Annotated in this window: 77 protein-coding genes, 1 tRNA gene and 3 riboswitches (1 of these 81 cut by a window edge); of the genes, 56 read left to right on the top strand and 22 right to left on the bottom strand. The window is 63.5% G+C overall.

Going from position 1 to position 84,257, the window contains the following annotated elements:
• The first annotated feature begins 152 nt into the window (after positions 1–152).
• From nrdR to tolA, 17 genes are all read left to right on the top strand, one after another.
• On the top strand, positions 153–602 hold the full coding sequence (nrdR, locus tag Q7V46_RS04150) for a transcriptional regulator NrdR (protein WP_304912250.1): 450 nt from the start codon (positions 153–155) through the stop codon (positions 600–602).
• A 146-nt stretch (positions 603–748) separates the two neighbouring features.
• Entirely contained in the window at positions 749–1,297 is a 549-nt protein-coding gene (locus tag Q7V46_RS04145) for a GspH/FimT family pseudopilin (RefSeq protein WP_304912249.1), read from the top strand.
• Positions 1,298–1,305: 8 nt separating this feature from the next.
• The gene (gene pilV, locus Q7V46_RS04140) at positions 1,306–1,905 is read left to right on the top strand and encodes a type IV pilus modification protein PilV (protein WP_304912248.1); all 600 of its coding nucleotides are present in this window, start codon (positions 1,306–1,308) and stop codon (positions 1,903–1,905) included.
• Positions 1,902–2,948 (top strand): PilW family protein, encoded by a 1,047-nt coding sequence (locus Q7V46_RS04135; RefSeq protein ID WP_304912247.1) that lies wholly within the window; start codon positions 1,902–1,904, stop codon positions 2,946–2,948. Before pilV ends, Q7V46_RS04135 begins: the two co-directional genes overlap by 4 nt.
• Before the next feature lie 7 nt (positions 2,949–2,955).
• Positions 2,956–3,684, top strand: a complete 729-nt coding sequence (locus Q7V46_RS04130; RefSeq protein WP_304912246.1) for a PilX N-terminal domain-containing pilus assembly protein — start codon at positions 2,956–2,958, stop codon at positions 3,682–3,684.
• Between the two features lie 21 nt (positions 3,685–3,705).
• Positions 3,706–7,458, top strand: a complete 3,753-nt coding sequence (locus Q7V46_RS04125; RefSeq protein ID WP_304912245.1) for a pilus assembly protein — start codon at positions 3,706–3,708, stop codon at positions 7,456–7,458.
• A 4-nt stretch (positions 7,459–7,462) separates the two neighbouring features.
• On the top strand, positions 7,463–7,933 hold the full coding sequence (locus Q7V46_RS04120; RefSeq protein WP_304912244.1) for a type IV pilin protein: 471 nt from the start codon (positions 7,463–7,465) through the stop codon (positions 7,931–7,933).
• A complete protein-coding gene (gene ribD, locus Q7V46_RS04115) occupies positions 7,933–9,078 on the top strand; it encodes a bifunctional diaminohydroxyphosphoribosylaminopyrimidine deaminase/5-amino-6-(5-phosphoribosylamino)uracil reductase RibD (RefSeq protein ID WP_304912243.1) in 1,146 nt (381 codons plus the stop codon). The genes Q7V46_RS04120 and ribD overlap by 1 nt, the downstream gene beginning before the upstream one ends.
• Before the next feature lie 92 nt (positions 9,079–9,170).
• Entirely contained in the window at positions 9,171–9,815 is a 645-nt protein-coding gene (locus Q7V46_RS04110) for a riboflavin synthase (RefSeq protein WP_304912242.1), read from the top strand.
• Positions 9,812–10,942, top strand: a complete 1,131-nt coding sequence (gene ribBA, locus Q7V46_RS04105) for a bifunctional 3,4-dihydroxy-2-butanone-4-phosphate synthase/GTP cyclohydrolase II (protein ID WP_304912241.1) — start codon at positions 9,812–9,814, stop codon at positions 10,940–10,942. Before Q7V46_RS04110 ends, ribBA begins: the two co-directional genes overlap by 4 nt.
• A 54-nt stretch (positions 10,943–10,996) precedes the next feature.
• Entirely contained in the window at positions 10,997–11,461 is a 465-nt protein-coding gene (ribH, locus tag Q7V46_RS04100) for a 6,7-dimethyl-8-ribityllumazine synthase (protein WP_304912240.1), read from the top strand.
• 4 nt (positions 11,462–11,465) lie between these two features.
• A complete protein-coding gene (nusB, locus tag Q7V46_RS04095) occupies positions 11,466–12,002 on the top strand; it encodes a transcription antitermination factor NusB (protein ID WP_304912239.1) in 537 nt (178 codons plus the stop codon).
• Positions 12,003–12,020: 18 nt separating this feature from the next.
• Positions 12,021–13,253, top strand: a complete 1,233-nt coding sequence (locus Q7V46_RS04090; protein WP_304912238.1) for a pyridoxal phosphate-dependent aminotransferase — start codon at positions 12,021–12,023, stop codon at positions 13,251–13,253.
• Between the two features lie 2 nt (positions 13,254–13,255).
• Complete coding sequence (locus Q7V46_RS04085; RefSeq protein ID WP_304912237.1) at positions 13,256–13,756, top strand: YbgC/FadM family acyl-CoA thioesterase; 501 nt, start codon at positions 13,256–13,258, stop codon at positions 13,754–13,756.
• A 51-nt stretch (positions 13,757–13,807) separates the two neighbouring features.
• Positions 13,808–14,518: a protein TolQ gene (gene tolQ / locus Q7V46_RS04080; protein WP_304912236.1), complete on the top strand. Its 711-nt coding sequence runs from the start codon at positions 13,808–13,810 to the stop codon at positions 14,516–14,518.
• A gap of 2 nt (positions 14,519–14,520) precedes the next feature.
• Entirely contained in the window at positions 14,521–14,961 is a 441-nt protein-coding gene (locus Q7V46_RS04075; protein WP_304912235.1) for a biopolymer transporter ExbD, read from the top strand.
• Between the two features lie 152 nt (positions 14,962–15,113).
• Positions 15,114–16,055 (top strand): cell envelope integrity protein TolA, encoded by a 942-nt coding sequence (tolA, locus tag Q7V46_RS04070; protein WP_304912234.1) that lies wholly within the window; start codon positions 15,114–15,116, stop codon positions 16,053–16,055.
• 34 nt (positions 16,056–16,089) lie between these two features.
• On the opposite strand, the gene Q7V46_RS04065 is transcribed toward tolA, so the two are convergent.
• The 7 genes from Q7V46_RS04065 to Q7V46_RS04035 form a co-directional block, all read right to left on the bottom strand.
• Positions 16,090–16,953: a universal stress protein gene (locus Q7V46_RS04065; RefSeq protein ID WP_304912233.1), complete on the bottom strand. Its 864-nt coding sequence runs from the start codon at positions 16,951–16,953 to the stop codon at positions 16,090–16,092.
• A 167-nt stretch (positions 16,954–17,120) separates the two neighbouring features.
• Positions 17,121–18,599, bottom strand: coding sequence for a SulP family inorganic anion transporter (locus Q7V46_RS04060; protein ID WP_304912232.1), 1,479 nt, complete (start codon positions 18,597–18,599; stop codon positions 17,121–17,123).
• A 429-nt stretch (positions 18,600–19,028) separates the two neighbouring features.
• Positions 19,029–21,254, bottom strand: coding sequence for an ATP-binding protein (locus Q7V46_RS04055; protein WP_304912231.1), 2,226 nt, complete (start codon positions 21,252–21,254; stop codon positions 19,029–19,031).
• Positions 21,255–21,383: 129 nt separating this feature from the next.
• Complete coding sequence (gene dnaE, locus Q7V46_RS04050) at positions 21,384–24,950, bottom strand: DNA polymerase III subunit alpha (RefSeq protein ID WP_304912230.1); 3,567 nt, start codon at positions 24,948–24,950, stop codon at positions 21,384–21,386.
• Between the two features lie 37 nt (positions 24,951–24,987).
• Positions 24,988–25,701, bottom strand: coding sequence for a DUF599 domain-containing protein (locus Q7V46_RS04045; protein ID WP_304912229.1), 714 nt, complete (start codon positions 25,699–25,701; stop codon positions 24,988–24,990).
• A gap of 244 nt (positions 25,702–25,945) precedes the next feature.
• On the bottom strand, positions 25,946–26,500 hold the full coding sequence (locus Q7V46_RS04040) for a flavodoxin family protein (RefSeq protein WP_304912228.1): 555 nt from the start codon (positions 26,498–26,500) through the stop codon (positions 25,946–25,948).
• Between the two features lie 136 nt (positions 26,501–26,636).
• Positions 26,637–27,338, bottom strand: a complete 702-nt coding sequence (locus Q7V46_RS04035; protein WP_304912227.1) for a pirin family protein — start codon at positions 27,336–27,338, stop codon at positions 26,637–26,639.
• Between the two features lie 146 nt (positions 27,339–27,484).
• Here Q7V46_RS04035 and Q7V46_RS04030 point away from each other — a divergent pair, with 146 nt between their 5' ends.
• The 3 genes from Q7V46_RS04030 (at position 27,485) to gluQRS (ending at position 30,792) form a co-directional block, all read left to right on the top strand.
• Positions 27,485–28,432, top strand: a complete 948-nt coding sequence (locus Q7V46_RS04030) for a LysR family transcriptional regulator (protein ID WP_304912226.1) — start codon at positions 27,485–27,487, stop codon at positions 28,430–28,432.
• 79 nt (positions 28,433–28,511) lie between these two features.
• A complete protein-coding gene (locus Q7V46_RS04025; protein WP_304912225.1) occupies positions 28,512–29,621 on the top strand; it encodes an NAD(P)/FAD-dependent oxidoreductase in 1,110 nt (369 codons plus the stop codon).
• A 265-nt stretch (positions 29,622–29,886) separates the two neighbouring features.
• Entirely contained in the window at positions 29,887–30,792 is a 906-nt protein-coding gene (gene gluQRS, locus Q7V46_RS04020; protein ID WP_304912224.1) for a tRNA glutamyl-Q(34) synthetase GluQRS, read from the top strand.
• 44 nt (positions 30,793–30,836) lie between these two features.
• Here gluQRS and Q7V46_RS04015 read toward each other — a convergent pair whose 3' ends face one another.
• On the bottom strand, positions 30,837–31,994 hold the full coding sequence (locus Q7V46_RS04015) for an ABC transporter substrate-binding protein (RefSeq protein ID WP_304912223.1): 1,158 nt from the start codon (positions 31,992–31,994) through the stop codon (positions 30,837–30,839).
• Positions 31,995–32,255: 261 nt separating this feature from the next.
• Between Q7V46_RS04015 and trmB the strand changes: the two genes are divergently transcribed.
• Positions 32,256–33,014 carry a tRNA (guanosine(46)-N7)-methyltransferase TrmB gene (gene trmB, locus Q7V46_RS04010; protein ID WP_304912222.1) on the top strand — a complete coding sequence of 253 codons (759 nt, stop codon included), beginning with the start codon at positions 32,256–32,258 and terminating at the stop codon, positions 33,012–33,014.
• A 34-nt stretch (positions 33,015–33,048) separates the two neighbouring features.
• Positions 33,049–33,966, top strand: coding sequence for a pseudouridine synthase (locus tag Q7V46_RS04005; protein WP_370690277.1), 918 nt, complete (start codon positions 33,049–33,051; stop codon positions 33,964–33,966).
• A gap of 37 nt (positions 33,967–34,003) precedes the next feature.
• On the opposite strand, the gene alaS is transcribed toward Q7V46_RS04005, so the two are convergent.
• Entirely contained in the window at positions 34,004–36,628 is a 2,625-nt protein-coding gene (gene alaS / locus Q7V46_RS04000; RefSeq protein WP_304912220.1) for an alanine--tRNA ligase, read from the bottom strand.
• Between the two features lie 119 nt (positions 36,629–36,747).
• Positions 36,748–37,665 (bottom strand): LysR family transcriptional regulator, encoded by a 918-nt coding sequence (locus Q7V46_RS03995; protein WP_304912219.1) that lies wholly within the window; start codon positions 37,663–37,665, stop codon positions 36,748–36,750.
• A gap of 171 nt (positions 37,666–37,836) precedes the next feature.
• Between Q7V46_RS03995 and Q7V46_RS03990 the strand changes: the two genes are divergently transcribed.
• The 6 genes from Q7V46_RS03990 to Q7V46_RS03965 all read left to right on the top strand — a co-directional run bounded on the left by Q7V46_RS03990 (position 37,837) and on the right by Q7V46_RS03965 (position 45,126).
• Entirely contained in the window at positions 37,837–38,997 is a 1,161-nt protein-coding gene (locus Q7V46_RS03990; protein ID WP_304912218.1) for an ABC transporter substrate-binding protein, read from the top strand.
• Positions 38,998–39,081: 84 nt separating this feature from the next.
• Positions 39,082–40,113, top strand: coding sequence for an ABC transporter ATP-binding protein (locus Q7V46_RS03985; protein ID WP_304912217.1), 1,032 nt, complete (start codon positions 39,082–39,084; stop codon positions 40,111–40,113).
• The gene (locus Q7V46_RS03980; protein WP_304912216.1) at positions 40,110–41,051 is read left to right on the top strand and encodes an ABC transporter permease; all 942 of its coding nucleotides are present in this window, start codon (positions 40,110–40,112) and stop codon (positions 41,049–41,051) included. The genes Q7V46_RS03985 and Q7V46_RS03980 overlap by 4 nt, the downstream gene beginning before the upstream one ends.
• Positions 41,041–41,862, top strand: a complete 822-nt coding sequence (locus Q7V46_RS03975; RefSeq protein ID WP_304912215.1) for an ABC transporter permease — start codon at positions 41,041–41,043, stop codon at positions 41,860–41,862. Before Q7V46_RS03980 ends, Q7V46_RS03975 begins: the two co-directional genes overlap by 11 nt.
• A 49-nt stretch (positions 41,863–41,911) precedes the next feature.
• On the top strand, positions 41,912–43,366 hold the full coding sequence (locus Q7V46_RS03970) for a gamma-aminobutyraldehyde dehydrogenase (RefSeq protein ID WP_304912214.1): 1,455 nt from the start codon (positions 41,912–41,914) through the stop codon (positions 43,364–43,366).
• A gap of 281 nt (positions 43,367–43,647) precedes the next feature.
• Positions 43,648–45,126, top strand: coding sequence for an NAD-dependent succinate-semialdehyde dehydrogenase (locus tag Q7V46_RS03965; RefSeq protein ID WP_304912213.1), 1,479 nt, complete (start codon positions 43,648–43,650; stop codon positions 45,124–45,126).
• Between the two features lie 209 nt (positions 45,127–45,335).
• Here Q7V46_RS03965 and Q7V46_RS03960 read toward each other — a convergent pair whose 3' ends face one another.
• Complete coding sequence (locus tag Q7V46_RS03960; protein ID WP_304912212.1) at positions 45,336–45,803, bottom strand: glycine zipper 2TM domain-containing protein; 468 nt, start codon at positions 45,801–45,803, stop codon at positions 45,336–45,338.
• Positions 45,804–45,936: 133 nt separating this feature from the next.
• On the opposite strand from Q7V46_RS03960, the gene Q7V46_RS03955 reads away from it, so the two are divergent.
• Positions 45,937–46,010 (top strand) — tRNA-Gly (locus Q7V46_RS03955).
• A 49-nt stretch (positions 46,011–46,059) separates the two neighbouring features.
• Here the strand turns inward: Q7V46_RS03955 and Q7V46_RS03950 are convergent.
• The 3 genes from Q7V46_RS03950 to Q7V46_RS03940 all read right to left on the bottom strand — a co-directional run bounded on the left by Q7V46_RS03950 (position 46,060) and on the right by Q7V46_RS03940 (position 48,075).
• On the bottom strand, positions 46,060–46,512 hold the full coding sequence (locus Q7V46_RS03950) for a hemerythrin domain-containing protein (RefSeq protein WP_304912211.1): 453 nt from the start codon (positions 46,510–46,512) through the stop codon (positions 46,060–46,062).
• Positions 46,513–46,729: 217 nt separating this feature from the next.
• The gene (locus Q7V46_RS03945) at positions 46,730–47,365 is read right to left on the bottom strand and encodes a 3-oxoacid CoA-transferase subunit B (RefSeq protein ID WP_304912210.1); all 636 of its coding nucleotides are present in this window, start codon (positions 47,363–47,365) and stop codon (positions 46,730–46,732) included.
• A gap of 2 nt (positions 47,366–47,367) precedes the next feature.
• Entirely contained in the window at positions 47,368–48,075 is a 708-nt protein-coding gene (locus Q7V46_RS03940; protein ID WP_304912209.1) for a CoA transferase subunit A, read from the bottom strand.
• 70 nt (positions 48,076–48,145) lie between these two features.
• Between Q7V46_RS03940 and Q7V46_RS03935 the strand changes: the two genes are divergently transcribed.
• Positions 48,146–48,727, top strand: a complete 582-nt coding sequence (locus Q7V46_RS03935; protein WP_304912208.1) for a LuxR C-terminal-related transcriptional regulator — start codon at positions 48,146–48,148, stop codon at positions 48,725–48,727.
• 148 nt (positions 48,728–48,875) lie between these two features.
• On the opposite strand, the gene Q7V46_RS03930 is transcribed toward Q7V46_RS03935, so the two are convergent.
• Complete coding sequence (locus tag Q7V46_RS03930; RefSeq protein ID WP_304912207.1) at positions 48,876–49,859, bottom strand: Bug family tripartite tricarboxylate transporter substrate binding protein; 984 nt, start codon at positions 49,857–49,859, stop codon at positions 48,876–48,878.
• A gap of 124 nt (positions 49,860–49,983) precedes the next feature.
• Positions 49,984–50,361 carry a 4-carboxymuconolactone decarboxylase gene (gene pcaC, locus Q7V46_RS03925; RefSeq protein ID WP_304912206.1) on the bottom strand — a complete coding sequence of 126 codons (378 nt, stop codon included), beginning with the start codon at positions 50,359–50,361 and terminating at the stop codon, positions 49,984–49,986.
• Positions 50,362–50,438: 77 nt separating this feature from the next.
• On the opposite strand from pcaC, the gene Q7V46_RS03920 reads away from it, so the two are divergent.
• Complete coding sequence (locus Q7V46_RS03920; protein ID WP_304912205.1) at positions 50,439–51,017, top strand: peroxidase-related enzyme; 579 nt, start codon at positions 50,439–50,441, stop codon at positions 51,015–51,017.
• 35 nt (positions 51,018–51,052) lie between these two features.
• Here Q7V46_RS03920 and Q7V46_RS03915 read toward each other — a convergent pair whose 3' ends face one another.
• The 3 genes from Q7V46_RS03915 to Q7V46_RS03905 form a co-directional block, all read right to left on the bottom strand.
• Positions 51,053–51,484 carry a thioesterase family protein gene (locus Q7V46_RS03915; protein ID WP_304912204.1) on the bottom strand — a complete coding sequence of 144 codons (432 nt, stop codon included), beginning with the start codon at positions 51,482–51,484 and terminating at the stop codon, positions 51,053–51,055.
• Positions 51,481–52,443, bottom strand: coding sequence for a DMT family transporter (locus tag Q7V46_RS03910; RefSeq protein ID WP_304912203.1), 963 nt, complete (start codon positions 52,441–52,443; stop codon positions 51,481–51,483). The genes Q7V46_RS03915 and Q7V46_RS03910 overlap by 4 nt, the downstream gene beginning before the upstream one ends.
• A gap of 146 nt (positions 52,444–52,589) precedes the next feature.
• The gene (locus Q7V46_RS03905; protein ID WP_304912202.1) at positions 52,590–53,372 is read right to left on the bottom strand and encodes an SDR family oxidoreductase; all 783 of its coding nucleotides are present in this window, start codon (positions 53,370–53,372) and stop codon (positions 52,590–52,592) included.
• A gap of 196 nt (positions 53,373–53,568) precedes the next feature.
• Here Q7V46_RS03905 and Q7V46_RS03900 point away from each other — a divergent pair, with 196 nt between their 5' ends.
• The 6 genes from Q7V46_RS03900 (at position 53,569) to gcvP (ending at position 63,119) form a co-directional block, all read left to right on the top strand.
• On the top strand, positions 53,569–55,254 hold the full coding sequence (locus Q7V46_RS03900) for an electron transfer flavoprotein-ubiquinone oxidoreductase (protein ID WP_304912201.1): 1,686 nt from the start codon (positions 53,569–53,571) through the stop codon (positions 55,252–55,254).
• A 139-nt stretch (positions 55,255–55,393) separates the two neighbouring features.
• Positions 55,394–56,713 (top strand): TAXI family TRAP transporter solute-binding subunit, encoded by a 1,320-nt coding sequence (locus Q7V46_RS03895; RefSeq protein ID WP_304912200.1) that lies wholly within the window; start codon positions 55,394–55,396, stop codon positions 56,711–56,713.
• A complete protein-coding gene (locus Q7V46_RS03890) occupies positions 56,710–58,011 on the top strand; it encodes an ABC transporter substrate-binding protein (RefSeq protein ID WP_304912199.1) in 1,302 nt (433 codons plus the stop codon). Before Q7V46_RS03895 ends, Q7V46_RS03890 begins: the two co-directional genes overlap by 4 nt.
• A 58-nt stretch (positions 58,012–58,069) precedes the next feature.
• A riboswitch (glycine riboswitch) is annotated at positions 58,070–58,189 on the top strand.
• A gap of 12 nt (positions 58,190–58,201) precedes the next feature.
• A riboswitch (glycine riboswitch) is annotated at positions 58,202–58,314 on the top strand.
• A 64-nt stretch (positions 58,315–58,378) separates the two neighbouring features.
• On the top strand, positions 58,379–59,509 hold the full coding sequence (gene gcvT / locus Q7V46_RS03885; RefSeq protein ID WP_304912198.1) for a glycine cleavage system aminomethyltransferase GcvT: 1,131 nt from the start codon (positions 58,379–58,381) through the stop codon (positions 59,507–59,509).
• Positions 59,510–59,636: 127 nt separating this feature from the next.
• A complete protein-coding gene (gene gcvH, locus Q7V46_RS03880) occupies positions 59,637–60,005 on the top strand; it encodes a glycine cleavage system protein GcvH (RefSeq protein ID WP_304912197.1) in 369 nt (122 codons plus the stop codon).
• A 216-nt stretch (positions 60,006–60,221) separates the two neighbouring features.
• Positions 60,222–63,119: an aminomethyl-transferring glycine dehydrogenase gene (gene gcvP / locus Q7V46_RS03875; protein ID WP_304912196.1), complete on the top strand. Its 2,898-nt coding sequence runs from the start codon at positions 60,222–60,224 to the stop codon at positions 63,117–63,119.
• A 50-nt stretch (positions 63,120–63,169) separates the two neighbouring features.
• On the opposite strand, the gene Q7V46_RS03870 is transcribed toward gcvP, so the two are convergent.
• A complete protein-coding gene (locus Q7V46_RS03870; RefSeq protein WP_304912195.1) occupies positions 63,170–64,078 on the bottom strand; it encodes a LysR family transcriptional regulator in 909 nt (302 codons plus the stop codon).
• Between the two features lie 104 nt (positions 64,079–64,182).
• Here Q7V46_RS03870 and Q7V46_RS03865 point away from each other — a divergent pair, with 104 nt between their 5' ends.
• The 7 genes from Q7V46_RS03865 to Q7V46_RS03835 all read left to right on the top strand — a co-directional run bounded on the left by Q7V46_RS03865 (position 64,183) and on the right by Q7V46_RS03835 (position 73,316).
• Positions 64,183–65,352: a M20 aminoacylase family protein gene (locus tag Q7V46_RS03865; RefSeq protein WP_304912194.1), complete on the top strand. Its 1,170-nt coding sequence runs from the start codon at positions 64,183–64,185 to the stop codon at positions 65,350–65,352.
• 32 nt (positions 65,353–65,384) lie between these two features.
• Positions 65,385–66,401, top strand: a complete 1,017-nt coding sequence (locus tag Q7V46_RS03860; protein WP_304912193.1) for a tripartite tricarboxylate transporter substrate binding protein — start codon at positions 65,385–65,387, stop codon at positions 66,399–66,401.
• Between the two features lie 57 nt (positions 66,402–66,458).
• Positions 66,459–66,554: riboswitch (glycine riboswitch) on the top strand.
• Between the two features lie 171 nt (positions 66,555–66,725).
• Entirely contained in the window at positions 66,726–67,982 is a 1,257-nt protein-coding gene (locus tag Q7V46_RS03855; protein WP_304912192.1) for a D-amino acid dehydrogenase, read from the top strand.
• A gap of 22 nt (positions 67,983–68,004) precedes the next feature.
• On the top strand, positions 68,005–69,468 hold the full coding sequence (locus Q7V46_RS03850) for an L-serine ammonia-lyase (RefSeq protein ID WP_304912191.1): 1,464 nt from the start codon (positions 68,005–68,007) through the stop codon (positions 69,466–69,468).
• A gap of 197 nt (positions 69,469–69,665) precedes the next feature.
• Positions 69,666–71,591, top strand: coding sequence for a radical SAM protein (locus Q7V46_RS03845; RefSeq protein WP_304912190.1), 1,926 nt, complete (start codon positions 69,666–69,668; stop codon positions 71,589–71,591).
• On the top strand, positions 71,588–71,755 hold the full coding sequence (locus Q7V46_RS03840) for a DUF2256 domain-containing protein (protein ID WP_304912189.1): 168 nt from the start codon (positions 71,588–71,590) through the stop codon (positions 71,753–71,755). Before Q7V46_RS03845 ends, Q7V46_RS03840 begins: the two co-directional genes overlap by 4 nt.
• Before the next feature lie 7 nt (positions 71,756–71,762).
• Positions 71,763–73,316, top strand: coding sequence for a cryptochrome/photolyase family protein (locus Q7V46_RS03835; RefSeq protein ID WP_304912188.1), 1,554 nt, complete (start codon positions 71,763–71,765; stop codon positions 73,314–73,316).
• Between the two features lie 55 nt (positions 73,317–73,371).
• Here Q7V46_RS03835 and Q7V46_RS03830 read toward each other — a convergent pair whose 3' ends face one another.
• Entirely contained in the window at positions 73,372–74,040 is a 669-nt protein-coding gene (locus tag Q7V46_RS03830) for a DsbA family oxidoreductase (protein WP_304912187.1), read from the bottom strand.
• A gap of 121 nt (positions 74,041–74,161) precedes the next feature.
• On the opposite strand from Q7V46_RS03830, the gene aroE reads away from it, so the two are divergent.
• The 11 genes from aroE (at position 74,162) to Q7V46_RS03775 (ending at position 83,068) form a co-directional block, all read left to right on the top strand.
• Positions 74,162–74,983 (top strand): shikimate dehydrogenase, encoded by an 822-nt coding sequence (gene aroE, locus Q7V46_RS03825; RefSeq protein WP_304912186.1) that lies wholly within the window; start codon positions 74,162–74,164, stop codon positions 74,981–74,983.
• A 36-nt stretch (positions 74,984–75,019) separates the two neighbouring features.
• Positions 75,020–75,484, top strand: coding sequence for a type II 3-dehydroquinate dehydratase (gene aroQ, locus Q7V46_RS03820; protein ID WP_304912185.1), 465 nt, complete (start codon positions 75,020–75,022; stop codon positions 75,482–75,484).
• A gap of 64 nt (positions 75,485–75,548) precedes the next feature.
• On the top strand, positions 75,549–76,439 hold the full coding sequence (locus Q7V46_RS03815) for a DMT family transporter (protein ID WP_304912184.1): 891 nt from the start codon (positions 75,549–75,551) through the stop codon (positions 76,437–76,439).
• 66 nt (positions 76,440–76,505) lie between these two features.
• A complete protein-coding gene (locus tag Q7V46_RS03810) occupies positions 76,506–77,189 on the top strand; it encodes a TetR/AcrR family transcriptional regulator (RefSeq protein ID WP_304912183.1) in 684 nt (227 codons plus the stop codon).
• 171 nt (positions 77,190–77,360) lie between these two features.
• The gene (dctP, locus tag Q7V46_RS03805; protein WP_304912182.1) at positions 77,361–78,353 is read left to right on the top strand and encodes a TRAP transporter substrate-binding protein DctP; all 993 of its coding nucleotides are present in this window, start codon (positions 77,361–77,363) and stop codon (positions 78,351–78,353) included.
• Between the two features lie 108 nt (positions 78,354–78,461).
• Complete coding sequence (locus Q7V46_RS03800) at positions 78,462–78,998, top strand: TRAP transporter small permease (protein WP_304912181.1); 537 nt, start codon at positions 78,462–78,464, stop codon at positions 78,996–78,998.
• On the top strand, positions 78,995–80,296 hold the full coding sequence (locus Q7V46_RS03795) for a TRAP transporter large permease (protein ID WP_304912180.1): 1,302 nt from the start codon (positions 78,995–78,997) through the stop codon (positions 80,294–80,296). Before Q7V46_RS03800 ends, Q7V46_RS03795 begins: the two co-directional genes overlap by 4 nt.
• Positions 80,297–80,322: 26 nt before the next feature.
• Positions 80,323–81,264: an alpha/beta hydrolase gene (locus Q7V46_RS03790; protein ID WP_304912179.1), complete on the top strand. Its 942-nt coding sequence runs from the start codon at positions 80,323–80,325 to the stop codon at positions 81,262–81,264.
• Positions 81,234–81,731, top strand: a complete 498-nt coding sequence (locus tag Q7V46_RS03785) for a DUF3237 domain-containing protein (RefSeq protein WP_304912178.1) — start codon at positions 81,234–81,236, stop codon at positions 81,729–81,731. The genes Q7V46_RS03790 and Q7V46_RS03785 overlap by 31 nt, the downstream gene beginning before the upstream one ends.
• 14 nt (positions 81,732–81,745) lie before the next feature.
• Positions 81,746–82,600 (top strand): shikimate dehydrogenase, encoded by an 855-nt coding sequence (locus Q7V46_RS03780; protein ID WP_304912177.1) that lies wholly within the window; start codon positions 81,746–81,748, stop codon positions 82,598–82,600.
• Positions 82,601–82,738: 138 nt separating this feature from the next.
• Entirely contained in the window at positions 82,739–83,068 is a 330-nt protein-coding gene (locus Q7V46_RS03775) for a flagellar basal body protein (RefSeq protein WP_304912176.1), read from the top strand.
• 11 nt (positions 83,069–83,079) lie between these two features.
• On the opposite strand, the gene Q7V46_RS03770 is transcribed toward Q7V46_RS03775, so the two are convergent.
• Positions 83,080–84,027: a LysR family transcriptional regulator gene (locus Q7V46_RS03770; RefSeq protein WP_304912175.1), complete on the bottom strand. Its 948-nt coding sequence runs from the start codon at positions 84,025–84,027 to the stop codon at positions 83,080–83,082.
• 115 nt (positions 84,028–84,142) lie between these two features.
• Between Q7V46_RS03770 and Q7V46_RS03765 the strand changes: the two genes are divergently transcribed.
• Positions 84,143–84,257 carry the 5' end (the start) of a tartrate dehydrogenase gene (locus Q7V46_RS03765; RefSeq protein ID WP_304912174.1) on the top strand. The gene runs 974 nt beyond the window's last position, so only the first 115 of its 1,089 coding nucleotides appear in the window; the start codon lies at positions 84,143–84,145; its stop codon lies off the right edge, out of view.

Genomic DNA, 84,257 nt, shown 5'->3' with positions numbered 1-84,257 from the left:
CGCTGCCCCCTACAGGGGTGCGTCTCGCCTTGGGGCGGCCCGGCGGCAAGTTCTATGATGCCCCCACGCTCCACCGCTTCGCAGGTCGCTGCCCCCTACAGGGGTGCGTCTCGCCTTGGGGCGGCCCGGCGGCAAGACATGGGCTTCCTGCGATGAAATGCCCCTTCTGCGGACATCTCGAAACCCAGGTGGTGGAAACGCGCGTGTCGGAAGACGCAGGCTTCATTCGCCGCCGGCGGCAATGCGGCCACTGCGAAAAACGGTTCACCACCTACGAGCGGCCAGACGTGAGTTTCCCCGCCGTGGTGAAGAAAGACGGGCGCCGGGTGGACTACATTCCGGCCAAACTGCGCGCCTCGTTCAGCTTGGCGTTGCGCAAGCGCCCCGTGAGCACCGAACAGGTCGATGCAGCGATCGACCGCATTGAAGAAAAGCTGCTCAACCTGGGTGCACGTGAGGTGCCTGCAGCGCGGCTGGGCGAAATGGTGATGCGCGAGCTCAAGAAGCTCGACAAGGTGGCCTATATCCGCTTCGCCAGCGTGTACCGGAGCTTCGAGGACATTGATGATTTTCGGGCGCTGGTGGATGAAGTGAAGCGTTGAACTGGCGCAGAAAGTTCGCACGGTTTCCGGTTCAGTTGGCGTGTAGAACCGCACACAAGTGAATGCTTTCTGCCGCTGGTCGCGATGGCATTTGCTTTCGTCGGCAGGGATGACGAGCGGCTGTTACAGGAGGAGACACTCACCTCATGACCGGTCAACCTACCCACGCAATTCGCAGGCAGATCTGCATTTCCAGGGGCTTCACGCTCATAGAAATGATGGTTGTCGTGGCCATGCTCGCGGTTCTGCTCGCTTTGGCCGGACCCAGTTGGACACAGCTTCGAACCAGCACTGCGGTACGAACCATGGTCAACGACTACACGAGCTCTCTGTACTTGGCGAGATCAGAAGCGGTTCAGTTCAATTCCCCGGTCACGGTTTGTCCCAGTGACAATGGCCAAAACTGCACCAACAGCGATCTCGAAAACGGTTGGATCGTGATCCTCGGCTTACCTGCCGATGCCAATCCCGTCATTCGGCAAGACACGCTTCCTCGGGATTTCATTCGTTCTGGTTTTTCAACAGCAAACCGAACGATCACTTTCTTGCCAAACGGTCAACCGCTAGGGCTGCCACTGTTTTCTGTTCGCATTTGCCCCACGACGCCAGGTTTGGAGACACTCTCGCGAAATATAGTGATAAATCAAACTGGGCGCGTTCGTTTGGAACAACCAGGCGTGTGTCAGATCCCATGAAACATTGCATGTACACATTACCGTCCTATCAGCGCGGCGCCACGCTGATAGAAGTGCTGATCACCCTGTTGCTAGTGGCCATCGGTCTGCTGGGTGCGGCCGGACTCCAACTCGCATCCACTCGGTACCAGCAGACATCTGCTATGCGCACCCAGGCACTGCACCAAGCAGACTTCATTATCGAGAAAATGCGTGTCAACAATACCACCCTGACACTTGCCAATTTGGCAACTGCGGCAGCTAACCCCGATGGAGCTTATCTGGCGGCCAATGCTTACGCTGCGGCCGCAGTGTTGCCCGCAGATCCGGCGTGTGGACTCAACGCACAGCCGGCCTGCACCCCCGCACAAGCTGCACAACGCGACCTCCGCGAATGGCGCGAATCGCTTGCCCGTGAGTTGCCGGGCGGACGTGGCTCCATTTTTCCAGTGGAGGCTGCCGGGGTGACGGAACCCAATGCCCGGCGCGTTGTGGTGATGTGGAGGGAAAAGCCAGAACTTGAAACCGACAACGATGCTGCCTTGGGCATTGCCAGTAGGGAAGATGATACATGCCCGGCTCCAAGAGTGGACGGTGTTCGTTGTTTGAATCTTTGGGTCACCCCATGAATGCTCATCGTCAAAGAGGGTTAACGCTGATTGAGTTGCTCGTCAGCATTGCTATTGGCTTGATCATCTTGTTAGCCATTGGAACTGTTTATGTAAACTCCAATAACTTGATGAGGCAAAGAGAGGATCAGACCCAACTCAACGAACCGGCCAGAATCGCCACTGGCATCCTGCATCAAAACCTCGTTCAGGCAGGCTTCGTTGACATTTTTGACCTGAATGCAGCCAATAGGGCGCAGGCTTCCGCCATTTTTATTCCAGGCAACGAAGCGCTCACCAACTTGTTCTTGAGAAACCCGGCCGTCGCTCCTGTCTCCTCTCCCATCAGCACCATTTTCGCTGGCCTGACCCCTGTGTTTGGATGCGATGGCGCGATGACAAGCACGCCAAATGCAATACTAACCGCGGGGGCTCCGGCTGTGCAGGCATGTGGTGCGGCAAATGCTACACGGCACAGTTTGCAGATTGCCTATCAAGCCATTCCCAATGACGCTGCCAACGCAGCCAACAGCTTGATTGCAGCCAACCCGGCGGTCGGTGTTGGCGTGGACTGCCTGCAACAAAACGTCCCGGCGGGAACCACGTTTGTCATCAATCGATTTTTTGTAGAGGTCCCAGCGGCCGAAGGCATTCCACAACTTCGTTGCGCTGGCTCTGGCAACAATCAGGCCCAGAGTATGGCCCCGGGTGTGGAAGAGTTCATTCTTCGATACCAGATGTCAGCACCGGGCGCGCCGGGGGCAGCTGTTGCGGCCGGTGGTGGGCAGGCTCAGTATGTCAGCGCCGCAGCCGTTGCCGCCAGCGTGCAAGGCTGGTCGGCTGTGACAGCGGTTGAGATTTGCATCGTGTCAGCCACAGATGCCACGCGTGGTGCGGCAGCCCAGGGTACCACCGTGCTTCAGCCCACGCGCCCAACTTGCCAGCGGAATGCGGCGGGTGGTTTCGCACCCAATATCGCACGTGCAGCAGGGGACAACCGCTTGTGGAAACGCTTCACCTCGGTTGTGTCTTTGCGCAATGCTGTCTACGCTACGCCGCTCTGAGAGAACCATGATGAAGCCTACGTCTTCCCAACATGGATTTGTACTGATCACAAGCCTCATTTTCTTGATCGTGCTTTCCATTCTCGGCGTGATGGCCATGCGCGGCTCCCTGTTCGAGGAACGCATGGCCGCCAACGATCGGGACCGTGCCTTGGCCCGGGAGTATGCGGAAATGGCTCTGAGAGATGCTGAGCGAGACATACTGGGGATCCGCTTCAACGGAACCTTCTGTGCTGCAGTCGGTTGCGGAACTCTGCGACCAGCGGGTACAAGGCCCGCCAATGCGGTAGATGCAGGGAATTTCTGGATCGCAGCCAATCCCATCGTCGACGACATTGCCCTCGAGGACGGCGGTCTCGGTCAGGCTATGCCGCTGCAGGGCGTCTATTCCGCTGAGGCATCTACAGCCTGCGGCATGCCGGTCTGGAGTGGTGCCAACTGGGAAGACAATTCCAATCCACCGCGTGCGTGTGCGGGAACAATTGCCGCAGCAGTACCGACGATACGTTACGGGCAGTTCACGGATGCTCCCTTCGTGGGTCCCGACGGCGTCGCAGCGCCGCAGGGCATTCCCCCACCGAGATACATGATCGAGGTGTTCAAGGCTGCGGACTTGGGCATCATCGGCTCTTCAAACAAGATGTTTTTTCGAATCACGGCAGTGGGTTTTGGACGCACGGCAGGCCCCGCTGGTCTCACGTCAGTCACGCTTCAGTCCGTTTTTTCGCCACTTTGAGCTCTGATCAGGGAATTCGCAATGAAAACTAATCTTTTCTTAAAGCTGGGCACAGGCCTCATTTCAGCGTTTTTCGCGGCTAATTGTTGGGGCTATTTCTTTCCTACCCAGCAGCCCCCTGAGAGCACTGCTGTGCCAGGAAACGTGCTATTGGCATTATCTGTTGAATTTCCAACCGGTCTTCAGGTGTCCTATACCGCCGCCGACTATACGATTACCCAACGGTATGACGGGTATTTTGATAATAGAAAGTGCTACACCTACTCAACCACCAATGAGGCTTTTTCGCCAGTCAGTGCAATGAATGCCGATGCTACGTGTCCGGCAAACACCCAATGGAGCGGGAACTTCCTTAATTGGTTGACGATGTCCAACCTTGATCAGTTTCGTTCCGTCATGACGGGAGGTACGCGCGATAATTTTTCGTCCATGTCTACTACCCATGCGGGTGACACAACCGGTCGCACGGTATTGATCCGTTCGTTTAGCGATCGAAATGCTTACAACCCCATCAAGCGCATAAGAACAAATACTCCTGGGGTCCCCGCTGCACAGCGCCTTGCAGAAAAGTGGGTGCGCTCGGGGGGATACGGCTCAAAATTCGTCACCTCCAATGCCAGTAATTTTGTAGATTGGACTGGCGTTCAGCAACGTGCCACCTGTGCCGCTTCACCATTGCCTGGTAATGCAGGAACGAGTTGGTGTTTCAATATTCGCGTTGAGGTCTGCGTCCCGTCGCCTGCGTTCGGGGTGACCGGCAATGTGAGGGAAGCCAACTGCCAAGCGCGATACACAGGCGTCGCCAAGCCTGAAGGCTTGGTTCAGCAATATGCCAACAATCTCAGATTCGGCGCTTTTGGCTATTTGAGCCAGGATGGCAATGACCGCAGCGGAGGAGTGCTGAGGACACCTTTGAAGAGCGTTGGCGCACTGGAGGTGACGAGTTCAGGTGTCGTAGACAACACTATTGGGGACGCTACCAAAACCAACATGGAATGGAACCAATCCACTGGCATCATGTTCACGAACCCCGATACCATCGACTCGGGGCCCAGCGGAGTCAACAATTCGGGGTTGATGAATTACCTCAACAAATTCGGCTACGCTTCTGGCTACAAGAGCAACGACCCTGTCAGTGAGCTGTTCTACGCAGCCCAACTCTATTTGCGAGGACGTGCACCCCCAGCAGCATGGGTCAACAACATTACGCCGGCGCAACTGGACGGCTTTCCCGTGGTCACGGGATCAACCCTGCTCGCCGGCGGTACGCGCGATCCCATGATCAACACTTGCCAGCGGAACTTCATGCTGACCTTGGGTGACATCTTCACTCACTGTGATGGCAATTTACCGGGCTCAACACGTGCCAACTGCACAGGAGGCACGCCCACAGATCCAGACGGACTGAACGTTCAAAACCTGTGGACCACCACGCGAACCATGGAAGGCCTTGCTGAAAATGGCTGGGCTGGCGGAGCAAGCAATGGCACACCTTACATGGCAGGTCTGGCTCACTGGGCGAATACAAACGACATTCGTCCTGATCTTGAAGGCACACAAACCATCAGCACTTACATAGTTGACGTGATTGAAAACGGTAACAACGTGGGTGGGCTGCCTGCAGCGGCGACGCTGCGCTCCCAGTACTGGCTGGCCGCCAAGTACGGTGGGTTCGACACGGAAATCGCCCAGGGTAACAACCCGAATATTCCGAGGCCAACCACGGCCCCCACACCACCCAACCCACTGCCTTGGGACAAAAATGGAGACGGTATTCCCGACACATGGTTTGCGGGGAGCACACCAGCGCTTCTGCGCGCAGGTCTATCCAGTGCGTTTGCCGACATTGCCGCGAGGGCGAGTGTCGGGTCGGCATCAAGTGCTGCAGTGACCTCTAGTCGCCAGACTTCGGACAGTCAAATCATTTACGCCGGCTACAACCCAAGGGACTGGAGCGGTACCGTTCGCGCTTGCACACCCACACAAACCGCAGCACAGTGCAACAACACACCGGTTTGGGAAGCATCCAACTGGTTCAATACCACCTTTACTCCGCCCACGGGCTTGACCAGACTCAATGCCGCCAACCGCAAAATTTTCACCGCGTGGAGTAACACTGCATATACACGCATGCCGTTTCGCTGGGACTCCCTCAATACTGACCAGCGCCTCGTCTTGAATGTCGGGGGTATAGGGAGCGAGCGGGTTTCCTACCTTCGAGGGGATCGTGCCAATGAAACTGCTCTTTTCCGCCCTCGGGCACCAGGTCTCCTTGGCGATATCGTGAATTCTGGTGTAACGTTCTTGGCTGGCTCCAGCCCTGCCTACACAGGAACTAACTTCCCGGGGCACGCAGCGTACCGCGCAGCCACGAGGAATCGCGTACCAGTCGTTTACGTGGGCGCCAATGACGGCATGCTTCATGCCTTTTCGGGAGCAAACGGTCGCGAATTGTTCGGCTTCATTCCTTCGGCGGTGTTCAACAATCTGCCAGGACTCACCGAGCCTAATTTCCAGCACCGCTACTTTGTCGACAGCACACCGATGGTTGGGGACATACAGAGAACTGCAACCACATGGGGCACGGTGCTGGTCGGTGGCCTGGGTGCAGGGGGAAGAGGCTATTACGCCCTTGACATCACTACGCAAAACAGCTTTGCAACGGCAACGGAAGACGCACTGTCCAGCCTTCCCATGTGGGAGTTCACTTCCGCTCAAGATGGTGATCTGGGGTACACCTTCAACGAACCCTCGATCAACCCGGTCACAGGCGCCTACCAGCAAATTGCGAAAACGGCCGACTCTTCCACAGCGAGCGGTGAGTGGCGTGTGATCGTTGGCAATGGATTCGGGTCGAATGACGGCAGGGCTTTTTTGTACATGCTCAATGCCAACACCGGCGCCGTGGACGTCAAGCTTGAAGCCACTGGAGCGCCGGCTGGCGCAAACGGACTCGCGACTCCCACACCGGTGGACACGGATCTGGATGGCCTCATGGATACCGTATATGCGGGAGACGCACTTGGCAACATGCACAAGTTCCAGTATTCCCGAATCCAAGGCGGTAATTTTGTGGTGGCACGCCCCACGGAATCAGGTGGTGCGTGGCGGTACATCGGGGTTGTTTTCGCTAGTGGCGAACCGATCACCACGGCACCTTCAGTCGCCCAATCCTGTGACGGCAATGGATGGAATGTGGCATTTGGGACTGGCAAACTCAACGAAGATCCTGACTACACGGATACCGCACAACGAGGCTTCTATGGCGTGACCGACAGAGGCATATCATCTTCTTTGACCATTCCAGCAAGCGATATTGTGAACATTCCCTACACAGAGACGACTCTGCCAAGTGGCAATGTGACGCGTAACTGGACCACTCCGGATTTGACCGATCGGCGGGGGTGGAGGATGGTGTTTACCGGCGGTGAACGGGTACTCGGCAATCCGACCTTGCCCCCGGATACTGGCGCCGTGTTATTTGCAACGACCAGGCCTTCTGGGGATGTATGCGTGCCAGGGAATTCTGGATTCATCATGGCAGTCAATTTCTGCACCGGAAGGGGCGGTAACTTGGTGGTGGATGGCACGTTGGTTGGTGGCGTTGCGGTCGACTCGACAGGCGTGATCAAGGTGAGCAATACCTATGTCGATCAGTTCAACCGGCCGACGGTGGTATGCAATCAAGATGACTGCAAGGAAAATCCTCCAACCTTGAACATGTCTACCCCTCCTCGCGGTCGCTATTTCTGGCGTGAGATTCTCACCAAATAACCACATGACTCATCTAAAGATGCGAACGCAAATGGGGTTTACGCTCATCGAATTGATGATTGTGGTGGCGGTGATCTCGATATTGGCAGCAATCGCCGTCCCCAGCTACTCAGCTTACATCCAACGCAGCCACCGTGCAGAAGCCAAAAACTTTCTTCTGGCCGTGGCTCAGCGATTGGAGCAAAACTACACACTGTCGGGTAGCTACAACGTGACGCAGGACGGTGTCGCAGTCAACCAAGCGTTCATCAACCAAGCTGGGTTGAATCAGGTGCCTGCCGGTCCTGGCGCACGTTACAACATAAGCTTCGCTGCGGGGCCCGCAGCTGCCACATTCACCTTGCAAGCGGTTCCAGTGAACGCGCAAGCAAACGACGAATGTGGAATTCTGTTGCTCAATCAGCAAAATCTGAAGGGGGCTGGAAACGTCCTCAACAACCGAGCGGATTTGACCATTCGTTGTTGGGGCCGTTGATGCTTCCAATGGGCGCTGATTCTTTTCAGCGAGCCCTAAGCCTTGCCTCCAAATCTGTTGCTTCGTCTAACCCCAACCCAAGAGTGGGGTGCGTGATTGTGCAACCGGGAAGGGGCCTGATTGGCGAGGGCCACACCCAACCTGCAGGTGGTTCGCACGCCGAAGTCATGGCGCTTCGGAATGCCCAAGAACGCGACGAGTTTGTTCAAGGCGCCACCGTCTATGTCACCCTGGAGCCCTGTTCCCACCATGGACGCACCCCCCCGTGCTGCGATGCACTGATCGCCGCCGGGGTGGCCCGCGTCGTGGTGGCCACCGGCGATCCCAACCCGAAAGTCGCCGGCCAGGGACTGGACCGCCTGCGCGCCGCAGGCATCGAGGTGGAACTCTTGCCTGCGAGCAGCCCGGCATCGCAAGCATCCCGTGAACTCAACATCGGGTTTTTCAGCCGCATGATCCGGGGCACGCCCTGGGTGCGGATGAAAATGGCGGCGTCGCTGGACGGCACAACGGCGCTGGCCAACGGCACCAGCCAATGGATCACGTCCGCGGAAGCGCGCAGTGATGGTCACAGGTGGCGGGCGCGGGCGTGCGCGGTGCTCACCGGCATTGGAACGGTTCTTGAAGACGATCCCATGCTCGACGTACGGCTGGTGCCGGCCACCCGGCAGCCCCATCTGGTGATCGTGGACAGCCGGCTGGAAACGCCGCCAGATGCCCGGCTTTTTCAACCTGCCGCACACGGGTTGGCCCGCCAGATCTGGATCTATTGCGCGCAGCCGGACGCGGCAAGGCAGGCCGCGCTGGAGGCCCGGGGCGCGCAGATCAGGTGCCTGCCGGATGCCCATGGCAAGGTGGATCTGGACGGCATGTTGAAAGATCTGGCCCAGCGTGAGGTGAACGAACTGCACCTGGAAGCGGGGTACAAGCTGAACGGGTCTTTTCTTCGCGCCGGGCTGGTGGACGAATGCTTGCTCTACCTGGCCCCCACGCTGCTGGGGCAAGGCGCCGGCTTGTCGAATTTTGGGCCCCTGGGCCAATTGAGTGAAGGTCTGGCTTTGCAGTTCCAGTCGTTTGAGCAAGTGGGAAAAGACCTGCGCATTCTGGCCCGTGGTGTGGAAAGGGACCACTTTCTGAAGGGTTGATTCCATCGTTTCGCCGGGATGTTTCGGCGTTTGCAACAGGCGAAGCCAACCGCTGCCCGGAGAAGGCCGGCAAACCCTGCGAAAATACGCGAATGTTTACCGGCATCATCACCGGCGTGGGGCGCATCGCCGCCCTCCACGCTTTGGGCAGTTCTTTGGATCATGGCAGGCGGCTTGCTATCGAGGCGCCGCCAGGCTACCTCGACGACGTCGGCCTGGGCGACAGCATTGCGCTCAACGGCGCCTGCATGACGGTCACCTCGCTCGATCCGGACCAGCGGCAGTTCACGATCGACATTTCCGCCGAGTCACTGGCCCGCACCACCGGCCTGGCCGAACCAGGGCATCGCATCAACCTGGAAAAAGCCCTCAGGGCCAATGACCGCCTGGGCGGGCACATTGTGTCCGGGCATGTGGACGGCGTGGGCGAGGTGACGCATTTTGCGCAAGTGGGTGAAAGCTGGGAACTGCGGGTGATGGCGCCACCCTCGCTGGGAAAGTACCTGGCCTACAAGGGCTCCATCACGGTGAATGGCGTGAGCCTCACCGTGAACCAGATCACAGACAGCGCCCAAGGCTGCGAGTTCAGCATCAACCTCATTCCTCACACGGTTGAAAACACCGCCCTGGGCCAGCTGGCCAGGGGGCACACGGTCAACCTCGAAATCGACACCGTCGCGCGCTATGTGGAGCGCATGCTCAGCGCAGGCGCCCTACCCTCCAAGGAAAACGCATGAGCGCCACCGACACCCTGGCACCGGTCCAGATTTCGCCCGTTGAAGACATCGTTGCAGACATGCGCGCCGGTCGCATCGTCATTCTGGTCGACGAGGAAGACCGCGAGAACGAGGGCGATCTGGTGCTGGCAGCAGACCATGTCTCGCCTGAAGCCATCAACTTCATGGCACGCTACGGTCGCGGCCTGATCTGCCTGACGCTGACCCGTGAGCGTTGCGAGCGCCTGAACCTGCCCCCCATGGTGCCCCGCAATGGCACCAAGATGAGCACGGCTTTCACGGTTTCCATCGAAGCGGCAGAAGGGGTGACGACCGGCATTTCTGCCGCTGACCGGGCACGCACCGTTCAGGTGGCCGTGGCGGCCGGGGCGCAGGCCAGCGATCTGGTGCAGCCCGGCCACATCTTCCCCTTGCAGGCGGTTGAAGGCGGCGTACTCATGCGCGCCGGCCACACCGAAGCTGGCTGCGACCTCGCGGCCATGGCGGGCTGCAGTCCTTCGGCGGTGATCTGCGAAATCATGAAGGACGACGGCACCATGGCGCGCCTGCCCGATCTGCAGTTGTTTGCTGCGGAACATGGGCTGAAGATCGGCACCATTGCCGACCTGATCGAACACCGCAGCCGCCACGAGACGCTGGTGCAGAAGTTGGGCACGCGCCCGCTGCAAACCGCTTTCGGCGAGTTCAGCGCCACCGCTTTTCGCGACCAGCCCAGCGGCGCGTTGCACCTGGCGCTGGTCAAGGGCCAGTGGAGCGCTGACGTCTCGGTTCCGGTGCGGGTGCATGAACCCCTTTCGGTGCTCGACGCGCTGGAAGTGGGCCGCTCCATGCACAGCTGGAGCCTGGAGGCCAGCCTCCGCCACCTGGAGAAGGCGGGCATGGGTGTGGCGGTATTGCTCAACTGTGGCGAAACGGCTGCCCAGTTGCTGGACCAGTTTGAAGGCACAGCCCGCCCCGCCCAGGCACCAGAACGCGGGCGCATGGACCTGCGGACCTACGGCGTGGGCGCGCAGATTCTGCGCGAATGCGGCGTACATCGCATGCAGCTCTTGGGCAAACCTCGCCGCATGCCCAGCATGACGGGCTATGGGCTCGAAATCACCGGCTATCTGGGTCACGACGACTGAGCGGCTACGGGTCTCTGACCCATCCTTCAAAACAAACAGAAACGGAAACCCCCCATGTTTGGCGCAGACAAAGGCTCCACCGACTTGCTCGACGGCAAAAAAATGGCGGTGGGCATCGTGCAGGCCCGCTTCAATGAACCCATCACCAACGCGCTTTTCGAAGCTTGCCATGCCGAGCTGCTGGCCTTGGGCGTGCAGGAAAAGAACATCACCCACATCAAGGTACCCGGTGCCCTCGAAGTGCCGGTGGCCCTGCAGGCACTGGCCGAGCGTGACGATTTCGATGCGCTGATTGCGCTGGGCTGCATCATCCGCGGCGAAACCTACCACTTCGAGCTGGTCGCGAACGAATCTGGAGCCGGTGTGACGCGCCTGTCGCTGGACTACCAGATTCCGATTGCCAACGCCATTCTCACCACCGAAAACCTGGCACAGGCGGTCGCGCGCCAGGTGGACAAGGGCCGTGACGCGGCTCGGGTCGCGGTTGAAATGGCGCACGTGCTTGAACAGATTGCCTGACACCATGACCGACGCTTCCACCACGCCAACCACGCCTCCCAAGGCACGCAAGGCGGCCGACAAGTCGGCCCGAACCCGCGCACGCGAATTTGCCCTGCAGGCGCTGTACCAGCATCTGGTGGGCCGCAACGATGCGGGCGACATCGACGCCTTCACCCGCGATCTCAGTGGCTTTCACAAGGCCGACAGCGTGCACTACGACGCGTTGCTGCACGGCTGCATAGCGGGTGCGGCGACTCAAGACACGCTGATCGCACCGCTGCTGGACCGGCCCATGGCCGAGGTATCCCCCATCGAACACGCCGTGCTGTGGATCGGTGTGTACGAGTTCCAGCACTGCCTGGACGTGCCCTGGCGCGTGGTGCTCAACGAGTGCATTGAACTGGCCAAATCGTTCGGTGGCACCGACGGCCACAAGTATGTCAATGGTGTGCTGCACCAGCTGGCCGCCCAGCTGCGACCCGTGGAGGTCGCCTCGGCGCCGGCGAAGATTGGCGCACGCAAGAGCGCATCGAACCACTCAGGCAACGATGCATCCTGATCGCCCTGGGACCACGCCATGAAGATTTCCCGGCGGGCTCAGCGCGTCGAGCCTTTTTATGTCATGGAACTGGCCAAAGCCGCTGCGGCACAGGCGGCCTGTGCGCAGCCCGGCGACCGCCCGATGCTGTACCTCAACATCGGCGAACCCGATTTCACAGCGCCACCTCTGGTACAGGCCGCTGCCCAGCGCGCCATTCAGGCCGGCCACAGCCAGTACACGCAGGCCACCGGTCTGCCGGCCCTGAGGGAAGCCATCAGCGGCTGGTACGCCACACGTTTTGGTCTGGACATCGACCCTGGACGCATCATCGTCACGGCGGGTGCTTCAGCCGCCCTGCAACTGGCCTGCCTCACCCTGATCGACTCGGGTGATGAAGTGCTGATGCCCGATCCGAGCTACCCCTGCAATCGCCAGTTTGTGCAGGCCGCCGAGGGCCGTGCGGTGCTGATCCCGTCGGGGCCGGAGAACCGCTTCCAGCTCAGCGCTGCCCAGGTTGAAGCAGCCTGGGGAGAAGCCACCCGGGGTGTCTTGCTGGCCTCGCCTTCGAACCCCACGGGCACGTCGATCGCCCGCGACGAACTGGCACGCATTGCCCAGTGGGTTCGCAGCAAGGGCGGCGTGACGATGGTCGACGAAATCTACCTCGGCCTCAGTTTCGACGATGCCTATGGGCAAAGTGCACTGGGGCTGCGCGGCACCGACGGCACCGATCTGGGTGAAGACATCATCAGCATCAACAGCTTCTCCAAGTACTTCAACATGACCGGGTGGCGCCTGGGCTGGCTGGTGGTGCCTCAGGCCCTGGTGCCCTCAGTGGAGCGGCTGGCCCAGAACCTGTTCATCTGCGCCAGCACCATTGCGCAACATGCCGCGCTGGCCTGCTTTGCACCGGAAAGCCTGGCCGAATATGAACGCCGTCGCGCCGAGTTCAAGGCGCGGCGGGACCATTTCATTCCCGAACTCGATCGCCTGGGGCTGACGGTGCCCGTGATGCCGGACGGCGCCTTCTATGCCTGGGCCGACGTGGGCCAGTGGTGCCAGCGATGGGGCATTTCGCTCAAGGGTGAGCAACCGGATCAAGGGGGCAGCTGGGCGCTGGCCTTTGAACTGATGAAACGTTGCCAGATCGCGGCCACGCCCGGTCGCGACTTTGGTAGCGCAGAGCCTTGGCGCTACCTGCGGTTTTCCACCGCCAGTTCAATGCCGCACTTGCTGGAAGCGATTGACCGCCTGGAGCAAGCGCTGTGAACGTGGCAGAGGATCTTGGTGGCTTTCAGTGGCCGATCCGCGTCTACTGGGAAGACACCGACGCCGGTGGCATCGTCTTTTATGCCAACTACCTCAAGTTCTTTGAGCGTGCGCGCACGGAATGGCTGAGACATCTGGGCGTGGAGCAACAGCGTTTGCGCGACGAGATCGGCGGCATGTTCGTGGTCACCGACACTCAGGTGCGGTACCAGCGGCCGGCGCGGCTCGATGATTTTCTTCTGGTTACAGCGCGTGTGCTGGATGCGGGGCGTGCGTCGCTCACAATCGGGCAGTCCGCATACTGGCAAGCGCCATCAACCCGGGCGCCTGCCGAGGCACCTTCGAGCGCTATCGCACCGAAGGTGGGACAGCGTGATCCGGCGTCTGCCGGTCTGGTGTTGCTGTGCACGGGCACCATCCGCATCGGATGGGTCGATGCAGCCACCCTGCGTCCTCAACGCATTCCCGCCTCTGTATTGAACGCCCTCGGTATCACTTCCTGAAACTCGTTTCAGCCAGACGAAACCTTTTTTCGACTTCTCACTCCGAAGCCCATGACCGAAGATCTCTCGATTGTTCAATTGATGCTCAACGCCAGTTGGGTGGTGCAGGCGGTGGTGCTGCTGCTGATCGTCATGTCGATCGTGAGCTGGGCCGCGATCTTTCGCAAGATCTTCGCGATCAAGCGGGTGCAGAACCACAACGAAGGCTTCGAGCGCGAATTCTGGTCCGGCACCAACCTCAACGACCTTTACGCTGCGGCTGCGCAAAGTGCCCGGCATGGCGGCCCCATGGAGCGCATCTTCGCCAGTGGCATGCGCGAATACCAGAAACTGCGCGAACGCAAGATAACCGATGGCGGCACCTTGCTCGATGGTGCGCGCCGCGCCATGCGAGCCAGCTTCCAGCGCGAACTGGACGCGTTGGAGACCAACCTGTCTTTCCTGGGCACGGTGGGGTCCGTGGCGCCCTACATTGGCCTGTTCGGCACCGTCTGGGGCATCATGCACGCGTTCACCGGGCTGGCCTCCATGGCACAGGTCACGCTGGCGAGCGTGGCGCCCGGTATCGCCGAAGCACTGGTGGCCACCGCCATTGGCCTGTTTGCAGCCATCCCTGCCGTGGTCGCGTACAACCGTTTTGCGCACGACATTGACCGGGTGGCCAATGCCATGGAAACCTTCATGGAAGAGTTCTCCAACATCCTGCAGCGCAACCTCGGCGTGCACACGCCTGCTCCAACCCAAACCGCATCGGGACACTGAACATGCCAGCCGTCTCTTCGCGTGGTCGGGGTCGCCGCACCATCAACGAAATCAACATGGTGCCCTTCATCGATGTGATGCTGGTGCTGTTGATCATCTTCATGGTGACCGCCCCCCTCATCACGCCCAGCCAGATCGAACTGCCCACCGTGGGCCAGGCCGCGCGCCAGCCCGACAGGTTCGTGCAGGTGGTGATCGACAAGGACGAGCAGTTGAAAGTGCGCGAGGGCAGCGCCAGCGGCGAGGGCCAGGACGTGCCCCTGAGCCAGCTGGTCGAGCGCGTGAGCCAGTTGCAAGGCACAGCCGCAGAAGGCACCGCACCGGCACCCGTGGTGATCAGCGCCGACAAGAACGTGAAGTACGAAGCGGTGGTCAATGTCATGGACGCCCTGCAGCGCGCCGGCATCGAGCGTGTGGGTTTGTCGGTTCAGAGTTCGCGCTGAAATGAAACACCCCCGCGCCGCTTCGCGTCACCCCCTCAAGGGGGCGGCACTGGCCGTCCGTCCTGAGCTTGACGAAGGGCGGACCGGCGGTGCCCCTGGACTGGACCGCTTCATGCGTCGTGGGTTGCGCGCTTCGCGGTGGAGCAACTGACATGCTATCGACCGCTGACCATCTCGACCTGGCCCCTCCCCGCGCTGGCCGCTGGCTGGGCCCCGTGGGCCTTGCTCTGGGGGTTCACGCCGTGCTGATCATTGCCCTGACGTGGGGTGTGAACTGGAAGCACGACGACCCGACCGCCACCTTCGAGGCCGAGATCTGGTCGCGCCTGCCGCAGCAGGCAGCACCGCGCGCCGTGGAACCGCCGCCTCCGCCACCGCCACCGCCTCAACCCGAGCCAAAACCGGTACCGCCACCTCCTCCCACTCCTGCCCCCGCTCCCGCGCCTCCGCCGCCTGCCCCGAACGAGGCTCAGATTGCGATGGAGCAGGCCAAGAAGAAAGCAGAAGCTGAAAAACGGGAGCGCGACGCCGCCGCCAGGAAAGCAGCGGAGGCGAAGAAGGCCGCCGAGGCCAAGAGAGCTGAAGAACTGAAAGCCGCCGAAGCCAAGGCGGCGGCCGAGAAGCGTGCTCAGGCTGCAAAGGAGCTGAAGGAAAGGCAGGCCAGGGAAGCGGCCGAAAAGCGGGAACGCGATCTCAAGCTGGCACAGGAACGAGAAGCAGCCACCCTGAAAGCCGCCCGCGACGAGCAAATGCGTCGCATCGCGGGTCTGGCTGGTGCCACCGGAGGCCCACAGTCGAGCGGCACAGCTCAGCAATCCAGCGGGCCATCTCCCGGTTACGCCGGCCGCGTGGCGGCTCGCATCCGTCCCAACGTGCTGTTCACCGAAATGGCGCCAGGCAACCCACGCGCCGAAATCGAGATTCGCACTCAGCCGGATGGCACCATCACATCGAGCCGGCTCGTGAAGAGCAGCGGCAACCCGGCCTGGGATGCCGCTGCCTTGCGTGCGATCGAGCGAACGGGCACCTTACCCAGTGACACCGATGGTCGCGTACCTTCTTCACTGATCATCGGCCTGCGACCGCAGGACTGATGGACCCCGCCCAGCCCGGGCGCCTGACGGGTCATCAACGCAGCAGCAACGTAGGGATGCGTGCAGAGCGCAGCAGGTCGGCGGTCTTGCTGCCCATCACCAGGCTGCGCAAGGGCGAGTGGGTGTACGCGCCCATCATCAGCAGGTCGATGCCTTTGCTGCGCACGGTTTCGCCGATCACGGTCTCCGGGTCGCCTGGCACGATCTCGGTCACCACACCAAAACCGGCGGCTTCCAGCTTGGCGCGGGCCCATTCCATCTGCTTCGGCCCGTCCTGGCTGGATTTGCCCGACATCACGATGTGAATGGGCAAGCCCTGGAACAGCGGGCTCGCAGCCACCATTTCCACCCCTTTGCGTGTGATGCTGCTGCCGTCGAAGGCAATCAGCACACGCTCGGGCGGTCTGAAGCCCTCGGTGACCGCGAGGATCGGGCGTTGCAAGGCGCGCACCACCCATTCGACGTTGCGGCCCAGATCGCGCTGGGTGTTGACGGCCGAAGCGCCTCTGCGACCCAGCACGAACAGGCGCACCTCGTGCTGCTGTTCGGTCAGCGTTTCTTCCAGATCGCCGTGGCGCTGGCGCGTGTCCACGGTGGGCACGCCTGCGGCCAGTGCCCGCTCGCGCAAGGCGTTGAGAAAGATGCGTCCGCTGTCGCGGGCGGCACGGCTCCTGGCTTCGTCTTCGTTGGTGAGTTGCGTGAGCAGGTTTTCCTGGGCATTGGCGCCAATGGAGCCGCTGTGATCCTGGCTGGCACCCACTGCGGGGTGGCGATCGATCACGTGCAGGAACTCCAGCGGGGCACTCATGCGCAGGGCGGCCCAGGCGGCGTAGTCGGCCACGTGGTTGGCATAGGCCGACTGGTCGACGCAGGCGAGCACTTTGTTGTCCAGGTTCATGTCTGATTCTTGCGTGTTCATTTTTTCGTGGCGCCGGAGCGCCAACCGTTTCGAGTGAAGCGGTTCAGTCCAGGGCACCGCCGGGCCGCCCTTCGTCAAGCTCAGGACGGACGGCCAGTGCCGCCCCCTTGAGGGGGTGACGCGAAGCGGCGCGGGGGTGTTTCATCTCAATGTCCCATCAGCATGTCGTCGGCGCCGTCCTTGTCGTGTACCGCGAAGCGGTCGACCATGGTGGCGCTGGCTTCGTTGAGGCCGATCACCTCCACTTCTGTACCCTCGCGGCGGAATTTGAGAATCACCTTGTCAAGCGCGCTGATGGCGGTGATGTCCCAGAAGTGCGCACGGCTCACGTCGATGCGTACCTTCTCGATCACTTCCTTGAAATCGAACGAGGCAATGAAGCGGTCGGCCGACGCAAAGAACACCTGGCCCAGGATGGTGTAGGTGCGGGTGCGGCCTTCGGCTTCAGACAGCGAGCGCACGCGCAGGATCTGCCCCACCTTGTGCGCAAAGAAAAAGCCGGAGAGCAACACGCCGGTGAGCACGCCTTTGGCCAGGTCGTGCATGGCCACGGTGACTGCCACGGTGGCGATCATCACAAAGCTGGAGCTCTTGGGGTGATCGCGCAGGTTGCGGATGGAGCCCCAGTTGAAGGTGCCGATGGACACCATGATCATGACCGCCACCAGGGCGGCCATGGGGATCTGGCCGACCCAGTCGCCCAGGAACACCACCATCAACAAAAGGAAGATGCCCGCCGACAAGGTGGAAAGCCGCCCGCGACCACCCGACTTGATGTTGATGATGGACTGGCCGATCATGGCGCAGCCGGCCATGCCGCCAATGAAGCCGCTGGTGATGTTGGCCACGCCCTGTCCCACACACTCGCGGTCCTTGTCGCTCTTGGTGTCGGTCAGGTCGTCCACGATCGTGGCGGTCATGAGCGATTCCAGCAATCCCACCACCATCAGCGTCAGCGAGTAAGGAAGGATGATCCGGAGCGTCTCGAAGGTGAGGGGGATGTCAGGGATCAGGAAGAACGGCAGGCTGTCGGGCAGCTCGCCCATGTCGCCCACGGTGCGGATGTCCATGTCCATGAAGATGGCCACACCGGTGAGCACGACGATGGTCACCAGTGGCGATGGCACCGCTTTGGTGATGTATGGCAGGCCGTAGATGATGGCCAGACCAGCAGCGGTCATGGCGTACACGTGCCAGGTGACGTTGGTGAGCTCGGGCAGTTGCGCCATGAAGATCAATATCGCCAGGGCATTGACGAAGCCAGTGACCACCGATCGGGATACGAAACGCATCAATGCGCCCAGATGCACCCAGCCGGCAATGATCTGCAGCACGCCGGTGAGCACGGTCGCTGCCAGCAGGTACTGCAAGCCGTGGTCTTTCACCAAGGTGACCATTACCAACGCCATGGCCCCGGTGGCGGCAGAAATCATGCCCGGACGACCTCCGGTGAAAGCGATCACCACCGCAATACAGAACGAGGCATACAGCCCCACTTTGGGGTCCACGCCCGCGATGATGGAGAAAGCAATGGCCTCGGGAATCAGTGCCAGCGCGACCACCAGGCCGGCCAGCAGATCATTGCGCACGTTGGACAACCAGTCCTGTCGGAAATTCTTGATCAATTCGGATACTCCGCCTCGCCGAACAAATCCGGTGGGCCGTCAAACACAAAACTGGGGGGAAACCAAACGCGAGCCGCTGGCGTTTCAAACGCAGCGCTCACGCCCAACCGACTGCAGCGCTGGCCTGGCGTGCGCAGGCCAGCAGAGTCACTCAACACCACGTCAGGCATGCCACGCTGCCTGCCTTCAGGGGCAATGCGCATGACAACGGACGAAAGGGTCGGGTGAACGGATTTACAAGGGCGGCTCCGGGGTGGCGCAAGAGGGGTTGTGCGTGCCTTGGCGGCACCCCCTGATGGCTCGGGAAAACCCGCATTGTAACGAACTGTCTGCACGGGACCCACCCCGCGTGACGCCAGACACTGGCTGCGCAACCGCTGCGGAAGGCAATGGAGTGCAGCACAGGCAATGCATTTCGTCATCCAGCGCTCATTCAGCCGCGACAGCTCTACCCCCGGTGACTTCGCGCAGCACGCGCTCCAGCTCGGCCGCCTCCACCGGCTTGTGCAACACAGCGGCAAAGCCGGACTTCAACAGTTCAAGTCTTTCGTCGGTGCCAATGTTGCCACTCATGAGCACGATGGGAGGCGGGTTGCTGGTGTTGCGAATGCGTCTGGCCAGTCCTCGTCCATCCAGATTGGGCATGGTCATGTCGGTCAACACCACGTCCCAGGGCGTCAGGCTCTGCGTGAAAAACTTCCAGCCCTCTTCGCCATCGCGGGCACGCGTGACCCGCCACCCCTGCCGCTCGAGCAGGCGGCTCCAGGCATGGCGAACGAGTTGATCGTCGTCCACGAAGAGCAGATGGTGCCCTGCTTGCAAGGGGTCGGCTGCAGATGCGGTGGTGACTTCCTGCTGCCCCTCGACAGCCGGCAGGTACAAGGTCAGACAGGCGCCTTCACCCGGTGGACTGACGATTCCGATGGCACCGCCGTGCCTGGCCATGATGCCGTGCGCCACAGACAGCCCGAGGCCAGTGCCTCGTCCCACGGTCTTGGTGGTGAAGAACGGATCGAACACACGGTGCAGGTGCTCGGCGGCAATGCCGCTGCCTTCATCGCGCACGCTCAGGCACACGTAGCGGCCCACCGGCAGACCAGCCGCCTCGGGAAGACTTGCGATGGGCGTGCCAGGCTGCAGATCAAAGGCATCAAGCGTCAGGTGAATGGTGCCTTCACCCTCCATGGCGTCGGACGCGTTCATCATCAGGTTGACCAGCACCTGCTGCATTTGCGTGGGGTCGGCTTGTACCCAGTCTTCATCGGTCAGCTGACAGACCTCCACCTGGCTGCGGCGGATCAGCCCGGAAGCCACGAGTGCGCGAGCATCGTCAATCAACTTGCCAAGCCGCAAATGCGCCATGCGCGGTGGCGACTGGCGGCTGTAGGCAAGCAGCTGGCGCATCAGCCCATCGGCATACCGTGTGGCCTTGAGCGTCTGTTGCAAGGCTTCGTGGCTCGGGTGCGTCGGATCGAGGTCTTCCACCGCCATCTTGGTCCAACCGGTGATCGCGGCCAGCGAGTTGTTGAAGTCGTGCGCAATGCCGCTGATGAACCGGCCCAGGGCCTCGATCTTCTGGCTTTGCAGCAATTGCATTTGCAGCGCTTCCTGCTCCACGTGGGCCTCGCGTTGTGCCACCGCGTCGCGCCGGACGCGGTCGAGCAACTGGTTGATGCCGCGCTCCAGGCGCCCCAGTTCGTCGCTGCCCTCTGAATGCGCGCCCACCGAACCTTTGAGGTCGCCATCCATGATTGCCTTCAGATCGTCATGCAGGCCCTGGACACGCCGCAACACCATGCGGTTCAACAGGAAGACCAGCAACAGGCTGGCAAGAAGACCGGCCAGGCCTGCCAGGGTCACACCAGTCCATACCAGCGTGCTCGCCACCTGTTGCAGGCGCCGGTCCAGCGCAAAGATCAGCTCGGCCACCGGCAGGCCCTGGTGGTCCACCAGCACGGCGTGCAGATCGTGCTGCTTGGCGTCTCTCGCTTGCACATGCACGAGATCTCCTGCATGACCGGGATCGACCAGCGAAAGCCGCGTCGGCATCATCAGCACCTGGGCCAGGCGCTCCAGCTCGGCCTCGCCCAGACGGCGCACCATGACCATGGCACCCTCCACGACCGGGTTCGCAACGTCCGGCCGGTGCACCGTCGCGCCCACCACGATCTCGAGTTGTCCATCTGAGACGCGCATGGTTTTCAGGAGGGCCTTCGCATCGCCGCCGGCCAAGGTGGGCGCGATGAGATCGCGCAAGGCATTGACACGGTCCGCATCCACCTCGCCGAGTTCGTCGCCTCCCACGAGCGCGACCGTCGCCACGGTGTTGCCCGCTGCATTGAGCACCACCACTTCGGCCACACCCAGGTACCCGAGGTTTTCTGTGTCGAAGTTGTCACGCAGGAAACCAGCTTCCTGACCCTGCACAAACGCGACCGCATCGACCCAGAAAGCGTAGTCGCGCACGGTGGCGCTCAGTGTCTGGACTTGCTGATCCACCACCCGACGGGCGCGCTCGCCTTCCGTGGCCGCGCGGTCGGCTTCCAGGCGATCAAACGAATCGCGAACGATGTATCGAGCGCCCAACATGGCACCACCAGCACAGAGCCCGACGATGACCAGTATCAGCACCCAGGCTTTGTGTTGCAGTTTCATGGATAGCGTCTGTATCGGCTGGCCGCTGTCCTAGTTGAGCTTGCAAAGCCCACCACCCGTGCGCAATCGCACGAAAAGCCACCGCGGTGTGGCTTTCAACCGACCTCAGCAGGGGTGCACAGTCGGGAATCAGTCGAACACGATCTCGACCTGCTGGCCGTGCGCCTGCGCCATCCAGCTTGCCAGGGCGGCGTCCGTGGGGAAGAACATGGCCCTGTCGTCCAGTTGCAGTTCGCACTGCACGCCGGGGCGCTGCAAGGCCAGGCGCACCGGCAACCCGCGCACCAGCTCGCCCTGCTCGGTGACTTCGCGCTTGGGAGGAAACTCACGCACCAGTTCAGCAATGGACGGTACGCTACCGTTCACAGCGACGCGCAGGTACTTGCCGAAACGGCAACGGGCGGCGGCCAGATCCCAGATGTGCTGGATCTTCAGCCGCAGACCGCCAGAAAAGCGGTCCGGCTGGGCCACAGCCTGCACCACGATCAGCTCGTCCTCCTTGAGCACATGGCGGTGGGCGTTGAGGAGGTTTTCGTCGGCACTGACTTCGAGCACGCCGGTCTTGTCGTCGAGCTTGAACAGCGCGAGTTTGCCGCGCTGGCCATTGATGACGCGAAAGTCGGTGACGATGCCGGCCAGGATCACCGGGTCGCGGCTTTCTTTCACGTCGGCCAGCTCGGTGCGGGCAAAGCGCCGAACCTCGCGCTGCACTTCATCAAACAGGTGCCCGGAGAAATAAAAACCGATGGCGGTCTTCTCCAGCGTGAGCCGTTCCTTGATGCCCCAGGGCAGGGCCGACACCAGATCGGGCTCCTGGGTGCTGGAGCCGTGGTCGTCACCACCCATCAGGTCGAACAAACCGCCCTGATTGGCGTTCGCCTGCTGGGCAGCCGCAAAGTCAAAGGCCCGCTCCACGGAGGCCAGCACCTCGGCGCGGTTCAGGTGCAGGGAATCGAACGCGCCGGCCTTGATGAGGGCCTCTACCGTGCGCTTGTTCAGACGGGTGCGATCGACCCGGCGGCAGAAATCGAACAGGCTCCTGAACGGGCCGCTCTCTTGCCCGTTGGGACCTTCACCCCGGCCTTCGCGAGCGGCCACGATGGCTTCGATGGCCTGCTGACCGGTGCCCTTGATGGCGCCCAGGCCGTAGCGAATCGACTTGTCGGTGATGGGCTCGAAGCGGTGAAAGCCGCGGTTCACATCGGGCGCCTCAAACGAGATGCCCATCTTCTGCGCGTCTTCGAACAGCACCTTGAGCTTGTCGGTGTCGTCCATCTCCACGGTCATGTTGGCGCAGAAGAACTCGGCGGTGTAGTGCACCTTGAGCCATGCCGTGTGGTATGCCAGCAGCGAGTAGGCGGCGGCGTGCGACTTGTTGAAGCCGTAGCCCGCGAACTTCTCCATCAGGTCGAAGACCTCGTCGGCCTTTTCCTGGGTGATGCCGTTCTTGGCTGCACCGGCGCGGAAGATGGCGCGGTGCTCCGCCATTTCTTCGGCCTTTTTCTTGCCCATGGCCCGGCGCAGCATGTCGGCACCGCCCAGTGAGTAGCCACCCAGGATCTGCGCGGTCTGCATGACCTGTTCCTGGTAGACCATGATGCCGTAGGTCTCGCTGAGCATGTCGGCCACCAGCGGGTGCGGGTACTCGATGGGCTCGCGCCCGTGCTTGCGCGCCACGAAGCTGGGGATCAGGTCCATGGGGCCTGGCCGGTACAGCGCGTTGAGCGCGATCAGGTCCTCCAGGCGGCTGGGCTTGGCGTCTTTGAGCATGCCCTGCATGCCGCGACTTTCAAACTGGAACACCGCTTCGGTCTGCCCGCGCGAGAACAGCGCATACACACGCTGGTCGTCCAGCGGGACGTCCTCAAAACGGAAGTTTTCCTTGCCCTGGTGGCGCCGCGCGATGAATTCGCGAGCGATTTCCAGAATGGTGAGCGTGGCCAGGCCTAGAAAGTCGAACTTCACCAGTCCCACGGCCTCGACGTCGTCCTTGTCGTACTGGCTCACTGCCGAATCGCTGCCCGGCTGCATGTAGAGCGGGCAGAAATCAGTGAGCTTGCCGGGCGCGATCAGCACACCACCCGCGTGCATGCCGATGTTGCGCGTCATGCCCTCGAGTTTCTGCGCGAGTTCGATCAGGGTCTTGACGTCGTCCTCTTTCTGGATCCGCTCGGCCAGCACCGGCTCCATCTCGATGGCGTAGTTGTTCTTGTCGCCTTCCTTTTTGGGCACCGGCGGGTACTGCAGGGTAACGGACATGCCCGGCTTGTTCGGGATCAGCTTGGAGATGCCGTCGCAGAAGCCATAAGAAAAGTCGAGCACCCGACCCACGTCGCGAATGGCGGCGCGCGCGGCCATGGTGCCGAAGGTGGCGATCTGGCTCACGGCGTCCTTGCCGTACTTGTCCTTCACATAGTCGATCACGCGGTCGCGGTTGGTCTGGCAGAAGTCAATGTCGAAGTCGGGCATGGACACCCGCTCCGGGTTCAGGAACCGCTCGAACAGCAGGTTGTATTGCAGCGGGTCGAGGTCGGTGATCTTGAGTGCGTAGGCCACCAGCGAACCGGCACCGGACCCCCGGCCCGGTCCCACCGGGCAGCCATTGTTCTTGGCCCAGTTGATGAAGTCGCCCACGATCAGGAAGTAGCCGGGAAAGCCCATGTTCAGGATCGTGTTGATCTCGAACTCCAGGCGTTCCACATAGCGCGGGCGTTCGGCGTTGCGCTTGGCCTCGTCGGGGTACAGATGGGCCAGCCGTTCTTCCAGTCCTTCAAACGACGACTGACGGAAGAAGTCGGCCATGGGCATGGGCACGCCGTCCACCAGCGGGGTGGGGAAGTTGGGCAACTGGGGCTTGCCCAGCACCAGCGTGAGGTTGCAGCGTTTGGCGATCTCCAGCGTGTTGGCCACGGCCGAGGGCACGTCGGTGAACAGCGCCTGCATCTGCTGTGCGCTCTTGAAATACTGCTCGCGGGTGAAGCGGCGCACGCGCCGGCTGTTGCCGAGGATCTCGCCGTCCGAAATACAGACGCGCGCCTCATGCGATTCATAGTCGTCAGGTTCCAGGAACTGCACCGGGTGGGTGGCCACCACGGGCAGATGAAGACGCGCTGCCAGTTGCACCGCAGCGGTCACGTGGCGCTCGTCGTCGGTTCGGCCGGCCCGTTGCAACTCCAGATAAAAACGGTGCGGGAACATCCCTGCGAGCTGCAGCGCCAGGTCCGTGGCGCGTTGAGCGTCGCCCTGGATGAGCGCCTGTCCCACGGGGCCTGCCTGGGCACCAGAGAGCAGCAGCAGCCCGGCGTTCAGCTCCTGCAGCCATTCGCGCTGCACCAGTGCCACGCCCCGCGCGCCACTGCGTGTCCAGGCCCTTGCAAGCAATTCGCTGAGGTTCAGATAGCCCTGACTGTCTTGCACCAGCAACACGACCCGCGGAGCGGCAGGCTGGTGGCTGCCCGGCATGGCGCCCGGCGTTTCGTCGCTGAAGCCCTGCAGCATCACCTCTGCGCCCAGCAGCGGCTTGACGCCCGCAGAACGTGCGGCCTTGTAGAACTTGACCGCGCCAAACAGGTTGCTCAGGTCGGTGATGGCCAGGGCGGGCTGGCCGTCGGCGGCGGCGGCAGCCACCGTGTCGTCGATGCGGTTGGTGCCGTCGACGACGGAGAATTCGGTGTGCAGGCGCAGGTGTATGAACATCCGGCCATTTTAGGATCGCGATCTGGTGCCAGGCACCTCAGGTCGGAGGTTTTACGTCGTCTTTCAGGATGGCCAGCACCTCGGAACGAAATTCGCGACTGTAGAGAATGACGACCACGGCCACCGTCGCAACAACCATGGCCATGGGTGAAATGAACCAGGCCAGCGCAGCGAAGGAGAAGTAGTAGGCACGCAGACCGTCATTGAAAGTCTCGGCCGCCGCGCCCACCATGGCAGAAGCGCGCTCGGCATAGGTGCGCCGGTCGAACTGGCCGGAATCGAATTGCTCGGGTGCCGGCATGGAGCCGATCACCAGCGCCACGAAGGTGTACTGGCGCATGCACCAGGAAAAGCGGAAAAACGCGTACACAAAGATCGAAACCAGCACCAGGATCTTGAACTCGAACACCACCAGTGTGGTGGTCTGGGCAAACGGGATTTCGCTCATCAGCTCGGTGGCCTTGTCGGTCGTGCCCAGCAAGGCAAACAGACCACCGATCACCAGAATCGAGGTGGACGAGAAGAAGGCTGGGGTGCTCGAGAGTGTTTGCGTGATCAGGCCATCGAGCATGCGCGGATCGCGCGAGGTGGCCTGCAGCATCCAGTAGCCGCGGTAGCGATTGGTGGTCTGGATCAACGAGCCCTTCTTGCGCCCCCAGACGCGGGCGAACCAGGCATACCCGATCCACAAGGCAAAGAAGGTGACCAGTGCCAGCCAGTCCGGCAAGGGAACAAGACTCAGGATCTTCATGGTCCGATGGTAAGGCCTGGGCCCCCACGCTCCGCCGCAGGGCTGGGTTGCCCCCACGCTCCGCCGCTGCGCGGGTCGCTGCCCCCCGAGGGGGCTGACCTTGCTTGGGGCGGCCCTGCGCTGCGGTCGGCCCTTTACCCCCACGCTCCGCCGCTGCGCGGGTCGCTGCCCCCCGAGGGGGCTGACCTTGCTTGGGGCGGCCCGGCGCTATGGTCGGTCCTTTGCCCCCACGTTCCGCCGTTGGTCAGCCTTTGAATTTCGCCGCGATGGCCGCCACGCGCTCGCCGAACAGTCTGGCGGTTTCCAGGTCGCCCGGAAGCATGTCACCAGCACCCGCATCGGACGGGCTCTGGGCGATGGCACCGCTGTAGCTCACCAGGTAGTTCACATCGTTGCGCTGGGCGCTCTGGGTGTTGCTGGGCATCAGGCCCTGGCTCACCCAGATCATCCCGTGTTGCATCGCCAGGGTGAACAGGGTAGTCAAGGTGTTGAGCTTGTCGCCGTTCATGCCGGCGCTGTTGGTGAAACCCGCAGCGATCTTGTCTTTCCACTTCTGGGCAAACCAGGCTTTGCTGGAAGCATCGGCGAATTTCTTGAACTGCCAGCTCACGGTGCCCATGTAGGTGGGCGAACCCATGATAATCGCGTCGGCAGCGTCCAGGGCTTCCCAGCCGCCGTCAGGCAGATTGCCATCAGCGTCGATGGCGATGAGCTCCGCATCGGCACCGTGCGCCACCGATTGCGCCATGCGCTGGGTATGGCCGTAGCCCGAGTGGTACACCACGACAACTCTTGCCATCAAGAACTCCTGGGTGAGCGTGCGGGCGATCGCCGGACACGAAAGGCTGAGTGAATAAAGAAGAGAGAAAAAGGATGAAGAGCGTCTGCCAGAGACATTGCTCGCACCAGACGGTACAAGCAAGGCCCTGGTGGAATCAGGCTGCCAAGTCGAACACCAGCACTTCGGCCTGATCGCCTCTGGCCAAGCTGATCCGGTCTTCAGCGTCAAGCACGGCGGCGTCTCCACCCAGCAGCTTTTCGCCGTTGACTTCGATGCTCCCGCGAACCACGTGCACATAGGCCTTGCGTGCGGGGTTCAGAGCCAGTTCGGCAGCTTCGTCGCCGTCAAACAATCCAGCATACAGTGCGGCATCGGCATTGATGTGCACCGACCCCTGGGCACCTCCGTTGGAAGCCACCAGGCGCAAATGGCCGCGCTTTTCGGTTTCTGCAAAGCTCTTCTGCTCGTAGCCTGGTTCAATACCAGTCACATTCGGCTCGATCCAGATCTGCAGGAAGTGCGTCGTCTGGTCGGGCGCGTGGTTGAACTCGCTGTGACGCACGCCAGAGCCTGCGCTCATGCGCTGCACGTCGCCCGGCGGAATGCCCTTGACGTTGCCCATGCTGTCCTTGTGGGCCAGATTGCCTTGCAGCACATAGCTGATGATCTCCATGTCGCGGTGTCCATGGGTGCCAAAACCGGTACCCGGCGCAATGCGGTCTTCATTGATCACGCGCAGATTGCCCCATCCCATCCAGGCGGGGTCGAAGTAGTCGGCGAACGAAAATGAATGAAAGCTCTTGAGCCAACCGTGGTCGGCATAACCACGGGCATCAGAGCGGCGAATTTTCATCATGGTGTGATCCTTTCCTTTTGGGTCGTTGGCCGTCGCTTTCATCCATACGGCACGCCATGTGGAGAATTCTGAACCTCGCGACCCGCGTCCGGACTGTACGTTTTTGATGGCATCATTCAAATGATTTGAACTCTCAGAGCACCACCATGGCTTCCGCATCGCCCCGTGCCGCCCTTTCCCCGGAAAACCTGGGCCTGATCGAATCCGTGGCTCGCCTGGGCAGCATGGCCGCTGCTTCACGCGAACTGGGGATGGTACCCAGTGCCCTCACCTACCGTGTGCGGCAGGTCGAAGATGCATTGGATGTGTTGCTGTTCGACCGCAGTGCCCGCCGCGCGGTGCTCACGCCCGCCGGGGCCGAGCTGCTGCGCTCGGGGCAGTACCTGCTCAACGAACTCGATGCTGTGGCACAACGCGTCAAACGGGTGGCCACCGGATGGGAGCCAGTGCTGACCCTGGCGGCCGATGCCGTCATCTCGCGCACCACTCTGTTTGAGCTCTGTGAGGCCTTTTACGCCGAGAACGCGCCGACCCGCATGAAGATCCGTGCGGAAACGCTTTCAGGCACCATCGAAGCGTTGCAAAGCGGACAGGCCGATCTGGCGCTCGGTGTCACCAATGAACTTTCGCTGCCCGATATCCAGTCCGCCCCACTGGGGCCGATGACGTTTGTCTTCGCGGTTGCGCCTCACCACCCCCTGGCGGAGGTCGCACACAGCCTGTGCGACGAAGAACGTGCCCAGCACCGCGCCGTTGCGGTGGCCGACAGCACACAGCGCGGCACGGGCCTCACACACAATCTGGTACCCGGCCAAGACGTGCTGACCGTGCCCACCATGCAGCACAAACTGGAAGCCCAGTTGCGTGGGCTGGGTGCGGGCTTCCTCCCGCTGGCCATGGCGCAGCCGTTCATCAACGCGGGCCGACTGGTTGTCAAGACACTTGAAAGGCCGGCACGCACCATCCGCATGGCCTACGCCTGGCGGCAGCCGCGTCATGCGGGCGATACCGGTCGGGCGCTGCGCTGGTGGCTCGAGCGGCTTCAACACCCCACCACGCGCGCTGCACTGCTCAACAACCACCACCAGATTTGACACCGTCGGGGGCCGCGCCCGCCGGCGGGCTGCTACAGTAGGTTTCAACATCCCCCTGTCCTTCACCGCGTACCGAGCCATGAAAAACACCAAAACGACGCGCAACTCCAAAACCCCTCCCCCGGCCCAGCCGCTGAACTTCGTTGTGGTCGGGGCGGGCATGGCCGGCGTCGCTTGCGCTCGGACACTGGTGCAAGCCGGGCACCGCGTGACATTGCTCGAGAAAAGCCGGGCTTTTGGCGGGCGCATGGCGACCCGGAGCACAGCGTTCGGTGGGTTCGATCACGGCGCCCAGTACTTCACTGTGCGCGACCCGCGCTTCGAGACGGCACTGCGCAGCAACGCCACCCAGGTGGTTCGCCCGTGGAGCGCGAGCACGGTGCGTGTGCTTGACGAATTCGGCCATGTGCTGGCAAGCGCCCCACCCCCCACAGAACCCCATTTCGTGGCGTCACCCGGCATGAACGCCCTGGTGACCTTGTGGGCCGAACCGCTGCTCAGACCCGACCTGCACGGGCACCTGAGCGCTACCACCTACCTTGAAACGCGGGTCACACAGATTGAGCGCGACGCCCTGCATCCCGACCAGTGGCAGGTGCGCACCGAAGACAACGCAGAGGGTCTGCGGGTGCTGGGTGGCTTTGACCGGGTGGTGCTCGCCATCCCCCATCCCCAGGCGCACGATCTTCTGCGCGCATCGGGCCTGGGGCCCGAACTGCGCAAGGCACTGGCACCGGTGCACGTGGGGCCTTGCTGGACGCTGATGGTCGCCTATCCACAGGCCATGCAGCCTGGACTGCCCCACCTGGGACCCCAGTGGAATGCGGCACGCAGCACACACCACCGCATCAGCTGGCTGGCCCGCGAATCGAGCAAGCCCGGGCGTGAGCCGGTGGAGCGCTGGACCATTCAGGCCAGCCCGGCCTGGTCCGCCAAACACCTCGAGGACGACGGTGAGCGGGTGAAAGCAAAGATGCTCAAGGGTTTCGCGGAGATCACAGGCATCCGTGCCACGCCGAGTCATGCGGTGGTCCACCGCTGGCGTTTCGCCCAGACGCAGACGCCCCTGGGTCAATCGCACCTGCTGGACGCGAAGCTGGGTATCGGCCTATGCGGAGACTGGTGCCTGGGTCACCGGGTGGAAGACGCGTTTGTGTCCGGTCTGGAGCTGGCACTGGCGATGGCGTGAAGTGACGCCACCTAGGAGCCTGCGCGGCAGAAGGCATCGAAGCGAAACGCGTGGGAAAAGAGTCCAATTCGGCGCCGATTTTGAGGACTGTGGCCGTAGCCACAGCCGGAAAAACGGGGGCGAAGTGGGACTTTTCTCCATGCGTTGCAGCCGATGTCGTTCTGCCGCGCAGGCTCCTAGGCCGCTCAGCGTCATCGACCGGATCAAAGCCGAGGGTGGCACGGTGGCCAAGGCCGGACAGGTCGCGCAAGCCTGGTAGCCGCTCTTGCCCTCGCTTCCCCTTTACCGGGGCAGATTTGCCCCCTCCCCCACCGGCCCGCTGCACGCGGGATCGCTGGTGGCGGCCCTCGCCAGCTGGCTGGACGCCCGTGCCCACGACGGTACTTGGCTGGTGCGCATCGAAGACGTGGACACGCCGCGCTGCGTGCCCGGTGCCGATCGGCTGATCCTGCAGCAGTTGGCCGCTTGTGGCATGCACAGCGACGAACCCGTGGTGTGGCAATCGAACCGGGGCGATGCATACCAGCGCGCACTGGATCGATTGATTGAAGCGGGGCACGCCTACCCCTGTGGCTGCTCGCGCAAGGACATCGAAACCGCACTGAAGGCACAAGGACACCAGCGGGAAAGGCATCAGACGGCGGTGTACCCCGGAACCTGCCGGCCCGAGCGTGGTGGACTGGGCGGCAAACCCGCACGCGCCTGGCGGTTTGCCTGTCCAGCGGGTCGGTCACACGTGGCATGGAACGATCGGCGTCTGGGTGCACAACACCAGGATGTGTCCAGTGCCGTGGGCGACTTTGTGCTCCTTCGGGGCGATGGTGTGTGGGCCTACCAACTGGCCGTGGTGGTGGACGATGCCGATCAGGGCATCACCTGCGTGGTGCGGGGCGAAGATCTGGCCGACAACACGGCGCGCCAGATCCTGCTGCAAAGGGCGCTGGCTCTGCCTGAGCCTGGGTACCTTCACACCCCGCTGGTGCGCGATGCGCACGGCGAGAAACTCAGCAAGCAGACTGGGGCGCAAGCACTGGACGTGTCCGACCCCTCGGCAGCACTGAATTCGGCAGCCCGCTGCCTGGGCCTGCCTGCGGTCGCGGGCTCGGTGGAACAGCAACTCTCGCATTGGACGCCGCTGTGGCGTGAGCAACAGCGCACGGATGAGGCCTGACGAAGACGCGGTCGGTCCTGGTCAAAGCGCCCAGGCCGACTTGCTCAGGTACGGACCTTGCCGTCGCCGGTGAGCATGGAGAGCTCCACAAAGCGCGATGCCACGTGGTTGTCAGGGCTCAGCGACACGGCAAAACCGCCAAACGACTGGTCGCCGATGGACTCCATACCCGCAATGAAGCTCTGCCGGGTCGGCCGTGCACCGGCACGACGGAAGCCTTCGGTGAACAGGCGGGCTGCCAGGAAACCTTCCATGCTGGAGAAGTTGGGCTGCACGCGGTTACCGCCCTTGCTCACGGCCTCAAGAAACTCGCGTGTGATCGGCTGTGTGGTGCGGTAAGGCGTTGGCATGACCTGCGATACGACCACGCCCGCACCGTCCTTGCCGAGTTCGTCGGCCAGGGCCTGTGTGCCCACAAAAGACACGTTGTAGAAGGTGCCTCCAAAACCTGCGGCACGAGCGGCACGAACATAAGCTGCGCACGATTTGTAGGCACTGATCTGCACCACCGCCTGCGGCTTGGCGGCATTGAGCGTGGCCACCGCCTGCGCCACGTCTTCGGAATTGCGCTCCACCGTGGCCACCGCCACCGGCTCCAGCTTCCGCTCCGTCAGCGCCAGCGTCACACCATCCAGACCCGCCCGGCCGTAAGCGTCGTTCTGGTAGAACACGCCGACCCGGTTGATGCCGAGGTTGGTGAGGTTGCGCACGATCAGGGCGGTTTCGTCGTTGTACGACGCACGCAGGTGAAACGCCATGCGGTTGAAGGGCTGGCGCAGGCCCATGGCGCCGGTGAAGGGGGCAACAAAGGGCACCTGCGCGGTGGTGGCCAGCGGCAGGGCCACCACGCTGGTGGGCGTGCCGATGTAGCCGAACAAGGCAAACACATCGTCGCGGATGAGCTGGCGCGTGTTTTCAGCGCAGCGGTCGGGCTCGTAACCGTCGTCCAGCTGGGCGATTTCGATGCGCGACTGGTTCACCCCGCCCTGGGCATTGAGCTGGTCGAAGAAGAGTTTGGCGCCGGCATGGAACTGGATGCCCAACTGCGCTGCGGCACCGGTGAACGCCGCAGACTGACCAAGCACGATGCGGTTGCCAGACTGGGCATGCAGCACGGGGGCACCCAGCACGGCGGCGCTGGCGGCCAGGCGGGTGAAAGTGCGGCGGGTGATGGGGGGCAAGCGAGACGAGAACTGGGTCATGGTGCTGGGCATTTCACAAATGGCAAGCGGCGTGGATCTCACGCCGCGTGTCCGTCATTGAAAGAATTTGTTTCATCCTACCCGTACTTACCCTGCCACCGGGCTCATTGAAGCGACCGATTCGACCGCTCATCGCTCGCCAACGTGACAGGCACGACCCTCTGTCGGCAGCGCATCGAAACACACTCTGCCCATGCACAAGACCCGGAAAGTGGTGCATGCAAGGCCCCCTAAAATCGGCCACCGCATCCCGTGAACGCCATGACCGAAGACACCCCCCTCAACGCCGAGCGCTCGGCCACCGACCCTCCAGCCAAAAAACCCGGTCCCCCGCCGGGCACTTACATGCGGGTCGTCAAAAGCTATGTGTTGCGTGCCGGGCGCACCACCCTTGCCCAGGCGCGCGCCTACGAGCTTTACAGCCCGCGCTTTCTGCTGTCGTACGCACCCCAAACCCTGGACGTTGACGCTGCTTTCGGCCGGCATGCGCCGCTGATCATGGAAATCGGCTTCGGCATGGGCGGTGCCACCGCCCACATTGCCCGTGTCCGGCCGGAAGACAACTTCCTTTGTTGCGAGGTGCACGAGCCTGGCGTGGGCGCCCTGCTCAAGCTGGCCGGCGACGAAGGGCTGGAGAACATCCGCATCCTGCGCCACGATGCGGTGGAGGTGCTCGACCACATGCTGCCCGAAAACAGCCTGGACGGCGTGCACATCTTTTTCCCCGACCCCTGGCACAAGAGCCGGCACCACAAGCGCCGCCTCATCCAGGCCCCTTTCGTCAACCGCCTGGCGCGCCACCTCAAACCCGGTGGCTACCTGCACCTGGCCACCGACTGGCAGCCCTACGCGGAACAGATGCTGTCGGTGCTGAGCGCGGAGCCGCTGCTGGCCAACGCGGCCCAACCCGGCGGTGACGGCTACGTGCCCAAGCCAGACTACCGACCCCTCACCAAGTTCGAGAACCGCGGTCTGAAGCTGGGCCACGGGGTGTGGGACCTGGTGTTCCGGCGCCTCTGAGCGGGATGCCCGCCTTCCGAACGTGGCCCGACCAATCCGCAGTGCCCACATCCCGACGCGGTACGGGGTGTCACCAAGTTGTGTGGCATTGCCCACTGACAAGACGCCTGCTTGGACCTTGTTGCTGGATTTCCTGGCCGACCGCCTGACAACCGTGGGACGTGACGGCTGGCATCGGCGCATGGCCCGGGGTGAGGTGCTTGACGAGGCGGCCCATGCGCTGCTGCCCGAAACGGCGTTTCGTCCAGGCACGCGCGTCTACTACTACCGGCACCTCGAAGACGAGCCCGAGGTACCTTTTCAGGAAACCGTGGTTTTCCAGGACGACCACCTGCTGGTGGCCGACAAGCCCCACTTCCTGCCAGTCACACCCGCCGGACGCTACGTGCAGCAAAGCCTGCTGGTGCGGCTGAAAAACCGGCTGGGCATCGAATCGCTGAGCCCTCTCCACCGGATCGACCGCGAAACCGCCGGCCTGGTGGTATTCAGCCTGCGCCCGCAGGACCGGGCCGCGTACCAGGCGCTGTTCCGGGACCGCGCGGTCACCAAATCCTATGAAGCGATCGCCCGGTTCGATGAGCACTTGAACTGGCCGGTGGAGCGACGCAGCCGCATCGCCGAAGAAGACGGCGCCTTTTTCCGCATGGCCGAAGTGGAGGGTGAACCCAACAGCGAAACCCGCATCGACCTGCTGGAACGGCGGGGCCCATGGGCGCGCTATGGGCTGGCGCCTGTCACCGGCAAACGCCATCAGTTGCGCGTGCACATGAATGCGCTGGGGTTGCCGATGGTGGGCGACCAGTTCTATCCGGTGGTGCGCCGCGGGCCGGACGAACCGGAGGACTTTGCCGACCCGCTGCGCCTGCTGGCCCGAGCCATCCGATTCACAGATCCCATCACCGGCGCGCAGCGGCACTTCGAGAGCCAGCTCACGCTGGGCTGGCCCGACTGAACACTGCGCGCCGCGCGAAATCAGCGCAGAAGCCCGGTCAGAACTTTTCCGTCACCCAGCCCTGCACCGAAGCCAGCGCCTTCGGCAAACCCGACGCATCGGTGCCGCCCGCCATGGCCATGTCGGGCTTGCCGCCCCCCTTGCCACCCACCTGCAGCGCCACAAAATTGACCAGTTCGCCGGCCTTGACCTTGCCCACGTTGTCGGCGGTCACGCCGGCCGCCAGTTGCACCTTGGCGCCATCGACCACCGCCAGCACGATCACGGCGCTCTTGAGCTTGTCCTTGAGCTTGTCCATGGTGTCCCGCAAGGCCTTGGCATCGGCCCCCTGCAGCGTGGCGGCCAGCACCTTGATGCCCTTGACTTCGATCGCCTGCGACACCAGTTCGTCGCCCTGTGCAGACGCCAGGCGCCCTTTGAGCGCAGCCATTTCCTTCTCGGTTTCACGCAGCTGTTCCAGCAAGGCCCCCACGCGTGCCGGTACCTCGCTGGGCACCACGCGCAGCGTGCCGGCCACGCCACCCAGCGTGGCCTCCATGTCCTGCATGTAGGCCAGCGCGTTCAGCCCCGTCACCGCTTCCACGCGTCGCACGCCTGCAGCGACGCCGCCTTCGGCCACGATGGTGAACAGGCCGATGTCGCCGGTGCGCTGCACGTGGGTACCGCCGCACAGTTCGCGACTGCCACCGATGTCGAGCACGCGAACGGTCTCGCCGTACTTTTCGCCGAACAGCATCATGGCACCGGTCTTCTGTGCCGACTCGATGTCCATCAGGCGCGCCTGCGTGGGCACATTGGCCAGCACTTCGGCGTTCACTCGGGCTTCGATGTCACGGATCTGGGCATCGGTCAAAGGCGCGTTGTGCGCAAAGTCGAACCGGGTGCGCTCGGCGTTCACCAGCGAACCCTTTTGCTGCACGTGATCGCCCAGCACTTCGCGCAAGGCCTTGTGCATGAGGTGGGTGGCGCTGTGATTGCGCACGGTGGCCGAGCGAAGGTCCAGGTTGACGGTGGCGGTGACCGTGTCGCCCACGGCCATCGTGCCTTGTGCCATCGTGCCGTGGTGACCGAACACATCGGCCTTGATTTTCTGTGTGTCGCCCACCTCGAACTGGGCCGAGCCGCTGGTGATGACACCCTCGTCGCCCACCTGACCGCCGCTCTCGGCATAGAAGGGCGTGGTATCGAGCACCACGACGCCTTGCTGACCCGCCTTGAGCTCGGCCACCGCCGTGCCATCCAGGTACAGCGCCACCACCTTGGCCGGTGATTCCAGCGACTCGTAACCGATGAACGCATTGCCCGCACCGGTGTAGTCCAAGGCCTTGTCCATCTTGAACTTGCCGGCTGCGCGGCCTTTGGCCTTCTGGGCCTCCATGGCCGCGTGGAAACCGGCTTCGTCCACCGTCAGCCCGCGTTCCCGGCACACGTCAGCCGAAAGATCCAGCGGAAAGCCGTAGGTGTCGTGCAATTTGAAAGCCACGTCACCTGGAAGAACCTGGGCGCCATCGGCCAGCGCAGCATCCAGGATCTCCATGCCATTGGCCAGCGTCTCATAAAAACGCTCCTCCTCCACCCTCAGCACCTCGGTGATGCGTTGTGCCTGACTGGCCAGGCTGGGATAGGCCTCGCCCATCAAAGCGACCAGATCGGGCACCAGTTTGTGGAAGAACGGCGTCTTCTGTCCGAGCTTGTAGCCATGGCGTATGGCGCGGCGGACGATACGACGCTGGACGTAGCCGCGGCCTTCGTTGCTGGGGATCACACCGTCGCTGATCAGAAAGGACGTGGCGCGGATGTGATCGGCAATGACCTTCAGTGAGGGATTTCCCAGATCGTTGATCCCGGTCTCGCGGCCAGCCGCCTTGATCAACGCTTCAAAGATATCGATCTCGTAGTTGCTGTGTACGTGCTGCAGGATGGCGGCCAGGCGCTCCAGTCCCATGCCGGTGTCCACGCAGGGCGCGGGCAGTGGCGTGACCGAGCCGTCTTCGGCCATGTTGAACTGCATGAACACGTTGTTCCAGATCTCGATGAAGCGGTCGCCGTCTTCATCCGGACTGCCCGGTGGACCGCCGGGGATGTGATCGCCGTGGTCGTAGAAAATCTCGCTGCAGGGGCCACAAGGGCCGGTGTCGGCCATCATCCAGAAGTTGTCGCTCTTGTAGCGCCCCCCCTTGTTGTCGCCGATGCGGATCACGCGTTCGGGTGGCAGACCGATTTCCTTGGTCCAGATGTCGTAGGCTTCGTCGTCCTCTTCGTAGACCGTGGCCAGCAGGCGCTCGGCCGGTAGCTTGTAGACCTCGGTCAGCAGCTCCCAGGCCCATTTCAAACTCTCGCGCTTGAAGTAGTCACCAAAAGACCAGTTGCCCAGCATCTCGAAGAAGGTGTGGTGACGCGCCGTGTAGCCCACGTTTTCCAGGTCGTTGTGCTTGCCACCGGCACGCAGGCAGGCCTGAACCGAGGCCGCGCGCACATAGGGACGTTTGTCGGTGCCGAGGAACACGTCCTTGAACTGGACCATGCCCGAATTGGTGAACATGAGCGTGGGGTCGTTGCCAGGCACCAGCGGGCTGGACGCCACCACCGTGTGGCCCTTGGAGGCAAAGAAGTCCAGAAAGGTCTTGCGGATGTCGGCAACGGAGATGGCAACTTGGCTCATGATTTGCAGGCTGGCTGCACCGGTGCTCCCTTCTGGAGAATCCAGCGCGTGGCGGGATGATGGCAAACCTTGCATTATCAAGGAAAAGGCCCGCTGTCGAAAGGGCGCCGGGAAGGATCTCAGCGAACGCGATGGCTGCGCGACTGTTCGCGCGCCAGCTGGATGAACTCGGTCACCACCGGGCGGCTGCGCGAGCCACGCCGCCAGACCAGGCCCACGTCGATGTTGGGTGTGGCGTCCCGCAGGCTGCGAGCCTCTACGTGCTCGGCATCCAGCGTCCAGGGTCGGTAGAGGAAGTCCGGCAGCAGGGCGATGCCCGCCCCGATGCCCACCAGAGAGCGCACGGCCTCCAGCGAAGTGCTGCGCATGAGCACGGGCGGATGCAGGCCATGGCGCGACCACAGGGCGTTGAGCACGCTCTCCACCCGGTCCGCCTCCAGGACGACCTGTGGGTGGGCTGCACATTCCTGCAAGGTCAGCTCGGCTTTCTCGGCCAGTTCGTGGCCCGATGCCATCCAGACCCGGTTGGGCGAGCGTGTGAGCGCCTCCACCTCGAGCGCTTGCGGGTCACCCAAGGCATTGGAGACCATGATGGCCAGATCCACCTCGCCATTGATGAGCAAGTCCTCGAGAAACTGGGGCGTGTCCTCCACCACCGAGATCGTCACTGAGGGGTGCGAGCGCTGGAAACGCGCAAACAGGTCGGCCAGGTAATAGCCCGCCACCAGACTGGTCACGCCGATGGTCAGGCTTCCAGTCAGCTCCTCGGGCTTTCCGCGCCCCAGTTGCCCAGCCTCGGCCACTGCCGAGATCACCTTGCGGGCACTGGCCTGGAAGCGATGTCCATCCTGGGTCAGCACCATGCCCCTGGCCGTGCGCTCGAAAAGCTTCACGCCCAGTGCGTCTTCCAGTTCCTGCACGCTCTTGGTGACAGCCGATTGCGCAATATTGATCATGCGCGCCGCTGCCGCCACCGAGGCGGCTTCGGACACCGCAAGGAAATATCTGAACTGTTTCAGAGTGATGTGACGCTGCATTTTGGTGCGTAAAAAGAGGGGGTTAACCCTTGATATCTATTTTTTAGATAGATAGGGCTCCGAATATTGAACTTTGCACGCCAAAACGTCAAGGCTACATTGGCCCTGCTTTTTGCCCTAGGCGAAGCCCCCAGCCCGGCTGGAATCCGATCAACCTGAAGTGGAGAAGACATGAAGCTACTGAAGTACGCGGCAATCGCCGCCGGCCTGCTGGTCCTGGCAGGCAACAGCCAGGCACAGAAGATGATCCAGAAAATCGGCAAGGGTGAGGGCCAGGTCGACATCGTGGCCTGGGCCGGTTACATCGAACGCGGCGCGACCGCCAAGGAATTCGACTGGGTGACGGGCTTCGAGAAAGCCACCGGCTGCAAGGTCAACGTCAAGACCGCAGGCACCTCCGACGAGATGGTGGCCCTGATGAACGAAGGCGGTTTCGACCTGGTCACAGCCTCCGGCGACGCGAGCACGCGCCTGATCCGCGGCAAGAAACTGCAGCCGATCAATGTCGCCCTGATCCCCAGCTACAAGAACATCGACCCACGCCTGCAGAAGGCGCCCTGGCACTATGAAGGCAACACCCACTACGGCGTGCCCTACCAGTGGGGCTGGAACGTGCTGATGTACAACACCAAGGTCTTCGGCGACAAGAAACCCACCAGCTGGAATGTGGTGTTCGAGGAGCAGACCCTGCCCGACGGCAAAAGCAACAAGGGCCGCGTCCAGGCCTTCGACGGCCCGATCTACATCGCCGACGCCGCGCTCTATCTGATGAAGAAGAATCCGGCCCTGGACATCAAGGACCCGTACGAGCTGAACGAAACCCAGTACAAGGCCGCGCTGGACCTGCTGCGCGGGCAGCGCAAGCTGGTAGGCAAGTACTGGCACGACGCTTTCGTGCAGATCGACGATTTCACCAACGAGGGCGTGGTCGCTTCCGGTAGCTGGCAGTTCCAGGCCAACATCCTGGGCTCCAAGAAGGCGCCGATCGCCACCGTGGTGCCGGTCGAAGGCGCCACCGGCTGGGCCGACTCGACCATGATGCACGCCGAAGCAAAGCACCCCAATTGCGCCTACATGTGGCTGGAGCACTCGCTCAACCCCAAGCTGCAGGGTGACCTGTCCGCCTGGTTCGGTTCGGTGCCTGCCGTGCCTGCCGCCTGCAAGGGCAATGCGTTGTTGGGCGACGAAGGTTGTGCGAGGCAAGGCTACAACGATTTCGAGCGCATTTCCTTCTGGAAGACGCCCACGACCCAGTGCAAGACGCAGAACAATGCCTGCGTGCCCTACCACAAGTGGGCCTCGGACTACATCGCCGTCCTCGGTGGTCGTTGATCCCGGTCTGAGGGCTTGATGACTGGCTGGCGCGTTTGCGCCAGCCCCTTCCTAAGGTTTTCCACCCGCGAAAGAGTGTTTCCGATGACTTCGGCTGTGAGTTTGCGCGACGTGTCGTGCGTGTTTCGTTCGGCGGGCAAGACCGTCCATGCAGTGGCCGGGGTCGACCTGGAAGTCCGGTCCGGCGAATTCTTCACCCTGCTGGGCCCTTCAGGTTCTGGCAAGACCACCTGCCTGCGCATGATCGGTGGCTTCACCCTACCCACCAGCGGCCACATTGCCATCCATGGTCAGGACGTCAGCCAGCATCCGCCTTATGAGCGCCCGGTCAACACCGTGTTCCAGGACTACGCCCTGTTTCCGCACATGAGCGTCCTGGACAACGTGGCCTACAGCCTCATGGTGCGCGGTGTGGAGCGCGCAACCCGGGAGAAAAAAGCCCAACAGTTGCTGGAGACCGTGCAGTTGCCCGACGTGGGCCAGCGCAAGCCACTCCAGCTCTCCGGCGGGCAGCGCCAGCGTGTGGCCCTGGCGCGCGCCCTGATCAGCGAGCCTCAGGTGCTGTTGCTGGACGAACCGCTGGGCGCGCTGGACCTCAAACTGCGCGAACAGATGCAGAGTGAGCTCAAGAGCCTGCAACGCAAACTGGGCATTACCTTCATCTTCGTCACGCACGACCAGCACGAAGCCCTGTCCATGAGCGATCGCATCGGCGTGTTCAACCAGGGCCGTCTGGAGCAGGTGGCCACACCGTCTGAGCTCTACACGCGTCCGGCCACGCGCTTCGTGGCCGAATTCGTGGGCGCGGCCAATGTGCTGCAAGGCGACGATGCGCGCCTGTATGCTCCGGCCAACGCCCTGATGATCCGCCCCGAACTGATCGAGCTCCAAATGGGTGAAGCGACCACCCGCAGTGGCCCGGCACGCGCCCACGGCACAGTGCATGAGGTGCAATTCTTCGGCGCCTTCTGGCGCGTCCAGGTTCAGCCCGAGCAGGGCGCGGCCTTGCTGGTGGACCTGCCCGTGCACGGCAGTGCGCAGGTCCCAGATCCCGGTGCCAGCGCCCGGCTCTACTGGTCCGACGCTGCCATGCACGTCATCGAAGCACAGGCATGAGCAGCATCCCCGTTTCGACGTCCCGCAACAGCCTGGCCGACCGGCTGTCCACGCTGCTGTACACGCGCCGCGGCCTGCTGCTGACCCTGCTGCTGGCACCACCCCTGCTGTGGTTCGGCGTCATCTACCTGGGCTCGCTGTTCAGTCTGCTGGCCAACAGCTTCTTCCGTCTGGACGACTTCACCGGGCAGGTGGTGCGCGAAATTGGCTTCTCCAACTTCGTCGAGATCTTCACGCCCACCAACCTGGACGTGGCGCTGCGCAGCACCGTGATGGCCATCTCCGTGACCGTGGCCTGCACCGTGATTGGCCTCCCCATCGCCTACTACATGGCCCGCTATGCGCGCGGTCCGCAAAAGGCCCTGCTCTACGTTGCCGTGATGCTGCCCTTGTGGTCCAGCTATCTGGTGCGCCTCTATGCATGGAAGCTGCTGCTGGCCAAGGAAGGCGCCATCTCCTGGGTGATGCAAAGCCTGCACCTGCAGTGGCTGCTTGATGCCCTGCTCTCCATACCGGTGGTGGGCGGCAGTTCGCTGAGCTTCTCGCCCATGGGCACCTTCGTGGTCTTTGTCTACATGTGGCTGCCCTTCATGATCCTGCCCATCATGGCCGCCATCGAACGCATCCCCGGCTCCTACCTGGAAGCCTCGGCCGACCTCGGCGCCAGCCCGGCGCAGACCTTCCGACAGGTGACCTTCCCGCTGGCCATGCCAGGTATTGCGGCGGGGTCCATCTTCACCTTCTCGCTGACCTTGGGCGACTACATCATTCCGCAGGTCATCGGCAACTCCACCCTGTACATCGGCCAAGTGGTGTACCGCCAGCAGGGCGTGGCCGGCAACCTGCCCTTTGCCGCCGCGTTTTCGCTGGTGCCCATCGTGATCATCGGCGTCTACCTCTGGCTGGCCAAGCGCAAGGGAGCCTTCGATGCGCTCTGACAAGTTTTCCAAACCGCAGCGTGGCGCCTCCTGGGGCTTGAGGCTGGCCACCTGGGCCGGCGTGCTGTTCCTGCACATCCCGCTGGCGCTCATCATCCTCTACGCCTTCAGCAGCGAGGACAAGAGCTACGTCTTTCCGCCGCCGGGTCTGACCACGCAGTGGTTCGGCGTCGCCATGGAGCGTCAGGACGTGTGGGACGCGATGAAGCTGTCCTTCCAGGTCGCGCTGTGGGCCACGGGCATTGCCATGGTGCTGGGCACCCTGGCCGCCGGCGCACTGGCACGCACACAGTTCTTCGGCCGCGATGCCGTCAATCTGCTGCTCATCCTGCCCATCGCCCTGCCCGGCGTCATCACCGGCATCGCGCTGCGCTCGTCGTACCACACGATGGAGATCCCCTTCAGCTTCTGGACCATCGTGATCGGCCACGCGACCTTCTGCGTGGTGGTGGTCTACAACAACGCGGTGGCGCGGCTGCGCCGTATCAGCCCGGCGCTGATCGAGGCCTCCATGGACCTGGGTGCCAACGCGTTCCAGACCTTCCGCCACGTGCTGTTGCCGCAATTGGGTTCGGCCCTGCTGGCCGGCGGCCTGCTGGCCTTTGCGCTCAGCTTTGACGAGGTCATCGTCACCACTTTCACCGCCGGCCAGCAGACCACGCTGCCGATCTGGATGTTTCAGGAGCTGATCCGTCCGCGCCAGCGGCCCGTGACCAATGTGGTCGCCGTGATCATGATCGCGCTGACCTTCATCCCCATCGTGGCGGCCTACTGGCTGACCCGCGCCGACGAAGACAGCCAGAACCGCTGAGCGGTCCTCCCGTCCACCTCATTCACCAGCCCATCCAGGAGACCAGATCATGGGACACCCCACCGAACCCACCCTCCAGTTCCCCACCGAACTGCTGATCGACCAGCAGGTGGTCCGCGGCGAAGGCGCCGAAGAACCCATCCTCAATCCGGCCACCGGCGAGGTGCTGTGCACCGTGCGCGAAGCCTCGCCCGAGCAGGTGGCACGCGCAGTCTCGGCCGCCAGCCGCGCCTGGGAATCCTGGTCGCAGACCACACCGGCCGAGCGCAGCAATCTGCTGCTCAAGCTGGCCGACGTGATCGAAGCCAACGCCGCCCAGTTCGCACGCCTGGAGTCGCTCAACTGCGGCAAGCCCTATGCCCGCGCCCTGGATGACGAGATACCGGCCATCGCCGACTGCTTCCGGTATTTCGCGGGTGCGGCGCGCTGCATGACTGGCTCCATCGCAGGCGAATACCTGGCCGGCCACACCAGCATGATCCGGCGCGACCCCATCGGCGTGGTGGCATCCATCGCCCCCTGGAATTACCCGCTCATGATGGCCGCCTGGAAGGCCGCACCCGCGCTGGCCGCAGGCAACACCGTGGTGCTCAAACCCAGCGAGCAGACGCCGCTGACCGCCCTGCTGTTCGGCCGTCTGGCCGCCGAGATCCTGCCCAAGGGCGTTCTCAATGTGATCTGCGGCCGCGGCGCCAGCGTAGGTCAGCCCCTGGTGGAGCATCCCCAGGTGCGCATGGTTTCGGTCACCGGCGACGTCTCAACGGGCCGCAAGATCCTGCAGGCCGCCTCGGGCACACTCAAGCGCACCCATCTGGAGCTTGGCGGCAAGGCCCCGGTCATCGTGTTTGACGACGCCAACCTCGCGGAAGTGGTGTCCGGTGTGCGCACATTCGGCTACTACAACGCCGGTCAGGACTGCACCGCCGCCTGCCGCATCTACGCCGGCCCCAAGATCTATGAGAAGCTGGTCGCAGAGCTGACCAGTGCCGTGTCCACGCTCAAAATGGGCATGCAGGACGAGGACGGTGTGGAGCTCGGACCGCTGATCTCCGACCGCCAGCGCAACCGCGTAGCCAGCTTTGTCGAGCGAGCGCAGATGTCCGGCCACATGGAAGTCACCACCGGCGGCAAGCTGCGCCAGGGCAATGGCTACTTCTACGAACCCACTGTGATCGCCGGCGCCAGACAGGACGACGAGATCGTACGCCGTGAGGTCTTTGGCCCCGTGGTCTCGGTCACGCGCTTTTCCGATGCCGAGCAGGTGGTGGGCTGGGCCAACGACTCCGACTACGGCCTGGCCTCCAGCGTCTGGACCCAGGACGTTTCCAAAGCCATGCGCGTGGCCAAGCAGCTGCAGTACGGTTGCACCTGGATCAACACGCACTTCATGCTGGTCAACGAAATGCCGCACGGCGGGCTCAAGTCCTCCGGCTACGGCAAGGACATGTCCATGTACGCGCTGGAGGACTACACCGTCCCGCGCCACGTCATGGTCAAGCTCTGAGCCAGCGAATCCCCTCGGCGTAATCCTCCAATGGAGCGCTGACGGTCAGGTGGCCACGATCCACGTCGACGTGCATGCCTGTCGCGGCCTGAATCTGGTGGGCTGCGACCTCCTCAAGGTGCCCCTGGCCTGCATTACCAGCTGCCGTCCTGTCCCGCAGGGCGCTATCCTTCTGTTCGCAATATTGTGTGTGCTGCCGCCAGGTGTCAAACACTGGTGACGGCGCACGAGCGCCTTTGGCGCTAACCTAGTGTTTCTTCCAAACCGAGCGAGACATCCCCATGGACATGAAGACATCCCCGCTTTCCCTGCTGAAAGACCCCACCCTGCTCAAGACCGACGCCCTGATCGACGGTGAATGGGTCAAGGGCAACAGCCGCTTCGACGTACTGGATCCGGCCACAGGCCTGAAGCTGGCAGATGTGGCCAATCTTGGCCCCGCAGACGCAGAAGCCGCCATTGCCGCCGCCAATGCCGCCTGGCCCATCTGGAAGAACAAGACTGCCAAGGAGCGCAGCATCATCCTGCGCAAGTGGTACGACCTGCTCATGGCCAACCAGGACGACCTGGGCCGCATCATGACCGCCGAACAGGGCAAGCCCTTGCCAGAAGCCAAGGGCGAAGTGGCCTACGGCGCCAGCTTCGTGGAATGGTTTGCCGAAGAAGCCAAGCGTGTGAACGGCGAGACCCTGCCCCAATTCGACAACAACCGCCGCCTCATGGTGCTCAAGCAACCCATTGGTGTGTGCGCAGCCATCACCCCCTGGAACTTCCCGCTGGCCATGATCACACGCAAGGTGGCACCGGCGTTGGCAGCAGGTTGCCCCGTCATCATCAAACCGGCTGAACTCACACCGTTGACTGCCCTTGCCGCCGCCGAGCTGGCGATTCGCGCCGGCATTCCGGCGGGCGTGCTGAACATGATCACGGCAGACGACCAGAATTCGATTGCGGTAGGCAAGGTGTTGTGCGCCAGCGATGTGGTGCGCCACATCAGCTTCACCGGCTCCACCGAAGTGGGCCGCATCTTGATGGCGCAGAGTGCGCCGACAGTGAAAAAAATGTCTCTCGAACTGGGCGGTAATGCACCTTTCATCGTGTTCAACGACGCCGACATCGACTCCGCCGTGGAAGGCGCATTTGCCAGCAAGTACCGCAACGCCGGCCAGACCTGCGTGTGCTCCAACCGGCTGTACGTACAAGAAGGCGTTTACGACGAGTTCGTCACCAAATTTGCGGCCAAGGTGAAAACGGCCAAGGTCGGCAACGGCTTTGAAGACGGCGTGAACCAGGGCCCGCTGATCGAAGAGGCCGCGTTGGTGAAAGTGCAGCGCCACGTGGACGACGCCGTGGCCAAAGGTGCCCGAGTGGTGGCGGGTGGCAAGCGGCTGGAAGGCCAGTTCTTTGAACCCACCGTGGTGGCCGATGCGACCGCTGACATGCTCTGCGCCAAGGAAGAGACCTTCGGCCCGTTTGCGCCTGTGTTCAAGTTCACCACCGAGCAGGAAGCCATCGATGCCGCCAACAACACCGAGTTCGGCCTGGCCAGCTACTTCTACAGCCGTGACATTGGTCGGATCTACCGCGTGGCCGAGGCGCTGGAATACGGCATGGTCGGCATCAACGTGGGTATTCTGGCCACGGAGCATGTGCCGTTTGGCGGTGTGAAGCAATCCGGCCTGGGTCGGGAAGGCTCACACCACGGGATGGACGATTACGTCGAGATCAAATACCTCTGCCTGGGCGATATCCTGAAGTGAAGCACCGCCTGCGCAGGGCAGGCTTCCACCCCCTGCGCCGCTGATGCGGCCTCCCCCTCTGGCGCCTTCGGCTTGGAGGGGGACGGCGGCTCGGGCCGGCGGAGCCGGACCCTTGTCGCCACTGGATAGGGGGCACTTCCGTTCGCGGCGAATTGCGCTCCGGCGCCGATCAAGCACAACAGGAAGATCAGTGCTCGATCCGGCACTGATCAGTTCATCACCTGCCAGGAGCCATCAGGCTGACGGCAGGCGGTTCCATACGCGGTGTCCGGACGACCGCCGATCATCACCTGCATGGTGTATTCGCGGCATGGTGCCCCACCGCGATCGTAGGTGCGGGTGGGCGTCACACTGTACTGGTTGCGGGTGTCCGGGTTGACCCACTGGGTTGGTTGTCCGGTGGGTGCCGTCTCGAATACCTGTGCGGTGCGCATCCGGTCGGTGTTGTCCATGGAACGGCCGACATTGGCGCCGATGTTCGCGCCGATCAGGGCGCCGACCACCGTCGCGGCGGTACGACCGCGCCCTCCGCCCACCTGCGACCCCAGTGCGCCGCCGAGCACGCCACCAATCACGGTGCCGCCGGTCTCGCTCGGGCCAGCGGTGGTGCCACAGCCGGCCAAGGCCAGCGCAAGCGCACCGGCCATCAGAACAGGAATTGGTCTGATCAATTTCATTGGATTTCCTTTGCAGGTTGGTCGTGAAAAATCTTGCATGGTTTTAGGGGTGGACGAGCATGGTTGCAACGGTCAGAGTTCGTGCACTTGGCCTGTCGAGTCGTGCCGGTGAGTTATCATCCGATCCATCCCAGCGGGTGTAGTTCAATGGCAGAACGGCAGCTTCCCAAGCTTCATACGAGGGTTCGATTCCCTTCACCCGCTCCATCGGTCGCCTCACAGCACTCGCGCGTGGCGGCACGGCGATGTCCAGGGATCAGGGTGCCACCACCTCGCGCATGCGCTTGAGATCCTTGCGGTACTTGGTGGCCAGCAACTGCTTCTGCCGATCGCCCAGGATCTTCCCCGATACCTGAAAGAACTTGCGTTCTTCCTCCCTCAGGTGGTGGTGCACTTCGTGTGACAGCTTTTTGGCCAGGTCTGGCCACAGATCGTGCTGGCCACGCGCTTTGGCCAGCGACTCCACACATTCGTCAATGTCGTGGTGTTCGGCCAGCGCATGTCGAGACGATTTCAGCCCCATGTCATCGAGCAGGATCTGCGCATAGAGGAAGCGCTCTTCGGCAGCCGCATGCGCTGCGAGTTCGATGCGAAGCTCCCTGAAAACGGATTGAGCGCGTGCGTCGTCGGGCTTGATGCGCACAAGTTGCCGACACAGCGCACGCTGTATCTCGTGGCTTTCGCGCAATGCCTCAAATATGTTGTCCATGGGTTTCTCCGGCGTTTCTTGTCGTGAGGTAGAGATGCACCCGACGATATCGAAACAGCCGGAAAGCGGGCGTAGGACAAGACCGCATTTAGCTGTCGGCAAAACCTCACGCACGCCATGTCACGCGGGCGCCAGGTGCTTGGCCACCGGGCACGCACAGGGCCCGCGTATGAGATACAAGGAACACGCACCCGAGGCAGCGGGGGCGTTGTAACGATCAGACCAGCGTGACGCCCGTCTTGGACTGGATGAATTCGCGTGTCACACCGGGGGCGAGTTCGACCAGTTTGAGCCCTTCCGGTGTCACATCCATCACACCGAGGTCGGTGATGATGCGATCGACCACGCCCACGCCCGTCAGCGGCAAAGTGCATGCCGGCAGGATCTTCATGTCCTCGGTGCCGTCCTTCTTCCTGGCCACGTGCTCCATGAGCACGATCACGCGCTTCACGCCCGCCACAAGGTCCATGGCGCCGCCCATGCCCTTGACCATCTTGCCGGGGATCATCCAGTTGGCCAGATCGCCTTTTTCGCTCACCTGCATCGCGCCCAGGATGGACAGGTTGATCTTGCCGCCGCGGATCATGGCGAAGCTGTCGTGGCTACCAAAGATGCTGGAGCCCGGTAGCGTGGTCACCGTCTGCTTGCCGGCGTTGATCAGGTCGGCATCCACCTCGTCTTCGGTCGGGAAAGCGCCAATGCCCAGCATGCCGTTTTCGCTCTGCAGCCAGACTTCCTTGTTGCCGGTGTGGTTGGCCACCAGCGTGGGAATGCCGATGCCGAGGTTGACGTAGAAGCCGTCTTCCAGTTCATGGGCGGCGCGGGCCGCCATTTGGTCTTGGTTCCAGGGCATGTTCAGACTCCCGCCTTTTCAGTGATGGTGCGTTTCTCGATGCGTTTTTCAGGACTCGCATTCAACACGATACGGTGCACATAGATGCCGGGCAGATGGATCTGGTCCGGGTGGATCGCGCCGGTTTCGACGATTTCCTCCACTTCGACCACACAGATCTTGCCCGCCATGGCCACCGCCGGGTTGAAATTGCGCGCGGTGTAGCGGAATTGCAGGTTGCCCGACTTGTCGGCCCGGTGCGCCTTGACCAGCGACACCTCAGGAACGAGGGAGCGCTCCATCACATAGGTTTCGCCATCGAACTCGCGCAGTTCCTTCCCTTCGGCCACCAGGGTGCCCACGCCTGTCTTGGTGAAGAAGGCCGGAATACCCGCACCGCCGGCGCGCAGCTTCTCGGCCAGCGTGCCCTGAGGCGTGAATTCGAGTTGCAGTTCCCCGGCCAGGTACTGGCGCTCGAATTCCTTGTTCTCTCCCACGTAGCTGGAAATCATTTTGCTGATCTGACGCGTCTCCAGCAGCTTGCCAAGACCAAAGCCGTCCACGCCAGCATTGTTGGAAATGACGGTCAGGTCTTTGACCTGGCTGTCGCGCAGGGCGTCGATCAGGGCTTCGGGAATGCCGCAAAGGCCGAATCCGCCCACGGCCATGAGCTGGCCGTCGGCGACGACGCCCTGGAGGGCTTCGGCTGCGCTCGGGTAAATCTTGTTCACGTCGATGGCTCCATGATTTGAAGGGAATGGGCGATACGATACTACGTAACGACATACGTAGTTTGCCGTAATGACTAACCCTGACTCCCCGGATCAACTGGACATCGACTACCGCCTGGCGTTTGAACTGGCACCGGTCGGACTGGCGCTTTCGCGGCAGCGCGCCATGGTCGACTGCAACCAGGTGTTGTGCGAGATGTTTGGCGCCACGCGCGACCAGCTCGTGGGCCAGAGCTTCCAGATCCTCTACCCCAGCGCCGACGAGTACGAGCGCACGGGTGCGCGCATCTCGCCCCTGCTGGGGCGCGCCGGCACGTACGCGGACGATCGCATCATGAAGCGGGTGGACGGCCGGTTCAAGGGGGAGACCTTCTGGTGCCATGTGACCGGTCGCGCCTTGCGCCGGGATGCCCCACACGAAGCAGGCATCTGGAGCTTCGAGGACCTGAGCTCGCGCCGCGCGGTCAAGGCCGAACTCACCGCCCGCGAGCGCGAAGTGGCGGCCTTCCTGATGGGTGGCCTCACCAGCAAGGAGATCGGCAAGGCGCTCGGAATCAGCCCGCGCACCGTGGAAATTTACCGGGCACGCCTGATGCGCAAGTACCAGGCCCACAGCACGCCGGATCTGGTACACCGATTGATTGCGGGCTGACCCAAAGATTTGGAACACCCCCGCTCAAGGACTTGGTTCACCCCCGCGCCGGCTCCGGCGTCACCCCCTTGCAGGGGGCGCACTCAGCGGCCCGGCAGTGCCGGTTCCGCGAGTGCCCTTGAGGGTTGCCAAAGACCCGTGTGCTTGCTTATTGCGGCTGGAAGCCGCTGTCCTTGATGATCCTGGACCAGACCTTGCCGTAGGCTTGCTCGCGTGCGCCGAGTTGTTCGCCGCTCATGTAGCCCACCGTCAGGCCCATGGCGGTGAGCTTGTCACGCACGTCGGGCTGGGCGATCGCCTTTTGCACCGCGGTGGCGAGACGGTCCAGCGTGGCCTGGGGCGTGCCGGCGGGCGCAAACAGGCCGTAATACGGCACTTCTTCAAAGCCTGCCAGACCGAGCTCGGCGAAGGTGGGTACCTCGGGCATGGCGGCCTGACGCTGGGTGCCCATGACCGCCACGACGCGCAGCTTGCCGGCCTTGTGGTTCTCGATGAAGTCCGGGATGGACGCCACGCCAGCTGCGATCTGGTTGCCCAGCATGTCGGTCATCATGGGTGCACTGCCCCGATAGGGCGCGGTGATGAGGTCGAGGCCGTTCTTTCGCGCAACCTCCTGAACCAGAAACTGAGGCACCGAGGCGGGCGCCGGGATACCGACCGCGCCTTTGCCTCCCCCCTGTTGCCGCACCCAGTCCAGGTAGGCGGTGAAACTGGTGGCCGGCGTGCCGCCCGAGAGGGCAATGGCATTCACGAAGGTGGCAAAGCCCGCCACGGGAACGAAGTCCTTGGCCGGGTCGTAGCCCGGGTTCTTCATGACCAGCGGCAGGATGGTGATGCTGTGGTCATGACTCAGGAACAGCGTGTGGCCATCAGGAGCCGCCGTCTTCAACGTCTGGGCAGCGATCTGGCCGCCGGCACCCGCCTTGTTCTCCACCACCACGGGCGCGCCAAGTTCGTCCTTCAGGCGCTCCCCCAGAATGCGGGCAATGGCGTCGGTGCCACCCCCGGCGGGGAACCCCACAAGAATGCGCGTGGATGCCTGGGCCAATGATGGCGTCGCGGCAAAGGCAGCGCTCAAAGCCAGCGCCACCGGCAGCACACGGCCGATGAGGTGTCTGAGAGAAAATGACATGAGGGTTTCCTTGAAAGTGGATTTCGACCAGCGAGCATGCTGCCCCGGTGCAGAAATCATGGCAAGCGCCAAAACAAAAGAACAAGGCCTGAAGGGCAACAATCAGTTGAAGGCTTGATCCTGCTCAAAGCTCACCGTTGCCGACCACTTCGCCTGCCGTGCGGAAAGCCTCTACGGCGGTCGGGATGCCGCAATAGACCGCTGCATGCAGCAGCACCTCTTGCAACTCCTGCGGCGTGGCACCGTTGTTGAGCGCACCACGCACGTGACCCTTGAGTTCGTGCTGCTTGCCCAATGCCGTGAGCATAGCCACGGTGATGAGGCTGCGTGTCTTTCGGTCCAGGCCTTCACGCTGCCACACGTCGCCCCAGGCCGCGCGCGAGATGTGCTCCTGGATGGGCTGGGTGAAAGGCGTGGCGCCGCCCAGCGCGCGGTCGACAAATTCGTCGCCCATGACCTGTCGGCGGGTCGCCAGACCCCGTTCGTACTGCTCGTCTTGCATGTTTGCTCCGGTTGTCCGTGTTTCGAGGTCTGCAAGGATAAACTTCCGAGCACACCCCCCAACGACGGAGACAAACCATGAGCACGCCCCGCTACCCGATGCCCGACCTCAACGCCCTGCCCGACGACATCAAGGCCAAGGTGCTGGAGGTGCAGGAAAAGGCTGGGTTTGTGCCCAACGTGTTCCTGGCGCTGGCTCGCCGACCGGCCGAATGGCGCGCCTTTTTTGCCTACCACGATGCGTTGATGCTCAAGGAAGACTCCGGTCTGAGCAAGGGCGACCGCGAGATGATCGTGACCACCACCAGCGCTGCCAACCACTGCCTGTATTGCGTGGTGGCACACGGCGCCATTCTGCGCATCTACGAGAAAAAGCCCTTGGTGGCCGACCAGGTCGCCGTGAACCACCGCAAGGCAGACATCACGCCGCGCCAGCGCGCCATGCTCGACTTCGCCATGAAGGTGTGCCAGCGGTCGCACGAGATTGAAGATGCCGACTTCGAGGCCCTGCACGCACACGGCTTCAGCGATGAAGACGCCTGGGACATTGCCGCCATCACGGCTTTCTTCGGCTTGTCGAACCGCATGGCCAGCTTCAGCGGCATGGAGCCCAACCCCGAGTTCTACCTGATGGGCAGGGTGCCGAAAGCGAAGTAGCCAGCGCGGAGTCGGTCAGGGCCGTTCGGTTCGGCTCAAACTGGGCGGGTAGCCAGTTGATCCCGAAGAGCCTGAGGCAGAGGCCTTGAGGCTTGTTGCGGGAAATCAACCCACACCACCGTGGCGCCACCGTTGGCGTACACCTTGTCCGGATCGTCGGTGCGCAGCATTTCGTGGAAGGTGTCGAACGATGACCGCCCCAGCGTGCCCACATAGGTGCGCACCAGCACATCGCCCGGGTATTCGAACTGGCGAATGAAGTTGCAGAAGGCATTGGCAATCACCGGACCTTCGCCCTTCGGATCTGCCGGCATGCCCATCTGGAAAAACCAGTCGAGCCGGGCAATTTCCATGTAACGGAAGTACAAGGTGTTGTTGACGTGACCCATGGCGTCCATGTCGCCCCAGCGGATGGGCACCACCACGCTGTGCACCAGCTTTTTCTGCTCAGGTATTTCAAGTTTCATCGATGGGCCCGTATGGAAGCCAGGATACCGAGCACGAACAGCACCGAGGCTGCCCACTGCACGGGTGCGGGCCACAGGCCGCTCCAGGCGAAGGTGTAGATCAGGCCAAACACCGTCTCACTCACGATGAGTTGACCCGCAAGACTGGGGCTCAGCCGGCGGCTGGCCATGTTCCACAACACGGCGGCCACCCAGGCCGAGCCGATGCCGGTGACGGTGCACACCGCCACGAACATCCAGAAGCCGGGGCGCTGCACCAGATCGCCCCAGGCACTGCCCCATGACACCCACAGCACCAGCGCGCCCAGACCGGCGGCCACGCCCAGCCAGTTGGCCCACAAGGTGGAATTCACTTCTGGGTGGCGGCGCAGCCATGCGGCATTGAGCAGGCCGAACGCGGTCCAGCTGGCCATGGCGCACACGGCGTAGGTCAGGCCGCGTACAAGGTGGTCACTGCCACCCACGCCAACCTCGGCAGCAGTGGCCTGCATCATCAACGCCAGGCCGAGGGCGGTCAGCACCAGCGCAGGTGCCAGCGCCTTCCAGCGCAAGCCAGCCGGTTTTCCAAAGAGCATGAGGGCCAGCGGGATGGTGCCGATGATGAGCACCGGCAGCGCAGCGCCCGCGTCGGCAATCGCCAGCACCAACAACAGGTAGTAGCCAGTGTAGCCCAGCACACTCAGGCCCACTGCCGCACCGGCCTGGCGCCAGGTGGGCAACCTCGCCACCACGCCACCCATGGCGCGCTGTTTGAATTGCGCCCAGGCCAGCAGCATCGCACTGAAGACCCCACAGGCCACAAACCGCCCCACCGTGTAGTCAACCGAACTGAACCCCGCAACCAGAAGCGGCGCCACAAAGGTCATGCCCCAGAACGCACCCGCCCCCAGACCGGCAAACAGTCCCAGCCACATGCCGGGCGGCATGCCCAGAGGACGATCGATCACCGCACTGTTCATGTCAATTCAAGCAAGCAAGCAAAAAAACCAAACGCCTGACCAGAGAGAAGGGCCTTCATCCAGGAACACCGTGGAACCGGCTTCGCCGGGCCACTGGTGTTGCCCCCTGAGGGGGTGACGCCGAAGGCGGCGCGGGGGGGAGAAAGCTACACGCCGAAGCCATCATCGGCCGCGATCACGGCCCCGTTGATGAAATGGCTCTCGTTGGCGCACAGCATCACCAGCAATGCATCCAGGTCGGACGGCTGGCCCACGCGCTTGCGGGGCAACATGTTGATGAGTTTCTGGCCCTGTTCGGTCTGCCAGTGGTGGTGGTTGATTTCGGTGTCGATGTAGCCCGGGCAGATGGCGTTGACATTGATGCCGAACTTGCCCCACTCCACTGCCATGGCCTTGGTCATCTGCACCACGGCCGCCTTGCTCATGCAGTACACGCCAATCTGCGGCAGCACCTTGAGTCCGGCCATGGACGCAATATTGACGATGCGACCACCCACGAAGGTGCCGGGTGCCGCGCCTCTGGCGCGCGCCACCATGCGCTTGCCCACCTCCTGTGCCACAAAGAAGGCGCCACGGGTGTTGGTGTTGAAAATGAAATCGTAGTCTTCCTCGGTCACGTCCAGCAGCCGCTGCGTGGTGCTCACACCCGAGTTGTTGATCAGGATGTCGATGGCGCCGACCTCGGTCTCGGCATGGGCAACCGCTGCCTTGATGGAAGCCGTGTCGGTCACATCCAGTGCGACCACATGCGCATCGCCGCCATCGGCCTCGATGTGTGCCCTCAGCGCCATCAGCCGGTCTGTGCGCCGACTCGCGAGCACCACTGCGGCACCTGCGCGCGCCAAGGTCTTGGCAAACTGCTCGCCCAGGCCACCTGAGGCGCCGGTGATCAGCGCCACCCGGCCAGACAAATCGAGGCTGTAGGACATTAGAGAGGCTCCTCAAAAAAGCGCCCCTGTTGCGAACGCGTGTGGGACGTGACAGCCATTGTCTCGTATCGGCCACTAGAATCGGCCACACCCGCGACACGGTGTCTGCCAGGCCACCTGTCTGCAACGCTGGCACCTTGCCCTGGTGCAGACACACAGCGCCCCCGACAACCCTGAAAACCAGCGAGACCACCCCATGTCCCCTGAAGAGATCCTCAGCACCTACGGCCCCCGTGAAGCCATGGAGTACGACGTGGTCGTGGTGGGTGGGGGCCCGGCAGGCCTGTCGACCGCCATCCGGCTGAAACAGATGGCCACCGAAAAGGGCAGCGAGATCAATGTCTGCGTGCTGGAAAAAGGCTCGGAACCCGGTGCCCACATCCTCAGCGGCGCGGTGATGGACCCCAAGGCCATCACCGAGTTGTTCCCGAACTGGAAGGAATTGGGCGCACCGCTGAATCAGCCCGTGACCGGCGACGACCTGCTGGTGCTGAGCGAGACCGGTGCGACCCGCACACCCGACTGGCTGATACCTCGCAACTTCCACAACGACGGCTGCTATGTGATCAGCCTGGGCGCCGTTTCCAAGTGGCTGGGTGAGCAGGCCGAGGCACTGGGTGTGGAAATCTTCCCTGGCTTCAGCGCAGCGGAAGTGCTTTACAACGACGACGGTTCGGTCAAGGGCGTGGCCACCGGCAACCTGGGGGTCGGCAAGGACGGCGAGCCGTCCGACAGTTTCCAGATCGGTATGGAGCTGCACGCCAAGTACACGGTGTTTGCCGAAGGCGCGCGCGGACACCTGGGCAAGCAGTTGCTCGCCAGGTTCAACCTCACCGAAGGCAAGGACGCGCAAACCTACGCCATCGGCATCAAGGAGCTCTGGGAGATTCCGGCCGACAAGGCCAAGCCGGGCCTGGTGGTGCACACCGCCGGCTGGCCCATGGACGCGGACACTTTCGGCGGCGGCTTCCTCTATCATCTGGAAGGCAACAAGGTCACACTGGGTCTGGTGGTGGGGCTGGACTACCAGAACCCCTGGATGTCGCCGTTTGAAGAGATGCAGCGCTGGAAAACCCACCCCTCCATCAAGGCCCACATCGAGGGCGGCAAACGCCTTGGATATGGCGCCCGTGCGCTGAACAACGGCACGCCCCAGGCGCTGCCCAAGCTGACCTTCCCCGGTGGCGCGCTGGTCGGGTGCAACGCGGGTTTCCTCAACGCCGCGCGCATCAAGGGCAGCCATGCAGCCATCAAGAGCGGCATGCTCTGCGCCGAAGCGGCTTTCGAGGCCGTGACGGCAGGCCGCAGCAGCGACGAGCTCAGCGCCTTCACCGAGAAGTTCGAAAAGAGCTGGCTGCATGAAGAGCTCTGGACCTACCGCAACTTCAAGAACTGGTTCAAGAAGAGCCCGATGCTGGGCAAGCTCATGACAGGCGTGGAGCACTGGTTCCTGCCCAAGGTGGGTGTGAGCAACCCGCCCTGGACGCTGCACAACACCACCCCGGACCATGAGAAGCTGCGCCCGGCGGCCGAGATGCCGAAGATCAGTTACCCCAAGCCCGACGGCGTGATCACTTTCGACAGACTCTCGAGTGTGTTCGTGTCCAACACCAACCACGAAGAGCATCAGCCTGCCCACCTGACACTGAAGAACACGAGCGTGCCGGTGCAGATCAACCTGGCGAAATTTGCCGGACCAGAAAGCCGTTATTGCCCGGCTGGCGTGTACGAGTTCGTCAAGAACGAGGACAACACCGACCGACTGCAGATCAATGCGCAGAACTGCGTGCACTGCAAGACTTGCGACATCAAGGACCCGACGCAGAACATCGTCTGGGTCACGCCCGAGGGCGGTGGTGGGCCCAATTACGCTGGCATGTGATTGCATCACCCCTCAGAAGACCGCCCCGTGCGGTCTTTTTTTGGTCTGTGCGTGCATCACCCACGCCGCATCCCCTCAAAAAGACATTGCGTTGCGTAACCTTGCTTTATTCTGTGGTCATTGAGTCCTGAGCCAACCGATGAACTCTGCTGCCCTGTACCAACACCGCTGGCTGATGATCCGCCTGCCGCTGGCGGTGCTGGCACTGGCGCTGGCCAGCCTGGTGTGGGTCAGGCTGTACCCGATGCCGCCCACGAAACTGACCATCAGCACGGGCCTGGGCGATGGGGCCTACCAGCTGTACGCCAAGCGATACGTCGAAGCGTTTGGTCGCAGGGGCATCGAGCTGACTGTGCTGGTATCGGAAGGGTCTTCCCAAAACCTGGAGCGGCTTCAGGCCAAGCCACCAGCAGCAGACCTGGCACTGGTGCAAGGCGGGTACGGGTGGTCATCGCCGACCAGCGAGCACAGCAGGGATGATGGCGTGCAAACGCTGGCCAGCGTGGACATCGAAGCGCTGTGGTTGTTCAGCCGGAACCCACCCATCCGCTCCCTTCTGCAGCTCAGCGGCCTGCGGGTGGCGGCCGGCCCGGAGCGCAGCGGGCACCGCGTGCTGCTGCAGCGACTGCTGACACAGCAACGCATCGGCATGGATGAGCTGATCTGGTCGGATCTGAGCGGGCTGGCGGCGAGCGAGGCATTGACGCGGGGCGAAATCGACGCTGTGTTCATGGTGGCGTCCCCGACCTCGCCTGGTGTGATGACGCTGCTGGTCAACCCGTCGTTGACGCTGGCGACGCTGCAACGCACGACAGCCATTGCCGAACGCAACAACTACCTGGAAAGCCGGCTTTTGCCACAAGATGGCATGGGGCCCAATTTGCCACCCTCGGACACACCCATGCTGACCACGCCGGCCCATTTGCTGGTGCGGCAGGACCTGGACCCCGCGCTCAAGCGCATCGCCACCGCGGTGGCGGTTGAGGTGCACGGGGAAGCCGGTGCCTTCCACCGCGCAGGCGAATTTCCATCGCTGCGATCCAGCGACTTTCCTTCGGCACCGGAGGCGAGGCAGGTGCTGCTTCGTGGCCTGGGAACACTGGAAAACCTGCTGCCTTTCTGGTGGGTGCAGGTGCTGCAGCGCCTGCTCATCATCTGCGTGCCGTTGCTGCTGCTCACTCTGGCTCTGTTCCGCGTGGTGCCCGCCTGGGTGAGGTGGCGCCTGGAGAGCCGCATCACACGCTGGTACGGCGAACTGAAGTTCATCGAAAACGACCTGATCAACAGGAACGTGGATGTGGGCGGCATGGAGCTCAGCCGCATCGATGGCCGCCTGCGCGAAATGGATCTGGCCATCGGGACATTGAAACTGCCGAAAGAACTTGCACAACGCTGGTATACCTTGCACCAGCATGTGGACTTCGTCCGCTCCCGCATCCGGGGGTACCGCGGCCGATGAAGCTCTTGCTGCTCTACCGCCGTCGCTGGTGGCTGCTCTACCTCCCCATCGTGTTGTTGCTGGGACTTCTGCTCGCGTTGGTGGCACGGGTCTGGGACCCCTTGCCACCCAGCAGGATCGTGATCGGGACCGGCCCGGCGCAGAGCAGCTACCTGCAACTGGCACGTGCCTATGCGAATCGGCTGGAACACCTGGGCCTGGCGGTGGACATCGTCACACACCCCCGCCCGCAAGACCCGCTGATCCGCATGGTTGCAGGTGACCCATCCATCGATATCACCTTCGCACAGGGTCTCTACGCGCCCCAGGGCACCGGCGTACACGCGCTGTCGGTGGTGGGCCATGAGATCATCTGGGTGGTCGCCCGACGCAACATCGAGCACATCGAGCAATTGCGCGGCAAGCGCATCGCGACGTCGGTTGATGATTCGTCAAATCGCCTGGCCATGAACCTGTTACTGGCCCACTTGCGCATCAAGGAAGACGAAGTCACGCTGACAAGCCAGGTGGGGGACGCGGCGATTGCTGCCCTCGCCGAGGGCGAAGTCGATGCCGTGGTTCATGTGGCCACCGGCGACTCCCAGACCGCCAACGCGCTGGCGCGCATGGACAACATGCACATTCTGGGCATCGAACGGGCTGGTGCACTGGCCGCTCGGGAACCCCACCTTCGCGCCGTCATCATGCCCCAGGGGTCGATCGAGTTGCGCAGCAACCTGCCCGCCTCCGACCTGCCCACCATGGTCACACTGACCCATCTGCTGGTTCGTCCCGACCTGCATCCCGCAGTGCAGCGGGCGTTGCTCGATGTGGCTGGCGAACTCCATGTGATGGCCGGTTTTCTTGAACGGCAGGGTGTGTACCCCACCACCCTGGGCAGCGACTTTGCCGTCTCGCCCACCGCGCAGCGGTATGCCCAGGGTCAGCGCCCGTTGATGGAAACGCTGTTGCCCTTCCGCAAAGCGCAATGGACCCAGCTGTGGCTTTTCGCTGTGCTGCCCATCGCTGTTCTGGGCAGCCTGCTGCTTTGGCGCGCCCCGCGCTACATCGAATGGCGGGTCGACGCCGCCCTGCAGCATTTCTACGGGGAACTGAAGTTTCTGGAGCAAGACATGTCCAGCATCACCTCCACCGATCCCGCCGCACTGCGTGCAGCCCTCTCCAGACTGGACCTGCTGGAGAGACAGGTGGCCAACATGGAGCTGCCTGATCGCTTCGCCGACCGCTGGTACACCCTGCGCGAGCACCTGCAGCATGCGCGTCACCGGCTCATGGCCCTGCGCAGCGCCGGAGCTTGAGATTCCCGCCCATGGCGCCGGTGCATTCGCCCATGGGGCGGGCACATGCCGTTAGAATTCGCCTCTGTCAGGAGAGAAACCCCCGAGCGTGTTGCCGTGGGTTCGCCGAAGGCGCATGGTGCTTGTCTGAAAACAGATGGGCCCCTGAACGCTCAGGCAAAAGGACTGACAACCACCGCTTTCACCGGCGGTGTTCCCCACTGGAGAGAGGCCACCCACCACCAGGTGCAGGCGGTCCACCGAAGGAGCAAATGCGGCATCGTCCGCATGAATCTCTCAGGTAGAGCGGACAGAGGGGCAGACACGGATGAACCGTGAAACCCGTCTGCGGGTTCTGCCTCCGTTTCAATACCATTGAAAGTCTGCCGTGCCACCTCTCGACGCCGAACTGCTTCAGACCCCGCTCCAAGCCCTGCACCTTGAGCTGGGTGCACGCATGGTGCCTTTTGCCGGTTACGACATGCCCGTGCAGTACCCGATGGGCGTGCTGCAGGAACACCACCACACCCGTGCATCGGCTGGCCTCTTCGACGTGTCCCACATGGGCCAGCTCAGGCTGATCGGCGAAGACGCTGCGGCGGCGTTCGAAACCCTGATGCCGGTGGACGTGGTCGATCTTCCGGTAGGCAAACAACGATACGGGCTGTTGCTCAACGAAGCCGGCGGCATCATCGACGACCTGATGCTGGTGAACCGGGGCGAAGACCTTTTCGTCATCGTCAATGGCGCCTGCAAGGTAGGCGACATTGCCCACATCCAGGGCACCATTGGCGCACTCTGCAAGGTCGAGGCCCTGCCTGATCGCGGATTGCTGGCATTGCAAGGGCCAAAGGCCGTGGACGCCTTGCAGCGCCTGGTTCCAGGCGTGGAACGACTGGTTTTCATGACCGGGGCCGCCTTTGAATGGGAAAGTGCCGACCTGTTCGTCACCCGCAGCGGCTACACGGGCGAAGATGGATTCGAGATTTCCGTGCCCGGCGAGCACGCAGAGGCGCTGGCCCGCGCCATGCTCGCCCAGCCCGAAGTGAAGCCGATTGGCCTGGGTGCGCGCAATTCGCTGCGACTGGAAGCTGGCCTGTGCCTGTACGGCAACGACATCGACTCCACCACCACACCGGTCGAGGCCGCGCTGAAGTGGGCCATGCAGAAGGTGCGCCGCACGGATGGTGCACGCGCCGGCGGGTTCCCCGGAGCCGACACGGTGCTTGCCCAGCTGGACGGCACGCAGCCATTGGCCCGCCAGCGCGTGGGCCTCATCGCGCTGGAGCGCGTCCCGGTGCGGGAACACACCGAGCTGCAGAACCTGCAGGGTGACACCATCGGTGAAGTCACCAGTGGCCTGCTTGGCCCCACGGCCAACAAGCCTGTGGCCATGGGCTATGTGACACCGGTGAATGCTGCCGTGGGCACGCGTGTGCACGCCATCGTGCGCGGCAAGGTGGTGCCCATGGAAGTGGCTGCCCTGCCCTTCGTGCCGAACCGATATTACAGGGGATGACCCCCTCGCCGCTTCGCGTCTTCCCCCTTGAAGGGGGACGCCACCAGCAGCCCGGCAAAGCCGGTTCTGCGGTGGCCATCGACCGGAATCCCCTCACTCTCAACCTACCCATTTCACAGGAGACCCCATGACCACCAAGTACACCGAAGACCACGAATGGATCACTGTGGAGGGTGACATTGCCACCGTCGGTATCACGACCCACGCGCAAGACGCCCTGGGCGACGTGGTGTTCGTGGACTTGCCCGAAGTGGGCAAGACTTTTGCGCAGAAGGACGTGGCCGGTGTGGTCGAGTCGGTGAAAGCTGCAGCCGACGTGTACATGCCCATCAGCGGCGAAATCACGGAAGTCAACGAGGCATTGCGCGCCGATCCCTCGCTGGCCAACAGCGACCCGCTGGCGACGGGCTGGTTTTTCAAGGTGAAGCTTTCTGACGCCTCACAAGTGGACGCGCTGCTGGACAAGACCGCCTACGACGCCTTCGCTGCAGGGTGAAAGTGACCACCCCCGCCGCGCTGCGCGCGCCCCTCTCAAGGGGGCGATACCAGTGGCCCGGCTGAGCCGGCTGCACGGTATCTCTGGAACAAGGCATTTCGCGCCGGAGGTATTGATGGCCCGCCCGCGTTGTTTCAAGTCGCATCCATGGCCCTCGACGCTCGGGCGCCACACCCTTTCAACAACCGCTGATCAACTTCTCTCCAAAGGCAAGCCATGCTGATGCCCGCCGTCAAACCACTGGGTGAACTAGAAAATCCCAGCGAATTCATTGCCCGCCACATCGGCGTCAGTGAAGCCGATGAAACCCACATGCTCTCGGTCATTGGTGAGGCCACGCGCCGATCGCTGATCGACAGCATCGTGCCGCGCAGCATTGCGCGCAGCGTGGGCATGGACCTGCCTGCGGCGGTCACCGAAGCCGCAGCGCTGGCCGAGCTCAAGGCCATTGCAGGCCAGAACCGCCTGCTCAAGAGCTTCATCGGTCAGGGCTATCACGGCACCCACACACCGGGCGTGATCCTGCGCAACGTGCTGGAGAACCCGGCCTGGTACACGGCCTACACGCCCTACCAGGCAGAGATTTCCCAGGGCCGCATGGAAGCGCTGGTGAATTTCCAGACCATGGTGACCGACCTCACCGGCATGGCGATCGCCAACGCATCAATGCTCGACGAAGCCACCGCTGCGGCCGAGGCCATGACACTCGCGAAGCGCTCGGTCAAGGCCAAGGGAAACACCATCGTGGTGGGCGGCGACTGCCATCCGCAAACCATCGAAGTGATCCAGACACGCGCAGAGCCGCTGGGCATCACTGTGACGGTGGCGAACTCTGCCGCGCAGTGGGATGAGGCCCTGGCCAGGGACGACTATTTCGCCGTGGTGGCCCCTTACCCCAGCAGCAGCGGGCGCATCGAAGACCAGCGAGCCGATGTGCAAAAAGCGCATGGCAAGCAGGCCGCCTACATCGTCTGTGCCGACCTGCTGGCGCTCACGCTGATCACGCCGCCGGGCGAATGGGACGCTGACATCGTGGTGGGCACCACCCAGCGCTTCGGCATGCCCATGGGCGCCGGTGGCCCACACGCCGCCTTCATGGCTTGCCGCGACGAATACAAGCGCAGTCTGCCCGGCCGCCTGGTGGGTGTGAGCGTGGACAAGCACGGCAACCCCGCCTACCGCCTGGCGCTGCAGACGCGTGAACAGCACATCCGCCGCGAGAAGGCCACGTCCAACATCTGTACCGCACAGGTGCTGCCGGCCGTGGTGGCCAGCATGTACGCCGTGTACCACGGTCCACAAGGCCTGAAGCGCATTGCACAGCGCGTGGCCGCTTACGCTGCCATCCTGGCGCACGGTCTGGAACAAGTGGGTTGTGAGCTCACCAGCGAGGCGTTTTTTGACACCGTGACCCTCAAGGCGGCCAGCGACAAACAGGCTCAGGCCTGGGTGCAACGCGCCCGTGATGCCGGTATGAACCTGCGCCTTTCATGGGACCAGCATGTGGGCATTGCGCTGGACGAAACCACCACGCGCGAAGACATCACGCAACTGTGGAAGGTGTTCGCGCAAGATGGCGCTGCCCTTCCCCTTTTTGACCAGTTCGAAAAAGGCGTAGAACCACGCATCCCCGCCGAGCTGCGCCGCACCAGTGCTTTCCTCACCCACCCGGTGTTCGACAGCCACCACAGCGAGACCGGCATGCTGCGCTACATCCGTGCGCTCTCTGACAAGGACCTCGCGCTGGACCGCAGCATGATCCCGCTGGGCTCGTGCACCATGAAGCTCAACGCCACCAGCGAGATGATCCCCATCACCTGGCCCGAGTTTTCGAATGTGCACCCCTTCGCGCCGGCCGACCAGTTGCAGGGCTACCAACTGCTGGATGAGCAACTGCGCGCCTGGCTGTGCCAGGCCACAGGGTATGCCGGTATCAGCCTGCAGCCGAACGCAGGTTCACAAGGTGAATACGCCGGCCTGCTCGCCATCAAGGCGTTCCACGCTTCGCGCGGTGAGGCGCACCGCAACATCTGCCTGATCCCCAGCAGCGCCCACGGCACCAACCCGGCCAGCGCCCAGATGGTGGGCATGACGGTGGTGGTGACCAGGTGCGACGACAACGGCAACGTGGACATGGCCGACCTGAAAGCCAGGTGCGAACAGCACAGTGCCAATCTGGCGGCGGTGATGATCACCTACCCCAGCACCCACGGCGTGTTCGAGACCACCGTGAAAGAGCTGTGCGCCCTGGTGCACGAACACGGCGGGCGGGTGTATGTGGACGGCGCCAACATGAACGCCCTCGTGGGTGTCGCCGCCCCGGGCGCGTTTGGTGGCGACGTGAGCCATCTGAACCTGCACAAGACCTTCTGTATTCCCCACGGTGGCGGCGGCCCGGGCGTAGGTCCGGTGTGTGTGGTGGAAGACCTGGTGCCGTTCCTGCCGGGACACAAAACGGCAGGCATCCACAGTGGCGTGGGAGCCGTGAGCGCTGCGCCTCTGGGCAACGCCGCCGTTTTGCCGATTTCCTGGATGTACATCCGCATGATGGGTGCCGACGGCCTGAAGCACGCGACCGAAACCGCCATTCTCAGTGCCAACTACATCAGCAAACGCCTGGCCGACCACTACCCCACGCTGTACGCTTCGGCCAACGGCCACGTGGCGCACGAATGCATCCTGGACCTGCGCGGTCTCAAGGAGAGCAGCGGCGTGATGGCCGAAGACGTGGCGAAACGCCTCATGGACCATGGCTTTCACGCACCCACACTCAGTTTCCCGGTGGCCAACACACTGATGGTCGAGCCGACCGAGAGCGAGACGCTGGAAGAGCTGGACCGGTTCATCGACGCCATGATCGCCATTCGCAACGAGATCCGCCGCATTGAAAAAGGCGAGTGGCCGCAGGATGACAACCCGCTGAAGAACGCGCCACACACCGCCGCCAGCGTGCTCACCAGCGAGTGGACCCACCCCTACTCGCGCGAACTGGCTGCAGCGGCTTCTGGACCGGCGGTCAACACCAAGTTTTGGCCATCGGTGGGTCGTGTGGACAACGTCTACGGCGACCGCAACCTGTTCTGCAGCTGCGTGCCCGTGAGCGAACTGGGCTGACGGGCTGGAGGAGCAGACCTTATCCAGAAGGGCGCCGATGGCGCCCTTTTTCATGGCGCGGTGGCCATACACTGAAAGCCATCGACCCACTCTGGCAGTTGCTCGCGCAAGAGCCTCAGGGCTGGTGCCTCCTGGCGCTGCGCCAGCGTGACCAGGCCGAAGCGCGCCGCGGCGTTCAGCGGCGGGCTGATGTCCAGCGGCACAAGCCCAGGCGCTGCGGCCTCTGCCGTCAGCACAATGGCCAGGCTGTGCCGCGCCACCTCGACGATGCTCTGGGTTTCGTCGCAGCGCAAGGTGACCATGTCGTAGGGGTTGGCCTGCGGGCCGTAGCGCCCGATCAGCAAGCGCGCCACCTCGTCGCTCAGCGGCGTGGACGCCACCGGGTAAGCCATCACCTCGTCCAGGGTGACGGACCGGCCCAAAAGCGTGAGCGGGTGGTCGGGGCGCACCAGAAAGCCTGCGGCCAACTCGAACACCTGTGCGAACTGCAGGTCGGCCGAGGGTCGCACCGAGCGCACATCGACCACGGCCGCGTCCAGCAGTTGTTCGCGCAAGGCATCGATCAGAACCGCCGTGTTGCCGCGCGAGATCTGCAACCGCAGCTTCGGGTGGTGCTCAGCCATGTGGAGCATGAGCGGCATCGACAGCAGGGCACCGGGGCCCGAACTCAGGCCCACGCGCAAGCTGCCGATCAGACCCGCATGCAGTCCTTTGCCGGTTTGCTTGAGCGCCTCGGCATCGGCCACGAGGCGGCGCGCGCGCTGCAGCGCCTCGTGGCCGAAGGGCGTGAGCGAGATGCGCCGGCCCAGCCGGTCAAAGAGCTGCCCGCCCAGTTCGTCTTCCAGCGCCTGGATGCTGCGCGTGAGCGCGGGCTGCGTGAGAAACAGCACCTTGCACGCCTGCACAAAACTGCCGACCTCGGCCAGCACCACGAAGTGCCTGAGTTGCACGAGGGTCATCCCTGATCTCCTGTGAAATGCATAGGTTATTACTGATCAATGCATTGGACTTTAATTCAACGACTTCCTAACATGCAACAAAGTTCATGTTCAGGAGAAATCCGATGGATCGACTCAGCGACGCGGCGGTACAGGCATTCACCCTGCTGCGCCGCGACATTCACCAGCACCCCGAGCTGGCCTTCAACGAGCGCCGCACCGCTGCGCTGGTGGCGGCCCAACTCGGTGCCTGGGGTTTTGAGGTCAGCACCGGCCTGGGCGGCACCGGCGTGGTTGGGCAGTTGAAGCGCGGCACTTCCAACCGTTCCATCGGCCTGCGCGCCGACATGGACGCGCTGCCCATCGCCGAGGCCACCGGCGCGGCCTGGGCCAGCTGCCACCACGGCGTGATGCACGCCTGCGGCCACGACGGTCACACCGCCATGCTGCTGGCGGCCGCCCAGCACCTGGCGCAGCAGGGCCGGTTCGACGGCACGCTGAACCTGATCTTCCAGCCCGCCGAAGAAGGCGGCGGCGGAGCGCTGAAGATGATGGAGGACGGCCTGTTCGAGCGCTTTCCCTGCGACGCCATTTTTGCCATGCACAACATGCCAGGCTATCCACAGGGCCAGTTGGTGTTCCGCAGCGGGCCAACCATGGCCTCGTCGGATTACGTCACCGTCACGCTGCACGGCAACGGTGGGCACGGCGCCATGCCGCACAAGGCGACCGACCCGGTGGTGGCTGCCGCCTCAATCGTGATGGCGCTGCAGACCCTGGTGTCGCGCAACGTCGACCCGCAGACGGCGGCCGTGGTCACGGTCGGCGCCATCCACGCCGGCCGGGCCAACAACGTGATTCCGGCAGAAGCGCGGCTGGAGATCAGCGTGCGCGCGCTGGACCCGCAGGTGCGTCGAGACCTGGAGCGCCGTCTGCACGAGACCGTGCGCCTGCAAGCCGAGAGCTTCGGCGTGCGGGCCGAGATCGACTGGCGCACCGGCTACGCGGTGCTGGTGAACGACCCGGAGCAGACCGCCCGCGCGCTGGAGGTGGCGGTAAAACATTTCCCCGCCCACCAGGTGAACCCGCAGGGCACCCAGCTCACTGGCAGCGAAGACTTCGCCTTCATGCTCGAAAAAGTGCCCGGCAGCTACCTGTTCATTGGCAACGGCGTCGATGGCGAACCCGGCGCCTGCATGGTGCACAACCCGGCCTACGACTTCAATGACAACAACATTGGCCCCGGCGCGAGCTACTGGATCGCGCTGGTCAACGAACTGCTTTCCCCCTATTGACCCACCCCCCCAACCCAAAGAGGAGACAAATCATGAATGTACGCAACAGCATCCAGGCACTCGTCGCAGGCGCCAGCCTGGCCGCCATCGGTCTGCTGATCACCGCCAGCGTCACCATCGCTCAGGCCCAGGGCTTCCCCACCAAGCCCATCAACATGATCGTTGCCTACCCGGCGGGCGGTCCTTCGGACCACATTGCCCGACAGGTGCAATCCCTGGCCAGCCAGAACCTGGGGCAGAACATCATTGTGGAAAACATCGGTGGCGCCAGCGGCACGATCGGTGTGACGAGGGCTCTGTCCGCACCCGCCGATGGGCACACCGTCATCCTGGGTTCGCCCATGGAGCTGATGCTTTCCCCCCTGGCGGTTCAGGGTGTCCGCTACAAGACGAAGGACATGAAGCTGGTCGCCCATCTCGTATCCACCAGCACCATTCTGGCGGTGCGCAGCAACCTGGGCGTGAACAGCGTCAGCGAACTGATTGCACTGGCGAAAAACGCCAATGGCAGGCCACTGTCCTACGGCAGTGTGGGCACCGGCTCGCTCTACCACCTCATCGGTGAGAAGCTCTCGCAAGATGCGCGCATTCCGCTGACCCATGTGCCCTACCGCGGCATCGCACCTGTCATGACCGACCTGATGGGGGGGCAGATCGACATGGCCTTTCTGCCCATGGCCGGTTCCATCATGCAGGCGGTCAATGAAGGCAAGATGCGCGGCCTGGGCGTGACCGCCAAGCAGCCGCATCCGTTGTTCAGTCAGTACCCGGCCCTGGCCACCATGCCCGGCCTGGAAGCCATGGAATTCGAGGTTTGGGCCGGTGTTCAGGTGCACAAGGACACACCCGATGCCGTGGTCCAGCGTCTGAACCAGGCCTTCTACACGGCCTTGCAGAACCCGGATGTCCGCAAGTCCCTCGAAGCGACCGGCAACAACGTCATGAGCCCCAGCAACCCCGCCGCTCTGGCCAGCCTGTTCAAACAGGAGACCGAGCGCTACCGCGCCATCGCCAAGAGCATCAACCTGCAAGCCCAGGCGGTCCAGTGAACGCAGCCCCCCGGTGACGGCCCACTTGATGCCATGAAGCCGAGCACCTAAACTCTCACGCATTGATCGGGAGAGACCGGCCCTTGAAAAGGCACCGGCGCCGAAGGAGCAACCGCCCCGGAAACTCTCAGGCAAAAGGACCGATCAACACGCTTCACAACTCTGAAGAGCGGTCAGGATTCGTCTCCCGGCCCACCGCAGGAGCAAGCCATCCCCCACACGGGGTGGTGAATCTCTCAGGTTCCAAACAGAGGGGGTCATGTGCCCGCACACGGTGTGCGGGCCGTGTCCACCTATGTTTGACGACCTGAAAGCGAGATTCCCATGACACACCTCATCGTCATCGGCGGCGGCATCACCGGCGTCACCAGCGCCTACAGCCTGGCCAGGCAAGGCCACCGCGTCACCCTGGTCGAGAAGCACCGCTACGCTGGCATGGAAACCAGCCACGCCAACGGCGGCCAGCTGTCGGCCTCCAACGCCGAAGTGTGGACCCATCCCAGTACCTTGATCAAAGGACTGAAATGGATGCTCAAGGCCGACGCACCCCTGCTGGTGAACCCCAAGCCGAGCTGGCACAAGCTGAGCTGGTTCGCCGAATTCATGGCCAACATCCCGAAGTACCGCGACAACACCGTGGCCACGGCCCGTCTGGCGGTGGCCGCCAGAGAGCACCTGTTCAGCTGGGCCGAAACCGAAGGCATCGACTTCGACCTGAAGCGCCAAGGCATTCTGCACATCTACCGCGACCGGGCAGGCTTCGAGCATGCGGGTGAGGTGTCGAAGTTGCTGGATGAGGGCGGCCTGCCGCGCCGCGCGGTCACACCCGAAGAAATGCGCACCATCGAACCCACGCTGCAGGGCGACTATTTCGGGGGCTACTTCACCGAGAGCGACAGCACCGGTGACATCCACAAGTTCACCCATGGCCTGAGCCTGGCTTGTGAGCGCCTTGGCGTGAAACTGCTCACCGGCCAGAGCGTGACGCATGTGAAGAGCGACGATCACACCGCGCAGGTGACGTTGGCCAACGGCGAGGTGCTCAGCGCCGACGCGGTGGTGGTGAGCGCCGGCGTCCACAGCCGGGCGCTCGGCGCGCAGCTGGGCGACCGGCTCAACGTGTACCCGGTGAAGGGTTACTCGATCACCGTGATGCTGAACGACGAACAGAGCCAGGCGGCTGCGCCCCACGTCAGCCTGCTGGACGACGAAACCAAGCTGGTCACCAGCCGCCTGGGCGCCGATCGCTTCCGAGTGGCCGGCACGGCCGAATTCAACGGCTTCAACCTCGACATTCGCGCGGACCGCATCCGCCCGCTGGTGGACTGGGTCAACCGCTGCTTCCCCGGTGTGAGCACGCGCCGCGTGGAACCGTGGGCGGGGCTGCGTCCCATGATGCCCAGCATGCTGCCGCGCGTGGGCGCCGGCCGCCGCGCCAATGTGTTCTACAACACCGGCCATGGCCACCTGGGCTGGACGCTTTCTGCCATCACCGCGCACCAGTTGGGCCAGCACGTGGCACAGTGGCAAGCACAGCAGCAGCCCGCGCGCGTGCTGTTCACATCGCCCGTCGCTCCCTGAGCACCGCCCCCCGGAGTCCATCATGGCCATATCCGCCTTCGACCTGTTCAAGATTGGCATCGGACCCAGCAGCTCGCACACCGTGGGACCCATGCGGGCCGCGCGCCTGTTCGTGGGGGGCTTGCACACGCAGGGCCTGCTGGCCCAGGTGGCACGTGTGCACTGCGGCCTGTATGGCTCGCTGGGTGCGACCGGCAAGGGCCACGGCAGCGACAAGGCGGTGCTGCTGGGTCTGTGCGGGCACGATCCCGAAACCGTGCCCATCGACTCGGTGGGGCCCACCGTCGACGCCATCCGAAGCACGGCCCGCATCCCGCTGCTGGGCGAACACGCGGTGCCCTGGAACGACCGCGAAGACCTGTCTTTCTACCGCCAGCCCCTGCCCTTTCACGCCAACGGCATGCGCCTGAACGCCTGGGACGCCAGCGGCAAGTTGTTGGCCGAACGCACTTATTACTCGGTGGGCGGTGGTTTCGTGGTCAGCGAAGAAGTGGCGGCCGACGGCAGCCGGCAAAAAGCGATTGCACCCGACACCGCCGAACTGCCCATCCCGTTTCGCTCTGGCGATGAGTTGCTGCAGCGCTGCCAGGAACACGGTCTGTCCATCGCGAGCGTGATGCGGGCCAACGAACGCCACTGGCGCAGCGACAGCGACGTGCGCGGTGGCTTGCTGCGCATATGGAACGTGATGCAAGCCTGCGTGGTGCGTGGCTGTCAGACCGAAGGCGTGTTGCCAGGCGGTTTCAAGGTCAAACGCCGTGCCCACCAGTTGCACCATGACCTGACGGCACACCCGGAAAAAGCCCTGACCGACCCCCTGGCCGTGCTCGACTGGGTCAACCTGTATGCCCTTGCGGTGAACGAAGAAAACGCTGCCGGCGGCCGGGTGGTCACCGCGCCCACCAACGGCGCGGCCGGCATCGTGCCCGCCGTGCTGCACTACTACGCGCGCTTCCTGAACCCGCCCCCCACGCCGCTGCGCGGCTGCCCCCCCGAGGGGGACGCGTCCGGCTTGGGGCGGCCCGGCGCCGGACCGGGCTCCACCGACGACGGCGTGGTCGACTTCCTGCTCACCGCGGCGGCCATCGGCATCCTCTACAAGGAGAACGCCAGCATCAGCGGCGCCGAAGTGGGCTGCCAGGGCGAAGTGGGTGTGGCCTGCTCGATGGCCGCCGCTGCCTTGTGCGCGGTGATGGGCGGCACGCCCGAGCAGGTGGAGAACGCCGCCGAGATTGGAATGGAACACCACCTTGGCCTGACCTGCGACCCCGTCGGTGGCCTGGTGCAGATTCCGTGCATCGAACGCAACGCGATTGCAGCGGTCAAGGCCATCAACGCCGCGCGCATGGCACTGCGCGGCGATGGTACGCATTTCGTCAGCCTGGACAAGGTGATCAAAACCATGCGCGAGACCGGGGCCGACATGAAGACCAAGTACAAGGAGACGTCGCGGGGTGGGCTGGCGGTGAATATCGTTGAGTGCTAGAAAAGTACCCCCCGCGCCGCCTTCGGCGTCACCCCCCTGGGAGGGGGGCGGTGCCACTGGCCCGGCGGAGCCGGTTCCAGGGCACCTCTGGATGGAAGCACTCATACCGGAAATGTATTGGCAGGGGCACTGCTCGGTGACCGAGCCCTCCCTTTCTTCTTGGGCTAAGCTCGTTGCTTCGCACCATAGCTACCCCCATGACATCCGAATTTCGCGTGCTGAGCCTCATCCCGCCGATGACGCAGCTCAACACGCCCTACCCGTCCACCGCCTACCTCACGGGGTTCCTGCGCTCGCGTGGCGTGGATGCGGTGCAGGCGGACTTGGCGCTGGCGCTGGTGCTCAAGCTGTTCACGCCGGCCGGGCTGGAAGCTGTGCGTGGGCAGGCGTTGGAACTGCCCGAGCGAGACCGCACGGGCAGCGTGCATGCCTTCCTGGACCAGTTCGACCATTACCGCGCCACCATCGGGCCCGTGATCCGTTTTCTGCAGGGGCGTGATTCGACGCTGGCCCACCGCATTGCTGCGCGCGGCCTGCTGCCCGAAGGCCCGCGCTTTGCCGCGCTGGACGCTTATGAAGACGACGGCAGCGGCGACCCACTGGCCTGGGCCTTCGGTGCGCTGGGCGTGCAGGACAAGGCTCGCCACCTGTGCACGCTGTACCTGAACGACCTGGCCGATGTGTTGCGCGACGCGGTCGACGACCGTTTCGAGTTCGTGCGCTACGCCGAATCCCTCGCCAGCAGCCAGCCCACCTTCGACCCGCTGGCCCAGGCGCTGGCCGCACCCCCCACCCTGGTAGACCGGCTGCTGCAAGACCTCACGCTTGCAGCGCTGGCACAGCACCAGCCCGCGCTGGTGCTGCTGTCGGTGCCGTTCCCGGGATCGGTGTACGCCGCGCTGCGCATCGCGCAAACCATCAAGACTCACAACCCGATGGTCCACATCGCGCTGGGCGGCGGTTTTGTGAACACCGAACTGCGCGAGCTGAGCGACCCCCGACTGTTCGACTTCGTGGACTACGTGACCCTGGACGCAGGCGAGCGACCAGTGCTGGCACTGATGGAACACCTGCGCGGCCAGCGCTCGAGGCAGCGACTGGTGCGAACCTTCATGCGGAACGAACAAGGACAGGTGCAGTACATCAACCTCGTTGAGCCCGACATTCCCTTTGAAGACGTGGGCACGCCCACCTGGGACGGCCTGCCACTGGACCACTACCTGAGCCTCCTGGACATGCTCAACCCCATGCACCGGCTGTGGAGCGACGGCCGCTGGAACAAGCTCACCGTGGCACACGGCTGCTACTGGAAAAAGTGCAGCTTCTGCGACGTGAGCCTGGACTACATCGGCCGCTACGAAACCGCCACCGCCACCACGCTGGTCGACCGCATCGAAGCCATCGTGAACGAGACCGGCCAGACCGGCTTCCATTTCGTGGATGAAGCCGCGCCGCCGAAGGCGCTGAAGGCACTGGCCCAGGAACTGATCCGGCGCCAGCTCAACATCTCGTGGTGGGGAAACATCCGGTTCGAAAAAACCTTCACACCCGAACTGGCGGAGCTGCTTGCACAAAGCGGCTGCATTGCCATGAGCGGTGGCCTGGAGGTGGCCAGCGACCGGCTGCTGACCCTGATGAAAAAAGGCGTGTCGGTGGAACAGGTGGCGCGCGTGACCAAGGGCTTCAGCGACGCCGGCATCCTGGTGCACGCCTACCTGATGTACGGCTTTCCCACCCAGACGCTGCAAGACACGGTGGACGCGCTGGAATACGTTCGCCAGCTGTTTGAGGCCGGCTGCATCCAGAGCGGCTTCTTTCACCGTTTCAGTTGCACCGTGCATTCACCGGTGGGCATGAACCCGGCCGAATACGGCATTGAACTTGTCCCGCTGCCGCCGGTGAGTTTTGCGAAGAACGACATCGGCTTCCATGATCCCACCGGCACCGACCACGAAGCGCTGGGCATCGGCCTGCGCAAGGCCATCTACAACTACATGCACGGCCTGTGCGTGGAAGACGATGTGCGCCGATGGTTCGAACACTTGCCGCAGCAGGTGCCGCGCGCCACCGTCAAACGCAACCGCATCGCCAAGGCGCTGAGCCGCCCCGGCGCCACCGCGTGAAAAACAGCGGCTTCAAAGGCAACAAGCACGCGCTGCCCAGCAAGCTGTGTGCGGTGTGCGGGCGACCCATGACCTGGCGCAAGGCCTGGGCGAAGAACTGGGAATCGGTGCTGTACTGCTCCGACGCCTGCCGCGCCCGCAAGTCCACCGTGAAGCAACTCTGAAAATTCGATGAAGAAAACGCTGCCCACGCATGTGCGCCACCTGGTCATCGTGCTGGGCGACCAGCTGGATGAAGCGTCCAGCGCCCTGCAGGACTTCGACCCCACCCAGGACGTGGTGTGGATGGCCGAGGTGGCCGAGGAGTCCGAGCACGTCTGGTCGGCCCAGCAGCGCATCGCGGTGTTCCTGAGCGCCATGCGCCACTTCGCAGAACACCTGCGCAAGAAAGGCCTGCCAGTTCGCTACGCCCACCTTGGTGACGCAGACAACACCGGCACGCTGGCCGGCGAACTGAGTCGCGCGATTGACGCGCTGCACCCCACCGGCCTGGTGCTCACGGCGCCCGGGGACTGGCGCGTGTTGCAAGCCATGCGCAGCGTGGCCGAACGACACCAGTTGCCGCTGGACCTGCGCGACGACACCCACTTCTTCAGCACCGTGCGCGAATTTGCGGCTCACGCCAAGGGGCGCAAACAGCTGCGGCTCGAATACTGGTACCGAGAGCTGCGTCAAAAGCATGACATCCTGATGGACGGCAAGCAGCCCGTGGGCGGCCAGTGGAACTTCGATGCCGACAACCGCGAGTCGTTCGGCAAGACCGGGCCGCAGAACGTGCCGCCACCCTCACGCTTTGAGCCGGATCACATCACCCGTGAAGTGATTGATGTGGTGCGTTCCCGCTTCGCTAAGCACCCGGGCAGCCTGCAGCAGTTTGGTTGGCCGGTGACCCGCGCACAAGCCTTGCAGGCGCTGGACACCTTCGTTCGGGAACGTCTGCCGTTGTTCGGCCAGTATGAAGACGCCATGTGGTCGGGCGAGGCCTGGCTGTACCACTCTCACCTCAGCTGCGCGCTCAACCTCAAGCTGCTGAACCCGCGCGAGGTGGTGGCCGCCGCCGAAGCCGCGCACGACAGCGGCCATGCACCCCTGGCCGCGACGGAAGGTTTCATCCGGCAGATCCTGGGCTGGCGCGAATATGTGCGCGGCATCTACTGGATGCAGATGCCGGATTACCTCGAACGCAACGCGCTGAACGCCCAGGCCGAGCTGCCCGCCTGGTACTGGACTGGCGAGACCGACATGGCCTGCCTGAAAGACGCCATTGGTCAGACGCTGCAACACGGCTACGCCCACCACATCCAGCGGCTCATGGTCACCGGGCTCTATGCGCTGCTGCTGGGTGTGAAGCCGCAAGCCGTGCACCGCTGGTACCTGAGCGTGTATGTGGACGCGGTTGAGTGGGTGGAACTGCCCAACACGCTGGGCATGAGCCAGTTCGGCGACGGCGGCGTGATGGCCAGCAAGCCCTACGTGGCCACCGGAAAATACATCCAGCGCATGAGCAACCACTGCAAGGGCTGCCGCTACGACCCCGCGCAATCCACGGGCGCCAGAGCCTGCCCGTTCACCACGCTGTACTGGGATTTCCTGGCCCGCCACGAAGCCCTGCTGCGCAAAAACCCGCGCATGGCCATGCAGATGAAAAACCTCGAACGGCTGGATGTGGCAGCGCGGGAGGCGATTGGGTCACAGGCAGAAGCGCATCGTGCTGCTCAGGGCTGAGTCGACCCCACCGGTTGTTCGACCAGCGCGGGTCTGCTCTCCATCCGGGACCACATCAGGTGGACGCCTGACTTTCCGCTGCAATCTGTCGCAATGCCTGCTCGAACACCGCAGCCGGCTGACCGCCAGAGATGAGGTGGCGGTCGTTGATGATCACCGCCGGCACCGAGCGGATGCCATGGCTGGTGAAGAACTGCTCCCGTTCGCGCACGTCGTCCGCAAATTCGCCCGCTGCCAGCACCGCCTCGGCCCGCTTCACATCCAGGCCGGCTTCGGCCACACAGGCCAGCAACACGTCGTGCGTTTCCATGGATTCGGAGCGCGTGTGGCAGGCCGCCAGCAGCGCCTTCTTCAGCCCGTGTTGCTGCCCCGGCTGGCCTTCCTGGGCTGCCCAGTGCAGCAGCCGGTGGGCGTCGAAGGTGTTCCAGATGCGGCCCCGACCTTCCGGATTGAAAGTGAAGCCCACTTCGGCACCGCGCTGCCGGATGGTCTCGCGGATCTGGCGTTGCTGCTCCGCTGTGGAACCGTACTTCTGGGTGAGGTGTTCACCAATGTCCTGGCCGCCTGGGCCCATCTGCGGATTGAGCTCAAAGGGCTGAAAGTGCAGTTCGGCCTGCACATCGCTCTTCACGGCGTTCAAGGCCTCTTCCAGCGCGCCCAGGCCCACGGCGCACCAGGGACAGGACACGTCGGACACGAAATCGATCTTGAGTGGGATGGTCATGACTGGAATGGTAGGCGCCAGTCCGGCTGCGGGCAAAGCAGCGAGCCTTGCCCACGGGCCGATCAAGGGCTTGCGCGACAATCGGCGCTTCCCAACCCGTGTTCAGGCAGCCCGGAGCCCCATGATCGATCGCTACGCCGTTTTCGGCCACCCCATTTCGCACAGCAAGTCGCCGCTGATCCACAGCCTGTTCGCGAAGGCCACCGGGCAGGTGCTGGAATACACCGCCATCGATGCGCCACTGGACGGGTTTCGCGACACGCTGCTGGCCTTTTGCGCGGCGGGCGGTCGCGGCGCCAACGTGACGCTGCCTTTCAAGCTGCAGGCGTTCGAACTGGCCACCGATCCGTCTGAAGGGGCGCGGCTGGCCGGTGCGGCGAACGCACTGAAATTCCAGGGTGATCGCATCCTTGCCGAGAACTTCGACGGCATCGGCCTGGTCAACGACATACAGCGCAACCAGGGCGTGTCGCTGGCGGGCAAGCGTGTGCTGCTGTGCGGCGCGGGCGGGGCCACGCGCGGGGCCATCCTGCCATTGGCGGGGCAAGGGCCAGCGCTGATCGCCGTGGCCAACCGGACCGCCGACAAGGCCCACGCACTGAAAGCCGATTTCGAAGCACACGTGGCCCTGCAAGCCAGCGGCTACGAAGACTTGGCTGGCCAGACGTTCGACGTGGTGCTCAACGCCACTTCCACCGGCCTGTCGCAAGACACACTGCCCTTGCCGCCAGGCGTGTTCGCACCGGATGCCCTGGCCTATGAAATGGTCTACGGCAAAGGGCTCACGCCGTTCCTGAAGCAGGCGCGCGAGGCCGGTGTCACGCATGTGGCCGACGGTGTGGGCATGCTGATCGAGCAGGCCGCCGAAGCCTTCCTCTGGTGGCGGGGTGTGCGCCCCGACACCCGACCGGTGATCGAGCGGCTCACCGTGCCTCTGGTCTGAAACCATCCCCCTCTGTTGACCCATTTCGAGAACACCATGTCCCACATCCTCCTGCTCAACGGCCCCAACCTCAACCTGCTCGGCACGCGCGAGCCCGCCGTCTACGGCGCCACCACCCTGGACGACGTCGAAGCCATGTGCAGCGAAGTGGCCAAAGGCCTTGGCCATTCCCTCGAAGCCTTCCAGAGCAACCACGAAGGCGCCCTGCTCGACCAGATCCACGCCGCCGGCCGGCGCTTCAAGGCCGGTGAGCTGATGGGCGTGGTGTTCAACCCGGGTGCGTTCACGCACACGTCGGTGGCGCTGTTCGACGCCATCAACGGCGTGAAGCCCATGCCCCTGATCGAGGTGCACATCTCCAACGTGCACGCGCGCGAAGCCTTCCGCCACCACTCCTACGTGTCGCCAGCAGCGGCGGGCATCGTGATCGGCTTCGGCACCGACGGCTACCGCCTCGCCATCGAAGCCCTGGTGCGCAAGGCCAGAACGCACGCCGCTTGAATTCACGGTCCTGCCGGCGACAGGCCGGCTCCGGGCGGACCTGGCCAGGCCCCACAATCCACCGGTGAAATCCCGCCACTTCGCCCAGCTCGTCGCCCTGTCGGCCCTGTGGGGCGCTTCCTTTCTGTTCATCCGCATCGCCAGCCCGGTGATGGGGCCCCTGGTGCTGGCCGGTTGCCGGGTGGCGCTGGCAGGTGTCACGCTGGCACTGATCATGAGGGGTCTGCGCCAGCAATGGCCGTGGGAGCACTGGCGCGAGCTGATGGTGCTGGGCGCCTTGTCGGTGGCGGTGCCCTTCCTGCTGTACGCCTGGGCGGCCCTTCGATTGCCAGCCGGCTACAGCGCCCTGCTGAACACCACGGCGGTGGTGTTCGGTACGCTGGCTTCTGCCTGGTACAAGGAAGACACGCTCACCGTGCGCAAGCTGCTGGGCTGTGTGTGCGGCTTTCTGGGTGTGGGCCTGATCGTGCGGCTGGGCCCGGTGCAGCCGGATGCGGCCACCCTGGCCGCCGCGCTGGCCTGCGTCACCGCAGCGGCCTGCTACGGCTTCTCGACACCGCTCATGAAGCGCGCCACCACCCGCATGCAGCCGCTGGCGATTGCGGCCGGTATCCACCTAGCGGCCCTGGTGCTGGTGCTGCCCGGCACGGTTTGGGGCTGGCCGCAGGCCCGCTTCACCCCGGAAGCCATGGGTGCGCTGCTGCTCATGGGCGTGGTCACATCGGGCCTGGCCTACTGGGCCCATGTGCGCATCATCCGGCACGTGTCGCCCGTGGCCGCCATGAGCCCGGTGTTCATGATCCCGGTATTCGGCGTGACCTGGGGCCACCTGTTCCTGGGTGAAGCGCTTTCGCCCGGCATCTTCATGGGCGGCGCCCTGGTGCTGCTGGCTTCTGCGCTGGTGACCGGATTCAACCCGTTGCGGCGCCGGCCGGTGGTCGATCCGGCGCCCTGAAGGCCGGGCATCACCGACTGGCGCTTCGTTGCTTGCACACGGGCGCGCCGAACCTATACTGGTCTGATGAACGAACCGGTACATTTCGCGCGCAAGGCGGGCCGACCCAAGGCCCAGTCCAAAGAGACCACGCGCACCAACGATCCTGAGCGGACCATGGCCAACATCCTGGAAGTGGCCATGACCGAGTTCGCCGAAAAGGGCCTCGCAGGCGCACGCATCGACGAGATCGCGGCGGCCACCCAGACCAGCAAGCGCATGATTTACTACTATTTCGGTAGCAAAGAGGGCCTTTATCTGGCGGTTCTGGAGGCTTCATACGGGGAGATGCGGTTTCACGAAAGTCAACTCGATCTGGAGAACCTGGCCCCTGCCGCCGCCCTGCGCAAACTGGTGGAATACACCTTCGACCACCACCGCGACAGCGAAAACTACATACGCCTGGTGATGGGAGAAAACATCAACCGGGGCCAGTACCTTGCGCAAAGCCCGTTCATCCAGGATCTCAACGTGCCGGCCATCTCGGCCATCCAGTCGCTCTACGACCGGGGCGTGGCGGCGGGCGACTTTCGGCCAGGGCTGGACGCCCTGGATATCCACGCCTCCATCTCGGCGCTCACCTTCTTCAATGTGTCCAACCGCCACACCTTCGGCCTGATTTTCAAGCGCGACACCGAAGCCCCCGACTGGGTGGCCCAGCGGCGCCAGAGCGTGGTGGAAATGGTCGAACGCTACCTGCGTCGCGACTGAATCGGCTTCCCCGAAATCACCGTTCAGCGGTCAGTGACCCGAGCCTCGGGAAAACCCTGATCATCGTTCGTTGATTTAATTAACCAGTTCGTACATGATTCGGCTCAGGCGTTCCAAGCCGAAAACGACCCTGTTGAAACCGATCCCGCCACCCCTCAGAGGAGACACACCATGACCCCTTTCATCCAACGCCGCACCCTGCTCGGCGCCGCCGCCGGCCTGTGCGCGATCGGCCTGCCTGCCTTGTCCCTGGCACAGGGCAAAGTCGAACTGATCTACTCCGACACCGTGGCCGAGAGCGACGTGCGCGCCGCGATCCTCAAGGAATCGTTTGGCGGCGCGCTGGGTGCCGAATTCGACTTCAAGCCCTACTTCGGCGCCACCCTGTTCAAACAAGGCACCGAGCCGGTGGCCATGCAGCGCGGCAACCTGCACATGGCCAACCTGGCCGCTTTCGATGTGCAAAGGCAGATCCCCGCCTGGAGCATCGTGACCACGCCTTACGTGTTCCGCGATCACGTGCACATGAAGGCCGTGTTCGACAGCGACGTGGGCAAAGCGCTGTACGCCATGATGGAACAGCAGATGGGCATCAAGGTGCTGTCGGTGCCCTACATTGGCACGCGCCACCTGGGCCTCAAGCCCAGGAAGAAGATCATGACCCCGGCCGACCTCGCCGGCATCAAGCTGCGCATGCCCCCGGGCGAAGGCTGGCAGTTCGTGGGTACCGCCATGGGCGCCAACCCGTCACCGCTGGCCTTCACCGAGGTCTATACCGCGCTGCAGACCGGCACCATCGACGGCCAGGACAACCCCATGGGCGCGGTGCGCAGCATGAAGTTCTATGAGGTGACCACGCAGATCGTCAAGACCAGCCACCTGGTCGCCAACAACCTGTTTGCCATCAGCGTGAGCAAGTGGAACAGCCTGAGCCCGGCGCAACAGAAGACCGTGCAGGACGCTGCCGACAAGTTCGCCGCCGCCGTGACCGCACAGGCACTCAAGGACGACGTGGAGCAGGAAGCCTTCATGAAGCAGCAGGGCCTGGAGGTGTACACACCCGACCTGCCCGCATTCCGCAGACACGTGCTTGACGTGTACGCCAAGTCCAAGTTCGCCAAAGACTGGCCAGCCGGCATGCTGGACCGCATCAACAAGCTGTAAGCACCCCCTGCGCCGCTGCGCGTCCTCTGGAAGAGGGGTCGTCGTGCGGGGCATGTGGCGCGCCGGAGCCATTGAACTGTGTGAACTGAACGTCCCCGGAATCCCGCCATGAATTTCACTTACTCCCTGCACCCGGCTCCCCGTCTGCTGCGCTGGCTCAGGCTGGGCGCCAACCACGTCCAGGTCGTGATGATGGCCACCATGTTCGTGGCCTTCATCCTGCAGATCACGTTCCGCTACGTGCTCAACAAACCTGTGGCCTGGACCGAAGAGATCTGCGTCATCACCTGGATCTGGGGCATTCTGTGGGGCGCCTCGTTCGTGATGAGCAATCGCGAAGACATCCGCTTCGACGTGCTCATCGGCCAGGTGCCGCGCGAAGTCAAACGCTGGTTCACCGTGGTGGTGAGCCTGTCGGTGGTGGTGATTCTGGTGTGGTCGCTGCCCTCGGCCTGGAGCTATGTGACCTTCATGAAGGTGGAGTCCACCGCATCCCTGGGCATCCGCATGGACCACCTTTTCTCGATCTACATCGCCTTCGTGGTGGCCATGGTGGTGCGCCACCTGCACATCGGCATTGAAGCCGTGCGCGGCCGCCTATACGACGACCCGCTGCCAGCAGCCAGCGCCAAGGAAACGGCATGAGCTTCTTTTCGCCCTTCGCCATCACGGTGTACCTGATTTTCGCGCTCAGTCTCATGGGCCTGCCCATCGGGCTGTCGATGATCGCCAGCACGGTCGTCTACCTGTTCATCACCGGGCAGGACATGGGCATCGCCGCTGAACAGCTGCTGCAAGGCCTGAACAACACCTACACCCTGCTCGCGATCCCACTGTTCATCCTGGCGGCCGAGATCATGAACATGGGTTCGCTCACCGACCGCCTGCTGCGCTTCTGCAACGCCATCGTGGGTCGCTTCCGCGGCGGCCTGGGCCACGTCAACATCATGTCATCGTTGATCTTCTCCGGCATGTCCGGCTCTGCCATAGCCGACGCTGCCGGTGTGGGCCGCATGGTGATCAACATGATGACCAAGGACGGCCGCTACACGCCGGCCTACGCGGCGGCCCTCACTTCGGCATCGGCCGTGATCGGTCCCATCATCCCGCCGTCGATCCCGCTGGTGCTCTACGGCCTGATATCGGACGCGTCCATCGGCTACCTGTTCATGGCGGGCGTGGTGCCGGGTCTGCTGCTTGCCTTCGTGCTCATGGTCATGAACGGCTACCTGGCCCGGGTGCGCAACTTCCCGGTGGAGCGCGCTGTGCCGCTGCGCGAACTGCCCGGCATCACCTGGCGCGCCATTCCCGCGCTGATGATGCCGGTGGTGCTGCTGGGCGGCATCTACAGCGGCGTGATGACGCCCACCGAAGCCGCCGCCGTGGCCGCGCTGTATGCCTTGCTGATCTCGGTGGTGCTGTACCGCTCGGTCACGCCCGTGGGTGCGTACCGGGCGCTGCTCGCCAGCGGTCGCTCCACCGCGTCGATCGGCATCCTGATCGCGGGCGCCCTGGTGTTCAACTATGTGGTCACCCGCGAAGACATTCCGCAGGCGGTGAGCCAGTTCCTGACCGCCATGGACCTCACGCCCATGGGCTTCCTGCTGATCGTCAACGTGTTGCTGCTGGTGCTGGGCGCGCTGCTGGAAGGCGGCACCGTGCTCCTGGTCATCGTGCCCATCCTGATTCCCACCGCCAAGCTGCTGGGCATCGACATGGTGCACTTCGGCGTGGTGGTCACGGTCAACCTCATGATCGGCCTGATCACACCGCCGTACGGCTTGTTGCTCTTCATCATGGGCAACATCACCGGCGAATCGATCAAACGCATCGTCAGGGAAACCCTGCCCTTCGTGTTCGTGATGCTGGCCGCGCTCGCCTTCCTCACCTATGTGCCCGACGCCGTGCTCTGGCTGCCGCGCCGGTTCGGTTACCAGGGTTGACCCCGCCACCCCACCCTCACACGCCAATGATCCACCCCGACCTGCAACGCTTCCTCGCCGACTGGGACCAAGCCTGGTCCACCCTGCCTGCCGGCGCACGGCCAGCCCAGCGCCGTGCCCACTTCGAAGTGGTGGCCGCTGGCATGCGCGAGCCGCACCCTGAAGGCATCGTCACCGATGTGCACCAGGTGGAGGTGCCCGAGACAGGCACACAGGTGCGGGTGCGCACCTTCCGTCCCGCACAGGCCGAAGCTGCACTGCCCGCGCTGGTGTACATGCATGGCGGCGCCTGGATGCAGGGCAGTCCCGAAACCCATTGGGACATCACCGCCGGCATCGCTGCGGCCAACCAGCAAATGGTCATCAGCGTGGACTACGCGCTGGCACCCGAGCACCCGTTTCCCCGTGCCCTGCACGAATGCACGGCCGTGACGCGCTGGTTGTTCGACCAGTCCGACTGGCTGGGCATCGACCGGGACGCCATTGCCATCGGCGGCGACAGCGCTGGCGGCAACCTCGCCGCTGCGGTGACCCTGGTGCTGCGCGGCAGCGCCTACCCGCTGCGCGCCCAACTGCTGGTGTACCCGGCGGTGTCCTTCAACACCGACCGCCCCTCGCACCGCGAAAACGCCGATGGACCGCTGGTGACCGTGGCCTCCATGCCCGCAGTCAACGCCATGTACAGCCCCGACCCGGCCGGCCTGCTCAACCCGCTGGTGGCCCCCTTGCTGGCCGAAAGCCACGCTGGCCTGCCGCCCGCCTATGTGGCGGTGGCCGAACACGACCCCCTGCGCGACGAAGGCGTGGCCTACGCCGAGGCGCTGCAGTCTGCCGGCACACCCGCGGTGCTGGACCGGGGTGAGAGCCTGATCCATGGTTACCTGCGCGCCAAGGCCTATTGCGCCCCGGCGCAGGCGTCGTTCGAGCGCATGTGCGCATGGCTCAGGGAAGTCACGGTCACGGCATGAGTCTGGAGCCCACGCCGCCAGCCCTGCGCTTCGCGTTCACCATCGACGCGCGCATCGGCACCTTTGAAGCACAGGGGACCGGACCGCTGGGACAACGCCTGCACATTCCTATCGTGGGCGGCGAGGTGACCGGGGCGGCACTGCAAGGGCGTGTTCGCCCTGGCGGGTCTGACTGGGCATTGCTGCGGGTCGATGGTGCCACCTTCGTTGATGCGCGCTACACCATCGAGGCGGAAGACGGCACGCTGATCTACGTGCAAAGCCGGGGCCTGCGCGTGTCCAGCCCTGAAGTGCTGGCTCGCCTGCAGGCCGGTGCACCCGTGGCCGACGACGAGGTGTATTTCCGCTGCGCGCCCACGTTCGAGTCGCCGGAGGGTCCGCACGCCTGGCTGAACCAGCGCCTCTTCATCGCACCCGTGCGGCGCACGGCCACCGGCGTGCAACTGCAGGTCTTCCAGGTCGGCTGATGCCACTCACACCCATGACACATGCCAAGTCGGCCACCATCAACGGCCACACCGAACTCATCGCCCACATCGGCTACCCGACGCACAGCTTCAAGTCGCCGATGATCTACAACCCCTACTTCGAGCACGCCGGCGTGAACGCCGTGGTCGTGCCCATGGGATGCCAGGCGGCCGACTACCCGGACTTCCTGCGGTCGGTGTTTCGCCTCACCAACATCCGGGGCGCGCTGATCACCATGCCGCACAAGGTCGTGACCGTGGACCTGCTGGACGACGTGACGCCCGCCGTGCGCGTGGCCGGCGCCTGCAATGCGGTGCGCCGCACCCCCGACGGTCGCCTGCAGGGCGACAATTTTGACGGCGAAGGTTTTGTGCGCGGCGTGCGCCTCAAAGGCCTGCAAGTGGTCGGCGCCCGTGCACTGGTGGTGGGCTGCGGAGGCGTGGGCTGTGCCATTGCGGCGTCGCTGGCGGCCGCTGGCGTCAATGCCATCCACCTGTTCGACGTGAACACGGACACAGCCAACGCGTTGGCGCAGCGCCTGACTGCGCACTACCCCAGCATCAGCACCCACACCGGAAGCAACGACCCCGCAGGCTTTGACCTGGTCGTCAACGCCACACCCATGGGCATGAACGAAGGCGACCCCCTGCCCGTGGACGTGACGCGGTTGCAGCCACACACCTTCGTCGGCGAAGTCGTCATGCGCATGGAGATGACCGCGTTTCTCTCCGCCGCGCTGGCCCGCGGCTGCCGCGTGCAGGTGGGCACCGACATGCTGTTCGAGCAGATTCCGGCCTACCTGGAGTACTTCGGCCTGCCCACCACCACGGCGAAGGTCTTGCGCTCGGTGGCGCGACTGAGTTACTGAGGTCCGAACGCTGACGCCCGAACGGGGACGACCGTCTGTCGGCCAGTGCGTGTGCAGGCTTCAGATCGGCCACTGATCTGCCGATCAGGTACGTACAGCAAAAATACCGTGCCTGTCGAGACCCTCCTACCCATGTCCATGTCCGTCACTTCCGCAGCATTCACCGGCATGAGCGGCATGAGAGCCGCCCAGCTGCGGCTGGACACGGCGGCCCACAACGTGGCCAACGCGCTGACGCCGGGCTTCCAGCGGCAGGTGGTGAACCAGACCGCCCAGCCGGGCCTGGGCGGGGTGAAAGCGCAGATCGAACGCGAACCCGAAGTCGCTTCGGTGGCTGGTGCGCCCTTTGGCCATCTGGCCGAGGACCTGATCGCGCAGCGCATGAGCGTCTACAGCTTTGCCGCCAACCTGCGCACCGTGGAAACACCTGACCGCATGCTGGGTGCGCTGCTGGACACCAAGGCCTGATTGCCGGTTGATCAGGATGCGGGCAGCTTCCGCGCCTTGCCACCACCCGGCGGCTCCGCAAACGACTGCGCCACAAAATCGACGAACGCCCGCACGCGTACCGCCATCTGGTGCCGCTGCGGGTAGACGGCGAAAATGTCGGCGTCGGGTGTGAAGTACTGCGGCAACACAGGCACGAGCCGTCCGCTGGCCAGGTAACGCTGGATGTCCCACTCCGCGCGCATGAGGATGCCGTGGCCATCAAGTGCCCAGTTGACGGCGATCTCGCCGTCGTTGGTGGTGAGCGTTCCACGGGTCTTGATCGCTTCGGTTTTGGCGCTCTTGCCGCGCCCGCTCGAGAGCCGCCACAAACCATACGCCTCTTCCCCTTGCCGGATGCCGATGCAGTTGTGTCGAATCAGGTCGTGGGGCACCTTGGGCATACCGTGTTCGGCCAGGTAGGCGGGCGATGCGCAAAGCAGCCGCCGGTTCGGTGCGATATGGCGCGCAATCACGCGCGCGTCCGGCGGTGCACCGAAACGGATACACACATCAAACGTGTCATCGGTGAGCGCGGGCGGATTCACCGACAGCTGCAACTGCACCTCCACCTCGGTGTGTGTGCGGACAAAACGGGAAATCAAGGGTGCGACGTGGCTGCGTCCAAAGCCCAGTGTGGCATTTACCCGCAACAGGCCCTTGGGAGCCGCCTTGGAAGCACCCAGCAGTTCCTCCATGGTGTCGATCTCGCCCAGGATGCGGCGCGCGTGCTCCAGATACAGCTCACCCTCGGGCGTCATGCTCATGCGCCGGGTGGTGCGGTTGACCAGCGGCACGCCCACGCGCGCCTCCATCTGCGCCAGGTGCTTGCTCACCGCTGGCGTGGTGATGCCGAGTTCGCGCGTTGCCGCGCTGAGGCTGCCGGCACTGGCCAGCACCGAAAAAAAACCCAGGTCGGCGGGCACGATGGCGTTGCTCATGGCCACTCCATTGTTAAATTCAGGTGAACAATGAATTCACTATAGCTCCGATCAAAACAGAGACGCAAGGCATAGAGTCAAGCCATCGTTCCATATTTCCAATCGGAGACCAGCCATGAAAACCTATAACATCGCCACCATTCCCGGAGACGGCATCGGCAAGGAAGTGGTGCCTGCAGGCCAGCAGGTGCTTGAAGCCATGGCCGCATCCGGCAGCGGATTCCGGTTCG

The organism is Hydrogenophaga sp. (genome assembly GCF_030651625.1).
Classification (GTDB): Bacteria; Pseudomonadota; Gammaproteobacteria; order Burkholderiales; family Burkholderiaceae_C; genus Hydrogenophaga.
The sequence above is the reverse complement of the archived record's forward strand: the minus strand, read 5'-3'. Positions and strand labels throughout refer to the sequence as shown.

Excerpts from the sequence above, each read along its gene's own strand:
- Q7V46_RS04035 (WP_304912227.1), bottom strand. The coding sequence starts at position 27,338 with ATGATGAAAATTCGCCGCTCTGATGCCCGTGGTTATGCCGACCACGGT.
- Q7V46_RS04065 (WP_304912233.1), bottom strand. The coding sequence starts at position 16,953 with ATGAACCTGGACAACAAAGTGCTCGCCTGCGTCGACCAGTCGGCCTAT.
- Q7V46_RS03795 (WP_304912180.1), top strand. The coding sequence starts at position 78,995 with ATGAGCTTCTTTTCGCCCTTCGCCATCACGGTGTACCTGATTTTCGCG.
- Q7V46_RS03950 (WP_304912211.1), bottom strand. The coding sequence starts at position 46,512 with ATGGACAACATATTTGAGGCATTGCGCGAAAGCCACGAGATACAGCGT.
- Q7V46_RS03910 (WP_304912203.1), bottom strand. The coding sequence starts at position 52,443 with ATGAACAGTGCGGTGATCGATCGTCCTCTGGGCATGCCGCCCGGCATG.
- Q7V46_RS03975 (WP_304912215.1), top strand. The coding sequence starts at position 41,041 with ATGCGCTCTGACAAGTTTTCCAAACCGCAGCGTGGCGCCTCCTGGGGC.
- Q7V46_RS03930 (WP_304912207.1), bottom strand. The coding sequence starts at position 49,859 with ATGTCATTTTCTCTCAGACACCTCATCGGCCGTGTGCTGCCGGTGGCG.
- Q7V46_RS03800 (WP_304912181.1), top strand. The coding sequence starts at position 78,462 with ATGAATTTCACTTACTCCCTGCACCCGGCTCCCCGTCTGCTGCGCTGG.
- dctP (WP_304912182.1), top strand. The coding sequence starts at position 77,361 with ATGACCCCTTTCATCCAACGCCGCACCCTGCTCGGCGCCGCCGCCGGC.
- Q7V46_RS03855 (WP_304912192.1), top strand. The coding sequence starts at position 66,726 with ATGACACACCTCATCGTCATCGGCGGCGGCATCACCGGCGTCACCAGC.
- Q7V46_RS04030 (WP_304912226.1), top strand. The coding sequence starts at position 27,485 with ATGGCTTCCGCATCGCCCCGTGCCGCCCTTTCCCCGGAAAACCTGGGC.
- Q7V46_RS03920 (WP_304912205.1), top strand. The coding sequence starts at position 50,439 with ATGAGCACGCCCCGCTACCCGATGCCCGACCTCAACGCCCTGCCCGAC.
- Q7V46_RS03905 (WP_304912202.1), bottom strand. The coding sequence starts at position 53,372 with ATGTCCTACAGCCTCGATTTGTCTGGCCGGGTGGCGCTGATCACCGGC.
- Q7V46_RS04075 (WP_304912235.1), top strand. The coding sequence starts at position 14,521 with ATGCCAGCCGTCTCTTCGCGTGGTCGGGGTCGCCGCACCATCAACGAA.
- Q7V46_RS03865 (WP_304912194.1), top strand. The coding sequence starts at position 64,183 with ATGGATCGACTCAGCGACGCGGCGGTACAGGCATTCACCCTGCTGCGC.
- Q7V46_RS04120 (WP_304912244.1), top strand. The coding sequence starts at position 7,463 with ATGACTCATCTAAAGATGCGAACGCAAATGGGGTTTACGCTCATCGAA.
- Q7V46_RS03915 (WP_304912204.1), bottom strand. The coding sequence starts at position 51,484 with ATGAAACTTGAAATACCTGAGCAGAAAAAGCTGGTGCACAGCGTGGTG.
- Q7V46_RS03870 (WP_304912195.1), bottom strand. The coding sequence starts at position 64,078 with ATGACCCTCGTGCAACTCAGGCACTTCGTGGTGCTGGCCGAGGTCGGC.
- ribBA (WP_304912241.1), top strand. The coding sequence starts at position 9,812 with ATGAGCGCCACCGACACCCTGGCACCGGTCCAGATTTCGCCCGTTGAA.
- Q7V46_RS03935 (WP_304912208.1), top strand. The coding sequence starts at position 48,146 with ATGACTAACCCTGACTCCCCGGATCAACTGGACATCGACTACCGCCTG.
- Q7V46_RS03850 (WP_304912191.1), top strand. The coding sequence starts at position 68,005 with ATGGCCATATCCGCCTTCGACCTGTTCAAGATTGGCATCGGACCCAGC.
- alaS (WP_304912220.1), bottom strand. The coding sequence starts at position 36,628 with ATGAGCCAAGTTGCCATCTCCGTTGCCGACATCCGCAAGACCTTTCTG.
- ribH (WP_304912240.1), top strand. The coding sequence starts at position 10,997 with ATGTTTGGCGCAGACAAAGGCTCCACCGACTTGCTCGACGGCAAAAAA.
- Q7V46_RS03900 (WP_304912201.1), top strand. The coding sequence starts at position 53,569 with ATGTCCCCTGAAGAGATCCTCAGCACCTACGGCCCCCGTGAAGCCATG.
- Q7V46_RS03890 (WP_304912199.1), top strand. The coding sequence starts at position 56,710 with ATGAAGCTCTTGCTGCTCTACCGCCGTCGCTGGTGGCTGCTCTACCTC.
- Q7V46_RS04045 (WP_304912229.1), bottom strand. The coding sequence starts at position 25,701 with ATGAAGATCCTGAGTCTTGTTCCCTTGCCGGACTGGCTGGCACTGGTC.
- Q7V46_RS03960 (WP_304912212.1), bottom strand. The coding sequence starts at position 45,803 with ATGAAATTGATCAGACCAATTCCTGTTCTGATGGCCGGTGCGCTTGCG.
- Q7V46_RS03990 (WP_304912218.1), top strand. The coding sequence starts at position 37,837 with ATGAAGCTACTGAAGTACGCGGCAATCGCCGCCGGCCTGCTGGTCCTG.
- Q7V46_RS03860 (WP_304912193.1), top strand. The coding sequence starts at position 65,385 with ATGAATGTACGCAACAGCATCCAGGCACTCGTCGCAGGCGCCAGCCTG.
- Q7V46_RS03945 (WP_304912210.1), bottom strand. The coding sequence starts at position 47,365 with ATGCCCTGGAACCAAGACCAAATGGCGGCCCGCGCCGCCCATGAACTG.
- Q7V46_RS03775 (WP_304912176.1), top strand. The coding sequence starts at position 82,739 with ATGTCCGTCACTTCCGCAGCATTCACCGGCATGAGCGGCATGAGAGCC.
- Q7V46_RS03785 (WP_304912178.1), top strand. The coding sequence starts at position 81,234 with ATGGCTCAGGGAAGTCACGGTCACGGCATGAGTCTGGAGCCCACGCCG.
- Q7V46_RS04055 (WP_304912231.1), bottom strand. The coding sequence starts at position 21,254 with ATGAAACTGCAACACAAAGCCTGGGTGCTGATACTGGTCATCGTCGGG.
- gcvP (WP_304912196.1), top strand. The coding sequence starts at position 60,222 with ATGCTGATGCCCGCCGTCAAACCACTGGGTGAACTAGAAAATCCCAGC.
- Q7V46_RS03995 (WP_304912219.1), bottom strand. The coding sequence starts at position 37,665 with ATGCAGCGTCACATCACTCTGAAACAGTTCAGATATTTCCTTGCGGTG.
- Q7V46_RS04040 (WP_304912228.1), bottom strand. The coding sequence starts at position 26,500 with ATGGCAAGAGTTGTCGTGGTGTACCACTCGGGCTACGGCCATACCCAG.
- gcvH (WP_304912197.1), top strand. The coding sequence starts at position 59,637 with ATGACCACCAAGTACACCGAAGACCACGAATGGATCACTGTGGAGGGT.
- Q7V46_RS03830 (WP_304912187.1), bottom strand. The coding sequence starts at position 74,040 with ATGACCATCCCACTCAAGATCGATTTCGTGTCCGACGTGTCCTGTCCC.
- Q7V46_RS04135 (WP_304912247.1), top strand. The coding sequence starts at position 1,902 with ATGAATGCTCATCGTCAAAGAGGGTTAACGCTGATTGAGTTGCTCGTC.
- trmB (WP_304912222.1), top strand. The coding sequence starts at position 32,256 with ATGACCGAAGACACCCCCCTCAACGCCGAGCGCTCGGCCACCGACCCT.
- Q7V46_RS03965 (WP_304912213.1), top strand. The coding sequence starts at position 43,648 with ATGGACATGAAGACATCCCCGCTTTCCCTGCTGAAAGACCCCACCCTG.
- Q7V46_RS04130 (WP_304912246.1), top strand. The coding sequence starts at position 2,956 with ATGATGAAGCCTACGTCTTCCCAACATGGATTTGTACTGATCACAAGC.
- Q7V46_RS03780 (WP_304912177.1), top strand. The coding sequence starts at position 81,746 with ATGACACATGCCAAGTCGGCCACCATCAACGGCCACACCGAACTCATC.
- tolQ (WP_304912236.1), top strand. The coding sequence starts at position 13,808 with ATGACCGAAGATCTCTCGATTGTTCAATTGATGCTCAACGCCAGTTGG.
- Q7V46_RS04090 (WP_304912238.1), top strand. The coding sequence starts at position 12,021 with ATGAAGATTTCCCGGCGGGCTCAGCGCGTCGAGCCTTTTTATGTCATG.
- Q7V46_RS03845 (WP_304912190.1), top strand. The coding sequence starts at position 69,666 with ATGACATCCGAATTTCGCGTGCTGAGCCTCATCCCGCCGATGACGCAG.
- Q7V46_RS04145 (WP_304912249.1), top strand. The coding sequence starts at position 749 with ATGACCGGTCAACCTACCCACGCAATTCGCAGGCAGATCTGCATTTCC.
- Q7V46_RS04125 (WP_304912245.1), top strand. The coding sequence starts at position 3,706 with ATGAAAACTAATCTTTTCTTAAAGCTGGGCACAGGCCTCATTTCAGCG.
- Q7V46_RS03985 (WP_304912217.1), top strand. The coding sequence starts at position 39,082 with ATGACTTCGGCTGTGAGTTTGCGCGACGTGTCGTGCGTGTTTCGTTCG.
- Q7V46_RS04015 (WP_304912223.1), bottom strand. The coding sequence starts at position 31,994 with ATGACCCAGTTCTCGTCTCGCTTGCCCCCCATCACCCGCCGCACTTTC.
- tolA (WP_304912234.1), top strand. The coding sequence starts at position 15,114 with ATGCTATCGACCGCTGACCATCTCGACCTGGCCCCTCCCCGCGCTGGC.
- Q7V46_RS03810 (WP_304912183.1), top strand. The coding sequence starts at position 76,506 with ATGAACGAACCGGTACATTTCGCGCGCAAGGCGGGCCGACCCAAGGCC.
- dnaE (WP_304912230.1), bottom strand. The coding sequence starts at position 24,950 with ATGTTCATACACCTGCGCCTGCACACCGAATTCTCCGTCGTCGACGGC.
- Q7V46_RS03790 (WP_304912179.1), top strand. The coding sequence starts at position 80,323 with ATGATCCACCCCGACCTGCAACGCTTCCTCGCCGACTGGGACCAAGCC.
- aroE (WP_304912186.1), top strand. The coding sequence starts at position 74,162 with ATGATCGATCGCTACGCCGTTTTCGGCCACCCCATTTCGCACAGCAAG.
- Q7V46_RS04025 (WP_304912225.1), top strand. The coding sequence starts at position 28,512 with ATGAAAAACACCAAAACGACGCGCAACTCCAAAACCCCTCCCCCGGCC.
- Q7V46_RS03970 (WP_304912214.1), top strand. The coding sequence starts at position 41,912 with ATGGGACACCCCACCGAACCCACCCTCCAGTTCCCCACCGAACTGCTG.
- pilV (WP_304912248.1), top strand. The coding sequence starts at position 1,306 with ATGTACACATTACCGTCCTATCAGCGCGGCGCCACGCTGATAGAAGTG.
- aroQ (WP_304912185.1), top strand. The coding sequence starts at position 75,020 with ATGTCCCACATCCTCCTGCTCAACGGCCCCAACCTCAACCTGCTCGGC.
- Q7V46_RS03835 (WP_304912188.1), top strand. The coding sequence starts at position 71,763 with ATGAAGAAAACGCTGCCCACGCATGTGCGCCACCTGGTCATCGTGCTG.
- ribD (WP_304912243.1), top strand. The coding sequence starts at position 7,933 with ATGCTTCCAATGGGCGCTGATTCTTTTCAGCGAGCCCTAAGCCTTGCC.
- nusB (WP_304912239.1), top strand. The coding sequence starts at position 11,466 with ATGACCGACGCTTCCACCACGCCAACCACGCCTCCCAAGGCACGCAAG.
- Q7V46_RS03895 (WP_304912200.1), top strand. The coding sequence starts at position 55,394 with ATGAACTCTGCTGCCCTGTACCAACACCGCTGGCTGATGATCCGCCTG.
- pcaC (WP_304912206.1), bottom strand. The coding sequence starts at position 50,361 with ATGCAAGACGAGCAGTACGAACGGGGTCTGGCGACCCGCCGACAGGTC.
- Q7V46_RS03770 (WP_304912175.1), bottom strand. The coding sequence starts at position 84,027 with ATGAGCAACGCCATCGTGCCCGCCGACCTGGGTTTTTTTTCGGTGCTG.
- Q7V46_RS04110 (WP_304912242.1), top strand. The coding sequence starts at position 9,171 with ATGTTTACCGGCATCATCACCGGCGTGGGGCGCATCGCCGCCCTCCAC.
- Q7V46_RS03980 (WP_304912216.1), top strand. The coding sequence starts at position 40,110 with ATGAGCAGCATCCCCGTTTCGACGTCCCGCAACAGCCTGGCCGACCGG.
- nrdR (WP_304912250.1), top strand. The coding sequence starts at position 153 with ATGAAATGCCCCTTCTGCGGACATCTCGAAACCCAGGTGGTGGAAACG.